General features: G+C 68.1%; 111 protein-coding genes, 1 tRNA gene and 3 pseudogenes (2 of these 115 only partly in view). 58 read left to right on the top strand and 57 right to left on the bottom strand.

What is annotated here, in order from left to right; all coding sequences use genetic code 11:
* The 3 genes in view from ACFQBT_RS04375 to ACFQBT_RS04365 are tightly spaced (each overlapping or abutting the next) and all read right to left on the bottom strand, a layout consistent with a single transcriptional unit that may run on beyond the window.
* Positions 1 to 308, bottom strand: partial view of a type II secretion system F family protein gene (locus ACFQBT_RS04375; RefSeq protein ID WP_377820673.1) — the 5' end (the start) only. The gene continues 616 nt to the left of window position 1, outside the view; the window shows 308 of its 924 coding nt (coding positions 1-308); it begins with the start codon at positions 306 to 308; its stop codon lies beyond the left edge, outside the window.
* On the bottom strand, positions 305 to 1,162 hold the full coding sequence (locus ACFQBT_RS04370) for a type II secretion system F family protein (protein WP_377820672.1): 858 nt from the start codon (positions 1,160 to 1,162) through the stop codon (positions 305 to 307). Before ACFQBT_RS04370 ends, ACFQBT_RS04375 begins: the two co-directional genes overlap by 4 nt.
* A complete protein-coding gene (locus tag ACFQBT_RS04365; RefSeq protein WP_377820670.1) occupies positions 1,159 to 2,385 on the bottom strand; it encodes a CpaF family protein in 1,227 nt (408 codons plus the stop codon). Before ACFQBT_RS04365 ends, ACFQBT_RS04370 begins: the two co-directional genes overlap by 4 nt.
* A gap of 254 nt (positions 2,386 to 2,639) precedes the next feature.
* Here ACFQBT_RS04365 and ACFQBT_RS04360 point away from each other — a divergent pair, with 254 nt between their 5' ends.
* Positions 2,640 to 6,329: an FtsK/SpoIIIE domain-containing protein gene (locus ACFQBT_RS04360; protein WP_377820668.1), complete on the top strand. Its 3,690-nt coding sequence runs from the start codon at positions 2,640 to 2,642 to the stop codon at positions 6,327 to 6,329.
* On the opposite strand, the gene ACFQBT_RS04355 is transcribed toward ACFQBT_RS04360, so the two are convergent.
* From ACFQBT_RS04355 to ACFQBT_RS04340, 4 genes are read right to left on the bottom strand one after another with little or no spacing between them, the layout of a single operon-like run.
* A complete protein-coding gene (locus ACFQBT_RS04355) occupies positions 6,277 to 6,897 on the bottom strand; it encodes a GNAT family N-acetyltransferase (protein WP_377820667.1) in 621 nt (206 codons plus the stop codon). The genes ACFQBT_RS04360 and ACFQBT_RS04355 overlap by 53 nt on opposite strands.
* Positions 6,873 to 7,190 carry a TroA family protein gene (locus ACFQBT_RS04350; protein ID WP_377820666.1) on the bottom strand — a complete coding sequence of 106 codons (318 nt, stop codon included), beginning with the start codon at positions 7,188 to 7,190 and terminating at the stop codon, positions 6,873 to 6,875. The genes ACFQBT_RS04355 and ACFQBT_RS04350 overlap by 25 nt, the downstream gene beginning before the upstream one ends.
* Positions 7,184 to 7,750: an ABC transporter substrate-binding protein gene (locus tag ACFQBT_RS04345; RefSeq protein WP_377820664.1), complete on the bottom strand. Its 567-nt coding sequence runs from the start codon at positions 7,748 to 7,750 to the stop codon at positions 7,184 to 7,186. Before ACFQBT_RS04345 ends, ACFQBT_RS04350 begins: the two co-directional genes overlap by 7 nt.
* A gap of 18 nt (positions 7,751 to 7,768) precedes the next feature.
* Entirely contained in the window at positions 7,769 to 9,211 is a 1,443-nt protein-coding gene (locus tag ACFQBT_RS04340; RefSeq protein ID WP_377820663.1) for an AAA-type ATPase lid domain-containing protein, read from the bottom strand.
* 156 nt (positions 9,212 to 9,367) lie between these two features.
* Here ACFQBT_RS04340 and ACFQBT_RS04335 point away from each other — a divergent pair, with 156 nt between their 5' ends.
* From ACFQBT_RS04335 to ACFQBT_RS04315, 5 genes are read left to right on the top strand one after another with little or no spacing between them, the layout of a single operon-like run.
* Positions 9,368 to 10,414, top strand: a complete 1,047-nt coding sequence (locus ACFQBT_RS04335; protein ID WP_377820661.1) for an amidohydrolase family protein — start codon at positions 9,368 to 9,370, stop codon at positions 10,412 to 10,414.
* Positions 10,414 to 11,181 (top strand): iron-sulfur cluster assembly protein, encoded by a 768-nt coding sequence (locus ACFQBT_RS04330; RefSeq protein WP_377820660.1) that lies wholly within the window; start codon positions 10,414 to 10,416, stop codon positions 11,179 to 11,181. Before ACFQBT_RS04335 ends, ACFQBT_RS04330 begins: the two co-directional genes overlap by 1 nt.
* Positions 11,178 to 11,708 (top strand): alcohol dehydrogenase catalytic domain-containing protein, encoded by a 531-nt coding sequence (locus ACFQBT_RS04325; RefSeq protein WP_377820659.1) that lies wholly within the window; start codon positions 11,178 to 11,180, stop codon positions 11,706 to 11,708. Before ACFQBT_RS04330 ends, ACFQBT_RS04325 begins: the two co-directional genes overlap by 4 nt.
* Positions 11,705 to 12,211 carry a zinc-binding dehydrogenase gene (locus ACFQBT_RS04320; RefSeq protein WP_377820657.1) on the top strand — a complete coding sequence of 169 codons (507 nt, stop codon included), beginning with the start codon at positions 11,705 to 11,707 and terminating at the stop codon, positions 12,209 to 12,211. The genes ACFQBT_RS04325 and ACFQBT_RS04320 overlap by 4 nt, the downstream gene beginning before the upstream one ends.
* A 16-nt stretch (positions 12,212 to 12,227) precedes the next feature.
* Positions 12,228 to 12,548, top strand: coding sequence for a putative quinol monooxygenase (locus ACFQBT_RS04315; protein ID WP_377820656.1), 321 nt, complete (start codon positions 12,228 to 12,230; stop codon positions 12,546 to 12,548).
* On the opposite strand, the gene ppk2 is transcribed toward ACFQBT_RS04315, so the two are convergent.
* Positions 12,545 to 13,339, bottom strand: coding sequence for a polyphosphate kinase 2 (ppk2, locus tag ACFQBT_RS04310; protein WP_377825349.1), 795 nt, complete (start codon positions 13,337 to 13,339; stop codon positions 12,545 to 12,547). The two genes, ACFQBT_RS04315 and ppk2, sit on opposite strands and share 4 nt — an antisense overlap.
* Positions 13,340 to 13,438: 99 nt before the next feature.
* On the opposite strand from ppk2, the gene egtB reads away from it, so the two are divergent.
* The 3 genes from egtB to ACFQBT_RS04295 are packed head-to-tail and all read left to right on the top strand — an operon-like array spanning position 13,439 to position 15,651.
* Positions 13,439 to 14,731 (top strand): ergothioneine biosynthesis protein EgtB, encoded by a 1,293-nt coding sequence (gene egtB / locus ACFQBT_RS04305; RefSeq protein ID WP_377820655.1) that lies wholly within the window; start codon positions 13,439 to 13,441, stop codon positions 14,729 to 14,731.
* On the top strand, positions 14,728 to 15,189 hold the full coding sequence (locus ACFQBT_RS04300) for a PPOX class F420-dependent oxidoreductase (protein WP_377820653.1): 462 nt from the start codon (positions 14,728 to 14,730) through the stop codon (positions 15,187 to 15,189). Before egtB ends, ACFQBT_RS04300 begins: the two co-directional genes overlap by 4 nt.
* A gap of 18 nt (positions 15,190 to 15,207) precedes the next feature.
* Positions 15,208 to 15,651, top strand: a complete 444-nt coding sequence (locus tag ACFQBT_RS04295; RefSeq protein ID WP_377820652.1) for a hypothetical protein — start codon at positions 15,208 to 15,210, stop codon at positions 15,649 to 15,651.
* Here ACFQBT_RS04295 and ACFQBT_RS04290 read toward each other — a convergent pair.
* Positions 15,632 to 16,534: an amidohydrolase family protein gene (locus tag ACFQBT_RS04290; protein WP_377820651.1), complete on the bottom strand. Its 903-nt coding sequence runs from the start codon at positions 16,532 to 16,534 to the stop codon at positions 15,632 to 15,634. The genes ACFQBT_RS04295 and ACFQBT_RS04290 overlap by 20 nt on opposite strands.
* Positions 16,531 to 17,109 (bottom strand): dihydrofolate reductase family protein, encoded by a 579-nt coding sequence (locus tag ACFQBT_RS04285; RefSeq protein ID WP_377820649.1) that lies wholly within the window; start codon positions 17,107 to 17,109, stop codon positions 16,531 to 16,533. Before ACFQBT_RS04285 ends, ACFQBT_RS04290 begins: the two co-directional genes overlap by 4 nt.
* 54 nt (positions 17,110 to 17,163) lie before the next feature.
* Between ACFQBT_RS04285 and ACFQBT_RS04280 the strand changes: the two are divergent.
* Positions 17,164 to 18,510, top strand: a pseudogene (locus tag ACFQBT_RS04280) (sodium:solute symporter); the annotation flags it as partial.
* Positions 18,511 to 18,608: 98 nt separating this feature from the next.
* On the opposite strand, the gene ACFQBT_RS04275 reads toward ACFQBT_RS04280, so the two are convergent.
* Both ACFQBT_RS04275 and ACFQBT_RS04270 read right to left on the bottom strand, forming a co-directional pair.
* On the bottom strand, positions 18,609 to 19,592 hold the full coding sequence (locus tag ACFQBT_RS04275) for a DEAD/DEAH box helicase (RefSeq protein WP_377820648.1): 984 nt from the start codon (positions 19,590 to 19,592) through the stop codon (positions 18,609 to 18,611).
* Positions 19,589 to 21,277: a TM0106 family RecB-like putative nuclease gene (locus tag ACFQBT_RS04270; protein WP_377820646.1), complete on the bottom strand. Its 1,689-nt coding sequence runs from the start codon at positions 21,275 to 21,277 to the stop codon at positions 19,589 to 19,591. Before ACFQBT_RS04270 ends, ACFQBT_RS04275 begins: the two co-directional genes overlap by 4 nt.
* Here ACFQBT_RS04270 and ACFQBT_RS04265 point away from each other — a divergent pair.
* From ACFQBT_RS04265 to ACFQBT_RS04255, 3 genes are all read left to right on the top strand, one after another.
* Entirely contained in the window at positions 21,269 to 21,409 is a 141-nt protein-coding gene (locus ACFQBT_RS04265; RefSeq protein WP_377820644.1) for a hypothetical protein, read from the top strand. The two genes, ACFQBT_RS04270 and ACFQBT_RS04265, sit on opposite strands and share 9 nt — an antisense overlap.
* Positions 21,410 to 22,278: 869 nt before the next feature.
* Positions 22,279 to 22,908, top strand: a complete 630-nt coding sequence (locus tag ACFQBT_RS04260; RefSeq protein WP_377820642.1) for a ClpP family protease — start codon at positions 22,279 to 22,281, stop codon at positions 22,906 to 22,908.
* Positions 22,905 to 23,537 (top strand): ClpP family protease, encoded by a 633-nt coding sequence (locus tag ACFQBT_RS04255; protein WP_377820640.1) that lies wholly within the window; start codon positions 22,905 to 22,907, stop codon positions 23,535 to 23,537. Before ACFQBT_RS04260 ends, ACFQBT_RS04255 begins: the two co-directional genes overlap by 4 nt.
* Here ACFQBT_RS04255 and ACFQBT_RS04250 read toward each other — a convergent pair.
* Together ACFQBT_RS04250 and ACFQBT_RS04245 are read right to left on the bottom strand one after the other, a co-directional pair.
* Positions 23,512 to 23,814: a helix-turn-helix domain-containing protein gene (locus tag ACFQBT_RS04250; RefSeq protein WP_377820638.1), complete on the bottom strand. Its 303-nt coding sequence runs from the start codon at positions 23,812 to 23,814 to the stop codon at positions 23,512 to 23,514. The two genes, ACFQBT_RS04255 and ACFQBT_RS04250, sit on opposite strands and share 26 nt — an antisense overlap.
* A 69-nt stretch (positions 23,815 to 23,883) precedes the next feature.
* The gene (locus ACFQBT_RS04245) at positions 23,884 to 25,065 is read right to left on the bottom strand and encodes an RtcB family protein (protein ID WP_377820637.1); all 1,182 of its coding nucleotides are present in this window, start codon (positions 25,063 to 25,065) and stop codon (positions 23,884 to 23,886) included.
* A 359-nt stretch (positions 25,066 to 25,424) separates the two neighbouring features.
* Here ACFQBT_RS04245 and ACFQBT_RS04240 point away from each other — a divergent pair, with 359 nt between their 5' ends.
* Positions 25,425 to 25,829: a peptidoglycan-binding domain-containing protein gene (locus ACFQBT_RS04240; protein WP_377820636.1), complete on the top strand. Its 405-nt coding sequence runs from the start codon at positions 25,425 to 25,427 to the stop codon at positions 25,827 to 25,829.
* Positions 25,830 to 26,102: 273 nt separating this feature from the next.
* Here ACFQBT_RS04240 and ACFQBT_RS04235 read toward each other — a convergent pair whose 3' ends face one another.
* Positions 26,103 to 26,768, bottom strand: a complete 666-nt coding sequence (locus ACFQBT_RS04235) for a YoaK family protein (RefSeq protein ID WP_377820634.1) — start codon at positions 26,766 to 26,768, stop codon at positions 26,103 to 26,105.
* Positions 26,769 to 26,854: 86 nt separating this feature from the next.
* Here ACFQBT_RS04235 and ACFQBT_RS04230 point away from each other — a divergent pair, with 86 nt between their 5' ends.
* Entirely contained in the window at positions 26,855 to 28,096 is a 1,242-nt protein-coding gene (locus ACFQBT_RS04230) for an alpha/beta fold hydrolase (protein ID WP_377820633.1), read from the top strand.
* A 50-nt stretch (positions 28,097 to 28,146) separates the two neighbouring features.
* Positions 28,147 to 29,226 carry a lysylphosphatidylglycerol synthase domain-containing protein gene (locus ACFQBT_RS04225; RefSeq protein WP_377820631.1) on the top strand — a complete coding sequence of 360 codons (1,080 nt, stop codon included), beginning with the start codon at positions 28,147 to 28,149 and terminating at the stop codon, positions 29,224 to 29,226.
* 6 nt (positions 29,227 to 29,232) lie between these two features.
* Here the strand turns inward: ACFQBT_RS04225 and ACFQBT_RS04220 are convergent, their stop codons facing one another.
* On the bottom strand, positions 29,233 to 29,841 hold the full coding sequence (locus ACFQBT_RS04220) for a DUF305 domain-containing protein (RefSeq protein WP_377820629.1): 609 nt from the start codon (positions 29,839 to 29,841) through the stop codon (positions 29,233 to 29,235).
* 100 nt (positions 29,842 to 29,941) lie between these two features.
* On the opposite strand from ACFQBT_RS04220, the gene ACFQBT_RS04215 reads away from it, so the two are divergent.
* The 12 genes from ACFQBT_RS04215 (at position 29,942) to ACFQBT_RS04160 (ending at position 40,697) form a co-directional block, all read left to right on the top strand.
* Positions 29,942 to 30,631, top strand: coding sequence for a DsbA family oxidoreductase (locus ACFQBT_RS04215; RefSeq protein ID WP_377820627.1), 690 nt, complete (start codon positions 29,942 to 29,944; stop codon positions 30,629 to 30,631).
* An 18-nt stretch (positions 30,632 to 30,649) separates the two neighbouring features.
* Positions 30,650 to 31,624, top strand: a complete 975-nt coding sequence (glsA, locus tag ACFQBT_RS04210) for a glutaminase A (RefSeq protein ID WP_377820626.1) — start codon at positions 30,650 to 30,652, stop codon at positions 31,622 to 31,624.
* Between the two features lie 79 nt (positions 31,625 to 31,703).
* Positions 31,704 to 32,309, top strand: a complete 606-nt coding sequence (locus tag ACFQBT_RS04205; RefSeq protein ID WP_377820624.1) for a hypothetical protein — start codon at positions 31,704 to 31,706, stop codon at positions 32,307 to 32,309.
* On the top strand, positions 32,264 to 33,226 hold the full coding sequence (locus ACFQBT_RS04200; RefSeq protein WP_377825347.1) for a CehA/McbA family metallohydrolase: 963 nt from the start codon (positions 32,264 to 32,266) through the stop codon (positions 33,224 to 33,226). Before ACFQBT_RS04205 ends, ACFQBT_RS04200 begins: the two co-directional genes overlap by 46 nt.
* A 102-nt stretch (positions 33,227 to 33,328) precedes the next feature.
* Positions 33,329 to 34,177: a nitrilase-related carbon-nitrogen hydrolase gene (locus tag ACFQBT_RS04195; RefSeq protein WP_377820623.1), complete on the top strand. Its 849-nt coding sequence runs from the start codon at positions 33,329 to 33,331 to the stop codon at positions 34,175 to 34,177.
* Between the two features lie 4 nt (positions 34,178 to 34,181).
* Entirely contained in the window at positions 34,182 to 35,603 is a 1,422-nt protein-coding gene (hydA, locus tag ACFQBT_RS04190; RefSeq protein WP_377820621.1) for a dihydropyrimidinase, read from the top strand.
* A 6-nt stretch (positions 35,604 to 35,609) separates the two neighbouring features.
* On the top strand, positions 35,610 to 36,626 hold the full coding sequence (locus ACFQBT_RS04185) for a TIGR03842 family LLM class F420-dependent oxidoreductase (RefSeq protein WP_377820619.1): 1,017 nt from the start codon (positions 35,610 to 35,612) through the stop codon (positions 36,624 to 36,626).
* Entirely contained in the window at positions 36,623 to 37,486 is an 864-nt protein-coding gene (locus ACFQBT_RS04180) for an ABC transporter permease (RefSeq protein WP_377820617.1), read from the top strand. Before ACFQBT_RS04185 ends, ACFQBT_RS04180 begins: the two co-directional genes overlap by 4 nt.
* Entirely contained in the window at positions 37,483 to 38,280 is a 798-nt protein-coding gene (locus ACFQBT_RS04175) for an ABC transporter ATP-binding protein (RefSeq protein WP_377820615.1), read from the top strand. Before ACFQBT_RS04180 ends, ACFQBT_RS04175 begins: the two co-directional genes overlap by 4 nt.
* Positions 38,277 to 39,032: an ABC transporter permease gene (locus ACFQBT_RS04170; RefSeq protein ID WP_377820614.1), complete on the top strand. Its 756-nt coding sequence runs from the start codon at positions 38,277 to 38,279 to the stop codon at positions 39,030 to 39,032. The genes ACFQBT_RS04175 and ACFQBT_RS04170 overlap by 4 nt, the downstream gene beginning before the upstream one ends.
* Before the next feature lie 77 nt (positions 39,033 to 39,109).
* Complete coding sequence (locus ACFQBT_RS04165; protein WP_377820612.1) at positions 39,110 to 40,300, top strand: ABC transporter substrate-binding protein; 1,191 nt, start codon at positions 39,110 to 39,112, stop codon at positions 40,298 to 40,300.
* Between the two features lie 67 nt (positions 40,301 to 40,367).
* Entirely contained in the window at positions 40,368 to 40,697 is a 330-nt protein-coding gene (locus ACFQBT_RS04160; protein WP_377820610.1) for an antibiotic biosynthesis monooxygenase family protein, read from the top strand.
* A 3-nt stretch (positions 40,698 to 40,700) separates the two neighbouring features.
* On the opposite strand, the gene ACFQBT_RS04155 is transcribed toward ACFQBT_RS04160, so the two are convergent.
* The 3 genes from ACFQBT_RS04155 to ACFQBT_RS04145 all read right to left on the bottom strand — a co-directional run bounded on the left by ACFQBT_RS04155 (position 40,701) and on the right by ACFQBT_RS04145 (position 45,616).
* Complete coding sequence (locus ACFQBT_RS04155) at positions 40,701 to 42,233, bottom strand: acyl-CoA synthetase (protein ID WP_377820608.1); 1,533 nt, start codon at positions 42,231 to 42,233, stop codon at positions 40,701 to 40,703.
* Between the two features lie 118 nt (positions 42,234 to 42,351).
* Positions 42,352 to 42,428: transfer RNA gene (locus ACFQBT_RS04150), tRNA-Met, on the bottom strand.
* 158 nt (positions 42,429 to 42,586) lie between these two features.
* On the bottom strand, positions 42,587 to 45,616 hold the full coding sequence (locus ACFQBT_RS04145) for a UPF0182 family membrane protein (protein ID WP_377820606.1): 3,030 nt from the start codon (positions 45,614 to 45,616) through the stop codon (positions 42,587 to 42,589).
* Between the two features lie 161 nt (positions 45,617 to 45,777).
* Between ACFQBT_RS04145 and ACFQBT_RS04140 the strand changes: the two genes are divergently transcribed.
* Entirely contained in the window at positions 45,778 to 46,293 is a 516-nt protein-coding gene (locus ACFQBT_RS04140) for a PPA1309 family protein (RefSeq protein ID WP_377825345.1), read from the top strand.
* A gap of 4 nt (positions 46,294 to 46,297) precedes the next feature.
* Here ACFQBT_RS04140 and ACFQBT_RS04135 read toward each other — a convergent pair whose 3' ends face one another.
* Both ACFQBT_RS04135 and ACFQBT_RS04130 read right to left on the bottom strand, forming a co-directional pair.
* Positions 46,298 to 47,452 carry a YlbL family protein gene (locus ACFQBT_RS04135; RefSeq protein WP_377820605.1) on the bottom strand — a complete coding sequence of 385 codons (1,155 nt, stop codon included), beginning with the start codon at positions 47,450 to 47,452 and terminating at the stop codon, positions 46,298 to 46,300.
* On the bottom strand, positions 47,449 to 47,868 hold the full coding sequence (locus ACFQBT_RS04130) for a molybdenum cofactor biosynthesis protein MoaE (RefSeq protein ID WP_377820603.1): 420 nt from the start codon (positions 47,866 to 47,868) through the stop codon (positions 47,449 to 47,451). The genes ACFQBT_RS04135 and ACFQBT_RS04130 overlap by 4 nt, the downstream gene beginning before the upstream one ends.
* Before the next feature lie 176 nt (positions 47,869 to 48,044).
* Between ACFQBT_RS04130 and ACFQBT_RS04125 the strand changes: the two genes are divergently transcribed.
* Both ACFQBT_RS04125 and ACFQBT_RS04120 read left to right on the top strand, forming a co-directional pair.
* Positions 48,045 to 49,487 (top strand): zinc-dependent metalloprotease, encoded by a 1,443-nt coding sequence (locus tag ACFQBT_RS04125; RefSeq protein WP_377820602.1) that lies wholly within the window; start codon positions 48,045 to 48,047, stop codon positions 49,485 to 49,487.
* On the top strand, positions 49,484 to 50,131 hold the full coding sequence (locus ACFQBT_RS04120; RefSeq protein ID WP_377820600.1) for an NUDIX hydrolase: 648 nt from the start codon (positions 49,484 to 49,486) through the stop codon (positions 50,129 to 50,131). Before ACFQBT_RS04125 ends, ACFQBT_RS04120 begins: the two co-directional genes overlap by 4 nt.
* Here the strand turns inward: ACFQBT_RS04120 and ACFQBT_RS04115 are convergent.
* Positions 50,035 to 50,709 (bottom strand): M48 metallopeptidase family protein, encoded by a 675-nt coding sequence (locus ACFQBT_RS04115; RefSeq protein ID WP_377820598.1) that lies wholly within the window; start codon positions 50,707 to 50,709, stop codon positions 50,035 to 50,037. The genes ACFQBT_RS04120 and ACFQBT_RS04115 overlap by 97 nt on opposite strands.
* A gap of 108 nt (positions 50,710 to 50,817) precedes the next feature.
* On the opposite strand from ACFQBT_RS04115, the gene ACFQBT_RS04110 reads away from it, so the two are divergent.
* A complete protein-coding gene (locus tag ACFQBT_RS04110) occupies positions 50,818 to 52,995 on the top strand; it encodes an ABC1 kinase family protein (protein ID WP_377820596.1) in 2,178 nt (725 codons plus the stop codon).
* 211 nt (positions 52,996 to 53,206) lie between these two features.
* Here the strand turns inward: ACFQBT_RS04110 and ACFQBT_RS04105 are convergent, their stop codons facing one another.
* The 4 genes from ACFQBT_RS04105 to nudC form a co-directional block, all read right to left on the bottom strand.
* Positions 53,207 to 53,494 (bottom strand): WhiB family transcriptional regulator, encoded by a 288-nt coding sequence (locus ACFQBT_RS04105; protein WP_377825343.1) that lies wholly within the window; start codon positions 53,492 to 53,494, stop codon positions 53,207 to 53,209.
* Positions 53,495 to 53,698: 204 nt separating this feature from the next.
* Entirely contained in the window at positions 53,699 to 53,923 is a 225-nt protein-coding gene (locus ACFQBT_RS04100; protein WP_377820594.1) for a hypothetical protein, read from the bottom strand.
* Between the two features lie 142 nt (positions 53,924 to 54,065).
* Positions 54,066 to 56,180, bottom strand: a complete 2,115-nt coding sequence (locus tag ACFQBT_RS04095) for an ATP-dependent DNA helicase UvrD2 (protein ID WP_377820592.1) — start codon at positions 56,178 to 56,180, stop codon at positions 54,066 to 54,068.
* On the bottom strand, positions 56,174 to 57,082 hold the full coding sequence (nudC, locus tag ACFQBT_RS04090) for an NAD(+) diphosphatase (RefSeq protein ID WP_377825341.1): 909 nt from the start codon (positions 57,080 to 57,082) through the stop codon (positions 56,174 to 56,176). The genes ACFQBT_RS04095 and nudC overlap by 7 nt, the downstream gene beginning before the upstream one ends.
* Before the next feature lie 50 nt (positions 57,083 to 57,132).
* Between nudC and ACFQBT_RS04085 the strand changes: the two genes are divergently transcribed.
* The gene (locus ACFQBT_RS04085) at positions 57,133 to 58,347 is read left to right on the top strand and encodes a phosphotransferase (RefSeq protein ID WP_377820591.1); all 1,215 of its coding nucleotides are present in this window, start codon (positions 57,133 to 57,135) and stop codon (positions 58,345 to 58,347) included.
* A gap of 183 nt (positions 58,348 to 58,530) precedes the next feature.
* Positions 58,531 to 59,298, top strand: coding sequence for a metallophosphoesterase family protein (locus tag ACFQBT_RS04080; RefSeq protein WP_377820590.1), 768 nt, complete (start codon positions 58,531 to 58,533; stop codon positions 59,296 to 59,298).
* On the opposite strand, the gene ACFQBT_RS04075 is transcribed toward ACFQBT_RS04080, so the two are convergent.
* Genes ACFQBT_RS04075 through moeB form a run of 4 tightly spaced genes read right to left on the bottom strand, consistent with a single transcriptional unit; the run spans position 59,293 to position 67,259 of the window.
* A complete protein-coding gene (locus ACFQBT_RS04075) occupies positions 59,293 to 62,697 on the bottom strand; it encodes an ATP-dependent helicase (RefSeq protein ID WP_377820589.1) in 3,405 nt (1,134 codons plus the stop codon). The two genes, ACFQBT_RS04080 and ACFQBT_RS04075, sit on opposite strands and share 6 nt — an antisense overlap.
* Positions 62,694 to 65,849 carry an ATP-dependent helicase gene (locus ACFQBT_RS04070; RefSeq protein WP_377820588.1) on the bottom strand — a complete coding sequence of 1,052 codons (3,156 nt, stop codon included), beginning with the start codon at positions 65,847 to 65,849 and terminating at the stop codon, positions 62,694 to 62,696. The genes ACFQBT_RS04075 and ACFQBT_RS04070 overlap by 4 nt, the downstream gene beginning before the upstream one ends.
* Positions 65,850 to 65,890: 41 nt before the next feature.
* The gene (locus ACFQBT_RS04065; RefSeq protein WP_377820586.1) at positions 65,891 to 66,193 is read right to left on the bottom strand and encodes an MGMT family protein; all 303 of its coding nucleotides are present in this window, start codon (positions 66,191 to 66,193) and stop codon (positions 65,891 to 65,893) included.
* A complete protein-coding gene (moeB, locus tag ACFQBT_RS04060) occupies positions 66,186 to 67,259 on the bottom strand; it encodes a molybdopterin-synthase adenylyltransferase MoeB (RefSeq protein WP_377820584.1) in 1,074 nt (357 codons plus the stop codon). The genes ACFQBT_RS04065 and moeB overlap by 8 nt, the downstream gene beginning before the upstream one ends.
* A gap of 24 nt (positions 67,260 to 67,283) precedes the next feature.
* On the opposite strand from moeB, the gene ACFQBT_RS04055 reads away from it, so the two are divergent.
* The 3 genes from ACFQBT_RS04055 to ACFQBT_RS04045 all read left to right on the top strand — a co-directional run bounded on the left by ACFQBT_RS04055 (position 67,284) and on the right by ACFQBT_RS04045 (position 68,671).
* The gene (locus ACFQBT_RS04055) at positions 67,284 to 67,991 is read left to right on the top strand and encodes a TetR/AcrR family transcriptional regulator (RefSeq protein WP_465252284.1); all 708 of its coding nucleotides are present in this window, start codon (positions 67,284 to 67,286) and stop codon (positions 67,989 to 67,991) included.
* A 77-nt stretch (positions 67,992 to 68,068) separates the two neighbouring features.
* Positions 68,069 to 68,290 (top strand): DUF3107 domain-containing protein, encoded by a 222-nt coding sequence (locus ACFQBT_RS04050; protein ID WP_377820581.1) that lies wholly within the window; start codon positions 68,069 to 68,071, stop codon positions 68,288 to 68,290.
* 111 nt (positions 68,291 to 68,401) lie between these two features.
* Complete coding sequence (locus ACFQBT_RS04045) at positions 68,402 to 68,671, top strand: GlsB/YeaQ/YmgE family stress response membrane protein (RefSeq protein WP_377820580.1); 270 nt, start codon at positions 68,402 to 68,404, stop codon at positions 68,669 to 68,671.
* A gap of 59 nt (positions 68,672 to 68,730) precedes the next feature.
* Here ACFQBT_RS04045 and ACFQBT_RS04040 read toward each other — a convergent pair whose 3' ends face one another.
* Complete coding sequence (locus ACFQBT_RS04040) at positions 68,731 to 69,429, bottom strand: ferritin-like fold-containing protein (protein ID WP_377820578.1); 699 nt, start codon at positions 69,427 to 69,429, stop codon at positions 68,731 to 68,733.
* Between the two features lie 182 nt (positions 69,430 to 69,611).
* Here ACFQBT_RS04040 and ACFQBT_RS04035 point away from each other — a divergent pair, with 182 nt between their 5' ends.
* Entirely contained in the window at positions 69,612 to 71,135 is a 1,524-nt protein-coding gene (locus ACFQBT_RS04035) for a DEAD/DEAH box helicase (RefSeq protein ID WP_377820577.1), read from the top strand.
* Complete coding sequence (locus ACFQBT_RS04030; protein WP_377820575.1) at positions 71,077 to 71,442, top strand: LuxR C-terminal-related transcriptional regulator; 366 nt, start codon at positions 71,077 to 71,079, stop codon at positions 71,440 to 71,442. Before ACFQBT_RS04035 ends, ACFQBT_RS04030 begins: the two co-directional genes overlap by 59 nt.
* Here ACFQBT_RS04030 and ACFQBT_RS04025 read toward each other — a convergent pair.
* Genes ACFQBT_RS04025 through ACFQBT_RS04015 form a run of 3 tightly spaced genes read right to left on the bottom strand, consistent with a single transcriptional unit; the run spans position 71,429 to position 73,148 of the window.
* Positions 71,429 to 71,707, bottom strand: coding sequence for a hypothetical protein (locus tag ACFQBT_RS04025; protein WP_377820573.1), 279 nt, complete (start codon positions 71,705 to 71,707; stop codon positions 71,429 to 71,431). The two genes, ACFQBT_RS04030 and ACFQBT_RS04025, sit on opposite strands and share 14 nt — an antisense overlap.
* Positions 71,704 to 72,288 (bottom strand): RecB family exonuclease, encoded by a 585-nt coding sequence (locus tag ACFQBT_RS04020; RefSeq protein ID WP_377820571.1) that lies wholly within the window; start codon positions 72,286 to 72,288, stop codon positions 71,704 to 71,706. The genes ACFQBT_RS04025 and ACFQBT_RS04020 overlap by 4 nt, the downstream gene beginning before the upstream one ends.
* Positions 72,285 to 73,148, bottom strand: coding sequence for a PHP domain-containing protein (locus ACFQBT_RS04015; RefSeq protein ID WP_377820569.1), 864 nt, complete (start codon positions 73,146 to 73,148; stop codon positions 72,285 to 72,287). Before ACFQBT_RS04015 ends, ACFQBT_RS04020 begins: the two co-directional genes overlap by 4 nt.
* A 60-nt stretch (positions 73,149 to 73,208) precedes the next feature.
* Here ACFQBT_RS04015 and ACFQBT_RS04010 point away from each other — a divergent pair, with 60 nt between their 5' ends.
* From ACFQBT_RS04010 to ACFQBT_RS04000, 3 genes are read left to right on the top strand one after another with little or no spacing between them, the layout of a single operon-like run.
* On the top strand, positions 73,209 to 73,778 hold the full coding sequence (locus ACFQBT_RS04010) for a hypothetical protein (protein ID WP_377820567.1): 570 nt from the start codon (positions 73,209 to 73,211) through the stop codon (positions 73,776 to 73,778).
* Between the two features lie 5 nt (positions 73,779 to 73,783).
* Positions 73,784 to 74,398 (top strand): hypothetical protein, encoded by a 615-nt coding sequence (locus ACFQBT_RS04005; protein WP_377820566.1) that lies wholly within the window; start codon positions 73,784 to 73,786, stop codon positions 74,396 to 74,398.
* Between the two features lie 33 nt (positions 74,399 to 74,431).
* Positions 74,432 to 75,946 (top strand): aminopeptidase P family protein, encoded by a 1,515-nt coding sequence (locus ACFQBT_RS04000; protein WP_377820564.1) that lies wholly within the window; start codon positions 74,432 to 74,434, stop codon positions 75,944 to 75,946.
* A gap of 60 nt (positions 75,947 to 76,006) precedes the next feature.
* On the opposite strand, the gene ACFQBT_RS03995 is transcribed toward ACFQBT_RS04000, so the two are convergent.
* Positions 76,007 to 76,585, bottom strand: a complete 579-nt coding sequence (locus tag ACFQBT_RS03995; RefSeq protein WP_377820562.1) for a L,D-transpeptidase family protein — start codon at positions 76,583 to 76,585, stop codon at positions 76,007 to 76,009.
* Positions 76,586 to 77,228: 643 nt separating this feature from the next.
* Between ACFQBT_RS03995 and ACFQBT_RS03990 the strand changes: the two genes are divergently transcribed.
* The 4 genes and pseudogenes from ACFQBT_RS03990 (at position 77,229) to ACFQBT_RS03975 (ending at position 80,699) form a co-directional block, all read left to right on the top strand.
* Positions 77,229 to 77,636 carry a hypothetical protein gene (locus ACFQBT_RS03990; protein ID WP_377820561.1) on the top strand — a complete coding sequence of 136 codons (408 nt, stop codon included), beginning with the start codon at positions 77,229 to 77,231 and terminating at the stop codon, positions 77,634 to 77,636.
* A gap of 9 nt (positions 77,637 to 77,645) precedes the next feature.
* Positions 77,646 to 79,001: a magnesium transporter MgtE N-terminal domain-containing protein gene (locus tag ACFQBT_RS03985; protein ID WP_377820559.1), complete on the top strand. Its 1,356-nt coding sequence runs from the start codon at positions 77,646 to 77,648 to the stop codon at positions 78,999 to 79,001.
* A pseudogene (locus ACFQBT_RS03980) lies at positions 78,994 to 79,523 on the top strand (DUF1003 domain-containing protein). Before ACFQBT_RS03985 ends, ACFQBT_RS03980 begins: the two are co-directional and overlap by 8 nt.
* A gap of 42 nt (positions 79,524 to 79,565) precedes the next feature.
* Positions 79,566 to 80,699, top strand: coding sequence for an Mrp/NBP35 family ATP-binding protein (locus ACFQBT_RS03975; RefSeq protein WP_377820557.1), 1,134 nt, complete (start codon positions 79,566 to 79,568; stop codon positions 80,697 to 80,699).
* Between the two features lie 34 nt (positions 80,700 to 80,733).
* On the opposite strand, the gene ACFQBT_RS03970 is transcribed toward ACFQBT_RS03975, so the two are convergent.
* The 3 genes from ACFQBT_RS03970 to sigE all read right to left on the bottom strand — a co-directional run bounded on the left by ACFQBT_RS03970 (position 80,734) and on the right by sigE (position 82,398).
* Positions 80,734 to 81,135 (bottom strand): twin-arginine translocase TatA/TatE family subunit, encoded by a 402-nt coding sequence (locus tag ACFQBT_RS03970; protein ID WP_377820556.1) that lies wholly within the window; start codon positions 81,133 to 81,135, stop codon positions 80,734 to 80,736.
* Between the two features lie 94 nt (positions 81,136 to 81,229).
* Positions 81,230 to 81,757, bottom strand: coding sequence for an anti-sigma factor family protein (locus ACFQBT_RS03965; RefSeq protein WP_377820555.1), 528 nt, complete (start codon positions 81,755 to 81,757; stop codon positions 81,230 to 81,232).
* Positions 81,757 to 82,398 (bottom strand): RNA polymerase sigma factor SigE, encoded by a 642-nt coding sequence (gene sigE / locus ACFQBT_RS03960; RefSeq protein ID WP_377820553.1) that lies wholly within the window; start codon positions 82,396 to 82,398, stop codon positions 81,757 to 81,759. The genes ACFQBT_RS03965 and sigE overlap by 1 nt, the downstream gene beginning before the upstream one ends.
* Positions 82,399 to 82,477: 79 nt before the next feature.
* Here sigE and ACFQBT_RS03955 point away from each other — a divergent pair, with 79 nt between their 5' ends.
* The gene (locus ACFQBT_RS03955; protein ID WP_377820551.1) at positions 82,478 to 83,113 is read left to right on the top strand and encodes an O-methyltransferase; all 636 of its coding nucleotides are present in this window, start codon (positions 82,478 to 82,480) and stop codon (positions 83,111 to 83,113) included.
* Between the two features lie 73 nt (positions 83,114 to 83,186).
* Here ACFQBT_RS03955 and ACFQBT_RS03950 read toward each other — a convergent pair whose 3' ends face one another.
* Positions 83,187 to 83,354 carry a DUF3117 domain-containing protein gene (locus tag ACFQBT_RS03950; protein ID WP_109683864.1) on the bottom strand — a complete coding sequence of 56 codons (168 nt, stop codon included), beginning with the start codon at positions 83,352 to 83,354 and terminating at the stop codon, positions 83,187 to 83,189.
* A 181-nt stretch (positions 83,355 to 83,535) separates the two neighbouring features.
* Here ACFQBT_RS03950 and ACFQBT_RS03945 point away from each other — a divergent pair, with 181 nt between their 5' ends.
* Together ACFQBT_RS03945 and ACFQBT_RS03940 are read left to right on the top strand one after the other, a co-directional pair.
* Positions 83,536 to 84,003, top strand: a complete 468-nt coding sequence (locus tag ACFQBT_RS03945; RefSeq protein ID WP_377820549.1) for an NfeD family protein — start codon at positions 83,536 to 83,538, stop codon at positions 84,001 to 84,003.
* A gap of 1 nt (position 84,004) precedes the next feature.
* Entirely contained in the window at positions 84,005 to 85,300 is a 1,296-nt protein-coding gene (locus ACFQBT_RS03940; protein ID WP_377820547.1) for an SPFH domain-containing protein, read from the top strand.
* 5 nt (positions 85,301 to 85,305) lie between these two features.
* On the opposite strand, the gene ACFQBT_RS03935 is transcribed toward ACFQBT_RS03940, so the two are convergent.
* The 6 genes from ACFQBT_RS03935 to dapE are packed head-to-tail and all read right to left on the bottom strand — an operon-like array spanning position 85,306 to position 88,949.
* The gene (locus ACFQBT_RS03935) at positions 85,306 to 85,959 is read right to left on the bottom strand and encodes a hypothetical protein (RefSeq protein ID WP_377820546.1); all 654 of its coding nucleotides are present in this window, start codon (positions 85,957 to 85,959) and stop codon (positions 85,306 to 85,308) included.
* Positions 85,941 to 86,549, bottom strand: coding sequence for a hypothetical protein (locus tag ACFQBT_RS03930; RefSeq protein WP_377820544.1), 609 nt, complete (start codon positions 86,547 to 86,549; stop codon positions 85,941 to 85,943). The genes ACFQBT_RS03935 and ACFQBT_RS03930 overlap by 19 nt, the downstream gene beginning before the upstream one ends.
* A complete protein-coding gene (locus ACFQBT_RS03925) occupies positions 86,546 to 87,121 on the bottom strand; it encodes a DNA-3-methyladenine glycosylase I (RefSeq protein ID WP_377820542.1) in 576 nt (191 codons plus the stop codon). Before ACFQBT_RS03925 ends, ACFQBT_RS03930 begins: the two co-directional genes overlap by 4 nt.
* Positions 87,114 to 87,554 (bottom strand): SRPBCC family protein, encoded by a 441-nt coding sequence (locus ACFQBT_RS03920; RefSeq protein WP_377820540.1) that lies wholly within the window; start codon positions 87,552 to 87,554, stop codon positions 87,114 to 87,116. The genes ACFQBT_RS03925 and ACFQBT_RS03920 overlap by 8 nt, the downstream gene beginning before the upstream one ends.
* On the bottom strand, positions 87,551 to 87,880 hold the full coding sequence (locus ACFQBT_RS03915) for a DivIVA domain-containing protein (RefSeq protein WP_377820538.1): 330 nt from the start codon (positions 87,878 to 87,880) through the stop codon (positions 87,551 to 87,553). The genes ACFQBT_RS03920 and ACFQBT_RS03915 overlap by 4 nt, the downstream gene beginning before the upstream one ends.
* Before the next feature lie 4 nt (positions 87,881 to 87,884).
* Positions 87,885 to 88,949, bottom strand: coding sequence for a succinyl-diaminopimelate desuccinylase (gene dapE / locus ACFQBT_RS03910; protein ID WP_377820536.1), 1,065 nt, complete (start codon positions 88,947 to 88,949; stop codon positions 87,885 to 87,887).
* 60 nt (positions 88,950 to 89,009) lie between these two features.
* On the opposite strand from dapE, the gene dapD reads away from it, so the two are divergent.
* Entirely contained in the window at positions 89,010 to 89,942 is a 933-nt protein-coding gene (gene dapD, locus ACFQBT_RS03905) for a 2,3,4,5-tetrahydropyridine-2,6-dicarboxylate N-succinyltransferase (RefSeq protein ID WP_377820535.1), read from the top strand.
* A complete protein-coding gene (locus tag ACFQBT_RS03900; RefSeq protein ID WP_377820533.1) occupies positions 89,923 to 90,843 on the top strand; it encodes a hypothetical protein in 921 nt (306 codons plus the stop codon). The genes dapD and ACFQBT_RS03900 overlap by 20 nt, the downstream gene beginning before the upstream one ends.
* A 57-nt stretch (positions 90,844 to 90,900) precedes the next feature.
* Here the strand turns inward: ACFQBT_RS03900 and ACFQBT_RS03895 are convergent, their stop codons facing one another.
* From ACFQBT_RS03895 to fdxA, 3 genes are all read right to left on the bottom strand, one after another.
* Complete coding sequence (locus ACFQBT_RS03895) at positions 90,901 to 92,190, bottom strand: citrate synthase (RefSeq protein ID WP_377820531.1); 1,290 nt, start codon at positions 92,188 to 92,190, stop codon at positions 90,901 to 90,903.
* Positions 92,191 to 92,403: 213 nt separating this feature from the next.
* The gene (dapC, locus tag ACFQBT_RS03890) at positions 92,404 to 93,504 is read right to left on the bottom strand and encodes a succinyldiaminopimelate transaminase (protein WP_377820529.1); all 1,101 of its coding nucleotides are present in this window, start codon (positions 93,502 to 93,504) and stop codon (positions 92,404 to 92,406) included.
* Complete coding sequence (gene fdxA, locus ACFQBT_RS03885; RefSeq protein ID WP_291520467.1) at positions 93,501 to 93,821, bottom strand: ferredoxin; 321 nt, start codon at positions 93,819 to 93,821, stop codon at positions 93,501 to 93,503. The genes dapC and fdxA overlap by 4 nt, the downstream gene beginning before the upstream one ends.
* A gap of 54 nt (positions 93,822 to 93,875) precedes the next feature.
* On the opposite strand from fdxA, the gene ACFQBT_RS03880 reads away from it, so the two are divergent.
* Positions 93,876 to 94,880, top strand: a complete 1,005-nt coding sequence (locus ACFQBT_RS03880) for a GNAT family N-acetyltransferase (protein ID WP_377820527.1) — start codon at positions 93,876 to 93,878, stop codon at positions 94,878 to 94,880.
* Here the strand turns inward: ACFQBT_RS03880 and ACFQBT_RS03875 are convergent.
* On the bottom strand, positions 94,868 to 95,719 hold the full coding sequence (locus ACFQBT_RS03875; protein WP_377820525.1) for a DUF2630 family protein: 852 nt from the start codon (positions 95,717 to 95,719) through the stop codon (positions 94,868 to 94,870). The two genes, ACFQBT_RS03880 and ACFQBT_RS03875, sit on opposite strands and share 13 nt — an antisense overlap.
* A 75-nt stretch (positions 95,720 to 95,794) precedes the next feature.
* Between ACFQBT_RS03875 and ACFQBT_RS03870 the strand changes: the two genes are divergently transcribed.
* The gene (locus tag ACFQBT_RS03870; protein WP_377820523.1) at positions 95,795 to 96,514 is read left to right on the top strand and encodes an SDR family NAD(P)-dependent oxidoreductase; all 720 of its coding nucleotides are present in this window, start codon (positions 95,795 to 95,797) and stop codon (positions 96,512 to 96,514) included.
* 15 nt (positions 96,515 to 96,529) lie between these two features.
* Here ACFQBT_RS03870 and ACFQBT_RS03865 read toward each other — a convergent pair whose 3' ends face one another.
* From ACFQBT_RS03865 to ACFQBT_RS03830, 8 genes and pseudogenes are all read right to left on the bottom strand, one after another.
* Entirely contained in the window at positions 96,530 to 98,188 is a 1,659-nt protein-coding gene (locus ACFQBT_RS03865) for a peptide-N4-asparagine amidase (protein WP_377820521.1), read from the bottom strand.
* Positions 98,189 to 98,270: 82 nt separating this feature from the next.
* On the bottom strand, positions 98,271 to 100,757 hold the full coding sequence (locus ACFQBT_RS03860) for an FAD-binding and (Fe-S)-binding domain-containing protein (RefSeq protein WP_377820519.1): 2,487 nt from the start codon (positions 100,755 to 100,757) through the stop codon (positions 98,271 to 98,273).
* The gene (locus ACFQBT_RS03855; protein WP_377820517.1) at positions 100,730 to 101,104 is read right to left on the bottom strand and encodes an FAD-binding oxidoreductase; all 375 of its coding nucleotides are present in this window, start codon (positions 101,102 to 101,104) and stop codon (positions 100,730 to 100,732) included. Before ACFQBT_RS03855 ends, ACFQBT_RS03860 begins: the two co-directional genes overlap by 28 nt.
* 10 nt (positions 101,105 to 101,114) lie before the next feature.
* The gene (locus ACFQBT_RS03850) at positions 101,115 to 102,851 is read right to left on the bottom strand and encodes a VanW family protein (RefSeq protein WP_377820515.1); all 1,737 of its coding nucleotides are present in this window, start codon (positions 102,849 to 102,851) and stop codon (positions 101,115 to 101,117) included.
* A pseudogene (locus tag ACFQBT_RS03845) lies at positions 102,848 to 103,299 on the bottom strand (flavin reductase family protein). The gene ACFQBT_RS03850 and the pseudogene ACFQBT_RS03845 overlap by 4 nt, the downstream one beginning before the upstream one ends.
* A gap of 32 nt (positions 103,300 to 103,331) precedes the next feature.
* On the bottom strand, positions 103,332 to 104,075 hold the full coding sequence (locus tag ACFQBT_RS03840) for a PIG-L family deacetylase (RefSeq protein WP_377820513.1): 744 nt from the start codon (positions 104,073 to 104,075) through the stop codon (positions 103,332 to 103,334).
* Positions 104,075 to 105,955: a translational GTPase TypA gene (typA, locus tag ACFQBT_RS03835; RefSeq protein WP_377820512.1), complete on the bottom strand. Its 1,881-nt coding sequence runs from the start codon at positions 105,953 to 105,955 to the stop codon at positions 104,075 to 104,077. The genes ACFQBT_RS03840 and typA overlap by 1 nt, the downstream gene beginning before the upstream one ends.
* A 13-nt stretch (positions 105,956 to 105,968) precedes the next feature.
* Positions 105,969 to 107,345, bottom strand: coding sequence for an MFS transporter (locus ACFQBT_RS03830; RefSeq protein WP_377820510.1), 1,377 nt, complete (start codon positions 107,343 to 107,345; stop codon positions 105,969 to 105,971).
* A 57-nt stretch (positions 107,346 to 107,402) separates the two neighbouring features.
* On the opposite strand from ACFQBT_RS03830, the gene soxR reads away from it, so the two are divergent.
* From soxR to ACFQBT_RS03805, 5 genes are all read left to right on the top strand, one after another.
* Positions 107,403 to 107,876: a redox-sensitive transcriptional activator SoxR gene (soxR, locus tag ACFQBT_RS03825; protein WP_377820508.1), complete on the top strand. Its 474-nt coding sequence runs from the start codon at positions 107,403 to 107,405 to the stop codon at positions 107,874 to 107,876.
* 103 nt (positions 107,877 to 107,979) lie between these two features.
* A complete protein-coding gene (locus ACFQBT_RS03820) occupies positions 107,980 to 108,384 on the top strand; it encodes a PPOX class F420-dependent oxidoreductase (RefSeq protein ID WP_377820507.1) in 405 nt (134 codons plus the stop codon).
* Positions 108,385 to 108,643: 259 nt separating this feature from the next.
* Complete coding sequence (locus ACFQBT_RS03815; RefSeq protein WP_377820505.1) at positions 108,644 to 110,311, top strand: ABC transporter substrate-binding protein; 1,668 nt, start codon at positions 108,644 to 108,646, stop codon at positions 110,309 to 110,311.
* Between the two features lie 60 nt (positions 110,312 to 110,371).
* Positions 110,372 to 111,382, top strand: a complete 1,011-nt coding sequence (locus tag ACFQBT_RS03810; RefSeq protein ID WP_377820503.1) for an ABC transporter permease — start codon at positions 110,372 to 110,374, stop codon at positions 111,380 to 111,382.
* On the top strand, positions 111,379 to 111,513 hold the start of the coding sequence (locus tag ACFQBT_RS03805) for an ABC transporter permease (protein ID WP_377820501.1). Its footprint extends 840 nt past the window's final position; the window shows 135 of its 975 coding nt (coding positions 1-135); it begins with the start codon at positions 111,379 to 111,381; its stop codon lies off the right edge, out of view. Before ACFQBT_RS03810 ends, ACFQBT_RS03805 begins: the two co-directional genes overlap by 4 nt.

The raw sequence follows: 111,513 nt of genomic DNA, 5'->3' as shown, positions 1-111,513 counted from the left end.
GCACGAAAGCCGTCCACGTCGTCGGGTTGGCCGCCCCGGGCAAGACGGCGGCGCACCGAGGTGGTGCCACCCAGCCAGTGATCGACCAGGGTGCCGGCGCGGCGCAGCAGGGGTGCGAGGACGGCGTTGACGGAAATCTCGTCGGCGCTCCCGGCCAGCAGATGCGAGGGCCGGGGCGCGGTCACGACGTACGGCGCGATGCGGTCGGCCAGCGTCGCCTGCCGGCGCATCGGCAGACCCCGCCACACCAGCAGCAGTCCCGTCCCGAGCAGCGCACCGCACAGCAGTCCGCTCCATAGCGGGTTCATCGCATGACCCGTTCTTCGTCGGGCAACTGCCCGAGGCGACGCATCACCCGATAGGCGATCAACGAGACCGCTGCCCCGATCGCGAGCACGACCACACCGGTCGAACTCTGGTACGCCTGCAACGACTCACCGCGGGTTGCCATCAACGCCAGCACGATCCACGGTGCACACAACGCGAGGCGGGCGGCGTTGACCGTCCAGCTCTGACGGGCCTCGAGTTCGGCGCGGGTGCGCGCGTCGTCACGCAGGAAGGAGCTCAGCGTACGCAGCAGGCGCCCCAGGTCGGTGCCGCCGACAGCACGGGCGATCCGCAGCGACTCGACCAGCCGGTCGGACACCGGGTCCGCCAGGTTGTCCTTCAACCGGTCCAGTGCCTCGTTGAACTGTCCGGTGGCGCGGTAGTCGTGGGCGAAGTCGGCGAACGCCGGTCGCAATTCCTCCGGCCCGCGAACGCCCAGCTGGGCCAACGACTCCGGAAGAGCCATGCCCGCGCGCACGGCGCTCGCGATGTTGTCGACGACGTCCGGCCAGACCTCCCGCAGGACCGTGCGGCGACGGCGTGCCCGCATCCGGACGAACGCCAGCGGCGCGTACCCCGCGATGATGGCGAACGCGGCACTCACCGGCGCGACGGACGTGGCCGCCATCGTCAGAACGAACACGCCCGTGCCTGCGATCAGGCACATCGCGATCAACTGACCGGCACCGATGGAGGTGTACCCGGCTTGGCCGAGCAGATCTCGCAACCGGGTGAGCAACCCCGCGCGCGGCGTGCTGATGGACACACCGGTCCGCGGCCACCACGACCACCACAGGCAGAAGACACCCGCTCCCAACAACAGGACCGGGATCATGACGCATCAGCCAGGATCGCGGCCACGTCGAAACCGGCGCGCTCGAACCGCTCGCGGTGCGGCGGGAAGCCGTCGGCGCGCACCAAAGTGTCGGATCGACGTACGAACAAGGGGGCCAACTCGATCACGTCACCTTCGGCGCGACCGGGCACCGCGCAGACCTCACGTACGAGGCGGCGACCGTCGCGCTCCAACGCCACGTGCACGACGATGTCGATGGCGCTGGCCACGGTCGGCACCACGAAGCTGGAGCTGACGTTCGGGCCGGCCAACAGCGGCAGAGTGCACATCTTCATAATGGCCTCACGGGCCGAATTAGCATGCAGCGTAGCCATTCCCGGCAATCCGCTGTTCAGTGCGATCAGCAGGTCCAGGCTCTCCTCCTGCCGGACCTCACCGACAATGATCCGCGACGGTCGCATTCGCAACGCCTCTTTGACCAGGCGCCGCAACGGGATCTCTCCGGTGCCCTCCAGGCTCGGTTGGCGGCACTGCATCGCCGCCCAGTCACGTAGCCCAAGCTTCAGCTCGAAGACCTCTTCACACGACACGACACGTTCGTTGGCAGGGATCGCCGAGGCCAGGCAGTTCAGCATCGTGGTCTTCCCGGCCTGGGTACCGCCGGCGACCAGGACGTTCAGACCCGATGCGACCGCAGCGGCCAGGAAACGAGCCGCGGGAGTACCGATCGTGCCTAGCGCGACCAGGTCGTCGAGCCGGTCCGCCCGGGCGACGAACTTGCGGATGTTGATCAGCCAGTGGGTGCGGGAAACATCCGGGATCGTGACGTGGAGGCGCGACCCGTCCGGCAATGTGGCATCGACGAACGGCGAGCTCAGATCGATCCGGCGCCCGCTGGGTTTGAGCATCCGCTCGACCAGAGCGCGGACCTGCTCCGACGTGAGCATGGTGTTGGTGAGTTCGGTGCGTCCTCGCCGCGCGATGAACACGCGAGAGGGCTCGTTGACCCAGATCTCCTCGACTTCGGGGTCGTCGAGGAACGGCTGCAGCGGCCCGAACCCGGCGACCGCATCGAGCACCTGCCGGTGGGCCGAGGCACTGTCCGGCAGCGGGTCCAGCCCGCCGTGCAGTGCCCGCTCCTCATAATCGCGCACGGCGGCGCGGACCAGGTCGGCGACCGCGTCGTGATCCCGCGCCGGGTCCAATCGCTGGCGACGGATCAGTTCCCTGACCTCGCCCTCGACCAGTTGGACGCCGTTCATCGAGTACCCCCTCGTTCGGCATCGCTCCCCCGAGCGACGAGCACGATGAAAGCCGATCAGCGACACCCTGTGGGGGTTTCCACAGCTGACTTTAAGAAACCTTTACACCGTGGCGAGTTATCCCCAGCGTGTCCTGCACCGTGCGAACCGATCTCGCAGACTTCGGCTATGACGCTTGTGCGGTTGACGATCTTCGAGGGCGCCGTGAGCCGGGACATCGTGGTGCGCTCCCCTCCGGAGCGACGTGGAGCGACGTGACGGCAGCGAATCCGACTCTGCCTGAAGCACTCTTCGCCGGAGAACGCCGGGTGGCCGACACCGATGTCCTGGGCCGGGAACCCCTCGTCCACGCCGCCGTGCTCAGCACCGCACCCACTGCGCTGCCGCCGCGCCATCTGCTGGAGTTGCACGTCGTCGAGGGACCGAGCGCCGGAGCGTGGGTGCCGCTGGGTGCGAGCGAGGTCACGGTCGGCCGGGGTCGCGGCGCAGTGCTGCGGGTGTCGGACCGCTGCGTCAGCCGCCACCACCTCACCGTCGGCCTGGACTCTGGCCGCGTCGTGGTGGCTTCGAACGACCCGACCAACGGCACCCTTGTCGATGACCAGCCGCTGAGCGACGCGCGAGAAGTGACCATCGGCAGCCGCATCGCCATCGGCGACAGCGTGCTGCAGCTCTCGCGGCGGGATCCGGTGCCCGAGGTGACCTGGCCCGATCCGCCCGCAGCGGTGCAGGTCCGCATGCCCACCGCCCCGCACCCGCCGGAGAAGCGACCCTGGCCGCTGGCGATGGCGTTGCTGCCGCTGGTGGTGGCCGGCGGTGCTGCGCTGCTGCTGCACAATCCGATGTTCCTGATGTTCGCGATCCTGTCACCGGTGATGCTGCTGGCCCAGTACCTCACCGATCGTCGTGGCGGCTCCCGCTCCCACCGCCGGACGACGGCCGCGTACCGCAAGGACCGCGCGCACGCCGAGGAGACAGTACGTCGCGCGCTGGAGCATGAGGTCGCCGTACGCCGAGTGCGGACCCCCGCTCTCGGCACCACCCTGCGCGTGGCCCGCTGCGGGTCGTCCGCGCGCTGGTCGCGGGATCCCACGGTCGAGATGCGGGTCCGCCTGGGGAGCGGCACCGTGACCTCCGCGGTGACCCGGCGGCCGGAGGGGCACGCATTCGGCGACGACGACGCGCAACCGGTCATGCTGGCCCGGGCGCCGGTCGAGCTGGATCTGCACGCTGCCCGTCGTGTAGAGCTCGCCGGTCCCCAGCGGTACCTGCTGGCCCAGTCCCTCATCACCCAAGTGGCTACCTGGTTCTCTCCCCGAGATCTGCAGATCCGGATCTGTTGTTCGACGCCCGATCATCCCGCGTGGCAATGGCTTCGCTTCCTGCCGCACGTGCTACCCGCCCCGGACGCCACGCCGTTCATCGGGCCGCACCCTCTGGGCGTGGCCCACGGAGCAGTGCTGCTGGTGATCGACGGGGTGGAGCTGAATTCTCCGGCTGAGGCCATCATCATCGTGCTCAGCGATGACGACACCTCGCGCCCGGGTCGTCTCGTGACCACCGAGCACAGCGGCACCGCCGGGTTGGCGCCGTCGCCGGATCTGGTTCTCGACCTGCCCGCACCCGGTCAGGCCGAGGCCGCCGCCCGTGCTCTGGGCGCCGCCGGAAGATCCACGGTCGGACGCGTCGGCCTGCCCATCGAGGTTTCGCTGATCGACCTGCTGCGCGACGAGCGGGGCATCGATCCCACAGACCCCGACGCTGTGGCGCGCGCATGGTCCAGGGCCACGGATCGTGTGCTGCTGGGACGGGCCGCGGACGCGGTGTGCGAGATCGACCTTCCGCTGGACGGACCGCACGCCCTGGTCGCCGGCACCACCGGAGCCGGCAAATCCAGTCTGCTGCAGACGTTGCTGGTGTCGTGGGCGTTGAGCCGGCCACCCCAGGAGCTGAGCTTTGTACTGATCGACTACAAGGGCGGTTCGGCGTTCTCCGGGTGCGCGAGCCTGCCGCACACCGTGGGGCTGGTGACCGATCTCGACGTGTCGCTCACGGCCCGGGCGCTGCGCTCCCTGCAGGCCGAGATCCGCCGCCGCGAGCAACTCCTGGCGCGTGCCGGCGCCGCCGACTTCGCCGCCCACCGCGACGGGGGCGGGTCCATGGCACGGCTGGTGCTGGTGATCGACGAGTTCCGGGTCCTCGCCGATGAGTTGCCCGATTTCGTCCACGGCCTGGTCCGGCTGGCTGCGGTCGGCCGCTCGCTCGGAATCCACGTGATCCTGGCCACCCAGCGGCCCGCAGGCGTGGTCTCCGCCGACATCCGGGCGAATATGGACCTGCGAATCGCTCTGCGGCTCAACGATGTTACCGACTCACGCGACGTCATCGACGCCGACGACGCAGCCCGGCTCGACCCCACGGCGCCGGGGCGCGCCGTCGTCCAGCGGTCCGGGACGCGGCGCGACGTCGTCCAGGTGGCCAGGGTGAGCGGCCGCACCCCGCTTCACGACGCTGCTCCCGAAGTGCTGTGCGTCGACCCGGCGACCGGCGCACCGCAGCCACGGCCGGTGCACGGTGAGCAGGAGGACCTTGCTCGCATCGTGGCTGCGATCCGGCGCGTCCACGAACGCCAGGGCTCCGGCGCGCCTCATCGCCCCTGGTTACCGTCGTTGGCGACTCACCTCACTGCCCAGGTCTGCAGTCCGGGAACGGCCCCGCTGGGGATGGTCGATCTGCCAGACGCGCAGCGGCAGGAATGGGCGGGTTGGTCGGTGGACGACGGCAACCTGCTGATCGCCGGCGGTCCGGCCAGCGGCCGCAGCACGGTGTTACGGACGATCGCCACCGGAAGCTCCGAACCGGTCTACCTCCTCGGTGCAACGAAAACCACTGTCTTAGAGAGATATCCGCACGTCGGCGCCGTCATCGCATTCGACGAGCATGCCCGCATCCACCGATTGCTCACCTGGTTGGACGAGCGCATCGCTGCTGGTCAGCGGGAGCCCGTGCGGATACTCGTCGACGACTGGGACACCCTGCAGGCGCGGACCGACGCGGCGTCCCTCACGCTCGGCGACCGCTTGCTGGCCATCATGCGCGACGGCCCTCGTGCCGGCGTCATCACGGCGGTTGCCGGCGGCCGTGCCGTGGTCAGCGGCCGGGTGTCCGGGCTCGCGGCACGGCGGCTGTGCCTCACCGGCAGCGGCACCGACGATCTGATCCTGCTGGGTGTGAAACCCACGCACCTACCCTCGCTGGCGACCCCCGGCCGAGGCCTGCTGATGCCCGACGGATCGGAGATCCAGTGCGCCCTCCCCGGTGAGCCGGCACCGCGCGCTCCGATCGCCGTACGTTTCGATCCCCTTCCGGCGGTGGTAGATCCGCTACCCGACGGGGCGTTCGCGGTCGGCGTCGACGGCCCGATCCGTTGGAGGGCCGACGACCGGACGGTCCTGGTCGTGGGACCCCCGGGCAGCGGCCGCACCAGCGCACTGCGGGCCATCTCGCGCGCCGACCCGGGCCCGGCCTTCTGGGTGACCGATCCGGCCCGGAGCGGCGAGCTCACCCGGTGGGCGGCCGAGCAGCCAACCGGCGCGATCTACGTCGACGACGCCGACCACCTGGCCGGTACGCCGATGGAAGGCCTGCTGGTCGACCTCGCCGCTCGCCAGCGGGTGATCGTGGCCGCTCAGCTGTCCGCCGCCGCCAACGCCTTCACCGGCTTACTACCCCTGGTGAAACGCGCTGGAACCGGGGTGATCCTGCAGCCCGGTCCACGCGACGGTGAGGTGCTCGGCGTCAATCTGCCCACGTCGTACGACGAGGGGCCGGGCTCCGGTGTCCTGGTGCGCCGGGGGCAGATCACCCAGGTGCGTGTCGGCATCGGGCCGCTCACAGGCGTTTGCCGAACCACTGCGTCCCGTCCGGAGAGGGCAACGGGGTGAAGCCGATCCGGTGATAGAACGCAATGGCTCCGGAGTTGTCCTTGCCTGCGCCCAAATGGACCCCGGGTACGCCGCGTGCCCTCAGCGCGTCGCACAGCACCTCGATCAACCGGCGGCCGAAACCCTTGCCCTGCAGGACCGGTAGCAGATCGACGTGGAACTGCGCCGGGTACTCGGTGGCCAGCGGGTTGCGAGCCGTGCCCTGGCTGTACCCGGTTTCGATCACCACCTCCTGCATCGTCGTCGGCCGATCGGCGCGCGGATAGCGGTGGGCCACGGTCGGCCACCACTGCGTGGCGAACCACTGGTCAAACTCCAACGTGTCGGCGGTGGCGACCAGGTAGCCGACCGGCGGCTGTTTTCCGTCGGCGACGACCCAGGCAAGGTCCGGGCAGTGCGCCAGATACGGATTGAGGAAGATGTCCGGCAGGAGGCTGGCCGGTTCGAAGAGACCGGTCGCGTCGCCGCCCATCGCCCCGGTGCGCACGCAAACCTCGGCCAGCGCCTCGTCATCGCCGGTTCGGTAGCTCCGGATCCGCCAATTCATCGCAGCCGCAACGGTTTCCACGAAAGATCCGGAACCGCGACGTCGTGCGTCAAGGCAGCGAGCGCCTCCACACCATCCACCAGCCGCGGGCCAGGGCGGGCGAACGACGCGTTCGCGTCGACCGCCCACACCGGGACGTCGGGCAACCGGTCGAGGATCAGGCCACCGAGGCGCGCGGAGTCCGACACGTCGTACCCGCACGGCGCCACGACAATCAGGTCGGGCCGGCAGTCGTGCACCGCGGCCCACTGCACCCGTTCCGAGCGCTCACCGGCGACACCGAGGGCCGGTTCGCCCCCGGCGATGGTCACCATCTCCGGGATCCAGTGACCGGGCGCGAACGGGGGTCGGTCCACTCCAACACCAGCACGCGGGGTCGGCGATGCTGCGCCACCTGCCGCGCAACGGCGGCGAGGCGCTCCTGCAGGTCAGCCACCAGCGCAGCCGCCGCATCATCATGCCCGGTCGCCGCCCCGAGGATCCGGATCGAGTCCAGCACCTCGGTCATCGTGTGCGGGTCGATGGTCAGGACCTGCGCCGTGCAGCCGAGGTAGGCCAGTGCCTCGTCGACCACCGAAACGTCGACCGCGCACACCGCGCACAGGTCCTGGGTCACCACCAGGTCGGCGTCCAGCGAACGCAGCGCGTCGGCGTCCAAGTGGTAGAGATCCTCGCCCCGCGCCAACGCGGCCGCGACGTAATCGTCGATCTCCCGTGGCGAGAGACCGTGCGGCATGGCCGAATTCGAGATGATCGTGCGCTCCAACGCCTCCGGTGGCGTATCGCATTCGAAGGTCACCCCCACCACGTCGTCGCCGGCTCCGATCGCGAAGAGGATCTCCGTGGTCGATGGAAGGAGGGACACGATACGCACGCCCCGACCCTACGTGGGCTACGCGCGGGGCACGTGCACGCCGTACTGCGACACCTTGCGGTAGAGGGTTGCCCGGCTCATCCCCAGGTGGGCCGCAGCCTGTTGCATCGTCGTGCCGGGGCGGGACAGGGCGCGCACGATCTCGTCGCGCTCGAACCGCTCGATCCGCGACAACCGCCGGGCGGCGGCGGACAACACCGAGGGCGGCAGATGGCGTACGTCGATCACGTCGGCCCGCATCGCAGCGTGCCGGATCACCCGCACGAGTTCGGTGACGTTGCCCGGCCACGAGTGGTCGCTCAACGCGCGACGGGCGGCGGCAGTGATCTCGACCTCGCGCCCCCGAGCCCGCGCAGCCACGTGCAACGCGATCGGCACGACGTCCTCGGGACGCTCGCGCAGCGCCGGCAACTGCACCACGGTCTCGATCAGGGGCAACAGCGGTGCGGGCACGTCTTCGAGGCGTTCCGCGGTCAGCACGACCGGCACACCCTCACCGGCCGCCAGCAACTGGCCCAACCGGTCGGCCGCCCACAGCGGCAGCACGTCGACGTCGCCCACGATGACCGCGGTATCCGGTTTACCCACCTCCGGAGTCCACAGCATCAACCAGGGTTCGAGATCCTGCGGTGCGGGCGCGGAGGCGGACAGGATCCGGCTTCGCGGTCGCACCCGGCGCAGGGCCTGCGACAGCAGCGTCACCCGGCCCGCCCCGGCCTCGCCCACGGCAGCCACCACCCGGCCGGCCGCGAGCGCGGCACTGGCCTGATCCAGTGCCTGACCCCACCCGGTCGACAGGGCGAAGGTCGACCCGCTGCCCGGCTCCAGGTGCGGAGCCACGACGCGGAAGACCTCGCCGCGCGGCGCGGGTCGCGGCGTACGGCCCTGGGACCGGGTCAGCATCAGGGCAGTCGTGTTGCTGGCCGCGGACTGGGCGAGTGCGAGGAGCAGGTCATGGGAGGAGTCCGACCAGGTGGTCAGGTTGACCGCTCCCTGCAGCCGTCCTGAGGTCGGGTCGAGAACGGGTGCGGCGGCACAGGTGTATCCGGTCAGGCTCTGCGCGTAGTGCTCCTTGGCCCGCACGACCGTCGGCGACCGGTCGGCGAGCGCCAGACCCAGGCCGTTGGTGCCCGCCTCCCGCTCGGAGTACCCGAAGCCGGGCGCCAGGTGCACCGCATCCAGCGCGCGTAGCAACGAGTCATCGCCGCTGTGCCGGTTGAGCACCAGGCCGTCGGAGTCGGTGAGCATCAAGCTGATCGGTTCACCGGCCAGGGTCTGCTTCAGGTCACGCAGCACCTGATCGCCGCACTGGAAGAACAACGACTCGGTGTCGAGAGCACCGGTGAAGGCCGGCTGGACCTGGTCGAGGGACACGCCGTACTCCTGGCTGCGTTGCCACGACGCCAGGACCCGCGCCGACGCCGGGCGACCGCCGTGCACCCGCTCGGGCAGTCCGTCCATGCCTCACCTCCTGGTGTGACCCACGTTACAAAGCCAGCCCGGACGGCGCCCAGACGCGCCGTCTCAAAGTGAGACAGCGCGGGGGCAGCAGGTGGCGGGGGTGCCGCATAGGTTCTGCGATGTGACATCAGTCACAGCACCGATCAGGAGGCCCGCATGTACACCAAGGACGGCGAGAAGTACTTCATCGTCGACGCCCACATCGCCCTGTGGGACGCCCGCGAGAGCAACCAGCGCAATATCCACGGCAAGCAGTTCATCGACTGCTTCTACGACTACCACCGCAACCTCTCCCCGGAATCGGAGGTGTGGCCCTACGAGGACTACCTCTACCAGGGCGGCGAACGGCTGATGAAGGACCTGTTCACCGACGGCTATGTCGACCACGCCATCTTCCAGCCGGCCTACCTCGGTGAGTTCTACAAGACCGGCTTCGGCCAGACCGAAGAGGCCTTCGCCCTCACCCGGGCCAACCCGGACAAACTGACGTACAACCACAACTTCGACCCGCGCAACGGCGAGGCCGGCCTCGACCAATTACGGGCTGACGCAGAGCGATTCGGCCTCAAGGGCGTCAAGCTCTACACGGCCGAATGGCACGGGGAGAGCCGCGGCTGGAAGTTGGACGACCCGTGGGCCTACCGGTACTTCGAACTGTGCCGTGAGCTCGGCATCAAGAACATCCACATCCACAAGGGCCCGACGATCCGGCCCCTGGACCGCGACGCCTTCGACGTCGCCGATGTGGACCACGTGGCGACCGACTTCACCGACCTGAACTTCATCATCGAGCACGTCGGCCTTCCGCGGCTGGAGGACTTCTGCTGGATTGCCACCCAGGAGCCGAACGTGTGGGGCGGCCTGGCGGTCGCGATGCCCTTCATGCACACCCGGCCGCGCTACTTCGCGCAGATCCTGGGTGAGTTGCTCTACTGGATCGGCGAGGACCGCATCACCTTCTCCTCCGACTACGCCATCTGGACCCCGCGCTGGCTGATCGAGCAATTCGTCGACTTCCAGATCCCGCAGGACATGACCGAGTACGCACCGATCACGACGCAGCAGAAGAAGAAGATCCTCGGCCTGAACGCGGCCCGGCTCTACGACCTGGACGTGCCGACCGAGCTGCAGTTGCCGACGGCCGATGAGACCGCGACCGGTCCGCGGCAGCCGGAGGCGGCGGACCTGGTGGGCGCCAAGTGATGCTCACGCTGACTCGGCAGGAGGCGGTCACCGCCGCCCTGGCCGTGGTGACCGACCCCGAGTTGGACGAACCGATCACCGATCTGGGCTTCGTGCGCAGCGTCGCGATCGACGGATCGTCGGTGACCGTTCACCTACGGCTGCCGACCTCGTTCTGCTCGCCCAACTTCGCCTACCTGATGGCCTCCGACGCCAAGGACGCGCTGGTCGCGCTGGACTGGACGGACACGGTGGTCGTGGAGCTCGACGATCACCACGACTCCCCCATCATCAACGCCGGCTTGGCCGGTGACCTGGGTTACCGGGGCACCTTCCGCCACGAGGCGCTGGACAGCCTGGACGAGTTGCGGACGACGTTCCGCCGCAAGGCGCATACCGCCGCCATGGAGCGCGCGTTGACCGACCTCCTTCGGGCCGACCCGTCGCGCTCGGTCGAATCACTGGCCGGCGTGCGCCTGGCCGATCTGCCCGAGGGCGAGCATCGAGCGGCGCTGATGCGTCGGCGTACGGCGATCGGATTGCCCACGGCGCCCGAGGCTTTCGTCCTGGTCGATCACGACGGCGGGCGCCCGGACAATGTGCCCCTCGCCGTTGCCCGCGCGCGTTCCACCCGCATTTCCATCGACGGCAACGCGCATTTCTGCCGGGGCCTCCTACGCACCCGGTATCCGGGGGCAGAGCACGACCAAACCGTGCGGCACGACGGCCTCGAGCCGGCCGACGCCGCCTTCATTTCCCTCAGCACCCTCAAGGAGTCACTGTCATGAGCACGATGCGAGCCGTCCAGGTCGTCGGGTACCACCAGAACCTGCAGATGGAGCAGGTTCCGGTCCCCGAGCCCACCGGTCCGTGGGATGTCGTCGTCAAGATCGGCGGTGCCGGTGTCTGCCGGACCGACCTGCACATCCTCGAAGGCCAGTGGGCCGAGAAGTCGCAGGTCGAACTGCCCTACACGATCGGTCACGAGAACGCCGGCTGGGTGTCGGCGGTCGGGAGTGCGGTCACCAACGTGCAGGAAGGTGACACCGTCATCCTGCATCCGCTGATCACCTGCGGTCTGTGCCGCGCCTGCCGCAGCGGCGACGACGTGCACTGCGAGGCCAACTCCTTCCCCGGCATCAACACCAACGGCGGGTACGCCGAGTACCTCAAGACCTCGGCGCGCAGCGTGGTCAAGATCGACCCCTCGCTGCAGCCCGCAGACGTGGCGGCCCTGGCCGATGCCGGCCTCACTGCGTACCACGCGGCGGCCAAGGCCGCGCGGCGCCTCACCCCCGCGACAAGGTGGTCGTGATCGGGGCAGGCGGCCTGGGGCACATCGGGATTCAAGTCCTCAAGGCCCTCAGCCCGGCCGAGATCATCGTGGTCGACCGCAACGCCGACGCGGTCAAGTTGGCCCTGTCGATCGGCGCCGACCACGGGGTTGTCGCCGAGGGCGGCCAGGTTGATCAGGTCCTGGAGCTCACCGGCGGCAACGGCGCCGAGGTGGTCGTCGACTTCGTCGGTGAGAACGGCGCGACAGCGGAGGGGACGGCGATGTTGCGGCAGGCCGGTGACTATCACGTGGTCGGCTACGGGGAGAACATCGACGTCCCCACCATCGACATCATCTCGGCCGAGATCAACTACATCGGCAACCTGGTGGGGTCTTACAACGACCTGTGCGATCTGATGGAGTTGGCGCGGCGCGGGGCGGTGACCCTGCACACGCAGAAATACGCGCTCGACGACTTCCAGACCGCGATCGACGATCTGGACAATGGTCGGGTGCGCGGCCGCGCCATCCTTGTCCCCTGAGTTGCTAGGAGTCGCAATGATTTTCATCACAGCACGCTTCCGCGTCAAAGCTGAGGACGCGGACCGGTGGCCGGAGATCAGCCGGTCCTTCACCGAGGCCACCCGCGCCGAGCCGGGCAACCTGTGGTTCGACTGGGCGCGCAGCACCGAGGATCCCCAGGAGTACGTACTGCTGGAAGCGTTCAAGGACGACGGCGCGGAGGCGCACGTCGGCTCCGACCACTTCAAGCAGGCCCAGCGGGACCTGCCGCCGCACCTGGAGGAAACACCGCGAATCGTCAACTTCCAGGTCCCCGGTGAGCAGTGGTCCGAACTGGGTGAGATGGCGGTCGACTAACGCTTGCGGGCCTCGAGCTCGGCGGCGACGTCGGGCACGTGGTTGGACATTTCCCGCGGCGGTCGCTCGTACCCTCCGGACGGCGGCCGCTGCGGGATCGCCACCTCCTCGCGGTGGATCTCCTCATAGGGCACCTGGGACAGCAGGTGCGCGATCATGTTGATCCGGCCGCGGCGCTTGTCCTCGTTGTCGACCTCCCACCAGGGGGCCTCGGGAATGTCCGTGTGCACGAACATCGTGTCCTTGGCCCGGGAGTAGTCCTCCCATTTGGTGATCGACAGGACGTCGTTCGGACTCAGTTTCCAGCGCCGCATCGGATCCTCGGCGCGCGAGCGGAACCGGTTCTCCTGCTCCACGTCGGAGACGCTGAACCAGTACTTCAGCAAGAGAATCCCGTCCTCGACCAGCAGCCGCTCGAAGATCGGCACCTGCCGCAGGAAGCGGTGGTACTGCACGCTGGTGCAGTAGCCCATCACGTGCTCGACGCCGGCCCGGTTGTACCAGGACCGGTCCATCAGGACGATCTCGCCGGCCGCGGGCAGATGGCTGATGTAGCGCTGGAAGTACCATTCGGTCTGCTGCCGCTCGGTCGGGGCGGGCAGCGCGACGGTCCGGGTGACGCGGGGGTTGAGGTATTCCGCGACCCGCTTGATCGTCGAGCCCTTCCCCGCGGCGTCCCTGCCCTCGAAGATGATCACGATCCGCGCGCCGGTCTCCTGCACCCACGCCTGCATCGTGACCAGCTGCGCCTGCAGCTTCTTCAACTCCTTCTCGTAGAGCTGTTTGTCCATCCTGCTCATCTGCGGCTCCTCCGCCCGGGGATGATCACTGTAGTCAGCCGCCCCCTACAGGGGGAGCCATATGTCCGGACCGCTGGGTAGCGTCGCAGGATGACCTCCCCTGTGCTGGAGTCCGCGTCCGGTTTCATCGCCCGGTACGACGAGTTGCGGGCCTATACCGAATCACTGGCGAGCCCGTTGTCCCCCGAGGACCAGACCGTCCAGTCGATGGCGGACGTGTCCCCGACCAAGTGGCACCGGGCGCACGTCACGTGGTTCTTCGAGACCTTCCTGCTAGCCGAGCACGAGCAGCGGTTCGTGCCCTTCCAGGACAAGTACTGGTTCTTGTTCAACTCCTACTACGAGGCCGTCGGTCCGCGGTATTCGCGCCCGCTGCGCGGGGTGATCTCCCGGCCGGGCGCCCACGACGTCGGGCGCTACCGCGCCAACGTGGACGACCGAATGCGCGATCTGATCGCGGGGCTCGACGAGGGTGCGCTGTCCAAGATCGCACCGACCATCACGCTTGGCTTCCATCACGAGCAGCAGCACCAGGAGCTGCTGTTGATGGACATCAAGCACGTGTTGTCCCTGAATCCGCTCGAGCCGGTGTACGCCGGGCGCCCGCGAGCCGCCGGGTCGGCTCCTGGCCCGCTGGGTTGGGTCGACTTTGCCGGCGGCCTGGTGGAGATCGGTCACCCGGGTGGGGACGGGTTCTGCTTCGACAACGAGTTGCCGCAACACCAGGAGTACCTCGCGCCCTACCGTCTGGCCGACCGGTTGATCACCAACGGTGAGTGGCTGGAATTCATGGCCGACGGCGGCTACCGACGCGCCGAGTTCTGGCTATCGGACGGGTGGGGACGCGTGCAGTCCGAGGGATGGCAAGCGCCGTTCTACTGGCAGCAGGTGGACGGTGTGTGGCTTGAGCACACGCTGCACGGCACCTATCCGGTCGACCCGGCGCTGCCGGTCTGCCACGTCAGCCACTACGAGGCCGATGCGTACGCCGCGTGGGCCGGCAAGCGACTGCCCACCGAGGCCGAGTGGGAGCATGCCGCGCGGTTGCAGGACGAAACACCCTCTGACACCGATAACCTGGGCGACAAGTCGGCGTTCCATCCGCGCGCTGCGGGCGAGCCGGACGGGTCGTTGCGGCAACTATTCGGGGACTGCTGGGAGTGGACCCGCTCGTCCTACCTGCCCTACCCCGGTTTCCATGCCAGCGAGGGTGCGATCGGCGAATACAACGGCAAGTTCATGTCGGCACAGATGGTGCTGCGCGGCGGTTGCGCCTTCACTCCGCCAGGCCACGCGCGCGCGTCGTACCGCAACTTCTTCCCGCCGGGCGCACGCTGGGCGCTGTCGGGTGTCCGGCTGGCCGACGATAACGTCGCACCATGAGCCCGAAACTGGCTACCAACACTCACGTTTCACTGGATGAGCTGCTGGAGTTCGTCCGTCCCCGGCACCACCTCGTGCTCATCACCCAGCGCCAGGACGGATCACCCCAGGCCTCACCGGTGACCGGCGGGGTCGACGACTCGGGACGGATCGTGATTTCCAGTTACCCGGAGCGGGCGAAAACCAAGAACGCGCGACGTCGGCGGCAGGTCAGCGTGCTGGTGCTGTCCGACGAATGGGACGGCGCGTGGGTGCAGGTCGACGGTGACGTCGAAGTAATCGACGCGGTCGACGACGTCGAACCCTTCGTGGAGTACTTCCGCAACATCGCCGGCGAACACTCCGACTGGGACGAGTACCGCGCGGCGATGGTCCGGCAGAACAAGTCGCTGATCCGGGTCACGCCCCGACGCTGGGGCCCGGTGGCCACCGGCGGTTTCCCGCCCGAGCACGGCTAGGTCGCCCGGTCACGCCCGATGAGTCTCGACGTTTACCTCGCCAGTTTCGATCACGGGAGCAGTCCCGACATCGATTGGGATGCGGTGCGAGAGATCGTGACACCTTTCGTGTCCCTCGAATCGTCGGATGAATTCGCGACGCACCTGGTGACCGCCGACGGAGGAGCCCTCTGTTTCGGATTCGGCGAGGGCGGCCTCTTCAGCCTCAACCGGCCGGCCGGGTATGACATCTGGTACGTGATCTTCGACGTCGCGCGACGATGCCGGGCGCTGATCATGATGCCGGACTCACCATTCCTCGCCGCCGGTAGCGAGATCGTGCCTCATCTGCCGGACGGTTTCACCACGGAAGAAGAGGTGTTGGTGTTCGAGGACGCCGACGCTTTTGTCGGGTTCGTGATGGCGAACCACCGCCTAGCCGAGGATCGCGACAACCGACCACCTAGCGGAAGTCAACCTTGAACAAGCGGGCTGCATTGTCGCGCAGCACTTTTCGTTCCCAGGTGGCGCCGAGCCCCAGACCGAGGATCGCGTCGACCTGGGTCAGGAACGGATGCGGGATGTTCGGGAAGTCGCTGCCGAAGAGGATCCGGTCCCCGAGATCTCGCAGCCGCGGCTTCGACGCCGGCGGGAAGGGCATCAGCGTCTCCGTGAACGGGGTGAAAACCATCGTCGTGTCCAGATAGATGCTCGAGAAGTCATCGGCCAGATCCAGGAACGCGTCGTATTCGGGCATGCCCATGTGGGCAACGATCAACACCAGCCGCGGAAAGCGCTCGAGCAACTGCCGCACACCCCCAACCCCGGTGTGATCGCCGGGCACCGGACCATCGCCGGAATGGATGACGGCGGGAATCTGCTTGTCCTCCAACTGTGCCCACACCGGATCCAGCAACGGTTCGTTCGGGTCGTAGTTGCCGACCTGGACGTGCACTTTGAAGATGCGGGCACCGGCTTCGATGGCCTCAACCACGTAGGCCGGCGCCTCCGGCTCGGGATAGAAGGTGGCCGACTGGAGGCACTCGGGGACCTGCGTTGCGAACTGCGCGGACCAGTCGTTGAGCCACGCCGCCATACCGGGCTTGTGCGGGTAGTTCAATGAGGAGAAGCATGCGACCCCGAAGGACCGCAGTCGCGCCAGTCGATCGTCATCATCACCGCGGTAGGCGATCGGCCACGTGCGCCCCAGCAACGGTCCGGCTGCGTCGAAATAGGCGCGTACTTTGGCCAGCACCCGTTCGGGCATGAAGTGCGTGTGTACGTCGATCATCGAGTCCAGCCCGACGCTGCCCAGGCGCTCACGCACTTGGGCACCCTCATCCACCGGGAGCAGGACAGCGCTCATCGCCGAGCCTCGTAGCTGGCGACGACCACGCCAGTCGGGGTGCTCGACGCGTTGATCAAGCGGAAGGCCTGCGCATTCTCGGCCGGGCCGAACATCCGCTGCCCTGACCCCAGCACCACCGGGTGGACCATCAGCAGTAGCCGGTCGATCAGACCCGCCGGAAGCATCGTCCTGATCAACGCGCCGCTGCCCATGACCACCAGATTGCCAGCACGATCGCGCCGCAGGGCATCCAGCTGTCCCAGCACGTCGCCGGTCACCACGTGGGAGTTGGGCCACCGGGGCGCGTAGGACGGATCGGAGGTGACGACGTACTTGTCGGCATCGATCAGGCCACTGCGGAACGGGCCGCCGACCCGGTTCCAGTGGCTGAGCATGTCTTCGTAACTGAACCGGCCGAACAACCACGCGAACCGCTGGCCGAGGTGCTGGCTGATCACCTCGCCCATGCTGGGATCGTCGTCGACTTGCGCCCACCCGCCGTGTCGGAAACCGCCTCGCGGATCCTCATCAGGACGACCCGGCGACTGCAGGACCCCGTCCAGACTCAGGTGATTCACGACAATGATGCTCAAGGCGCCTCCTCGGGATGAGCGGAAACAATTGCCAAGCTATGGTCTGTTGGGTAAATGAGTTTCACCAGTCAAGGAGCGCTCGTGGACAACGCCCTCAATCTTGCGGTCATCGTGGTCTATCTGATCGTGATCGCGGTCATCGGGCTACGCCTGTCGGGGCGCCAGAAATCCGGTTCCGACTACTTCGTCGGCGAGCGCAGCATGCCGTGGTGGGCCGTGTGCTTCTCGGTGGTGGCGACTGAAACCAGCGTCCTGACGGTGATCAGCGTCCCGGGTGGAACTTACGCGGGAGCGGGGTTCGGCAACGTGGAGCTGGCGCTCGGGTACATGATCGGCCGGGTCATCGTCGCGACGTTGTTGATCCCGCTCTACCGCCAGGAGGGTTTCACCAGCGCCTACCAGTATCTCGGCCAGCGATTCGGCCGGTGGAGCCAGGGGCTGGCGTCGGTGACGTTCGTCGTCACCCGGCTGATGGCCGAAGGGGTGCGACTGTTCGCTTCGGCTATCCCGATCAAGTTGCTCCTCGATGAGTTCGGGACGAACGTGAACTACGGCGTGATCATCATCGTGCTGACCGTCATCACCGTGGCCTACACCTACCTGGGCGGGATCAAGGCGGTCATCTGGACCGACGCGATCCAGATGCTGCTCTACCTCGGCGGGGCCATCCTGGCGATCGTGGTGCTGGCCGGGCACGTCGGCTGGACCGGCGTCACGGATGCCTTCCACGCCGGCCAGTTCAAGATCTTCGACACCGACTTCGCGTTCTCGCACGTGCTCACCAGTCCGTTCGCGTTGCCCACGGCGATCATCGGCGGTGCGATCTTCGCGATGGCGTCCCACGGCTCGGACCAGCTGATCGTGCAGCGCATCCTGTCGACGAAGACGCTGCGGGACAGCCAGAAGGCGATGATCGGCTCCGGCGTCTTCATCATCATCCAGTTCGCGGCGTTCTCCCTGGTGGGGGCGCTGCTGTGGTCCTACTACGGCGGCCGCAGCCCCAAGGATCTGGGACTGGCCACCCCGGACGACCTCTACCCCAACTTCATCCTGCACGGATTGCCCGTCGTCATCTCCGGCCTCATGGTCGCCGGCATCCTGGGCGCAGCGATGGGCTCGCTGTCCTCGGCCCTGAACTCGATGGCCAACTCGACCGTCGCCGACATCGTGCACGCCTTCTCCAACAAGCAATTGCCGGACGACGTGGCACTCAAGGTCGGCCGGGTCATGACGATCGTCTGGGCGGTCCTGATGGCCGCGTTCGCCATGCACTTCTCGGGCACGACGGGCAACGTCTACCTCACCGGCCTGGCCATTGCGGGCTACACCTACGGCGCCATGCTGGGTGCCTTCCTGCTCGGCCGGCTCGTCCCGCGCGCCACCCAACGCGACGCGCTGGTGGCGTTCGTTGCGACGGTGATCGCAATGACTTACATCGTTCGCAACATCTCGATCGACGTGACCAAGGCCGGCGTCGCAACCACGGCGAGCATCGCGCCTCAGTGGCTCGTGCCGATCGGTGTGGTCATCACACTGGTCGTCGGCGGGGTGATGAGCCTCTTCCACGCTGCACCGTCGCACAACGACAAGAACGCGCCCAGTTCCATGAACGAATCAACGGTCGCTGGCAGGTAGGCGGTCAGCGCATCGGACCGAATAATGACCGCACTCCACATCGCTCGCGAGATCGCCACGTTGATCCGGTTGCGCATCAGCAGGAATCCCATCCCCCGAGGCACATCGCCCCGCGACGAAGCGGTCATCGACATGATGACCACGGGCGCCTGTCGTCCTTGGAACTTGTCGACCGTGCCGACACTGACCGCCGACAGTCCCGCAGCCGCAAGCCGCTCCTTGATCAATCCCACCTGCGCGTTGTACGGCGCGACGACCAGGACGTCGGTTTCCTCCAGTGGCCGCGGGGCCCGGTTGAGGCGCCCGCGCCAGGGCGTTCCCAACAACCGCACCACGTGGGCGACCACTTCGTCGGCTTCCTGCGGGCTCTGCACACTGTTGCCGACGTGCGGCACGGTGACCACGCCCAATCCCGGCGCGACCCCGGTGAGCTCGCGATCCGCCGCGACGCCCGCCGCCTGCAACCGTCCGCTGTAGGACAGCTGCGAAACGCGCGCGCACAAAGCCGGGTGCATCCGGAACGACGTGGCCAGGAAGTACCCCCGCTCCGCACCGATCGTGGCGGCCCCCTCCATCAGCCAGGCGAGAGCGGACTCATCGACGGCCTCGGGGTGACTGGCCTGGCTCACCTGCGGCAGCTGCTGCGGATCTCCCACGAGCAGGAGCCGTCGTGCCGCGACCCCGGCGCCGACGGTCGCCGCCAGCGAGAACTGTCCCGCCTCCTCGACGACCAACAGATCCAACCGACCGGGCGGCACGTCCTGACTGCAGAACTTCCACGTCGTTCCCCCGTACACCAAGCCGCCCTCGCGTCCCAGGAAGGCAGCGCGGTCTTTCGGCTTCGTCACGTCGGTCCAGGGCGGGGGTCGCTGCGGTTGTCCATCTTGCCGACCGCCTCGGCGTCGAGTCCGGCGGCCAGCAGAGCCGCCAGCAGATGCTCGACGACGGCATGCGACTGAGCCACCACGCCTATCCGCCAATGGTGCTGCTCGACAAGGGTTTTGATGACTGCGCAGGCTGTGTGGGTCTTGCCGGTCCCGGGCGGCCCCTGCACCGCGACGTAGGAGTCCTGCATGAGGGTGAGTGCCGCGACGATGTCCGTGATGTCCTCGCCGGTGTGCGGCAACGGCTTGTCGCCCACCAGGCGGGATGGCCGGCGGGTCAACAGATCGATGACGGCGTTCTCGGGCAGCGCACCGCCCAGCGACTGCTGTGCAACCACGGCGATGCGGTCGGCGATGACCTTCGACCGGGGCGGGGACGGCGGCAGCAGCGCAACCGGCCGCTCGGAGAAGATCAGGGCACTGGGGCGGCTCTCGGTCACCAGCACCACGTCGGGGTCATCGGTGAACTCGAGCGTTGCCTCACCCGAGCGCAGGAGTGTCCCCGATCTGGCGGGGAACTGCGCCTTGGGCGGTCCGGGCGCGGCGTACGCAATCGAGACGCCGGAGCCGGGAGTACTGCCCGGACCCCACCGGCCCGTCAGGCGAAGCACCCGCCGGAAGGCCGCGTTGGCCCGGGTCGACGACGGTGTCCAGTCCTGCTGCACTTCAGCATCGTCGACGACGAAGACGTCGCGCTGGCTTTCGAGCTCTTCGCGCGGTTGCCCGAGCAGGTCGATGTGGTGCCACCACGCGACCTTCTCCTCGCGGCGGTAGTAGGTCAGCGCGGCCGCGAGCAACGCACGCGCCTGCTCGTGTGCAGTTCGTTGCGCCGGATCCATCGGCCCGGAGCCGGCAATGAGCTCCTCAACCAGTCGGGCTCTGGCTTCCTGGTCCGGTGTGAGCCCGGGATCGGACACCGCGCCGTCCGCGGGAACCACCGCGCCGTAACCGGCCCCGGCCTCGACCGCCCGCGCCAGCAGCCAGTCGCGCAACCGCAACGTCGACAGACAGTCATAGCCGTTGTAGTCCGCCAGGTCGGCCCGAATACCCTCGGCCGCAGAGCTATTGCCCTCGTGGGTGAGCTGCAGGAACTCGTGGAACGCCACGATCGAGGCGTCCCCCGCGGTGACGCCATCGGGATCGCGAAGCTGGTCACCCATGTAGAGCGGCTCGAGCTTTTTGATGCTGTAGGAGCCCTTTCCGATCCGGATCGCAGCCCGCACGGTGGCGTACAGGTCGACGAAGACCCCCGCCCGCAGCAGGTCATCGAGTGCATCTTCGTGTGTCTGGTAGCGGATGGCGAGCCGTTTGAGGGCGGAGGTCTCGTACGGCGCGTAGTGGTAGACGTGCATGTCCGGAAACTGCTCGCGACGGGCGGTGAGGGTCTCGATGAAACGGATGAACACCCGGCGTTCCTCGCCCCGGTCCAGCGCCCACCACGGATCGAACATTTCCTGCGCGTCGAGGATCCCCCACAAGTACTCCAGACCGACCACCGAGGGGTCACCCTCGTCATAGAGCGGATCCCCCTCGAAATCGAAGAACCAATCGCCCGGCGACGGGTCCGGCAGCATCGCCAGAGCCGGCTGAGCCCCCGGCTTGAACTCGTAGAGCATCGGCGCCTCGGCGGGCAGATCCCGTTGCCGCACCTGCAGATCCGCCTGCGCTCGGAGGCGCTCGAAGACGTCGCCGCTGACCCCTCCGGTGCTGTCTGCAGCGCAGCCAGTTGGGGCATCGTGGTCACACCCGCCGAACGTAACGCCGTCCGCTGCCCGGCGTAGACCCCTGCCACCGCCCAGAGATCGTCATGTGCCTGTATGGCTGCGGTGCAATCGGCACAACGGCCGCACGCGACGAGGTCGGAACGGCCCCACCGGACCGGGCCGCTCGCCGTACGGTGATGAATCAGGAGCTGCCGCAGGCGGTCCCGGCGCTCCTTGAAGACCGGTAGTACCTCACTGATCGGGAACTCCTCGCGCGACCGGTCACCGAGCAACAGACCCACTCGCGGGGCCACCGGCGCGTCCATGGCCAGCAACTGATCGACGTAAGCACCCAACTGCAGCAGTGCGCGCGGCCTGGCTTCGCGAGCGAGTTTGGCGTCCCACACCTGCCAGCCGTCGTCCCCGCGCACGACGAAGTCGGCGTATCCGAAGAACTCCCCGTCGTAGAAGGCCGGTTGGTAGAGCACCGCGTCCCCGGCCAAGGCGCGCCGGGTGTGGTCGGCGGCCGCACGCAATGACACGTCGGTGTACGGCGGCCGCACCCGGGCCATCGACCGCACCTCACGCCGGGCGCGAAGCCGCTCCAACGCCTCCTGCTCGTGGCGGTCGCCGAGACGTGCGATGTGGGCCAGCAATGGATCCTCGGCGGCGTCGTTGGCCGGGACCCGGCCCAGCAGCACATCGAGACGGCACAACAACTGGTATTCGCAGTCGGCCGCGACCGAAAGATCGGAGGCGCTCCAGCGCAACGCCCGTCCGGCAGGCTCCCCCGTGACCAGCAACATGCCCCCACCGTGCCACGAACCACCGACAGCGGCGACCGGTCAGTCGGGCGGGGTGCCGATCGCGCGCAGCTGCTGCTGTGAGTTGATCTGCCGATAGCAGTATCCGTTCCGGTGACAGGCCGAACCGCGCAGGCTGGTCACATGAGCGATGAGAACAAACCCCGACTCTTCAACGAACGGATGCGGACCGAGCTCTTCGCCCAGCGGGTCGTCATCCTCGACGGCCCGTTGGACGACGACAACGGCGCGGTACTCGCGACCCAACTGCTCAGCCTCGCGAGCACCGACCCTGTCCGCGACGTCGCATTCTGGATCCACTCGCCGGGCGGTTCCGTGCCGTCGATGCTGGCGATCCGCGACGTGATGCACCTGATCCCCTGTGACGTGGCGACGGTTGCGCTCGGAATCGCCTGCAGCGCAGGCCAGTTCCTGTTGTCAGCCGGAACCAAGGGTAAGCGGCGGGCCATGCCGCACGCCCGGATCCTGATGCACCAGGGGTCGGCGGGTATCGGCGGCAGCGCGGCGGACATCGAGCTGCAGGCCGACGACCTGCGATACACCCGGGATACCGTGCTCGGTCTCATCGCGCAGGACACCGGCCAGCCGGTCGAGCGGATCTTCGAGGACTCGCTACACGACCGGTGGTACACCGCTGCCCAGGCTAGGGACTACGGCTTCATCGACGAGATCGTCGACGATTTCGAACACGTGGTGCCCCGGGCCCAGCGCATCATGGGTCTGACACCGCCGGTCCGGGACGACGTCCGATGAGCGGCAACTACCTCATCCCGAACGTCGTGGCCCGCAGCCCGCGCGGTGATCGCGTCATGGACGTCTACTCCCATCTGCTGGCCGAACGCATCGTCTACGTCGGAACGGCGATCGACGCCGGTGTCGCCAACGCCTTGGTCGCGCAACTGCTGCACCTGGAAGCGGATGGTCCGCAACTCGACGTGCAGATGTACGTCAACTGCGAGGGCGGCGATCCGAGCGCGATGCTGGCCGTCTACGACACCATGCAGTACATCCAGCCGGACGTGGCGACCACCTGCGTCGGCCAAGCGGTGTCCGTGGGAGCGGTGCTGCTGGCGGCGGGTGCGAGTGGGAAACGGGCTGCCCTGCCGCACACCCGGGTCGTCCTGCACCAGCCGGCCGCGCAGGGTCGCGGCGCCATTCCCGACCTGATCCTGCAAGCCGACGAGGTGGTCCGGGTGCGCAGTGAACTCGAGGACGTCCTGGCTCGGCACACCGGCCAGTCCCCGAAGACCCTGCGCGCGGACACCGACCACGACCGGGTCTTCGATGCCGGTCAGGCCCGCGACTACGGCCTGATCGATGCCGTCCTGGACAGCCGGCGGCCCGAGGAACGGGCGCTCACGCAGCCAGTAGGAGTGCGTTGAGCGACGGCGGCGCCGGGCGCCCCGCCCGGGTGACCTCCGCGGTCAGGTCGACCAGCGTCGTACCCAAGGCGCCGGCGAGCGCCGCGACCATCTCGCTGCTGGGGTCCTTGCGGCCCCGCTCGATCTCCGAGAGGTATTGCGGTGAGACTCCGGCGCGACGGGACGTCTCGTGCAGCGTCTCGCCGCGATCGTGACGTCGGCGGCGTAGGACATCGCCCAGCAGTTCGCGCCACAGCGGCTCGGCGGGATGCGGAGGCATGCGGATCAGGTCGGCCATGCTCGATGCTAAGCAGCGACGCGGCCCGTCCGGCAGGTCGTTCTGCCCACAGCAGAACGACCTGCCGGCTCAGTCACCCTTGACGTTGACCAGCTGCCGCAGCGTGTGCCGGATCTGCACCAGGTCGGCGGCATCCGCCATCACCTGGTCGATGTCCTTGTACGCCGCGGGGATCTCGTCGACGAACGCTGCGGTGTCGCGGTACTCGATGTCACCCATCGCGGCCCGCAGATCCTCCTGGGTGAAGGTCCGCCGCGCCGAGGAACGGCTGTGCACCCGGCCCGCACCATGCGGGCTGGAGTTCAGCGCCACCGGGTTGCCCTTGCCGACGACGACGTAGGACGCGGTCCCCATCGAGCCCGGAATGAGCCCCCACGTGCCCTCCGAGGCGTCGATCGCACCCTTACGGGACAACCACACCTGCTTGCCGAAGTGCCGCTCGCTCTCGGTGTAGTTGTGGTGGCAGTTGACCTCCTGCTGCCGCTCGAACGTCTCCGCTGCTCCGCCGCTCACCCAATAGGCGAACTCCCGCACCACCCGGTCCATCATCTCGGCCCGGTTGAGGAACGCGAACCGCTGCGCCCACCGCAGTTGGCGCACATAGGTGGTGAACTCCGGCGTGCCCTCCACCAGGTAGGCAAGATCATTGTCCGGCAACGAGATCCACCACTGCTTGGCCAGTCGCTGGGCGACCTTGATGTGGTGCTGGGCGATCTTGTTCCCGACGCCACGCGAGCCCGAGTGCAGGAACAGCCAGACGCGATCCTGCTCGTCGGCGCTCACCTCGATGAAGTGGTTGCCGGAGCCGAGCGTACCCAGCTGCAACGGCCAGTTCTTCGCGTACGACCCCGGGTCAAACCCGTACCCCTCTGCCAGAGAAAGCAACTCATCAATCCGATCCTGCGTGTGATCGCGGGTCACCTTCCGGTTGTACGCCCCCGCCGACAGCGGAATCGACCGCTCGATGGACACCCGGAGCCTGCCCTTGTCCTGCGGCAGGTCGGCCACGGAGTACGGCGTGCGCACCGCCATCATCCCGCAGCCGATGTCGACCCCGACCGCCGCCGGGATGAGGGCGCCCAGCGTCGGGATGACCGACCCCACGGTCGCACCCTTTCCCAGATGGGCGTCCGGCATCAACGCCAGATGCGGGTAGATGAACGGCATCGTGGCCGTGACCTTCGCCTGCTCCATCGTCTTCTCATCAAGGATCGACGCCCAGTTCAGGAGCCGATCCGAAATCCGGTCCATGTCGGATTCCTCTCTGTGTGAATGGTTTCTGGACAACAAAGAGCCCCAGCCGAACGGCTGGGGCTCGCGGTGCGTGCGATCGGGTCTACTCCGATCGCGGACGTACGTCAGCGAACCCCACCGGGCCCTCCGGCTGGGGTTGCTTGCGCAGGTACGTCGTGCTCACGCCCGGAACCGTATCCCACCTGGCGCCCGGCGGGCATCCCCTTTTCTGCGCACGGCCACCGGTGTCCCCCGATCGGGGGACACCGCATTCACCCGGTACACCGTCCGACCGGTCGACAGGTTCGGCGTGGATCCGGCAGCACAGTGGAGCCATCGCCACGGACGGTCCGCGGCCCACATCGAAAGGAAAGATCATGAAGACCACCTCCAACACCACCACCGCCCCGGTCTCGCAGAAGCGGTCGTCCCGCCGGGTTGTCGCGGCCTCCACCGGCGCGGCTCTGGCCATCGCCGGAATCTGCGGCGCGGCCGTCTTCGCCTTCGCGCCGAGCTCACACGCCAGCACCGCCGGGCAGTCGACTCCCGCAGCCACCGTGGTGAAGCCTTCGGCCAGCATCAAGGCGCTGCAGCAGAAGCTCGGCGACCTGAACTACTACAACGGTCCGATCGACGGGATCCCCGGTCCGCAGACCACCGCCGCGATCAAGTACCTGCAGCGCGACGCCCACCTGCCCCAGACCGGCGTCATGAACCAGGCCACGACCAACGCGATGAACAAGATGCTGATCTCCGGCAACAACGTGATGGGCGCCAACTGATCCCAGCACACCGCCCACCATCGACGAACGGCCCGCTCCTGCGGGCCGTTCGCGATGCCCGCACCCAGCCGCAGTCACAGCGGCAGGCGCGCCTCGGTCCGTGCCGCGTGGCGTACCCGGGTGCACCACGAGGCTGTCGCGCGCGGCGGCGATCCGAACCCGCCGGGACGCCAGCCCGAGATGCCCCTCAGCGAGTCGGTCCTCGATGTCGACGCCGCTCATCCCGCGACCGTCGTCGGAAACAGTCAGTACCGCCTCGTCGACCCGAGCCGCTCACGTGATACTCCTTCTTTCCGCCGTCAGATAGCAGACCAACGCCAACGCTTCCATGAGGACCGCCGCCCACAGCCCCGCCGTACCGAACTGAGTTGTCGCATAAGCACCCACGAGAGCGCCGGCGGCGAACGCGAGGACCACCAGCGCACTGATCGTCAGACCCCAGCGGCGGTCGCGCGATGGTTCGCGGATCATCGAGGCGGCCGATTGCATCAATCGCAGTAGATTCCCGGTGGTCGCGATCGTGACCACCGGAAGCCCACCGGCTGAGCGGAAGATGTCGAGGCGGATCGCACCGACGAAGGAAAGGACGACCAGGAAGACCGCGGCCGGCGTCCTGCCCGGCATCACGGCCAAGACCGCGAAGACGACGACCTGCGCGGTCAGGATCGCGGTGATGGCCGACCTCGGCAGCACCGGGCGGCCGGCCCGGAACGTCTCCGCCGCCGCCAGCCCCGCGACGTACGCCGCGAGGGGCCACACGTAACGCGCCCACGCGGCGCCCTGCACCACCGCGACGGCGAGGAAGACGACGTTGCCGGTCTGGGCGAACGCGAACGACTGGTACCGAAGGAACAGGTGCGCGTCGATGCAGCCGCTGACCGCCGTCATGAGCAACGGCGTGGTCACTCCCATGTCGTCGACGACTCGTGAAGCGTTCATGTTTTCTCTCGAGGCCGGGCTCTCGCGGCGAGTGCCCCGGGTTCATCATGGCGCACGTCGCTGACCCGGGCTCGTAGTCTTCCGGTATGGCTATCACGACCAGCGTTCCCGGCTTGCACCTCATCGACCACGAGATCGAGGTCCCGCTGGATCATGCGGATGCGTCGGGCGGGACCATCACCGTCTTCGCCCGCGAGGTCCGCCGGCCCGGCGATGCTGACGACCGGGACGCGCTGCTCTTCTTGCAGGGTGGTCCGGGTGGCGAAAGTCCACGCCCCACAGGGCTTCCCGAGGCACCCGCCTGGTTGCAGAGGGCACTGCAGGACTACCGCGTGATCCTGCTCGACCAGCGCGGGACCGGGCGCTCGACGCCCGTCACGGCGATGGCCGACAAGAGCCCGCAGGAGCAGGCCGATTACCTGGCGCTGTTCCGGGCGGACGCGATCGTCGAGGACTGCGAGCTGCTGAGAGCACAGCTGGGCATCGAGCGCTGGTCGCTGCTCGGCCAGTCGTTCGGCGGGTTCTGCACCCTGCGGTATCTGTCCGCGCATCCCGGCTCCGTGCGGGAGGCGATGTTCACCGGCGGGGTCCCGCCGATCGGCGTACCGGTGGACGCGGTGTATTCGGCCACCTACCAACGCACCCTCGACCTCACGGCCCGGCACTACCGCGCGTTCCCCGGCGACCGTGAGCGAATGCGGGCGCTGTCCGCCCGGGCCGCAGCCGGCAACGTGAGGTTGCCGAACGGCACCGTCGTCAGCCCGGATCACCTGCGCGGGATCGGGTCCGTGCTGGGAATGACCGGCGGGTCAGAACAGATCCACTACTTGCTCGAGCGCGATCCGGACGGGCTGGGATTCGGGTACGAACTGGCCTCGTTGCTGTCGTTCAACGCCCATTCGCCCTTGTACCTGCTCGTCCACGAGGCCTGTTACGCCGACGGCGGCATCACCGACTGGTCCTGCGCGCGGGTCCGCCCGGACGTCTACCTCGACGACCCGACACTGTTGACCGGAGAGCACGTCTTCCCCTTTCACGTCACCGCCGACCCGTTGCTCGCACCGTTCCAGGAAGCGGCCGACCTCCTGGCGCGCAGGGATTGGCCGCAGCTGTACGACCCGTCGGTGCTCGCCGGGCTGGACGTGCCGGCCGCGGCTGCCGTCTACTACGACGATCCCTACGTGCTGCGCGAGCATTCACTGCAGACGATCGAGCGGGTGCCGACGATCCGGCCGTTCATCACCAACACCGTGCTGCACAACGGCCTGCGGGTGATGCCCGATGAGATCCTCGGCCGGCTCATCGACATGGTTCGCGGGCGGGTCTGACCTTCGTCGATCGGTCGCCGCGGCTGCTCGGGCGCACCTAGGCTGATCTGGTGAGCACACCGGAGGACGCGCCGACGAAGCCGCCGCGGCAGGGGCGCAGTTTTGCCAAACCACTCATCATCGTTGCCCTGTCCGTCATCGCCGGATACCTGGTCGTCGAACTCGTCGGGCAGGTCGACTGGCAGCAAGTGGCCCACGCGTTCACCAAGTTCTCGTGGTGGCAGATCGCGATTCTTATTGTTCTGGTGGCCATCCGGCAGGTATTCAATGCCCTCCCCTTGGCCACGTTCGTGCCGGGTCTGGGGGTGATGCGGTCGCTGGACAACGACCTGGCCGCGAACGTCATCGGTACCATCACCCCGCCCCCGGGAGACATGGTCATCCGTGTCGCGATGTTCAACTCCTGGAACATCAACCCGATCGACGGGATGGCCGGGGTGACGATGAACATGCTGAACTTCTACGCCGTCCGGCTGCTGTGTCCGGTGATCGGTCTGGCCGTCTTCGTGGGGGCCGGCATCGAGGCGCACCGCACCGTCTGGGCGCTGTTGTGTGCCCTCGGGGCGGTCGCGCTCCTCCTGATCCTGGCGATGGTGCTGCGCGCCGAGGACTGGGCCGACCGCCTCGGCCGCAGTGCTGCAGCGTCAGCGCGGCGCTTCAAAGCAACCGCCGACCCCGACAAATGGTCGGCCGCCGTGACCGATTTCCGCGCCCGGATGGCTACCGGGTTCGTGCAGCGCTCGGCCAAATCCGTTGCCTCCTTGATCGCGATGGTGGCCGTCGACGCTGTGGTTCTGCTACTCGCCCTACGCTTCGTCGGTATCAGCAGTAGCAGTGTGGGTGGGCTGTTGGTGATCGGGACCTTCTTCATGGCCTACCCGCTCACCACCATGCCGCTGTTCGGTTTCGGCATCCTCGATGCGGTGCTGGTCAGCACCTACGTGGAGAGTGCGGGTGAAGCATGGGAACCCGAGATCATCGCCGCCGTCGCCGTGTGGCGTGCTCTCACCATCCTCGGTCCACTTCTGGTCGGCGCCGTGACAGTCTTTCTGTGGCGTCGACGCACCGGCACCGATCTGAACCTGTGGGGTGGCCGCCACGACAAGGACGCTGCCGTACCTGCTTCCTGACGAGCTTCAGCCCAACAGCGTCTTCATCGTCGCAATCTGCGCGGTCTGACTGCTCTGAATCCGGTGCGCGAGCGCTATGGCGTCCGGGTTCTGACCCTGCGCGATCTCCGTCCTGGCCATGCTGAGAGCGCCCTCGTGATGACTGATCATCATGGTCAGGAACATCCGGTCGAAATCCGCGCCCGTGCTGTCCATCAACTTCTGCATGTCCTGCGAACTCATCATGCCCGGCATCGCCGAGCCCATGTCGTGCCCGCTCATCGACGTCGGCACCGGTTTGCCCCAGGCCTGCAACCAGTCACTCATCTGCTGGATCTCCGGAGCCTGCGCCTTCTCGATGTCGGCGGCAAGTTGCTTCACCTGGGTCGAGGAGGCCCGGGCCGCGGCTAGCTTGGCCATCGTCACCGCCTGCTCGTGATGCGGGATCATCTGGGTCGCGAACTGCACGTCGGCGTTGTTGAACACCTGACCCGCCGACGACGATGGCGAGGCCGTAGTGGTGGACGTGGACATCATGCTCATCCCGCCCATCGCGGTCGCATGCTCTGCATGCTGGGCATCGGATGAGGAGCCGCACGCCGCGAGGATCACCGCAGCGGGCAGGGTGACAGCCAAAGATCGCGCAATTCGTTGCACACCCGGAATATACCCCTGGGGGGTACATGGACGCGTCGGGCCCGGGAATCTGTCGCCGACATCACGCGTTGCCGTCGGTATGAAGATCGACATCTGGTCCGACATCGCCTGCCCATGGTGTTTCATCGGCAAACGCCGCTTCGAGAAGGCACTGGCTACCTTCGCCCACCGTGACGATGTCGAGATCCACTGGCACAGCTACCAGCTCGACCCCGCCCTACCCGAGCGCTACGACGGTAGCGAGGTCGATTATCTGGTGGCCAGCAAGGGCATGCCCCGCGAGAACGTCGAGCAGATGATCAGCATGGTCGGCGCGCAGGCCGCGGAGGAGGGACTGCACTACGACTTCGATCACCTCGTCGTGGCCAACTCCCTACCCGGTCATCATTTGCTGCACCTGGCGGCCCGGCGCGGCGTCGCCGACCAGGTGAAGGAAGCATTGCTGTCCGCGCACTTCGAGAAGGGCCAGGACATCGGCGACGACCACGTGCTGATCGCCATCGGCGAGGCACACGGCCTGTCCGCGAGCGACGTACGGGAAGCACTGACCGACCCGGAACTGACCGCCGAAATCGGACAGGACTTCGCGCAGGCCCGCGCCTACGGCATCAGCGGGGTGCCGTTCTTCGTGCTCGACGAGAAGTACGGCGTGTCCGGCGCCCAGCCGCCGGAGGTGTTCAGCCGGGCTCTGGAGCAGGCGTGGCGCGACGCGCATCCGCTCGTGGTCGCCGAGCCGGTTGGGCCGATCTGCGGGCCGGAGGGCTGCTGACAGCCCTACCATCGGTGCGTGGACAACGAGCACCGCTACGTCTCCTCCGGTGAACTGCCCGACCACGAGGAAGCCGACGCATGGGTCGGGCGGGCGTACGACGAGTTCGCACCAGTCGCCGACGGCGCCCTGTCAACGGTGTACCCCGCTCTAGCGCAAGCAGATCCGGACAAATTCGCAATCTGCCTGACCTCCGTCAGCGGCGTCTCCTCCGCGCGCGGGGACCTCGATGAGAAGTTCACCTTGATGAGCGTGTCGAAAGCGTTCGTCCTGGCCCTGGTCTGTGAGCAGGTCGGGCTCGACGTCGTACGACGAGTGGTCGGGGTCAACCCCACCGGGTTGCCCTTCAACTCGTTGGCGGCCATCGAACGCTTTCCGGACGGTCGCACCAACCCGATGGTCAATGCGGGTGCGATCGCGACCAGCAGCCTGGTGCCCGGCGACACCTTCGAAGAGCGCTGGATTCTGCTGACCCGGACGCTGTCCGCTTTCGCAGGGCGGTCGCTCACCCTGGACCAAGCGACGTACGAATCGGCGCGTACCACCAACATGCGCAACCGTTCGATCGCCTACCTGCTGCGCTCCTACGACGCTATCAACGGCGATGCCATGGCGGCGCTCGACCTGTACACCCGCCAGTGCTGCCTCGAGGTCAACACCGCCGATCTGGCGGTGATGGGCGCAACCCTTGCCACCGGTGGAATCAACCCGGTCACGCAGGCGCGTGTCGTGTCGCCGGCCACGGCCCAGGCCGTGCTTGCGATCATGACCATCGCGGGGATGTACGAGAATTCCGGCGACTGGCTCCTGGACGTCGGAGTACCCGCCAAGTCCGGGATCAGCGGCGGGATCGTCAGCGTGTCCCCCGGGAAGGGAGCGCTCGCGACGTACTCCGCGCCGCTGGACGCGGCGGGCAACAGCGTGCGTGGGGTGCAGACGGCGATGTACCTGTCCCGGCACCTGGGTCTGGACGTGGTGGCCGTCCCGGACTGAGCAGGCCGAGCGGCAGGGTTCATCCAGCGTTCGCCGCAGTGCCACCGGGACGCCACCCGTCGCGGCGTTGCATAGCTGGGTGAGCAACGAAGCCAACATCAGCCGCCGCGCGATCCTCGCCGCCGCTGGCACTACCACTGCGACCTTCCTGACCCCGATTGCACCGGCCTCTGCGGCGGGGTCGCCCGCGACCACCACCGTCTCGGGGCACGTCGATCCCGGACCGGCCGACTTCGTGTACCTGCCGGTCGACGTACCGGCTGGCATCCAGCGCCTAGAGGTCAGCTACACGTACACCAAACCCTCCGTACCACCAGGAACCCCAGGCAACGCTTGCGACATCGGAATCTTCGATGAACGCGGAATCTCCCCTGACCTCAGAGGTTTTCGAGGCTGGTCGGGAGGTTTCCGTACGCAATTCTCGATCAGTGCGGCAGAGGCGACCCCGGCCTACCTGCCCGGCAAGATCGGCCACGGTCGCTGGCACATCGTGCTCGGCCCGTACCAAGTGGCACCGCAGGGTCTGGACTACGAGGTCACTGTCACGCTGATCCCAGGACCTAACGCGAAGGCCTACCAGCCGCAGTACCCCCAACCCGCGCTGCCGGGGGCCGCGCGTGGTATCGCGGTGACTGTCATCTGCACACCGTCTACTCCGACGGCAAGCGGCAACCCAGTGAAGTAGCAGCCGGTGCACGCGCGGCCGGGCTGGACTTCATCGTCTCTACCGACCACAACACCAGTGCCTCGCACGGCGTGTGGGGACCGTTGGCCGGCGACGACCTCCTGATCGTGACCGGCGAAGAGGTCACGACTCGCAACGGTCACTGGCTCGCGCTCGGGCTGACGCCCGGCCGGACGATCGACTGGCGGTACCGCTCCCGGGACGACCGCATCGATGACGCCATCCGCGCAGTTCACGCGCAGCGCGGGTTGGCTGTGTCGGCCCACTTGTACTGTCCCTGGATCGGCGCCGAATGGAAGTTCGGTTTCGACGGTCTGGATGCGACCGAAGTGTGGACAGGACCGTGGGGTTGGGATGACGAGGCTGCCGTCTCGACGTGGGCGAACCGGTTGGCTGTCGCCGCGCGACACGGTGGCGACTGGTTGCCGGCTATGGGCAACAGTGACGCCCACAGCCCCGGTGACGTGATCGGCCTGCCGCACAACGTGGTTCGAGCCGATCGTCTCGACCGTGACGCGGTGCTGGCGGCGATCAAGGCCGGCCGTAGTTGGATCGCGGAGTCGTCCGCGGTCAAGCTCACGCTCAACGCAACTGCGGGTCGCCGTACGGCGGAGATCGGCGAACGCCTGCGTGCCCACCCGACCGACCCGATCACGGTGACACTGTCCGTCGCCGGTGTGCCGAACGGCACTGTGCGCCTGTTAACCGACCAGGGTCAGATGTTCCAGACCGGCCTGCCCGGGGACGGGTCGGGGTCGATCACCTGGCGTACGACGTCCCAAGCCGCCGCGTTTGTGCGCGCCGAGGTGCGCCACCCGGTCAGCGGCGGAGGCGCCGGCGGCACCACCATGGGGCCGGTCGCCGGCTTCGGACCGATGGCTGCGTTGACCAACCCGATCTGGATCAATCGCCTCTGAAATCTCTGGAAGCGTTACCGGGGTGTCACCGGAGGTAATGCGGTAGAAACGCGGTAGGCGTTGACTGCCTACTTACGCATGTTTCAGAAGGGACACCACCGGATGACCGTCGTACGAGCCGCCATCACACAGACCACCTGGACCGGGGACAAAACCTCGATGCTGGACAAGCACGAGGGATTCGCCAGAGAAGCGAAAACCCAAGGGGCCCAGGTGATCTGCTTCCAGGAGTTGTTTTACGGACCGTACTTCGGCATCACCGAGGACGCGAAGTACTACGACTACGCGGAGCCGGCGGACGGTCCCATCGTGCAGCGTTTCGCGGCGCTGGCGAAGGAGCTGCAGATGGTGATGATCCTGCCCATCTACGAGGAGGAGATGCCCGGGCTCTACTACAACACCGCGGTGGTGGTCGACGCCGACGGCACGATCCTGGGCAAGTACCGCAAACACCACATCCCCAACCTCGACAAGTTCTGGGAGAAGTTCTACTTCCGACCCGGCAACCTGGGCTACCCCGTCTTCGAGACCGCCGTCGGCAAGGTCGGTGTCTACATCTGCTACGACCGGCACTTCCCGGAGGGCTGGCGCGAACTGGGCCTGAACGGCGCGCAGATCGTCTTCAACCCCAACGCCACCAAACCGGGCCTGTCCAACCGGCTGTGGGAGATCGAACAGGCCGCAGCTGCCGCCGCGAACGGCTACTTCGTCGCCGCGCCCAACCGGGTCGGGACCGAGGACAACGAGTACGGCGACCTGGCCGTGACCTTCTACGGCAGCTCCCAGTTCCTGGACCCGCGCGGCAACTACGTCGGTGAGCTGGGTTCGGCTACCGATGAGGAGATCGTCGTGCGCGACCTGGATCTGGATCTCATCCGCGAAGTCCGCAACGACTGGCAGTTCTACCGGGACCGCCGGCCCGACTCCTACGTCGCGATCCCGAAGGCGTGAGCCGATGACGACTCTGATCACCGGAGGAACCGTCGTCAGCGCGACCGGCCGCACGACGGCCGACGTCCTGGTGGAGGGTGAGAAGATCACGGCCCTGCTGGCTCCCGGCGCCGCCGACGCGCTTGGCGTCCAGGCCGAAAAGATCGACGCAACAGGCAAATACGTCATTCCGGGCGGTGTCGACGCGCACACCCACATGGAGATGCCCTTCGGCGGCACCTTCGCCTCCGACACCTTCGAGACCGGCACCCGGGCCGCCGCCTGGGGCGGCACGACTACGATCATCGACTTCGTCGTGCAGTACCCCGATCAGCGGATCATGGACCAGTACCACGCCTGGCACGAGAAGGCCGCCGGCAACTGCGCCATCGACTACGGCTTCCACCAGATCCTGTCCGATGTCCAGGACGACTCGCTCAAGGCGATGGACGAGCTGATCGACGAAGGCGTGACGAGTTTCAAACTCTTCATGGCCTACAAAGGCGTCTTCCTGTCCGACGACGGTCAGATCCTGCGGGCTTTCCAGAAGGCGGCGAGTAACGGCGCCATGATGATGATGCACGCCGAGAACGGCAGCATCATCGATGTGTTGGTCCAGCAGTCGGTGTCGGCGGGCAAGACCTCTCCCTACTACCACGGCGTCACCCGGCCCTGGCAGGCCGAGGAGGAGGCCACCCATCGCGCGATCATGATCGCCGACCTCACCGGGGCGCCGCTCTACGTGGTGCACGTGTCGGCCAAACAGGCCGTCGAGCAGATCGCCGCGGCCCGCGACCGGGGGATGAACGTCTTCGGTGAGACCTGTCCGCAATATCTCTACCTGTCCCTGGAGGAGCAGCTGGGCGCGGTCAGTGAGCAGTGGGGAGAGTTCGAGGGCGCCAAGTGGGTCTGCTCGACCCCGCTGCGTTCGCGCGCAGAGGGCCACCAGGACCACCTGTGGCAGTCCCTGCGCACCAACGACATTCAGATGGTTTCCACCGACCACTGCCCCTTCTGCATGAAGGAGCAGAAGGAGATGGGCATCGACGACTTCTCCAAGATCCCCAACGGGATCGGCTCGGTGGAGAACCGCATGGACCTGATGTACCAGGGCGTCGTGGGCGGGCACATCAGCCTTGAGCGCTGGGTGGAGATCACCTCGACCACGCCGGCCCGGATGTTCGGCCTCTACGGCACCAAGGGCATCATCGCGCCCGGTGCCGACGCCGACATCGTCGTCTACGACCCGGCCGGGCACACCTCGATCGGCATGGGCAAGGCGCATCACATGAAGATGGACTACTCCGCCTGGGAGGGGTATGAGATCGACGGCCACGCCGATCTGGTGATGTCCCGCGGGACCGTCGTCGTCGATGAGACCGGGTACATCGGCACTAAGGGTCACGGCAAGTACCTCAAGCGCGGCCTGTCGCAGTACCTGATCTGAGCCGCAATGGATTTCGGTGTCGTCCTCCAAACCAATCCCCCGGCCTGGCGGGTCGTCGACCTGGCCAGGACCGCGGAGAACTACGGCTTCAGTCACGTCTGGACCTTCGACTCGCACCTGCTGTGGCAGGAGCCCTACGTCATCTACAGCCAGATCCTCGCGCAGACCCATCGCATCACCGTGGGTCCCTTCGTCACCAACCCCGCGACCCGCGATTGGACCGTGACCGCGTCGGTGTTCGCGACGCTCAACGACATGTTCGGCAATCGGACCATCGTGGGCATCGGCCGCGGCGATTCTGCCGTCCGAGTCACGAACGGCAAGCCGACCACGCTGAAGGAACTGCGTGAATCCATCCACGTCATCCGGGAGTTGGGCAACAGTCGCTCGGTCGAGTACAACGGATCAACCCTCCGGTTCCCCTGGAGCACCGGCAGTTCGCTGGAAGTCTGGGTCGCGGCGTACGGGCCGCTAGCCCTCAAGCTCACCGGCGAGGTGGGCGACGGGTTCATCCTGCAACTGGCCGACCTGGACATCGCCGAGTGGATGATCGGGACCGTACGGCGCGCGGCGGCCGAAGCGGGCCGGGATCCGGCCGCGATCAAGTTCTGCGTGGCCGCTCCGATGTACGTCGGGGACGACCTTGCCCACCAGCGCGACCAATGCCGGTGGTTCGGCGGGATGGTGGGCAACCACGTGGCCGACATCGTCGAGAAGTACGGGGCCGATGGCGCGGTGCCCACAGCGTTGACCGACTACATCAAGGGCCGCGAGGGTTACGACTACAACCACCACGGCCGCTCGTCCAACACCCACACCCACTTCGTGCCGGACGACATCATCGACCGGTTCTGCGTGCTGGGCACGGCAGCCGATCACATCGAAAAGCTCACGGCCCTGAAGGAACTGGGCGTCGACCAGTTCGCCGGCTACCTGCAGCATGACAACAAGGACGAGACATTGCGCGCCTACGGCGAGACGATCATCCCCGCGCTGCGCGACGACGTGAGCGCCAAGCTGTGAAGCGATGGCGCGCCTGGCTGTGGGGTGCTGCGGGGATCGTGCTGCTGGCGGTGGTGTGGGAGGCCTACAAAGCGCTCGGGCCGGCGGACGGTGTGCGGATCGGCGACACCATCGTGCTGCCGCGCACCAACGATCTGGCGATGCCGCACCTGTGGACGATGGTGCAGCGAGCTGGCCAGCCGGTCACCTCGGCACCGGGTGCGGCGCCGCTGTGGTCCTACGTACTGTCGGCAGCGTGGCTCAGTTTCAAAGTTGCTCTCATCGGCTGGGCCATCGCCCTTGTCGTGGGCATGCTGCTGGCCCTGGTGATGCAGCGTTCCAAGATTGCCAACAGCGCGCTCCTGCCGTGGGTCGTGCTCAGCCAGACCGTGCCGCTCATCGCCCTGGCACCATTGGTGAAACGCTGGAGCTCAGCCTTCCACATCGGCGGATTCGCCTGGCAGGACTGGATGTCGGTTGCGGTCATCGCCGCCTACCTGGCGTTCTTCCCGGTCACCGTGGGCATGGTGCGCGGACTCAACTCGCCGGTCGCGGCCCAGACCGATCTGATGCGCTCCTACGCGACCGGCTGGTGGCAGAGCCTTATCCGGCTGCGAATGCCAGCGGCGGTCCCCTACCTGATCCCGGCGCTGCGGTTGTCGATCGCCGCCGCGGTGATCGGCACCGTCGTCGCGGAGGTCTCGATCGGCATGGACGGCGGTATCGGCCGGATGATCATCGAATTCGCGCAGACCGGTAGTGCGGATCCCGCCAAGCAGTGGTCACCGATCGGTGGTGCGGTGCTGATGGGTCTGGCGGGCGCCGGCCTGGTGGCGTTGATCGGTCTCTTGTTGAAGCGATACCGGAGGGCTGAAGCGTGACTGGCGTCGTAGTGCAGGGTGTTTCGAAGGTCTTTCCCGGCAAGGGTTCGGACGAGGTCGTCGCGCTGGATGACATCGACCTCACCGTCGAGCCGGGCGACTTCGTGTCGCTGATCGGCCCCAGTGGGTGCGGCAAGTCCACCCTGTTGCGGCTGATCGCCGATCTGGACTCACCGACGGCCGGCTCGCTGAGCGTCTTCGGCAAGACTCCCCATCAGGCCCGGTTGGACCAGGACTACGGAATCGCCTTCCAGCAGGCCGGGCTGCTCCCCTGGCGGACGGTGCGAGCCAACATCGAGTTGCCGCTGCAACTGCACAAGGTCGACGGGCGCACAGCGCGAGTGGACGAACTGCTCGAAATGGTCGGTCTGTCCGATTTCGCCGGACGCTACCCCGACGAGTTGTCCGGCGGTATGCAACAGCGGGTAGCGATCGCGCGAGCGTTCGCCGAGAAGCCCAAGCTGCTGCTCATGGACGAGCCGTTCGGCGCACTGGACGAGATGACCCGCGAGCGCATGCAAGGCGAATTGGTCCGGCTCGCCTCGGAATCCGGCGCCTCGGTGGTCTTCGTGACCCACTCCATCCCCGAAGCGGTCTTCCTGTCCGATCGCGTGGTCGTGATGTCACCCCGGCCGGGTCGGATCCGCGAGATCGTCTCGGTAGACCTCGGCCGCGGCGTCGACCGCGGCGAAGCGCTGCGTGAGGACACCTCGTTTTTCGAGCGCGTCAGCGCCGTTCGCGAAGCACTCCACGGAGGTAGCCCGACCGGTGTGCGCGGGGTGGAGAACCGATGAGCGCCCGGCTGCGGACGGTGCTGGCGCCGCTCGTCTTCGGAGTGCTCGCCCTCCTGCTGTGGCAGTGGTTGGTCACCGCGCGCGACATCCAGCCCTACGTGCTGCCCAGCCCGTCCGCGATCTGGGAGCAGTTCACCGGCAGCCTCGACATCATCCGCGATGCCGCGATCACGACCGCCAAGAACGCGTTGCTCGGCCTGGTCATCGGGACGTTCTTCGGCGTCGTGTGGGCGGCGCTGGCCGCCGCCATCCGGCCGGTGGAACAGATGGCCGCTCCCCTGGTGGTGGCCTTGTCCGTCATCCCGATCGTCGCTCTGGCTCCGGTGCTCTACGCGATGTTCGGCGCGGCGGCCCAGACCGGGCGCGTGCTGGTTGCGGCCATCGCTGCGTTCGTGCCGGTCTACGTCAACTCGCTGAGGGGCCTTCGGACCGTTGCGCCGTTGCACCGGGATCTGATGCGCTCCTACGCCGCCACCGGCTGGCAGGCGACGCGCGCGGTCACGCTTCCGGGCGCCGTACCCTTCATCTTCACCGGTATCCGCATCGCCTCGTCGGTAGCAGTCATCTCGGCGCTGATCGCGGAATACTTCGGCGGACCGTTGGACGGCCTGGGCATCTCCATCACCTCGGCCGTCTCATCGTCGCGCTACTCGCTGGCCTGGGCCTTCGTGCTCGGGTCGGTCATCATCGGTCTGCTCTTCTACTGCGTCACCTATGCGCTGGAAGCGCTGGTCACCCGCCACCGCGCCTGACCCGACCCCGGTACGGCCCGACGGTGCGCCGTACTTCCCTCTCTCCCAACGCAGTACAGAACCACCAGGAGGAACCAGTGACCCCATCGATCCGCCGGACCAGGACGATCATCGTCCTGGGAGCGGCCAGCGCCCTCACCCTCGCCGGGTGCGGTATGAGCAGCAGTTCCAGTTCGTCACCCGCCGCAAGTGCACCGAGCTCCGCAGCGGGGACGGGTACGTCGGGTGGCGGCGCCACCAAGAAGGTCACCCTCCAGCTGCAGTGGGTTGCCCAAGGCCAGTTCGCCGGTTACTACGTCGCGGAGAAGAAGGGCTTCTACGCCAAGGAAGGTCTGGACGTCACGATCAAGCCGGCGGGCACGGACACGGTGCCGATCGACGTACTCGCCTCCGGAGATGCGGACTACGCGATCTCCTGGGTGCCCAAAGTCCTCGGGTCGATCGAGGGCGGCACCAAGGTCACCGATGTCGCCCAGATCTTCGAGCGCAGCGGGACCACTCAGATCTCCTTCAAGGACAAGGGGATCACCAGTCCCGCCGACCTGAAGGGCAAGAAGGTCGGGTCGTGGGGCTACGGCAACCAGTGGGAGCTGTTCGCCGGGATGCAGAAGGCCGGCATCGACACCAACAGCCAGATCTCGTTGGTGCAGCAGGCGTTCGACATGAACGGCTTCCTCAACGGCGACATCGACGCCGCCCAGGCTATGACGTACAACGAGTACGCCCAGGTGCTGGAAACCATCAATCCGAAGACCGGCAAGCTCTACCAGCCCTCCGACCTCAACGTCATCAACTGGAACGACGAGGGCACGGCGATGCTGCAGGACGCGATCTGGGCCAATGCGGACAAGCTGGCCAGTGACAAGGACTACCAGGACACGACCACGAAGTTCATCAAGGCGTCGATCGAGGGCTGGATCTACACCCGGGACCACCCGCAGGAAGCCGCAGACATCGTGGCAGCAGCAGGTTCGACCCTGCCTGCGGGGCACCAGTTGTGGATGGTCAACGAGGTCAACAAGTTGATCTGGCCGTCGACCGGCGGGATCGGGACCGTCCAGAAGTCGGCGTGGGACCAGACCGTCGATATCGCGCTGCACACCAAGGACAACACCGGCAAGACGATCATCACCAAGGCACCGCCGAGCGATGCCTACAGCAACGTCTACGTCGAGAAAGCCTTGGCGCAGCTGAAGTCGGAGGGTCAGGACGTGATGGGTGCCTCGTTCAAACCGGAGACGGTCACGCTCAAGGAAGGCGGGAAGTAGCCCGGCCCGCTCGTCGTCGCGGCCCCTGCACCTTCGGTGCGGGGGCCGTGGCGCGCACAATGGGGCCATGACCGTGATCAAGATCAACGCCATCACCGTGCCCAAGGAGACGGGCGACGAACTGGCCCATCGGTTCGCGGCCCGACTGGGCGCCGTCGACGGCCAGCCCGGCTTCGGTGGGTTCGAACTGCTCAAGCCGACCGACGACCGCGAACAGTGGCTGGTCGTGACCCGCTGGGACGATGAGGACTCGTTCCAGGCGTGGGTGACGTCCTCGGCGTTCCGCGACGGGCACGGCCACGGCCACGACGGCCAGAGCAACGAGCGCGCCAAGCCGGTCGGGACCGCCAGCGAAGTCTGGAACTACGAAGTCGCCGTGAAGAGCGAATCGTCCTGATCCTCAGCGGTATTGCGCCGCAAGGATCCCCTTCACCAGTTTCCCGGTCGCCGAACGCGGCAGGTCCTGCGTGAAGTCCAGCGACCGCGGGATCTTGTAGTCGGCGATCCGGCCACGCAGGCTGTCCAGGATCTCGACCGCCAATTCCTCGCTCGGCTGCACGCCGGGCGCGGGCTGGACGACCGCCTTCGCCACCTCACCCAACTCTTCGTCCGGCACCCCGATAACGGCCACGTCCAGGATCGCCGGGTGCAGCGCGAGTGCGCTTTCGACCTCCTGCGGGTAGATGTTCACGCCGCCGGTGATGATCGTGAAGGCCACGCGGTCGGTCAGGTAGAGGTAGCCGTCCTCGTCGACGTGACCGATGTCGCCGGTGGTGGTCCACGTCGGGTGCTGCAGATGCTGCGCGGCCCGGGTCTTGGCCGGGTCGTTGTGATACTCGAAGGGCAGGGTGTCGCGCTCGAAGTAGACGACACCGGTCTCGCCCACCGGCAGGTCCGCGCCATCCGGACCGCAGACGTGGATGATGCCCAGCGCCGGTTTGCCCACCGTGCCCGGTTTGTCCAGCCACGTTTGCGAGTCGACGAAGGTCAGACCGTTGGCCTCCGTCGAGGAGTAGTACTCGTGGATGATCGGCCCCCACCAGTCGATCATTCGCTGCTTGACCTCGACCGGGCAGGGCGCGGCGGCGTGGATCGCCACCCGCTGGCTGGACACGTCGTAATTCGCACGGGTCTCCTCCGGGAGTTTCAGCATCCGCACGAACATCGTCGGCACCCACTGGCTGTGCGTCACGCGGTACTTCTCGATAGCCGCGAGAGACTGTTCGGCATCGAATCGCGTTGCCATCACGATGGTTCCACCCAGAGCGTTCACGACCCCGCCGAACCGCAGCGGTGCCGCGTGGTAGGTGGGCGCCGCGGAGTAGTACACCGTGTTGTCATCGAAGCCGTACAGGCGGGAGAACAGGGCGGTGAAGGTGTCGCCCGGGTCGCCCACCTGCCGATCGGGCAGCGCTGACTTGATTCCTTTGGGTCGACCGGTGGTGCCCGATGAGTAGAGCATGTCGACACCGCGCGGTTGGTCCTCCAGAGGTGCATCCGACGTGGTGGCCAACACCTCGGCGTACGAACGGAATTTGTCCGTGGCCTGCCCGTCGAGCGCAATCAGGACCTGCAGGCCGGGCACGAGATCGACGACCTGACGGGCCTTGGCCAGGTGCGCCGCGGAGACAAGAAGCGCCTTGGCGTCGCAATCGGTGAGGATGTACGCCGCTTCGTCGGCAGTCAGGTGATGGTTCACCCCGGTGACGTAGTAGCCGGAGCGCAGGCCGGCCCAGTAGACCTCGAACACCGCCGGGATGTTGTCGGACAGGAACGCGATGTCGTCACCGAGCTCGATTCCGGCCTCGCGTAGGTACCGGGCGAGTTTGCGTGAGTTGGCGTCGAGTTGAGCGAAGGTGCGCACTTCCCCGGTGTCCGCGTGGATGATGGCGGGTTTGTCCGGCGTGGTGTCTGCATACGCTCCGGGATACATCCGCGGCTCCTTCACTCATGTGGCTCGGATCACACGGGAGACGCTAAGCGGGCGAGCATCGGAGCGCAACAAAAAACCGGTCCTGACCGCAGTTTTGCTGGCCAGGACCGGTTTCGATTGGTAGCGGGGGCAGGATTTGAACCTGCGACCTCCGGGTTATGAGCCCGGCGAGCTACCGAGCTGCTCCACCCCGCGTCGGCCTGATAACCATACGTCAGCGGATGCGCGCCGACCAAATCGGCACCGAGGGGACCAGCGGCGGGTCGAGAGTCCCGGTATTGCGGGCGTGTGACGACCGCGGCGGTTGTCACCGGGTCGAGTGTCCCGGTAGTGGCGCAAAGGGTCGCCCGAAACTACTTGGTCGAGGGGGCGGCACTCGACGTACTCAACTTCTCCGCCTCGGCGATCAGGGTCTTCAGCTTCTCCTGCGCCGCGCCGTACGCCGTCCAGTCGCCGGCCTTCAGCGCCGCCTCGGACTGGTCGTAGGTCTGTTGGATCTCGTTGATGACCTGCGGCAGCGTGCGATTGCCCGTTGCGGGCGGGTTTGACCCGGACGTGGACGGAGTGGGGGTCGGCGTGGGAGTCGCGGTCGACCCCGAACCGCCGTCGCCGTCCCCCGAGCCGGAGGACGTCGAGCCCGTCGAGTCGGTTGCGATCGCCGCATCACCGGCCGTCGCTCCGGACGAGCCGCCGAACAACGTGTTGAGCGCCTCCTGCAAGGTTGCGCCCCAGGCCACCTGCTTGCCGAAACCCACGACGACCGCCCGCAGCAACGGGTAGGGCGTGGACGAAGTCGACTTCACGTAGAGCGGTTCGACGTACAGCACACCGCCACCCACCGGCACCGTCAACAGGTTGCCCTGCACGATCGACGCGCTCGACTGGGTGTTGGAGGTGATGAACTGCGACAACGTCTGCTTGTAGGAGGCCGAATACGCCGACGAACTCCGCAACTGGTTCTGGAAGTTCTGCGGCCCGGTCACCGTCGCGTTGCTCGGCATTTTGAGGATCTTGAACTTGCCGTACGTCGAACTCTTCTGTCCCGCAGTCGATCCGGCGTTCGCATCGACTGCCATGAACGCAGTCAGGTTGTTCTTGGTATCCCCCACCGGCACGAAGTTCGTTGTCAACGAGAACGTCGGCGTGGACTCCCCGGGCATCGCCATGGACAGGTAGTACGGCGGCTGTTGAGCGTTTGTCGAGCCCTGGGTCGGGTCGTCCGGCACCGACCAGAAGTCCCCGCCGGAGAAGAAGTCCGACGCCGTCGAGACGTGGTACTTCGCCATCAGCTCGCGCTGCACCTTGAACAGGTCCTCGGGGTATCGCATGTGCGCCATCAGCGACCCGGATATCGCCGACAGCGGCTTGACCGTGCCGCCGAACGCCTTGCTCCACGTCTTCAGGATCGGGTCGGACTCATCCCAGGCGTAGAGCGTGATCGACCCGTCGTACGCGTCCACCGTCGCCTTGACGGAGTTGCGGATGTAGTTGACCTGGCCGGCGTTGATGCCGCGCACGTTGCTCGCGGTGGCGGTCACCGAGTCGCTGGTCGCATCCCCCAGTGATGTCATCTCCGAGTTCGGATAACGCGCCGTCGTGGTGTAGCCATCGACGATCCACTTGACGCGACCGTCGACGACCACCGGATACGGGTCCCCGTCTACCGTCAACCACGGCGCCACCTTCTTGACCCGGTCCACCGGGTTGCGGTTGTCCAGCAGTTTCGAGGTGGAGCCGATCGCATCGGTGAGCAGGAAGTTGATCTCGCGGTACTTCAGCGCGTACGCGAACCGGTTGATCGGGTTGCCGATGTCGACGCCACCGGATCCCTTGTACGACGTGCGCTGCTCGCCGCTGCCCGTTCCGTCCGTCGGGTAGTCCAGTTCGCGGTTCCCGGTCGCGCTGACGATGGAGTACTCCGGGGAGGATTCGCCGAAGTAGACGCGCGCCTCGTACGGGCTCAGCGCACCCGTCGAAGGCATGTCCTTCTCGATGAACACCGGCTCACCGTTGACCGTCTGGGAGTTGCCCTTGGCCGCCACCACGCCGTACCCGTGGGTGTAGACCGTGTGCTCGTTGACCCAGTTGCGCTGGGCCGCAGGCACCTTGGACAGGTCCAGTTCACGTACGCCGACCACCGTGTCCTGGTTCTGACCGTCCACCTGGTAGCGGTCGACGTCCAACGAGTCCTGGAATTGGTAGTAGTTGAGGCTGCCCTGCAACTGCTGGAAGGTCGGGGACACGACGCTGGGATCCATCAACCGGATGTTCCCGACGGTCGCGGAATCGTTGCTGAGCTGGCCCGAGCGCGTCGTCTGCACCGGGTTGTACTGGGTGGTCGCCACATCGGTCAGTCCGTAGGCAGCCCGCGTCGCGGCCATGTTCTGGCTGATAAAGCGACTCTGCAACGTCTGGGCGTTCGGTTGCACCCGGAAGCTGTCCATCAGCGCGGGGTAGATCCCGCCCAGGCCGACAGCGACCACGACCAGCATCGCCAGCGCGATCACCGGCAGTCGCCAGGTCCGGGTCCAGATGGCCGCGATGAACAAGGCTGCGCACAGGAGACAGGCGAACGCCAGGATGGCCTTGGTCGGCAGCACGGCGTGCTCACCGGTGTAGTCCATCCCGGTGAATTTGCGCGTGTCAGCGGTGGTCTGGGCGTAGCGGGCCAGCCAGTAGGCGACGCCCCGGACCAGGATCAGCACCGCGAAGAGGACGCCGAGCTGGATCCGGGCGATGGGCGAGACGTGCACGCCGCCGGGGCCGATCGAGATGCCGCCGTAGATGTAGTGGGTCACCAGCGCCGCGATCAGCGCAAGGATCAGCGCAAGGGTGAGGAACGAGACCAGGAACTCCAGCCACGGCAACGTGAAGACGAAGAATCCGAGATCCTTGTGGAACTGCGGGTCGGTCTGGCCGAAGGGAGTGCGGTTCAACCACAGCAGCGCGGTCTGCCATTGGGAACTGGCGATCGACCCGGCGAACAGGCCGAAGAAGACCGGTACGGCGACGAAGGAGACTTTGCGGAACGGCTCCAGCAACTCGCGGTAGCGGTCCATCGTTTCCAGTTCCGGGGTGCTCGGCGCGTAGATCGGCCGTCGCCGGTACGCCAGCAGCTGGCTGCCGTAGATCAGTCCGCCGGCGATGAGGCCGCCGAGCAGGAACAACAGGACTTTGCTGGTCAGCTCGGTGCGGAACACCGAGGAATAGCCGACACTGTCGAACCACAGCTTGTCCGTCCACAGGTTCGACCAGACGTTGAGCAGGATGACCAGCACCAACAGCGCGGCGAGGATCCACACCCAGATCAGCCGCGAGCGCCGCATCAGGGGCGCCCGACGGGTCGATTGGTCGGCCTCGTCGAAGTCGTCGTCTGCGCTCACGCGGTCAGGTCTCCTGCCGTGCTCAGTCGGGCATGGGGCCTACAAACTAACCTGCCACGCTATGGATCCGCGGCGGTGCCCACCGGAGCGCGGTAGCCGCTACGGCACAATCGTGCTCGTGAGGCTTCGACGTGAGTGAATCCCAGGACGCCGCGGAGGTGATGCGCGCCGCCCTCGATCCGCTGACGGTGTGCGCCGTCGACACCGAACGGTACGTCGCGCGGGCCGGCTGGGATCAGCCGCCGCGCCTCTTCGCGATCGCCAGTAATGCGGGACTGTTGGCCCGGGAGCCGGCTCTGGCGCCCCAGTTGGCAGGCGCCGACCCCGCGGCGTACAGCACCATCGAGCAGGAGACCCTCGCGCCGACCGCGAACATCGAGTCGATGCTGCGGCGGATGACCTGGCCCGATGAGGTCGAGGGGGTCGCCCTGGTCGTCGAGCGATTGGTCGTCCCGCCCGAGGCGGAGACGGATCTGCCGCAGGACCCGTCCAGAGCGGCGGCCGCGCTGGCCGCCCACCCCGATCGGCGCGACGTACGTCTGACCGCCGCCGTCCTGCGCTCCGGCCAGTCGGTCTGCCTGTTGCGCCAACGCGACCACGACAGCGACGACAAGGTCGCGATCGGTCAGGACATCGCACCGGGTCTGGTCGCGGCCCTCCAGGCGACGCTGGAGTAAGAGGTCAGGACGCCGTACACGTCGGTAGGCCCTGCGACTGGCCGGCCGCGAGCTTCTGTACGTCGGCTCTGGCCTCATCGAACGTCGCGATCCTCACCACCGTCAGCCCCGCGGGCACGTGTCCGACCACCTCGCCGCAGTCGGACTCAGGGGCCAGGAAGTAGGTCGCGCCGGCGTCCCGGGCCCCGATCATCTTCTGCCGTACGCCGCCGATCGGGCCGACCGTGCCGTCCTCGCTGATGGTGCCCGTGCCGGCGATGCTCTTGCCCCCGGTGAGCGACCCGGAGGTCAACTTGTCGTAGATGGCCAGGGAGAACATCGTGCCCGCCGACGGGCCGCCGACATCGCCGGCGTTGACGGTGACCTTCACCGGGAAGCTGTACTTCGGATTGGGCACGATGCCCAGATACGCCTTGCCGTTGTCCGGGCGGGCCCCGGTCCTGGCCTCGAGACTGACGCTGCGACCGTCCCGTTCGACGGTCACCGGCACGGTCGCGCCGGCCTTCACGCCGTCGAGCGCGTTGATCGGGTCGTCGATACGGGCGATCGCCTTGCCGTTGATCGTGACCAGGATGTCGCCGACGTGGAAGACCTTGCCGGACGGCGCGTCGGACGCGACGGCCGCGACCTCGATCTTCTCGCCCACGGTGAATCCGGCCGCACGCAGCGCCACGGTCTGGGCGATCTCCTGGGAGCCGGTCATCTCGGCCGTACTCTCCTGCTGCACCTCATCGGCGGTCTGACCCTCTTGGAAGAAGGCCGATTCGGGATAGAACTGCGCATCCCGGTCGGTGAGCTTGGTCCAGGCCCACTCGATCGCCGAGACGGGGTATTGCGGCCCGCCGGCCAGGGACACCGTGGTGAAGAGCAACTGACCGTCGGTGGGGTAGGTCGTCGCGCCCTCGATGTTGATCACCGGCTTGCCGTCGACCGTGCCCAGCGTGTCGGTCGCAGGGCCGGGCCGCAGGATCGCGACCGGCACCTTGATCAGGCTCGCCACGGACAATCCGACCACGATCAGCGCGCTCAGGATCAGCAGAATCCAGGTCCGCTTGGTCGGACTGCGCCGGGGCGCGGGCGCCGGCGGCGTGGTCTGCAGGTCGGCCCGCACCGCGGAGGCAGGGTCCTGGGGCTGCTGCTGCCCGGGATCGTCGGTCACAAACCCACCCACTGCGTCTCGCCGTCGTCGAAGGCCTGCCGTTTCCAGATCGGCACCTGGGTCTTGATCGTGTCGATCAAAGCTGTGCATACGCTCAGTGCGTCCCCGCGGTGGGCACTGCTGACCGCAACCACCACCGCGACGTCTCCCACCACGAGCTGGCCGGTGCGGTGCACGGCGGCGGCCGCGATGATCGGCTCGGTGAGCACGCTCTCGATCACCTGCGCCAACACGTCGGCCGCGCTCGGATGCGCCTCATACTCCAGCCCGGAGACGTCGCGTCCGCCGTCCTGGGCCCGGACGTGCCCGACGAAGACACCGGTACCCCCGGCCCGTGGATCGTCGACCGCTTCGATGACCGACCCGACGTCGATCGGCTCGGCACTGATCGCCGCCAGCCGCACCCTGGGTTCCACCTGCGCGTCTCCTCCTGCTGTTACCGACGTGGTGACCGACCCGGTTACGCCAGGAGCGCAAGACCGTCGCACCCACCCGGGAACGCGAGAGGGGGTCGGCGTGGTTATCTAAGTAGAGATAGTGACTGATCCCGCGACGGATTCTCGCACTTGCGAACATTACGGATGGAGCCACGGTGAGCAACAGCCCGCTCGAACCCTCCGGCCCGGAGGAGCCGCCGGACCTTTCTGAGATCCTGCGATCGTTGATGAACGGCGATATCGGGGCCAACCCCGAAATGGCCGACGCCCTCAAACAGATGGGCTTGGAGAACGTCGATCCGGCGATGATGCAGATGGTCGGAGCGCAGATCCAGGCCATGATGTCCGGTTCGGCCGACGACGGCAGCTTCAACGTCGAGCTGGCCACCGACGTCGCCCGCAAGCAGGTGTCATCGGTCGGCGACGCGTCCGTCACGGCCGGCACGCAGCGCGACGTGGAGCAGGTCGTCCAGGTCGCCAACCTGTGGCTCGACCAGGTCACCGATTTTCCCGTGTCCGGGCCGGCAAGTGCCGCCAGTCGCGCCGAATGGGTCGAGACGACGATGCCCGCCTGGCGTGGTCTGGTCGAACCCGTGGCACAGGGCGTCTCCGGCGCGATCCGCTCGGCCATGCAGGAGCAGTTCCGCGCCCTCGGGTCACAGGACCTCAGTGAGCTCGGGCTCCCTCCGGGTCTGGACGCGAGCATGGTGATGGGCCAGATGGAGCCCATCGTGGGCCGGATGAGCGCTGCGATGTTCGGGATGCAGGTCGGCCAGGCGGTCGGCGCGTTGGCCGGCGACCTGGTCACCGGCACCGAAGTCGGTCTGCCCCTGATCCCGGACGGCACCGTGATGATCCTGCCCGCGAACGTGTCGGCCTTCGCCGAAGGTCTGCACGTCGACGCCGGTGAGGTGCACCTCTACCTCGCCGTCCGCGAGGCCGCGCGCATGCGGCTGTTCCAGTCGGTCGGCTGGGTCGGTCCCGCGCTGATCGCCGCGGTGCAGAAGTACGCCGGTGACATCAGGATCGACACCGAGGCCATCGAGCGCGCGGTGCGCGAGACGGACACCACCGATCCGGCGCAGTTGCAGGGCGTCCTGCAGAACTCGTTGTTCGCCCCTGAGCCCAGTGAGGCCCAGCAGGCGGCGTTGGCCCACCTGGAACTGTTGCTCGCCCTGGTCGAAGGCTGGGTCGACGAGGTGAGCGAACGCGCGGTCGAACCCCACCTGCCCAATCTCGCCGCCTTGTCAGAGGCAGTACGCCGTCGGCGCGCCTCGGGTGGACCGGCCGAACGGGTCTTCGCTTCCTTGGTGGGCCTGGAACTGCGGCCCCGTCTCATGCGGGAGGCTGCCGCCTTGTTCACCGCCGTCGAACAGGCCGAGGGCGCCGCGGGACGGGACGAGACGTGGAAGCACCCCGACTTCGCCCCCACGGCAGCCGAGCTGCCCGACCCGGCACGGTATCTCGCCCGCCGCGCCGGCGGGACCGAGCCCTCTCGCGACGCCGTCGACGACGCACTGGAAGCGCTGTTGGCGCAGGGTACGGCCGAGTGGGAAGCAGAAGGTGACGACCCCCAGGCGCCCGACTCTTCATCGTGACCTCCTTGCACGATGCGGCGACGGCCGCGGTGCGCGAGTACCACCCGTCCAGCGCCGGGCAACAGCAGTTGCGGACGCAGTTCCTGACCCACCTGCGCCGGCATGACGACGGAGTGTGGAAGACAGGACCGCCAACCCACCTGACGACCAGCACCTTCGTCTATTCGGCAGATCTGGACTCGGCGCTGCTGGTGCTGCACGGCAAAGCCAAGCTGTGGCTGCAACCCGGTGGCCATCTCGAGCCGGACGACTTCGATCTACCGGCCGCCGCACTGCGGGAGGCCACTGAGGAGACCGGGATCGCCGACCTGACGCTGCTGCCCGGCGTGGTCCAACTGGACCGGCACGCGCTGGCCGACGCATTCGGGCGCTGCCGTGAGCACCTGGACGTCCGGTACGCCGCGATCGCACCCCCGGGTGCGACGCCGGTGAACTCGCCGGAGTCCGAGGCCGTGGGCTGGTGGCGGCTCGACGCCCTTCCCGCGGTGACCGATCCACAACTTCCGCTCGCGCTGCGCGAGGTCGCTCGGCAGCTTCGCGACAGGAGTCAGGCAGGTAACCCGTCGGCGTCGTCGGAGCCAGCAGCATCGACATCCGACTCGTCCATCCGCAGCGCACTGCCGAACTCCACCCCGTCCAGGTAGGCCTGGGCGCGGATCAGATCCGGATACCCCGCCAGCAGCGCCCAGAAATCGCGTCCGTGACCCGGCTGCAGCAGGTGGGCCAACTCGTGCAACAGCACCGAGTCGATCACGTAGGCCGGCATCCCCTGCAGGCTGGTCGAAAGTCGGATCGTGCCCTCCGACGGTGTGCAGGAACCCCACCGGCGGCGTTGGTTGCCGACCCAACGCACCGACTCCGGATGCGCCCGATCGGCCAAATACTTGCGGGATAGCGCCGCCGCACGTTCCATCAGGTCCTGGTCGGGACGGCCCCGACGACGGCGGCCGCGCGGGGTCTGTACCCGCTGCACCATGTCCGCTACTGCCTGGGCCTCCGCGCGACCGCCCAGACCGGCCGGCACCAGCACGATGATGCGTCCGTCCGCCCGGTACCCGTTGATGGTTCGGCGGCGCCGGGCCGATCGGCGTACCTCGACCACCTGACCAGACACCATCAGCAGGTCGCCGCGCACGGGCGTCTTGGGGGCGGCGGGACTCACGGGTCCATCGTCGCGGATCGGTGTGCTCATCGCCATGAGGCCGACCGTACGCGTGGACACGCCGTGTCCGCGCGATGCCGGGCGCACGGTGTGGACAACCCCGGCCGCCCTGACCCGCCTGTGGACAGTGGACGGGTGTGCATACCCACTCCTGGCAGGGTCTCTCCCATGACGAAGCCGCCGCCCTTGCCACTGCGCGCCGACCTGATCAGCGACTCCCAGGTGCGCTTCGGAGCCGGCGGCGCCCACGCGGTCGACGTCACAGGTCTGACCCGCGAGGAGGCCGAAGAGGTGACCGCCCTGGGCGCGCTCACCCCGGCCCAGTGGGCCAGCGCCCGCACCAGCCGGCCGGTCAGCCGCAGGTGGCCGCAGGTGGTGCGGGTCCTGGACGCTGCGACGAAGGCGGTCGCCGCCGACCAGTCGATCGGCGAGCGGGTGGTGGCTCTGGACGGGGCCGGCCGCCTGCCGCATGCGCTGACCCAGCTGCTGCCGCCGGAGGTAGCCACGGTGGGCGACCCCTGGCAGATCGCCGCACTGGCGGGCAGTGCGGCCACCGCTCCGGACCTTGTCGTCCTGTTCGGGTCCCGGGCGGTCGCACCGCACCGGTACCGCCCCTGGCAACGACTCGGCGTACCCCACCTGCCCGTTGTCGTCGGGCCGCGGCGGTTGCACATCGGACCGCTGGCCGGCACCGGGCAGGTGTGCCTGCGATGTGTCGATCTGCGGCGCGCGGACCGTGACCCGGCGTGGCCGCGGATCGTCGCGGCCGCAAGTGCGGAGCACCCGGGCACGCTGCCCGACGTCCTTCCCGCCGAGTTGCTGGCGACAGGCAGCGGAGTCCTCGCGTTGGCGGTCGGGGCGGCGCTGTCCGCGTCGCTCCCCCGGGGCTCAGCGTCTCGGTGTCCACCGCCGGTCCGTGGGTGGTGCACCACCGCTGGACGCGGCACCCGGCGTGTGACTGTGCTGTACCACCCCAGGTGCTACCCACCACCCCGCCATTGCGTGAAGCTGGGTGACAATGGGCCCATGGCTCGTGTCCCGCGCAACTCGGTAACCCGGACCGCGCGTCTGGCCACCCTGCCCATCGGGTACGGCGCGCGGCAGACCATCGGCTTGGGCAAGCGGGTGGGTGGTGCGTCCGCCGAAGCCGTGGCGGCACAGATCCAGGAACAGACCGCGGCCCAGATCTTCAAAGTGCTCGGCACCCTCAAGGGCGGTGCCATGAAGGTCGGGCAGTCGATGTCGGTCTTCGAAGCGGCGTTGCCCGAGGAGCTGGTCGGCCCCTACCGCACGGCGCTGACCAAACTGCAGGAGGCCGCCCCGGCGATGCCGGTGAAGCTGGTCCACAAACAGCTCGCGGAACAACTCGGCACGCGGTGGCGCAGCTATCTGCGCGACTTCGACGACACACCGGTCGCGGCCGCCTCGATCGGCCAGGTGCACCGTGCCGTGTGGAAGGACGGCCGCCCGGTGGCGGTCAAGATCCAGTACCCCGGCGCCGGTGAGGCGTTGCTGAGCGATATCGCCCAGTTGTCACGGGTGATGCGACTGACCACGTCCTGGGTGCCGGGTCTGGAGTTGCGACCGCTGCTGGAGGAAATCCGGGAGCGGATGCGCGAGGAGCTGGACTACACCTTGGAGGCCACGATGCAGCGGCAGTTCGCCGCGGCGTACGCCGATGACGAGTGGTACGCCGTGCCGAACGTTCTCGCCGACACCCCCGGGGTCATCGTGAGCGAGTGGATCGACGGCATGCCGCTGTCGCAGATCATCGCCGAAGGCACCGACGAGCAGCGGGATCTGGCGGCCTCCCTCTACCTGGAATTCCTGGTGGCCGCTCCGGGCCGGGCGGGACTGCTGCACGCCGATCCGCACCCCGGCAACTTCCGGTTGTTGTCGGACGGGCGGCTCGGGGTCCTCGACTTCGGTGCGGTCAACCGGTTGCCGGAGGGGATGCCGCCGGCGATGGGACGCCTCCTGACGGCGGCCGTGAACGGTGACGCGGAGGGTCTGATCACCGGTCTGCGTGAGGAGGGCTTCGTGCGGGAGGGCATCGACGTCGCTCCCGAGGCGGTGCTGGACTACCTGTCGGTCTTCGTCGAACCCCTGCAGGACAACGCTTTTCAGTTCAACCGGGAATGGCTACGGTCGGTCTTCAACCGGATCAACGATCCGCGCAGTCCCAATTTCTCGGTGGGGATCAAACTCAACCTGCCGCCGGAGTACCTGCTCATCCATCGCGCCTGGCTCGGCGGTATCGCAGTGCTGTGCCAGATCAACGGGGTGGCTCCGGTGCGCGAGATCATCGACGACTATCTGCCGGGAGCCGACCTTCCGCCGGTGTGACCCCCACACAGACCACGAGGTGCGAACCCGGAAACGGATTCGCACCTCGTGTGCTCTACGGCCGCACCGATCGACGGCGACGGCTGACGCGTGGTGGTCGGCGGGGAACTTCCCCGCGGCCACTGCGCGATTGTCGGACTCGGACTATCTCGACCTGCGAGTGCTGGAACATGCTGGAACTCCTTGAAGATCATGGTTTTCGGCAACCGGATCAGGCGGCTACCGGGTGCTTGCGCGGACGGCCCCTGGGCCGCTTCCGCGCGACGATGGCGCCGGCGACGAACAGCTCGCCACCCCACACGCCCCACGGCTCGGAGCGCTCGATGGCGCCGGCGAGGCAGGCCTGCTGCAACGGGCAGGCCAGGCACATGGCCTTGGCGCGCTCGACATCAGCCGGGCTCTCGGCGAACCACAGTTCGGGGTTCTGCTGCTGACACGGCAACGCGGGCTCGTCGCTGCCGGCGGGGCCGATCTGGTCGATGAGGTCGATCAACGTCATCGGGGCCACCTCCTTCATCTCCTGCGCGGCCGGTGCCCCGGTCGGGGCTCCGGTGGTGCTGCCACTGCCTGGTGCGGCGGTGGTTGCTCGGGGATCTGTCGTGAACATCGGGTGTGTTCCTGGTTCGGTTCGGTGGTCACGGCATACAAAGAGGCCGCGGACCCTGGCTGGGTTCCGCGGCCTGGAGGTGGCTGATCCTGGGACCTAGGTCAGGATCGGCTCCACGGACGCGGAACGGATGACACGGGTGGTGAAGAACGGGGCGTCGCCGACGATGCGGCCGCATGCCTCGTCACGCACACGCACCACTGCGGTCGCAGACACTCCGCTACCCGCACCGATGAGGAAGGAATCCGAGGTCGGCAACAGGGCATAGCGGGACGTCGCGGCAGCGCCGTGCGTGCCCGTCATCTGCTTGTTGATCTCCATGTTCCGACCCTCCTTCGACTCTTCGTTGCGGCCCGTCGCGCGCATGATGCGCGTCCGGGATGACTTTGTCGAGAGTAGTGCGACGCTCGGCAGCGCAGCAACTTATTTATCGAAGTATTTTTCGGAGCCGCTCACTTTCTAGCTATTCCGTTGCAGCAGAGTGCTTTTCGGCAACCTCGGTCGGATCGTCGCCGTCGAGGACAGCGAGCACCGCGTCGCCGTACATCCGCAGTTTGCGCTCGCCCACCCCGCTGATCCTGGCCAGGCAGTCCAGATCGGCAGGCATGTCCTGGGCGATGGCGATGAGGGTGGCGTCGGTGAAGACGATGTACGCCGGTTTGCCGTTCGCAGCCAACGAACGCCAGGTGCGCAACCGCTCGAAGAGGGTTTCGTCGTAGGTGGGCGGGCAGGCGGCGCAACGGCCGATCTTGCGTTGCGCGGCCACCGTCAGCGGTTCGCCGCAGGAACGGCAACGGGTGGCCGCGCGGGCGCCGGCCTTGCGCGGCCGGTCCTTGGCAGCCGGCCGGACCGGTTGGTCGGCGACGCCGTCGATGGCACCCGCGGCGCCGTAGAGGAACCGGGAGCGGGATCTGGACGGGGCGCCGCCGGGGTTGCGGGCCAGGGCGTAGCTCAGCAGCAGATGGCGCCTCGCGCGGGTCACGCCGACATAGGCCAGTCGCCGCTCCTCGGCGATTTCGTCCGGGCCCTCGGCCATCGACAGCGGCAGCATCCCGTCGCTGCAACCGATGATGACCACGGCATCCCACTCCAGGCCCTTGGCGGCGTGCAGCGAGGCCAGCGTCACCCCCTGCACTGTGGGCGGATGCTGCTCTCCGGCGCGCCGATCCAGTTCGGTCACGAAGTCGCGCAAACGGGCTTCGGGCTGTTCGACGGACAGGTCGGTGCTCAACTGGACGAGCGCATCCAACGATTGCCAGCGCTCGAGGGCGGCACCGCCGGTCGGTCGCACCGTGGTCAGGCCGGCACCGGCAAGGGCGTCGCCCACGACCTCTGGCAACGGTCGCTCGGGGTTGTCCGAGCGCACGGCGCCGCGCAGGAGGACCAGCGCGCGGCGTACCTCATCGCGGTTGAAGAAGCGCTCCCCGCCCCGCACCAGGAACGGGATGTCGGCGTCGGTCAGTGCCTGCTCGATGGGCTCGCTCTGAGCATTGATCCGGTAGAGCACGGCTATCTGGCTGGCCGGAACCCCCTGGCCGAGAAGGCCTTTGATCTCCTGCGCGACCCCTGCGGCTTCAGCGGGGTCGTCGGGATAGGTGAGCAGCCGCGGCATCGGGCCGTCGCCGGACTGGGCCTGCAGCTGCACGTGCTCCTGCCCGCGGCCGATGACCCGGTTGGCCAGGGTCACGATCTGAGGCGTGGAGCGGTAGTTGCGCTGAAGCCGCACCACCGCGGCTCCGGGGTGGCGCTTGGTGAACTCCAGCAGATGGCGTGGACTGGCACCGGTGAAGGAGTAGATGGTCTGTGCGGGGTCGCCGACGACACACAAGTCATCGCGCCCGCCGAGCCATTGGTGCAGCAACTCCTGCTGGACGGTGTTGACGTCCTGGTACTCATCGACGACGAAGTGCCGGTATTGGTCGTGCACTTCCCGTGCGACGTCCTCCCGCTCGGCCAGGATGCCGTTCATCAGGAGCAACACGTCCTCGAAGTCGATGGCGACGCGCTCGGTCTTGACCTCCTCGTAGGTGCGCCACAGCCGGGCCATCGCGGTCGCGTCCAGGTCGGCAACCTGTCGGCTGGCCCGCGCGGCCGACGCCGGGTAGGCGTCGGCGGTCAGCATGTTGACCTTGCCCCACTCGATCTCCGCCGCGGCATCCCGCAACCCGACCCGGTCCAGTTGCAACCGCACCCGGGAGGCCGCCTCGGCGACGACGGGTGCCTTGTGCGAGAGGATCTGCGGTGGTGCGCCGCCGACCACGCGCGGCCAGAAGTACTGCAGCTGGCGCAGTGCGGCAGCGTGGAAGGTGCGGGCCTGCATGGTCGGTAGCCCGAGGCCGCGCAACCGGGTGCGCATCTCTCCTGCGGCGCGCGCGGTGAAGGTCAACGCCAGCACCTTGTCGGCGCGCAACTCGCCGGCCGCGACGCCGTACGCCAGCCGATGGGTGATCGCACGGGTCTTGCCCGTGCCCGCGCCGGCCAGCACGCACATGGCGCCGAGGGGGCGACTGGCCACTTCACGCTGCTCGGGGTCCAGGTCCGCCAGTAAGGCGTCCGGGCTGAGCGCGGCGCTCACCATCGGGTCGCGACGGGCAGCGGGCCGCCGTACCAGTGCTCGATCAGGTGCCGGGCGATGGACAGCCGCGGGGGTACGCCGATGCGTCCCGCGACCAGGTCGTCGGTGAGTTCGTCGCGGGTGAACCACCGTGCCGCGACGATTTCGTGCGGGTCGGTGTCCAGCGCGGGCGCATCGGTGTAGGCGACGTAGCCGATCATCAGCGATGCCGGGAACGGCCACGGCTGATCCCCCAGGTACTGCGCATCTCGCACGTTGACCCCGACCTCCTCCTGAACCTCGCGCGCCACGGCGGCGGCGAGGGATTCACCGGGTTCTACGAAACCAGCCAGCACCGACATCCTCGGAATTTCGCCCTCCCGGTTGCCGAACCGGGTGCCTTGGGCCAGCAACAAACGGTCGTCGGGATCGATGACGGCCATGATCACGGCCGGGTCGGTGCGCGGATAAAGGTGGTGGCCTTCGCTGCACCGGCGGCACCAGCCGGCCTCGACCGGCACAGTCGGAGAACCGTCCTGTGGGCAGAACCCCTGGGTCGCATGCCAGTTCGCGATGCCGGCGGCCATGGTGAGGATGCTGCGCTGTTCGTCGTCCAGTGTTTCGCCAACGGTGCGAAGGTCGGCCACCGGCACGTCGTCGCCAGCCCGCTCGGGGTGCACGACGAGCACGGCCGGCCCGTCGTGCGTGGTGCCGAGGAAGATCACGAAAGCCTGTTGGTCGGTGCTGCGGGGTGACCGGAAGGCCAGGGTGCCGTCGGGGCCGATGGGTGCCCGGCCGGCGTACCAGTCCAGGACTCTGGTGCCCGGATCGGAGAGCAACCGGGGCACGAGACCGACTTCCCGGCGATCGTTGGCCCGGCGGTCGACGCCGGGCCGGTTGAGCAACAGATCGAATTTCGGCGGCATCCCGGGCACGTTCCCAGGTTATCGAGGTCCCTGCGCCTACCGTGGTGGGCGTGCCTCGTCCCGCCAGCCACCTCGCCGCCCTCGCCGATGCCGCCGTCCCCGGATTGCGGCCCATCGCCTACGCAGCCGCACCCGAAAGCCCTGGCGATCCGTTCCAGACCGCCCACATCACGGGACGCGACGACAAGCAGTGGACCGTGCGCGTGGCGCTCACGGCCGGGACCGGCGCTGGGATGGAGTTGTCGGATCAGCTGCTGCGGCTGCTGGCGCGCCGGCTGCCGTTCGCCGTACCGCACATCGAGGGCTCACTGACCGCCGACGACGGATGCTTCGTGGCTGTGATCCCGCGGCTGCCCGGGGCACCTGCGCTGTGGCGCGACCTGGAACCGGACTCCCAACACGCGCGCGCCGTCGGCCGGGCGATCGCGCAGATCCACACCCTCGATCCCCGCCTGATCGACGAAGCCGGCCTCCCGTCGTACGACGCGGACGCCTATCGTGCGCGGCGGCTCGCGGCGCTCGACCGGGCCGCCGAGACCGGACTCGTGCCCACGGGGCTGCTGGCCCGTTGGGAGCGCGCTCTGGAGGAAGTCAGTCTGTGGAAGTTCGCCACCCGGGTCACGCACGGCCCGCTCGAGGCCGCGCATGTGTTCTACGACGAGGACGGCGTCGCGGCGATCACCGGATGGGAAGAAGCTGCGTTGAGCGATCCCGCGGTGGACTTCGCGCCATTGTGGGCGCTGGGTGACCCCGGCACGTTCGACACCGTGTTCGAGACGTACGCCGCGAACGCGCCGGACAGTGCCGACCTGCATCTCGAACGTCGGATCCGGCTGGTGGCCGAATTGCAGCGCATCACTGCTTTGATGGAGGCGGTGGGCAGCGGGGACCAGATCTTGATCGATCGCCGGACGGCCGCGCTGCGGCGTCTGGATGAGGCCACCCAGAACGATCTGAGCTTGTTGCCGCCGGAGGTCGCCGGTCATCGGTTGACCGTCGTCGGTGATGATTACGCGGCGGCGCAGCCGGTTGATCCGACCCAGATCGAGGTGGTCGAGTCAGCGGACTACCCCGCCGAGGATGAGACGGTCGAGATCCCGCTGTCGGGGCAGGCCATTCCCGAACACGTGCCTGAGCCTCCCGTGGCCGAGCCGATCGCCAACGAGCCCTCGGGCGAGGGGCCTGTGTCGACCTACGACGACACGATGTACGACGACGGTGACACCCAGCCGGTCCCGCAGCGGCCGCGCGCGAGCAACGAATAGCCGCGGCCCGTCCCCCGCGGCCCGAATCAGTCGCCGTGGGGGTCATGGTGACGGTCCAGCCGCCTCCGTGTTTGGCGCGGTGATGGTAGCGGCATAGCCATTGCAGGTCGTGGGCGCCGGTGGGGCCGTTGGAATAGCGGGTCACGTGGCTGACATCCGCGGCAAACACGTCATCGTGGAGTCATGGTCGCCACCGTTGCCGTGCTGTCCGACATCCACGGCGTACTGCCCGCCCTCGACCGGGTACTGCAGGAACCCGATGTCGCTGCCGCCGACCTGATCGTCGTGACCGGCGACCACACCTGGGGTCCGCAACCTGCGCAGACCCTCGACCGGCTCACCTCCCTCGGTGATCGGGTGCTCCTTGTCCGCGGCAACGCCGACCGGGAGTTGCTGCAGATGTCCCGCGGCCTTGATATCGGGTTGGGTCATGATGCGTTATCCGTCTGGGGCGCAACGCAACTCGCCCCGAGACATCAACAACTACTCGACGACATGCCGGAGCGGATCACCCTCGACATTCAGGGCTTCGGGCCTGTCCTCTTCTGCCACGCGACCCCTCGCGACGACGAGGAGGTCGTCCTTGTCGACACCACGCTGGGGCGGTGGGCCGAGGTGCTGCACGACGTACCGGACGAGGTCAGCACGGTGGTGTGCGGACACACCCACATGCCCTTCGTCCGTCTCGCGCACGGCCGGCTGATCGTCAATCCGGGCAGCGTCGGCCTGCCCTACGGTCGACCCGGCGCCCACTGGGCCCTGCTCGCCAACGGCGCGGTCACGATGCGGCGCACCCTGATCGATCCCGACGAGCTGGTCGCAGAAGTCACCGCCGGATCGTCGCTGCCCGGAGTGACGGACTGGGCAGAGGAGAACCTACGCCGGCCCGCCACCGACGCCGAGGCCTTGACTGTCTTCGGGCCACGGGACGGACGCGAGAGCCCGTCATGACCCGACGATCCCGGCCAGCAGTTGCTCGATCGCGTCATCCGGCGGCAGATCCGGATACACGGTCGTCCCCGTCGCCGCGTAGTAGAACGCCGCAGCCACCTGGTCCGGGTCCAGCCCACGCAGCCGGGCATAGGCCAGCCGGTACGCCGCGAGCTGCAGCGCCCGAGTAGCCGCCTCCTGACCGTGGGGCTGGCCCCCGGTCTTCCAGTCCACGATCACCACAGCGCCCGGATCCGATGACTGCGACACGGACGAGCTCGATGTGGCCGGGAAAACCGCGTCGATGCGGCCGCGGATACTGGCCGCACCGATCCATGTCTCCACCGGCACCTCGATCTCCAACGGCTGGCGTTCAGCCCACTCCGACGCGAGGAACGTCTCCTTCAACTGAGCCAGGTCCGCGAAATGATCAGCGTCCTCGTCGTCAGCGCCCGGCAGTTGGTCGACATCCACCAATGCCGCCGACTGGTAATGCTTTTCGATCCAGGCATGGAAGGCAGTGCCCTGGCGGGCCTCGGGCTGCGGACGCACCGGCATCGGCCGGCGCAGGGCACGCGCGAACTCCTCGGGATCACGGGCCATCGCGACGATCTGCGACGCAGACAGGTGGCTCGGCAACTCCACCGACGATTCACCGGCGGAGCCGTGCCGGTCACGCTCGGCGAGGAGCGCGGTCAGGTCGTCGCGCAACTGCGACTCGAGATCCGCAGACCACTCCTGCCAGCTCGGTCGATCGGACTGCAACTGCTGGCGCAACTGCTCGACGCGCCCGGCAGCTATCCGCAACGCTTCAAGAGCCGGCGAATCCGGCTGCGCTGGAGGCCAGCTCGCGGTTCGTGGATGTGCCAGAAGAGGATTCTCAGTCCCCTCGGCGGGCAGTTCCTCCCAGTGCATGATGCGACCACCGGGCACGTGCCCGTCTGCCAGCAGATCTCGTGCCTCTAGCAAGAACCGCGACGCCAGGCGGGGTGTCTTGGTCGTCCCCCACACCGAACTGGTCAGGAGAAGCCGGTGTTTGGCGCGGGTCACCGCTACGTAGGCCAAGCGCCGCTCGGCAGCCAACTCGTGTGCGCCGTACGCCGCTGTGAACTGCGCCAGTTCATCCTTCAGGCCCTGGTAACTGGTCACCTCGGCCCAGGGCAACGCGGGCAGTCCCGCGACGTCGCCGCGCAGATCGAAGGGTACCTTCACGCCACTGGTCCACCCTTTGTCGGGAATCAACCAGGTGCCGGGGTCGTGCGGGACCGCCTGCTTCCCGATCGCCCAGCCCTCCCAGTCCGCATTCCACGTGGCCGGCCGCAGATGGGCAGGGAAGATTCCCTCGGACAGACCTGCGACGACCACGTTGTCCCACTCGAGTCCCTTGGCAGCGTGCACGGTGAGCACCTGCACCACACCCGGAGACGCTTGCACGACCGGTGCGTCCAGTCCGTCCTCCTCCTTCTCCGCGGCCTCCAGCCACTCCAGGAAGCTGCCGAGCGTCGCTCGGCCCGCCGACCCGGAGTACTGCGCGGCGACATCGAGGAAAGCGTCCAGCGCGGCTCCCCCACTGCCTGTGTCGTATTCGGGACGGGCAGTCACTTCGATGTCGAGGCCGAGGCGGTGAATCGCTTCGACGACCAGGTCTCCCAGTGGCAGGCTGGTCAGCCCGCGTAACGTGCGCACCACCCCGGCCAGCCGGGCCAGCCGCTGCAGACCCTTGGCACTCAGGCGCTCCCCCGCAGGACCGACCCAGTCCGGGCCGGGCAGCTGCTCCAGCGCCTCCACGATGCTCGCCCGCTCAACGGTGTCCGGTGCCAGATCACCGTTCGCCGGTTGATGCGGCACCAGCTGCCGTGACCACTGGCCGAACGCGTCCAGATCGGCAGCCCCCAGGCGCACTGCGGACCCGGACAGCAGACGCATCAGTCGATCGCCGCGCGACGGATCGTGCACCGTCCACAAGAGGCTGACCACGTCGCCGACCTCGGCCACCGTCAGCAACCCGCCGACACCGACGAGTTCGTAGGGCACACCGGCGAGTTCCAAAGCAGCCGCTACCGGCACGAACAGCGACCGTTTGCGACACAGCACCGCGGCGGAGAACTGTGATGGATCCGCCTCCTGCAGCCGCAGCTGCTTCAACCAGTCAGCGATCTGGGCAGCCTCCGCGTCGAGCGTCTCGAAACGGCCGATCACCACCTCGCCGTCGCTCGCGGCCGGGCCTGCGGACAACGGGGCTACGTCCAGATCGCCCTGTGCCGCGAGCGGTTTCGCGATGCGGTTCGCGACCGCGAGAATGCCGCGGTCGTTGCGCCAACTGATGCTCAACTGCGCCTGCGCGGCCGGCGCCAGGATCTGCGGGTCCCGTCCACCCGGTGCCGAGGTGTCTTCGCCGGGCCCGGCGAAACGACGCGGAAAGTCCTCCAGCGTGCGGGAACTCGCACCTCGCCATCCGTAGATCGACTGGTGCGGATCGCCCACCGCGGTCACGACCACCGGCTCGCCGGAGGCGACCCACAACGACTCCAGCAGTCGCATCTGCGCCTCGCTGGTGTCCTGGAACTCATCGAGCAGAACGGCCCGGTAGCGCGAGCGCTCCGCCCGGCCCAGCTGGGGAAAGCGCATCGCCAACCGCGCGGCGATCGCGACCTGGTCGCCGTAGTCCATCGCCACCCGCTCGCGTTTGGCGCACTGGTAGGCCGTCACGATGGGTAGCAGTTGACGCAGTTTCGCCGACTGCTCGTCCAGCCCCTCCGGGACGTTCTTCATCCGGCCCTTGGACAGCGACCGCAGATGGCTCTCGAAATCCGCCAGGTAGGCGTCCATCTCCTCGATCGTCAGCAGGTGCTCCGCCAGTTCGCCGCTGAGGCCGATCACCGCCTTGGTGACACTCGCGGGGGCGATGCCGACCGCATCCATCGGGCCGTCGTAAGACTGCACCACCTGACTTGCTAGTTGCCACGCAGCGGCCTCGGAGAGCAACTCGGTGTCCGGTTCGATGCCCAGCCGCAGGCCCTGCTCACCGACCAGGCGAGCGGCGTACGAGTGATAGGTCTGGACCGTCGGCGCCGCCAGTGCCGCTGCCACATCGTCGTGATCCGCGGCCGGCAGCAGACCGGCCGCGTCGAGCCGCCTCAACCGCATCTGCAGGCGGTGGGCCAACTCGGCCGCCGCCTTGCGCGTGAACGTCAGGCCCAGCACCTCATCCGGCGTCACGTGCCGGTTGGCGACCAGCCAGAGCACCCGCATCGCCATCGTCTCGGTCTTGCCGGACCCTGCTCCGGCCACCACGACCAGCGGAGCGAGCGGGTCAGCCTCGATGATCCGCTCCTGCTCGGGCGTCGGCGGGGGCGACCCCAACGCCTCGGAGATCCGGCGGGCGGCCACCCCGGTCGCCACAGCGGTCTGACCGGTCACACCATCCGCCCTTCGTCCTGCAGCGGGCAGCTGGACTTCACTGCGCACACCTCACAGATCGATCCGACGGTTGCCACGAACTCACGGTCAGCCATCTGCTCGGCCAACTCGGCAATGCGTTTCCGGGCCCACTGCGGATCCTCCTGCTCGGCCAGCGGGGCCTGCGCCTGCACCTTCGCCGTCGCCTTCGTGCCGGCAGCCTTCCCGAGTTGCACCAGAGCTGCGCCGGCCGATTTCTCCGTGGGCACGCCGTCGAACCCGCCTTCGACGAGAGCCGCTTGATACGCCGCGAGTTGCAGGTGCTCGGCCACCTCATCCTCCCGGACCGGTGTCCTACCGGTCTTGAAGTCGATCACTCGCACGCCGTCCGGAGTGTCCTCGAGGCGGTCGACTCGACCCCGCAATTCGGCCCGTTCCAAGGTCACCTCGAAGGGCACTTCGGTGCCGAGCACCTTTGTCCCCCTGGTCCGTTCGCCTTCCAGGTAATTGTCCGCCCGAGCCAGCATGAGCTCGGCCAACTCCCGCTGGACGCGTTGGAACCAACCGCGCGGCAAACCCAGACTCGACCAGCGCTCGTCGAGCGATCGCAACATCGCCGCCAGACCGTCCTCGCCGCGCGTCTCGACGATGTCGTGGATCAGCGTGCCCATGCTCGCAGCCGGCGCCGAGTCGTGTTCTCCGCCGCTACTGACCAGCAACCACTGCAAAGCGCAGGTGGAGAAGCGCTCCAGCGTCGACGGTGATACTCGCACCGGAGCCGGAGCGGGCCGTCGCGGAAGGTCGACCGAGCGCCCGCGCAACGGCCACCACTGCTGTGGGTCGGCTCCTCGGACGTTCGCTTCGGCCAGCCACGCCAGAGCCATCGCCGCCGACTCCTGCATCTGGCCCGCCGCCACCGACCGACGAAGGCCGGCGATGACCCCCGCCAGCGACATCGGCCGGGGAACCGGCGCGTAGGGCCGGTCCTCCAACAACGGGAAGTCATCGATCAGGTCGAGGAACGCCGAGGGCTGCTCCTCGTCGTTGTCCACGGCGGTCACGATCAGTCGCCGGGAAGCTCGGCTGACCGCAACCAGGAACTGCCGGGTCTCGTCGTATCGCACCGCCGCGGCCGCCGCCTGGGCAGACCGCCCGCGACCGGTCACCACGTCGACCAGTTCCGAGGAGCCGAGCAGCGAGCCACGCATCCGCAGATCGGGCCAGACGCTTTCCTGTACCCCCGCCACGACCACCAGCGACCAACTGCGCCCCGCGGCCGCCTGCGGGGTCAGCAACGCAACCTGGTCGGTGTCCGGGGCCGCCTTGACCAGGCGGTCGCCCGGCACATCCTGACCGCGAAGGTGTTCGGCGAAAGCGCCGGCCGGTGCTGCCGGCAACCGGTCCTGGAAGAGCGCCGCCGCCGAGAACAAGGCCACCATCGCGTCGAGATCCCGGTCCGCGCGGGTGCCCGCGGGCCCGCCGGAGAACGCGTCGCGCTCCCATTCCTGCGCCAGTCCGCTGGCCGCCCACATCGCCCAGAGCACGTTCTCCGCCGAGGCTGAAGCCGATGTCACCCCCGTGGCGAGCGCTGATCGGCCGGCGTCCAGCACCGCCCGCACCCGGCGTACCGGATCGCCGACACCCGGAAGATCCGGGGTCAGCTCCTGCTGGGAGAGCGTCGCCGCCACCAGCAATTCGTCACTGGTCCGCGTGCCACCGGCGACCAACTCAGCCTGCCGCAGTGCCCGGCGCAAGCGGCGAAGAACCATCGCGTCAGCGCGGCCGATCGGGGAACTCAGCAGATCGATCGCCAATCCGGGCAGGTCATCGGACGGCGGGGCGTCGCCGGTGATGAGTTCCAACGCCTGCAGGAACGGTCGGACGGCGGGTTCGTCGCGTAGCGGCAGCGTGGCCGCAGCGGTGGCCACGGGGACGCCGGCCACGCTCAACGATCGACGCAGGGCGGCAGCGCGGGCCTGGCCGCGAACGACGACGGCCATCTCGCCCCACGGCAGGCCCGAAAGAAGGTGCGCCTGACGCAGCGTTGCCGCGATCCCGCCCGACTCGGCCGCGACCGAGCGGTACACCTCGACCGACGCGGCCGAATCATCGTCGGCCGCCTCGACCTGCCGGTGCCGCACGCTGCCCACCGACCCGATCCGTGAACTGACCCGTGCGCTCACCTCGCGCAGAGCGGCTCCTTGCCGGTACGACGTGCCGAGCGTGAGTGCCTCCCCCGCCCCCCAGCGACCCGCCAGAGTGAAGGCCACCGCAGGATCGGCACCCCGGAAACCCTGCACGGTGGCATCGGGATCGGCCAGCAGCACGCTGCGAACGCCCGGCCCCGCCGCAGCCGCCAGCAACCGGTCACCGGCCGGCGAGAGTTCCTGCGCGTCGTCGACGACGATCAGCGCGAGCCGGTCATGCAGGCGCCGGCGTGCTGCCTCGTCCTCGATCAGCAGGTCCGTGGCAGCACCCAGGATCCACGACGGGTCGTACCCGCCCGGCGCCGACAGCGCGGTCACCTGGTCGTACTCGTCCAGCACTTGTGCCGCAGCGACCCACTCCGGGCGGTCGTGCTCGCGGCCAAGATCCGCCAAATCGCCTGCCGTCAGTGATGATTCGACCGCTCGCATCAAGAGGTCACGCAACTCGTTGCGGAAGCCGCGGGTGCCCAACGCCTCGCGTACGGACTCCGGCCACACCGGCCCGGCCGGATCGCCCGCGGCGTGACCGGCCAGCAGATCCCGCAGCACGACGTCCTGCTCCGGCCCGCTGAGCAAGCGCGGCGGCGGGTCGCCGCGCAACGCTGCCTCCGCGCGCAGGATGCCCCACGCGAACGCCTGCATCGTGCGCGCCAGTGGTTCGGTGCTGGTCCCCTGGAGTCGCGTGGTGACCCGGTCCCGCAGACTCGCCGCCATCGTCCGGCTCGGCGCCAGCAGCACACAGTGGTCGGCAGGCACACCGGCGCGCACCGCGCGGACGACCGACTCCACGGCCGCCGTCGACTTCCCGCTTCCTGGTGCGCCCAGCACGAGCATGGCCCGGCCCTGCCCGCCCCCGGCGGCGAACGCTGCCGCGGCCTCCTGCGCCGGATCCAACGGCCGCTCGGGTGTCGCCGAGACGGCAGGTGCGAGCAACCGGACCTGCGACGGCGTGTCCTGCGTTCTCACCAGACCATCCCAACATCCCCCACCGACAACCTCCGCCGGGCCTAGGCCGGTAGGTACCGTGCCACATCCATATCGACCCGGGAACCGCCGGATACCAGTACCGTTCGCTCCGACCTCAGAAGTTCCAGGGCACGTTGCTCGTGACCTGTCGCCGGCCGCCCATCGGCCCGGACGACGCGCCACCAGGGCATCAGCGCGCCGTACGTCGACATCACATTGCCCACCCGCCGCGGGCCCACACCCACGAGCGCACCGATCTGTCCGTAGCTCATCACCCGGCTCGGCGGGATCGCCTCGACGACGTCGAGCACCGCTTCGACCAGGGGCGGCAGGGCGTCAGTCACGCGCCGCCTGCCACGCGGCGTAGCCGCCCTCGAGCGAGCGGGCGGAGATTCCCAGATCCGCCAGCGCACGTACGGCGATCGCGGACCGGGTGCCCGCCTGGCAGTAGACGATCCACGGCTGGGCGGTCGTGAGTCCGGCAGGGACACCCTCGGCCAGGAGCGAATCCAGCGGCAGATGCACCGACGAGGGCAGGTGCCCCGCGGCGTACTCCTCGTCGGTGCGCACATCCAGCAGGACGCCGTCATGCCCTTCCACCTCCGCCGGCGACACCAACGCGACCTCGGGGTCCGTGTGAGCGCTCCAGGGAACGTCGGGCACGTCGGCGCAGATCGGGCACAACGGGTCGCGACGCACGGGAAGCGCCGACCAGTCGGCGCTCAGGGCGTCATAACACTGCACCCGGCCGATCAGGGGCTCCCCGATGCCGAGCAGCAGTTTCAGCGTTTCCAGCGCCTGCACCGAGCCGACCACCCCGGGCAGCGCTCCGAGCACGCCTGCCTCAGCACAGGTCGCCACCGTGCCCGGGGCGGGAGCCGCCGGGAAGATGCAGCGATAGCACGGTCCGCGCCCGGCCCAGAAGACCCCGACCTGGCCGGCGAAGCGGTCGATGGCCGCCCAGATCATCGGAATGCCCAGGGCCACCGCCGCGTCGTTGGTCGCGTACCGCGCGTCGAAGGAATCGGTCGCATCGACCACGAGGTCGTGGCCCGCGAGGAGTTCGACGGCGTTGTCCGCGTCGATGGCCACCGAGTGGGTGCGCACCGTGGTCGCGGAGTTCAGCGCCAGCAGCGCGGCGGCCGCCGACTCCGTTTTGGCCAGCCCCACCGATGACTCGTCGTGCACCAGCTGCCGGTGCAGGTTGCTCAGTTCGACGTCGTCGGGATCGATGACCGTCAAGGCGCCGACCCCGCCGGCCGCGAGATAGCTCAACACCGGGGAACCCAGTCCGCCCGCGCCCACCACGGCTACCCGGGCCGCCGCGAGCCGCTCCTGACCGGCCACTCCCACGCCGGGCAGTCGCAGTTGGCGGGCGTACCGGGCACGGTCCGACGCGATGTGGATCACACCTGTCAGCATAGGATCGCAGGGATGTCATCAGGGTCGGCCGGTCCCACCGGGCTAGACCCCGACCGAGCGCAAGGAGTCAGAGTGCAGGAGCCGGGCCGTTCCGGACGGTTGCCGAGATCGGCCCGCCGGGCGCAATTGTTGGAGGCGGCACAGGCCGTCTTCGTGGAGTCGGGCTACCACGCCGCGGCGATGGACGAGATCGCCGACCGTGCCAAGGTCAGCAAACCCGTGCTCTACCAACATTTTCCGGGCAAGCTCGACCTCTACCTGGCGCTGATCGACCAGCACACGGACGAGGTCATCAACCTGGTCCGAGCCGCACTGGCCTCGACCACGGACAACCCCACTCGCTTCGCCGCCGCCGTCGCGGCGTTCTTCGAATTCGTCGACCGCCAGGACGCAGCGTTCCGCCTCGTCTTCGAGTCCGATCTGATCAACGAACCCGCGGTGGCCCACCAGGTGCAGCGGATCAGCACCGAGTGCTCGGCAGCGATCGCGGAAGTCATCGCCGAGGACACCGGGTTGTCCAACGAGCAGTCCCAGCTGCTGGGCGTGGCCCTGGTGGGAATGTCCCAGGTCGTGGCGCGTTACTGGGTACAACGCGGCGGCAGCATTCCGCGCGACGAAGCCGTCTCCCTGGTGGCCACACTGGGTTGGCGGGGGCTGGCCGACTTCCCCAAGGTGGGCGACGACCTCGACACCGTCGGGTCGGAGGTCACGGCCAGCTGACTGCGTGGCACGCTGTCGCCAGGGGCGCGGTTCCCACCGCACCCGCAGCATTCACCGCAAGTCGAAGGAGCAATTCCGTGGAGATCCGCATCGGCGTCCAGGACGTCGCCCGCGAAGTCGTCGTCGAGTCCGAACTGACCGGCGTCGAAGTGCGCAAGCTGGTCGAGGAAGCGATCGCCGGCCCGGCCACCCTCAGCCTGACCGACGAGCACGGTCACACCGTGCTGATCCCCGGCGCCAAGATCGGCTACGTCGACATCGGCGCCGAGTCGCGCGGCCGGGTCGGATTCGGCGGCTGAGCAGGCACCTCACCCCTAGGGGTCGGCGCGTCGCGTTGCCCGGCCGAGGATATTCACAGACAGTTGAGTCAGAGGTGCGCACCAGCGCGCCCAATCGATCGGAGTCAACTCATGCTTGCGTCCATCCTCGGATCCATCATCGTCGGGGCCATCGTGGGTGTCGTCGCCAGGCTTGTCCGGCCCGGCCCCCAGAACCTGTCCATGCTGGAGACGGTGCTCATCGGTGTGGTTTCTGCTTTCGTCGTCGGTCTGATCCTCGGCCTGACGACGTACAAGAACTCCAACGGCGGTATCCCCTGGATCTCGTGGGTCCTGTCCGTTGTCGTTGCGGTCATCCTCATCCCCGTCTACGAGCAACTGCGCGGGCGCTCCAAGGCCTGAGCAACGCATCACGAGAAAGGGCCGCAGGCAATCCGCCTGCGGCCCTTTTCTGTCGCCTGTTACGCGTCCAGCCCTAGTGCGGCCATCCGCCGCGTGTGCTTCTCGCCGAGTCGGGCCAGCAACTGTTGGAATCCGACCAGGTCGAAACCCTGCCCGGTACCGCGGTCCATGATCAGGTCCAGCAGGTCGTCGTTGACCAGCGCCACCAGCTGCGCCTGAGACAACGCCTCCCCCATCATCCGGCGGCCGAGCAGAGCCAACCGTCCGGCGAGCCGGTCGTCCTGCTCGATGGCCTCCAGCAACGCGGTCCGGGCCAGCGCGGCCTGCTCGTCGTCCGGCAGCGCTTCGCGGACCATGGCGGCGGTTTGCGGATCCAGCACGTCGGTCAACTCGCGGTAGAAGTCCGTGGCGATCGCCGCACCGGCGTAGATCTTCATCAGACCTTCGTGCCAGTCCGCCGGCGTGATCCGGGCGTGCCAGTTGTCGAACGGTTCATGGAACGGCTGCATGGCCTCGGCGGGCTCGACGCCCATCTGCCGCAACCGGCCGGACAATTGTTCGTACACGGCGTACTCCCGCGCGGCCAGCGCCCCCAGCTCCTGCTGGGACCTGACGGTCGGAGCCATCTCCGCGACCCGGGCGACGTCGAAGAAGGCCATCAACTCGCCGTAGGCCAGTACACCCAGCAAACTGGCCACCCCGGCCTCCGGCACCGATGATGTCCCCGCAGATGCGACCGTGCCGGAGTGTTCGATCATGAGTGAAGTGTATGACTCGCGATAGAATGGCTGGGTCATAAACCGGTGCCCGGTCGGCCCAGACGATAGACACCCCTGTTTCACCGCAGGTCAGCGCCCCGTCAGTGGTACGCAGACCATCTGAAGACCTCCGATCGGCTCCCTACCCGGTCGCTTCCGCGGCCCCACCGATCGAGGATCTGTTGACTGAGAACACCCAAACTGAACATCCCGCTGCTGCCGACGACGTCACGTTCGGTGACTTCGACGTCCACCCGGACATCGTGGCCGCCCTCGCCGACGCGGGCATCGTGCACCCCTTCCCCATCCAGGCGATGACCCTGCCGGTCGCGCTGTCCGGGCACGACATCATCGGCCAGGCCAAGACCGGCACCGGCAAGACCCTGGGCTTCGGGGTCCCCGTGCTGAACCGCGTGATCGCGCCCGGCGATCCGGGGTACGCCGATCTGCCGGCTCCCGGCGCGCCGCAGGCGTTGATCGTGGCCCCGACCCGCGAGCTGGCGGTGCAGGTCGCCGGCGATGTGGAGACCGCCGCCAAGCGCCGCGGCATCCGGGTCGTCACGCTCTACGGCGGACGGGCCTACGAACCGCAGATCGACGCCCTGAAAACCGGGGTCGAGGTCGTGGTGGGTACCCCCGGCCGTCTGCTGGACCTCGCCGGCCAGAAGCATCTCAACCTGGGCTATGCGCGCACCGTCGTGCTCGACGAGGCCGACGAGATGCTCGACCTGGGCTTCCTGCCCGACGTCGAGCGGCTGCTGGCCCTCACTCCGGCCGGGCGTCAGACGATGCTCTTCTCGGCCACCATGCCCGGCGCGGTGGTCACGCTGGCCCGGCGCTACATGACCCAGCCGACGCATATCCGCGCTATGCACGAGGACGGCGACAACCAGCACACCGTCAAGGCGATCGAGCAGTTCTTCTACCGCGCTCACGCGATGGACAAGGTGGAGATGCTGGCCCGGATCCTGCAGGCCCGCGACCGCGGCCGCACGATCATCTTCTCCCGCACCAAGCGCACCGCCGCGAAGGTCGTCGACGAGCTGACGGAGCGCGGTTTCAACGCGGCCGCTCTGCACGGCGACCTCGGCCAGGGTGCGCGCGAGCACTCGATGAACGCTTTCCGCAAAGGAACCGTCGACATCCTGGTCGCCACCGACGTCGCCGCCCGCGGCATCGACGTCGACAACGTCACGCACGTGATCAACTACCAGTGTCCCGAGGACGAGAAGACCTACCTGCACCGCGTCGGTCGCACCGGCCGCGCCGGCAACACCGGTATCGCGGTCACCTTCATCGACTGGGACGATATGCCGCGCTGGGGGTTGATCAACAAAGCCCTCGACCTGGGCGTCCCCGAACCGGAGGAGACCTACTCCTCCTCCGAGCACCTGTACCAGCAGCTCAACATTCCCACCGACGTCACCGGCCGGGTCGGCGCCCCCAGACGTCCGACAAGCCCGCGCGAGAAGGGCGCTCAGCTTCGGATCGGCGTACGTCGAGCGGTCACCAGCGCGGCGAGCGCTCGGAGCGGGAGGGATCGCAGCGCCGTCGTCGTCGTACTCGCAAGAGCCCCGGCGGCAGCACGCCGTCGGCCGACCGGTCATGACCGGCCCGGCGGCGGACCCGGAGGAGGTGGCCGCTGCCGTGGCCGAGCGCCTGGCGCTGATCCGGCGCTCGCTGGTGGAGGCGCAGGCGGCAGCTGACACCGCCGACGCCGCGGACGCGCTGGCGCACAGCCTGCGCGTGACCGACCGGATGAGCGAGGAGATCGTGCGACTGGTCGCTCCGGACGCGCCCTCGCAGTTACCGGACGTACGCTCCGGGCTGACCGGACGCGAGCTGGAGATCGCCGAGCTCATCGCGCTGGACCAGCTGACCAACGCCCAGCTGGCCCAGCACCTGGACATCTCGGAGAAGACGGTCAAGACACACGTCGGATCGATCCTGCGCAAGTTGCAGATCGCTCAGCGCTCGGAGATCGCCTGGACCCTCGGCGTCACGCAGAAGTAGGTTCCAGAGCCTCCCAGGGCAGCGCCGCCGACCCCACCGCCTGGCCTTCGGGGCAGTGCTCCCGGAAGTCGCACCACCGGCACATCGCCCCCGGCCGCGGCGGGAAGGCGGTCGAGGCGGTGCCCTGCTGCTCGTAGGACTGGTCCACGTCGATCAGGTCGGCGACGATCGAATCGGCTTCTGCCAGCTTGCGATCCAGGGATTCGCGGGTGTGCTCGTAAGCGACGACCTCTCCGGTGGGCACGTGGTGCAGCTCCACCGTCACGCAACGAGACCGGAACAGCCGACCGGCTGCGGCCGCGTAGAACGCCAGCGGGAGGAGACCCGCGCCGCGGTGTCGTCGATCGGCTTACGGGAAGTCTTGTAGTCGACGATGACCAGTTCGCCGTCGCGGTCATCGATCCGGTCGATGCGGCCGATCAGCAGGGCCCGGCCGACCGGCAGACTCACCGAGCGCTCGACGCCGCGCGGCTGGGTGCCCCGGTCGATTCCGCGCAAGTACTCGATGACCTCCTGCGTCACCCGCGCGCGCCACGTCGCGGAGTGGGCGGCGTCCCGGAAGCCGGTATCGCTCCAGGCGGCGGCCAACCCTCTCGCCACCGCATCCGGGGTGCGCTGACCGGGGGCGAGGTCCCAGAAGTCGCGCAGCACGTTGTGCACGACGACACCGACCAGGGTGTGCGCCCGCGGTGGCGCTTTGGTCGGGGTCGGGCGGTCCAGGTAGGCGAAGCGATAACGGCGCGGGCAGTCCAGGTAGGTCAGGAGCCGGGTCGGACTGGCGCGGTAGGGGCGGCGGTAGATCGGGTCGTCGAACTGCCGGTCCAGGGCGGGTTGTTCCGCCGTCACAGCCACCGCTCCAGACCCACCGAGTGCGCGCCGGGGTCGTTGGCCTGGCCCACGAGGGCCGCGAGCGCCTCGGAACTCGTGGTGTACTCGCCCAGCTGGTTGGGCTTGCCGGCGCCGTGGAAGTCACTGGATCCGGTCCGCACCAGGCCGAGCCCCTCGGCGATGGCCGCCGCGTGCGCCCTCTGCTCGGGCGAGTGGTCGCGGTGATCGACCTCCAAGCCGCACAGGCCGGCCGCGGCCATCTCCTCGATGACCGACTCGTCCACCACCCGGCCGCGGGCCGCAGCGAGCGGGTGGGCCATGACTGACACTCCCCCAGCGGCTTTCACCAGTCGTACGGCGTCCACCGGGTCGGGCGCGTAGTGCGACACGTAGTAGCGACCGCCGGTCCGCAACAGGTCTTCGAACGCCGCCGACCGGTCGGGCACGACGCCGCGGGCGACCAGGGCGTCGGCGATGTGCGGGCGGCCGATCGTTGCACCAGCCGGGGTGTGGGCCACGACCTCCTCCCAGGTCAGTCCGGTGTCGGGGCCCAACCGCTCGACGATCCGTCGGGCGCGGCTGTCGCGGTCGCTGCGGGTGCGGTCGAACTCGCGGACCAATCCAGGATCGGCCGGGTTCATCAGGTAGCCGAGCAGATGGATGCTGATCCCGTCCCGGGCGCAGGAGATCTCCACACCGGGTAGGAACCCGATGCCGGCTGCCGAGGCAGCGTCGGCGGCTTCGTCCCAGCCCGCCGTACTGTCGTGATCGGTCAGGCCCACCACGTCCAGGCCCGTAGCGCGCGCTGCCCCGACGATCTGCCGAGGGGTCATGGTGCCGTCGCTGTGCCGGGAATGGGTGTGCGGATCGATGGCCACCGGCGCAGCGTACTGCGCGTTGATTGGGTCATCACCGCCCCGGTTTGAGAAGGTGTGGACATGTCAGATCCCGGCACCACTCCCGCACCCGAGCCGCTGCCCGCTGCGCCGACCCTCGAAAGCAGCACCGGCGCGGTCGGCGCACCGCCGAAGTCGATCCGCCAGGCGGTGGCGTTGATGTACGCCGGGGCGGTGGTCGCACTGATCAACGTCGTGATCGCGGCCTTCTCCAAGTCCGCGATCCGCGAGACGTTGGAGAAGCAGCACGCCGCATTGGTCGAGGCGTACGCCAAGGACCCGACGAAGACCAAGCCGTGGGACCTGTCCAAACTCGACAGCTACACCTCTCAGGCGTGGCTGATGAGCATGATCAGCGGCGCGATCTTCGTGGCGTTGTGGGTGATCCTGGCGCACACGAACAAGAAGGGGAACAGCATCGCGCGCATCATCGCGACCGTATTGACGGTGCTGAACGTGCTCTTCACCGTGGCCAATCTGCTGGGCGGGTTCAACCTGGCCACCTTCGTCTACTACGTGGTCACGATGGCGCTCGGGGTGGGTGCGACCTACCTGCTGTGGCGCCGGGAGTCCTCCGACTACTACAACGCCGTCAAGGCGTCCCGGGTTTGAGCGCGGTGACGCGCCGCGCCGGCGCTGCTGCGCTCGGCGTCGCGATGAGCATCGGCGCGCTGAGCGCCTGCAGCGGCGGCAGTTCGGCGCCGGTCGGCACGACCGGCTCCACCGTCACATCGACCACACCCGCGCCGACCCCGGTGACGACGACGGCCACGGGCGCGAGCGTCTACGGCGCCTACGCCTTCGTCCAACCCGCGGCCTGGGTCGTGGACGCCGGTCGTCAGACCAAGGGCGTCACGACGTATCTGAAGGCTCCGCAGCCGGTTTCGGGGGTCATCCCGACCTTCACCGTGGCCACGAGCACGGTCGCACCGCTCCCGGCACTTGGCGACCTGGCCAAACAGGGCGCCATCACCTTCCGGCAGCGCGGGGCCACCGTGACCGATGCGGCCGATCGCACGATCGGCGGGGAGCCGGCCAAGGGCTACGTCGTGACCAGCAGTACGCCGAAGACGGGCACCACCGGCAGCCAGGCGCTGACCCAGACGCAGTACTTCGTCATCCACGGCGGCACGATCTACGTCACCACCTTCACCTCCTCCACGGCCTCGGCCGCCAGCCTCAAATCCACGCAGGACGCCATCCTGGCCTCCTGGTCGTGGACGGCACCCTGAGCCGTTGTCGCCGCTGCGTGCGACCATGGCTGGGTGAGTAGTGAAGAGCAACCGACCGCCGAACACCGCAGCCGCCCGTCCTCCGGGGCCTTCCGCGAATTCGTCGCCTCGGGTTGGGCACCGCGGGACACCGCCGTGCCGGACCGCCTGGAGGTCGCGCCGTACGCACAACGTCGCCGCGCGGCCGTCTCCGCCGCGTTCCCCGGTGACCGTCTGGTGATCCCGGCCGGCGGCCTGAAGGTGCGCAGCAACGACACCGACTACATCTTCCGGCCGCACACCGCCTTCGCGCACCTGACCGGCCTGGGCGCCGATCGGGAGCCCGACGCGGTGCTGGTGCTCGAACCGCAGCCCGACGGCGGCCACGACGCGGTGCTGTTCTTCCGGCCGCTGGCCGGACGCGACACCGAGGAGTTCTTCGGTGATTCGCGGTACGGCGAGTTCTGGGTGGGTGCCCGCCCGACCCTGGCCGACGTGGAGGCCGAGCTGGGTATCCACGCCCGGCACATCGACGAACTGCCCGACGCCCTTGCAAAGGACGCGGGAGTCGTCACCGTGCGGGTCGTGCGCGACGCCGACCCCGTCACGACTGCCGCCGTGGACAAGGTCCGCGGCAGCACGCAGGAGTCGACCGCGCAGGAGTCGCAGGTCGCTGCCGAGCAGGAGGGCGACGAAGCGCTCGCGAAGTTCCTGTCCGTGCTGCGGCTGGTCAAGGACGAATGGGAGATCGAGCAGATGCGCCGCGCGGTCGCGGCCACCGCCGACGGCTTCGACGCGATCATCGAGGAGTTGCCCGAGGCGGTCCGCCGGGGCCACGGCGAGCGTTGGATCGAGGGTGTTTTCGGTCTGCACGCACGCCATCTCGGCAACGGCGTGGGGTACGAATCCATCTGTGCCAGTGGCGATCACGCCAACACACTGCACTGGATCAAGAACACCGGCGAGGTGCGTGACGGCGACCTGATCCTGGTGGACGCCGGCGTCGAGCTGGATTCGCTCTTCACGGCTGACATCACCCGCACGGTGCCGGTCAACGGTCGGTACTCCGAGGCCCAACGCAAGGTCTATGAAGCGGTCCTGACGGCGCAACGGGCCGGGATCGAGGCCGTCCGCCCCGGTGCGAAGTTCTCCGACGTGCACGCGGCCGCGATCAAGGTCATCGCCGAGACGTTGTTGGAGTGGGGCCTGCTGCCCGAAGGCGTCGATCTGGAGACCACTCTCAGCGACGACGGCCAGTACCACCGGCGCTGGATGGTGCACGGCACCAGCCACCACCTCGGGATGGACGTGCACGACTGTGCGCTTGCGCTGCGCTCGGAGTACATGGAGGCCGAGTTGCAACCGGGAATGGTGCTGACCGTCGAGCCCGGCCTCTACTTCAAGAAGGACGACCAGTTGGTCCCGGAGGAGTTGCGCGGCATCGGTGTGCGCATCGAGGACGACGTCGTGGTCACCGAGGAGGGCTGCGAGGTGTTGTCCGCTGCGATCCCGAGCGACCCGGACGCTGTCGAGGCGTGGATCGCCGGCCGGTGGGGTGTGCTGGACTGACGACAGCTGGCCACAGCGGGCGCTGCGCAGGGCAGCGCTCGCTGTGGCTAGCTCCAACTCCTAGTAGATCGACACGATTCGCGACGGGTACAGGAAGCTGGAGCGGATCAGGAAGTCCTGAGCCGCAGGCAACAGGCGGCAACAGCCGTGCGAGGCGTTGTAGGGCGGGATGTCCGCGGAACCGTGGATGGCGATACCGCCGACCACGTAGTACGGCTTGTACATCGAACCCAGCGCCCCGGTCACCCAACCCGAGGTGTTGCGGCGGTAGATCTTCCAGGTGCCGGTCGGAGTCGACCCGCTGTACCACCGGCCCCACGCGAAGAAGCGTTTGTTGGCTCCGGTGCTGGTGTTGAACACCCAGCGAGCGCTGCCACCCCAGTTGACCAGCAGCAACTGCCGGGCCTTGTCCACCTCGATGCGGTAGGTGCCCTTGTATCGCACCCCCGGCGTCTTGGCCTTGAGCACGGCCGCCGCTTCGGCCGGTCCCCAGGTTCCGGTGCGGGCCATGCCGTGGGACTTCTGGAAGGCCCACACCGCCTGCAGGGTGCCGTAGCCGAACACGCCGTCGACACCAGGCATCCAATAGTGCAGTCCGTACAGCTTGGCCTGCATCGCCTTGACGTCCGGCCCGGACATCCCACGCTTCAACGTGCGCGTTGCGCCCGCCCGCACCAGCGCGGGCGCGGACTGCCTGGTCTGCGCCTGTGCTGACGGGGTGAGTAGCAGGCCGGCGCCCAGGGCGCCGGCACCTGCTGCGGCGATGATCGCCGTACGGCGCGTGAGGGTCCCGGCGTCGTCTGGCGATTCGGGGGTGTGGAGGTCCTGGTGGTCACGGGTATCGGCTCCTTCGGCAACCAGCCGAAGCGGGTCTACGGCTGGACTCGTCGTGATCGGTGATGCTGGTCACGACGTAAGGAGCACCACGGGCGGCGAATCGGACAAACCTGCCCGATTCGAACGACGTACGTGCGGAAATCATAAATCAGCGACGCTGCTCACGCAGCGTCGCTGTGAATTGCGGACCGGGCTCGGAGCCGGGGGTCAGCGGCGGCGGTTCGACGGACGGCGCAGGGCCCGCTCGATGCGGGTGGATTGCGCAGCGTTGACGACGACCGCGGTGGCCCTGGTCATAGGCACTTGCTGGAACATGGTCGCCTCCTTCAAAGACTGTGTTCACGAAGACCGGCGGGGTTTCCGATCTGATACACCGAGTATATACTTCGAAATCGAAAAGTTCAATTTCAAAGTTCTGTGGTCGGGGTCACATACACTGCCAGCCATGGCCGATGACGTCGCAACCAGGATCAGGACGGCGATCACCCGTTCCACGGTGCTGTGGATCGGCGTACCCGGCGGTCCCCGTCACATTGCCTGGTTCGCCCGGGCCTCCCACGAGGACGGCACCGCGCTGGTGATCTCCGGAGCCGGAGAACAAGAGCTACCCGTCCTGCCCGACCCGTCCGAGGTAATCCTGCGCCAACGGGACAACCACACGCCGACCGGTCCCCTGCAGGCTCACGTCGAGCTCATCGCCCCGCACGACCCCCGCTGGGATGGCTGCGTCGCGGACCTCGTCGCCGCGCGGCAGGGCGTGCCCACCGAGGAGCTGCTCCATCGGTGGCGTGCAGCGGGCAAGATCTGGGCGGTGAGTCCACGCGCCACGGGTCCGCTCCACGCGGCGGGATAACCTGAGCCGGTGAGCAGCCAGACCCGGGTTTTCGTCGCGCGGATCGCGGGCTTGGTGGTCCTCGACCCGCTGGGCGATCAGGTGGGCCGGGTCAGGGACGTCATCATCACCTTCGCGACCACCGGCCAGGCCCGTGCGATCGGTCTGGTCATCGAGGTGCCCGGGCGCCGTCGGGTCTTCGTGCCGATGACTCGCGTGACCGGCATCGACCCCGGCGCGGTCTTCACGACCGGCCTGGTCAACATGCGACGCTTCGAACAACGCACCGGCGAATACCTGGCGATGGCCGAGCTGCTGGACCGCAGTGTGCAGGTGCGCGAGGACGGGCAGACCTTCAGCGGTGTGGTCGAGGACCTGGGGATCGAACAGAACGCCCGGCGCGACTGGATCGTCACCAAGGCATTCGTGCGCCGCGCCGAAGAGGTGTCCGGTGCCTCGAAGGCCATGTCCCGTCTCACCCGCCGTCGCACCGGCACCACCTTCCTGGTCGACATCGACCGGGTCGTCGGCCTGCATCAACAGGCACCCGCACAAAGCGCCGAGAGCCTGCTGGCCAGCTACGAGGACCTGCGGGTCGCGGACCTCGCCGAGGTCATCCACGACCTCAACCCCAAGCGACGCGCCGAGGTTGCCGCGGCGCTCGACGACAGCAAACTGGCCGACATCCTGGAAGAACTGCCCGAGGACGATCAGGTGGAGATCCTCGCCGGGCTGGAGATCGGGCGGGCGGCGGACGTGCTGGAGGCGATGGAACCCGACGACGCCGCCGACCTGCTGGCCGACCTGCCACCCGACCAGGCCGAACAGTTGCTGGCCCGGATGGAACCGGACGAGGCCGAGCCGGTGCGCCGGCTCATGTCGTACGACGAGAACACCGCCGGAGGTCTGATGACCACCGAGGCCATCGTCCTGGGTCCGGAGGCCAGCGTCGCCGAGGGGCTGGCCCTCGTGCGTCGCGAGCAGATCGCACCCGCCCTGGCTTCCGCGGTCTACGTGTGTCGTCCCCCGCTGGAGACCCCGACGGGCCGGTTCCTCGGCATGGTCCACACCCAGGCTCTGCTGCGCGAGACTCCCTCGAGCTCGGTCGGGACCATCATCGACAAAACCATCGAACCCCTGCTGGCGACCGCACCGCTCGGGCACGTGACACGCACCCTGGCCACCTACAACCTGGTCAGCCTGCCCGTGGTCGATGAGACCGGTCGGCTGATCGGGGTGATCACCGTCGATGACGTGCTGGACCACATCCTGCCCGAGGACTGGCGCGAAGAACGTCACGACCTACATCCGACGATGACCACCGGACGCAGCGAGTCAGATGCGGATCGGGACAACAAGGCGGCACGGAGGAAGACCCATGGCTGAACGCAGCCGCCGGCAGCGGCGCGACGCCCTGGACCAGCCACGCGAGCAGGCGGCCCGCTTCCTGCCCACGGTCCAGCTGGATTCCGAGCGATTCGGAATCTGGAGCGAGGCCTTCGCCCGGTTCATGGGAACCGCGACCTTCCTCATCTGGATGACGGTCTTCGTCATGGTCTGGCTCGCCTGGAACACCTTCGCACCGGAGTCCGCGCAGTTCGACCCGCGCGCGACCAACTACACGCTGTTGACCCTCATCCTCAGTCTCCAGGCGTCGTACGCCGCGCCCTCATCCTGCTCGCGCAGAACCGGCAGGACGACCGGGACCGTGTGGCCCTCACCCAGGACCGACAGCGCGATGAGCGCAACCTCGCGGACACCGAATTCCTCACCCGTGAGGTCGCCTCGCTGCGACTGGCCGTGCGCGAGACCGCGACCCGTGACTTCGTGCGCTCCGAACTGCGCGCGCTCCTGGAGGAACTCGAGGAGCGCGGCATCATGGCCCCGGAGGAGGACCGGGCCACCTGACCGCGGTCAGGGCCACCGGCAACGGGACCTAAACTGGTGGGTATGCCGATTCCTACCGCTGACCAGGTCCACGCGGCTCTTGCCACCGTCAACGACCCGGAAATCAAACGCCCGATCACCGATCTGGGCATGGTGGCGGATGTCGCTATCGGCGAGGACGGCGTCGTGGCGGTCACGATCCTGCTCACGGTCGCCGGTTGTCCCCTCAAGGACACCCTGACCCGGGACACCACCGCGGCGGTCTCCCGGCTGGACGGCGTCACCGACGTCAAGGTCACCCTCGGTGTGATGACCGACGAACAACGCGGCTCGCTGCGCGACAGCCTGCGCGGCGGGGCGCCGCAGAAGGAGATCCCCTTTGCCAAGCCCAACTCGCTGACCCGCGTCTACGCGGTCGCCTCCGGTAAGGGCGGCGTCGGTAAGTCGTCGGTGACGGTCAACCTGGCCGCGGCGTTCGCGCAGCAGGGTCTGCGTGTCGGGGTGGTCGACGCCGACGTCTACGGTTTCTCGGTCCCGCGCATGCTCGGTGTCGAGCACAAGCCGACCCAGCTGGACGACATGATCCTGCCGCCGGTCGCCCATGACGTGAAGGTCATCTCGATCGGGATGTTCGTGCCCGGCAACCAGCCGGTCGTGTGGCGCGGCCCGATGCTGCACCGCGCGCTACAGCAGTTCCTCGGCGACGTCTTCTGGGGTGACCTGGACGTGCTCCTGCTGGACCTGCCGCCCGGCACCGGTGACATCGCGATCTCGGTATCCCAGTTGATCCCGACCGCCGAGATCCTGGTCGTCACGACCCCGCAGCAGGCGGCGGCCGAGGTGGCGGAGCGGGCCGGATCCATTGCCCTGCAGACCAAGCAACGGGTCGCCGGGGTCATCGAGAACATGTCCTGGTTGGAACTGCCCGACGGCAGCCGCCAGGAGATCTTCGGCTCCGGTGGCGGCCAGGCCGTGGCCGACTCGTTGACCCGTAGCATCGGGGCGAGCGTGCCGCTGCTGGGTCAGATCCCGCTGGACACCCGGTTGCGCGAAGGCGGTGACGCCGGCACACCGGTCGTTCTGGCCGACCCCGACAGCGCCGCTGCCGTCGTATTGCGTGGTGTCGCCAAGCAACTGGGCCAGAAGGCGCGTGGCCTGGCCGGCCGGTCACTGGGCCTCACCCCGGCAGGCCGCTGACGACGTACGTCGATCCAGGTGTCGGTCGCGGCCCTCAGGTCGCGTCGAGGTCGAACGGCGTCGCCCGGTCCGGGTCGTAACGCATCGCTTGCACGGCCACTGGGGCCACGACGGCAGCAGTGTGGGCGTTCGCGTCGACCGCGGCCTGGGTCTGCGGGATCCCCAGGGTGTCGGACACGTCTTCGCCGAGCGCGTCGCGCACGATCCGGCGCGGGTCGTACTGCCGTGGGTCGTATTGTCGCCAGTCGACATCCTGGAACTCCGGACCCATCTGCTCCTTGAGCTGGGTCTTGGCTCCCTCGGCCATGTCACGAGCAGATCGGACGAACTGGCGGAACTTGGCCAGGTATTCCGGCATCCGGTCCGGGCCGATGAGCACCGCGGCGAGCACGATCAGGACGAGGAAATCCCAGCTTCCGATTCCCAAGAAACTCACGGCAGATCCCCCTTCCCGTTGGGCGGCGTACGGCGGTCCGAGATTACCTCACGGGCCCATTGCGCCGTGCCGGCGTCCGTGACCTGCCGCGGAGTCAGCGCGGGAAGTCGACGTTGAGCACGGCCGTCGCCTTCAGCGGCGCCGGAGTCAACGTGCGGGTGGCTTCCGCGTCGGCGCCGGGCAGGTTCGCCTGCTGCACCAGGACGGCCGGGGTTTCGAGTCGGACGGACGCACCGCCGGGCTGCACCGAGGTCGGGCCGTGCAGGGCAACAAGGCTGGCGCCCACACATCCGGCGACCGCCACCATCGCCAGTCCGACGGAGCGGCGGGCGGAGGTGTACTGCGGCGGGGCCGAGGCCGACAGCACACTGACCCCGGACGAACCGCGCGAGGTGGTCATCGGGGCGGCGGGGTCGGCCAGGCTGAGCAAGTTGCTCATCAGTTGCTGGTGATGGGCGGCGTCCAGGCGCACCGAGCGCAACCGCTGGATGAGAGCGCGCTCGGCGTCCACCTGCGCGCGACAGCCGTCGCACGCCACCAGATGCTGCTCTATCCGAAGCTCCTGGTCCGCGGTCAGCAAGCCGTCGACGTAATCCGCCAGATCCTGTGGGTGCCGGGCCATCAGCGCGTCCCCGGAAGCGCACCACCGATACCGGCCCGGGTGCGTGCGGGAGCCTCCACGACCGGACGCGGCGTGGGGGCACGGTGTGCCAGCGCCTCACGCAGTTGGGCCCGGCCACGGTGGATCCGGGAACGGACGGTGCCCAGCTTCACATCCAGCGTCGCAGCGATCTCCTCATAGGACAGTCCTTCGATATCGCACAGCACCACCGCCGCCCGGAAGTCCGGCGGAAGGGCATCGAGGGCCCGTTGGATGTCGTCGTCGAACGCTGCGTCGGTCAGGACCTGCTGCGGGTCCGCCGACCTGGCGGGCAGCCGCGCGGCCGCCTCGTCGGACAAGGCGTCGAAACGGATGCGCTGCTTGCGGCGCATCTTATCCAGGAACACGTTGGTCGTGATGCGGTGCAGCCAGCCCTCGAAGGTGCCGGGCTGGTAGGAGTGCAAAGAACGGAAGACGCGGACGAAGACGTCGTGGGTCAGGTCCTCGGCGTCGTGGACGTTGCCGGTCAGTCGGTAGGACAGCCGGTACACCCGAGCCGAGTGCTCCCGGACGATCTCTTCCCAGGTCGGCGGGGTCCACGGTTCGCCGCCCTCGGGATGAGATCCAGGAGGGGCGGCGTCAATTTGCGACACTTCCGTCATAACGGTGACAACGGTAAGCCGCGGGGCTTTGTTCCGCCTATGTTCTTCTCATGCCGAACCAAGGTGTGAGGATGGGGCGATGAACACCCTGAAGCCGGCCAGCCAGAGCTACGCCGAGGACTTCGTGCCCGAGTCGGAGGTGATCAGGGCTGCCCGCGAGCGCGGTGAGCAACTGGGCGCCACCCCGATCGGCGCGGGCACCGGCGCAACGTTGCAGGTGCTCGCCGCGGCCAACGCCGCCCGCACGGTGGTCGAGATCGGGACGGGCGCGGGCGTGTCCGGCCTGTGGTTGCTGTCCGGGATGCCCGAGGACGGCATCCTCACCACGATCGACCTCAAGGCCGAGCACCAGCGTGCGGCCAAGCAGGCCTACACGGCCGCCGGCATCGCCCCGGCGCGGACCCGCACGATCACCGGCAACGCCTTGGAGGTCCTGCCCCGGTTGGCAGATGGCGCCTACGACCTGGTGCTGGTGGACGGGGCGAAAAGCCAGTACCCGGCGTACGTCGAGCATGCCCTTCGGATCGTGCGCCCCGGTGGCGTCGTCGCGATCGACAACGTGCTGTGGCACGACAAGGTCGCCGACCCGGCCGCCCGGGACGACACGACGGTCCTGTTGCGTGACCTGAGCAAACAGCTGCGCGAGCGGGACGACCTCGCGACCGCTCTGCTGCCGGTGGGCGATGGTCTGCTGGTCTGCGTCAAACGCGCCTGACCCCGTAGATACGGCGACGCCCCGGTCCGTAACGGACCGGGGCGTTCGAGGTCAAAGAAAGTGTGAGGTTACCTCAGCCGAGGCATCCCTTGATCGCGTCGCCGAGCGCCTGAGCTTCCTCGGCGTTCATCTCCACGACCAGCCGGCCACCGCCTTCCAACGGCATGCGCAGCAGGATGCTCCGACCCTCCTTGGTCACCTCGAGGGGTCCGTCTCCGGTGCGGGGCTTCATGGCCGCCATGGATGTTTTCCTTCCGTGTCGCGGGACTGCCTGCCATTATCGCAGCCTCTGCGGCCTGCGGCGAAATCCTGCGTCTGCTGGTGCGCTACCGCTCATGGCGGCCGCCGCGCTCACGGTGGCCGCTGTCGTGGCGCCCACCCGCATGCTCCGTGTCGGCACCCGAGCGTGAAAGACTCACAGCATGGCGGCAGTGATCTGGCTGGTTGTGGGTCTGCTGCTGATCGCGGGCGAGACCTTGAGCGGTGACCTGTTCCTGCTCATGCTCGGCGGCGGCGCGCTGGCGGCCGCCGTGGCGGCCGTCTTCGGTGCTCCGATCTGGCTGGCCGCCCTTGTCTTCGCGCTGATCAGCGTACTGCTGGTGGTCGGTGTCCGTCCGGTGCTCAAGCGCAAGATGACCGACGGCCCGATCGTGCCCACCGGGATCGACGCCCTGATCGGCCGTACGGCCACGACGCTGGGCGCCTTCGGCAACACCGGGGGCCAGATCCGCATCGACGGCGACGTCTGGTCCGCCGAACCGGCCGATCCGGACGATTCGTTCAACAGCGGTGAGCAGGTGATCGTCGAACGCATCGACGGTGCCACCGCCATCGTCAGCCGGCCGCAACTGGCGGCCGGTCCATCGGGGAATGAAGTAGGAGTGGATTGAGATGCCTGCATTGATCGTCGCGATCGTGATCGTGTTGTTCGCGATCATCGTTGTCGCGAAATCCGTGGCACTGGTGCCACAGGCCGAGGCCGCTGTGATCGAGCGCCTGGGTCGCTACACCAAGACCGTGTCAGGACAGTTGACCTTCCTGATTCCCTTCATCGACCGGATCCGTGCCAAGGTCGATCTGCGTGAGCGCGTGGTGTCCTTCCCGCCGCAGCCGGTGATCACCGAGGACAACCTGACCGTCCAGATCGACACGGTCGTCTACTTCCAGGTCACCGACCCGCGGGCCGCGGTCTATGAGATCAACGACTACATCGTCGGTGTCGAGCAGTTGACCACGACCACATTGCGCAACGTCGTCGGCGGGATGACGCTGGAGGAGACCCTGACCTCCCGCGAGCGCATCAACAGCCAGTTGCGCGGGGTCCTCGACGAGGCGACCGGGCGCTGGGGCCTGCGCGTCGCCCGCGTCGAGTTGAAGTCCATCTTCCCGCCGCCCTCCATCCAGGAATCGATGGAGAAGCAGATGAAGGCCGACCGTGAGAAGCGCGCGACCATCCTTGCGGCAGAAGGACACCGGGAGTCGGCGATCAAGTCGGCCGAGGGTGACAAGCAGAGCCGGATCCTGGCTGCCGAAGGTGCCAAGCAGGCCGCAATCCTGGGCGCCGAGGCCGACCGGCAGTCCGCGATCCTGCGCGCCGAAGGTGACCGCGCCGCCGCCTACCTGCGGGCACAAGGTGAGGCGAAGTCCATCGAGAAGACCTTCGCGGCGATCCGGGCCAGCAAGCCCACCCCTGAGCTGCTGGCCTACCAGTACCTCAACACGCTGCCCAAGATGGCCGAGGGGACTGCCAACAAGGTGTGGGTGCTGCCCGCGGACTTCGGTTCGGCGCTGCAGAGCTTCGCCAAGTCCTTCGGCACCCAGGGGTCGGACGGCGCGTTCCGCTACGAGTCCACCGACAACCCGCCCCCGGTGGAAGAGGACGACATCGCGGACTGGTTCAAGACCCAGCGCGACCCGGCTGTCGCCAAGGCCGTTGCCGACGCCGAGGCCGTGGCCCGCACCTCGATCGACCCCGACCCGGTGCGCCCGAGTACGTCGAGCGCGGATTCCGCGCCCGCGGCCGCTCCTGCGCCGTCCACCTCCGCGCCCGACGCGCCGGTCTCCGGCACGGCACCCGCGGCTCCCACGCAGATCGAAGCACCGGCTCCGCAGCAGTACCAGCTGCCGCAGCAACCCCCGGCGCCGCAGGAGGCGCAACCGCCCTACCAGCCGCCGCAGCAGGGCTGAATCGCTCAGATCGGATTCCACGGCAGGGACGGCACGTGCATGAAGCTCCAGCACCACCACACCTGCCAGCCCAGACCGAGGCACACCAACGCGACCGTCCGCGTGCGCATCAGCACGCGGCGGTCGCGGTCTTTCCAGCCGGCGCCGATCCATACGGCCGCGATCGGGAAGAGAAAGATCGCGTAGCGATAGGTGCTGGTCCACGCATCGACCACCGCCAGGAGATAGAAGCTGTACGCCGCGATCCAGGTCCGCAACACCGGGCCGAGCGCCGCGGCCCACGGACCGGCAATCGACACGACGACCACCGCGATCATGGCGAGCACCCACAGCGGGGTCCATGCGCCGAAGAAATACCGCAGGTTGTTGAACCACGGCGTGAACAATTCCACTGAACCGCCGGCCCGCCACGCACCCTGGGTGAGCGCGTAGGCGCCCCCTTCGCCGGTGACCAGGCCGGCGATCGCGGGCCACAGGACCGCGGACACGGCGCAGCTGATCAGCAGGAACGCCATCGCACCCCACTCGGTGCCGGCGACGGGCCGGTCCCGACGGGCCCGCCACCGCCAGATGACGGCGACCAGGGCCACCAGCCCCAGGGGCGGCGCAATCGGGCGGGCGAAGCCGAACGCCAATGCGATCAGCCCCCGATCGCCCACTCCCCGCGGCTGACGGCCAGCAGGAAGCCGACCAGCAGCAGCATCGCCAACGACTCGGTGTAGGCCAGTTGGAGCACCGGGGACATCGGGCAGGTCGCGTAGACCGCGATGGTGCACAGCGTCGCGGTGGCACCGATGCGGGGTCGCAGCAGCGGGATCATCAGCACCGCGGCCGCCGCCCCCAGGACCAGGGACAGCGTCGGCGCGACCACGGCGTAACTACCGCCGGTGAGAGTCATCAGACCGCGGACCAGCATCGGGAAGGCCGGGAAGAACGCCCAGGGGTTCTGTTGCACCGTGCCGGACTCGTCGCGGGGCAGCTGTGAGGGATAGCCGTGTTCGACGATGGTGCGGTACCACCCGCCGTCCCAGATGTGGGTGATGTCCCAGTACGACGCGCTGCCGGTCCCCCCATCGGCGCCGGGCATCGTGCTCAGATCCTGCTGACTGGCGACCCACGCGAGGAGCACGGCGCTGAACGCCCGCGCCAGGAGGTAGACCCCCAGCACCGCCCAGACCAGACGCCGGGCCGACAGCCGGTGCCACCAGGTCTCCCGGACCGTGGCGGGGTCCGCCGTCACCGTGGTCATGCCGGGCCGCCGAACTCGCAGTCGACCAAATGATCGGTGACGACACCGCAGGCCTGCATCGCGGCGTACATCGTGGTCGGTCCGATGTGCTCGAAACCCTTCGCGCGCAGCCCTTTTGCCAACGCCACCGACTCCGGCGTCGAGGCCGGCACCTCAGCCAGCGACCGCGGTCGGCTCACCTGCGCGGGCTGGAAGGACCAGAAGTACTCGACCAGTCCCCCGTCCTGCCGCAAGGCAACCGTGGCCTGGGCGTTCGCGATGGCCGCGTCGACCTTGCGGCGGTTGCGCACGATTGCGCCGTCCGCCATCAGCCGATCGCGATCGGCGTCGGTGAACGCCGCAACCGTCGCCGGATCGAAGTCGGCGAACGCGGCCCGGAAGGCCGGGCGTTTGCGCAGGATCGTCAGCCAGGACAGACCGGACTGGAACGCCTCCAGGGTGATGCGCTCCAGCAGCGCCGACTCCTCGCGCACCGGCCGACCCCATTCGCCGTCGTGGTAGGTCAGGTACTGCGGGCCGCTCGCCCAGGGACAGCGCCACCTGCCGTCCTCGCCCCGCACCGCATCACCCATCGAGCCACTCCGCAGTGCGCGCCATGGTGGTCACGGCGTGCTGGTAGACCGCCCGGGAGATCAGGGTGTTGACCGGGCCGGCGATGCGCGCCCACCGCCAGGCCGGGACCACATCAGCGGTCCAGACGACCTCGCTGCCGGAACCGTCGGCACGCACCTGCACCTCCACGACTCCGGTGAGCACCGAGCCGGTCTTGCGTACGGCGTAACGGTGCGGCGCGTCGTACGCCGTGATGGTCATCGGGTCGGCCAGGCCGATCGGCCCGATCCGGGTCATGCCCAGGATGGTGTCACCCACCCGGTCCCCCGTCCCGCCGGTCACCGTGACCTCGGTCAACGGGAAGTACGCCGAGTGACGGGCGAACTCGCTGGCGGCCCGCCACAGCCGCTCGGGGTCCGCGGCGCTGTGCGCCCGGACCGTCACCGAGGTCACGCTGGGCCGGGTCCGTCGCTGAGGCGGTCGAACCGACGGCCGCTCAACTCGGCGATCCGGGCCTCCTGCTCGGCCAGTTCCCGGTCCTTTTCCGCCAACGCGTCGCGCAGCCGGTCGAGGGTGTCATCGACCTGACCCATCCGGTAGCCGCGCACCGTCTGGTCGAAGCGCAGATTGTCGACGTCGTCGGGCCGCACCGTCGGCGGGAGTTGCTCGAAGGGGCTGGTGCGAACCGGCGGATCCAGGTGGCCGCCGTACAACCCGATCACGCCCGCCGCGACCAGGCCGATCACCAACACCAGCAGGACGATGAGGAACGCGAACACGCCGCTAGCCTAACCACCGCGTCAGCGCCGCAAGTGCCTGTGTGATCTGGGTCTCGTCACACCACTCGTCGTCCGTGTGGGCGAGGTTGGGGTCGCCGGGACCGAAGTTCACGGCCGGGACCCCGAGGGCCGACAGCCGGGCGACATCGGTCCAGCCCTCCTTGGCGACCACGGGCAGTCCGAGCGCCTCGACGAACGCCTGCGCCGCCGGTTTGTCCAACCCCGGCCGGGCACCGTCGGCGGCATCGGTGAGCTCGACCAGATATCCGCTGAACACCTGCTGCACGTGCTCGAACGCCTCGGCGGCGCTTTTGTTGGGGGCGAAGCGGTAGTTGACCGTCACCACGCACTTGTCCGGGATCACGTTGCCCGCAATGCCACCGGCGATACCGACCGCGTTGAGCGCCTCGTGGTAGTCCAGCCCGTCGACGTTGACGGTTGCTGGTTCGTAGGCCGACAGCCGCCCGAGGATCGCCCCCGCCTCGTGAATCGCGTTGTGCCCGTTCCACGGTCGCGCGGAATGCGCTGAAATGCCTTTGGCCGTGACATCCACCCGCAGCGTGCCCTTGCAGCCGCCCTCGATCCCGCCATCGGTGGGTTCCAGCAGGACGGCGAAGTCGGCCGTGAGCAGTCCGGGCTGAACCTTCGCCAACCGGCCGAGACCGTTGAACCGGTCCTCGATCTCTTCGCAGTCGTAGAAGACGTAGGTGATGTCACGGCTGGGTTCGGTGAGCGTAGCCGCGAGCGCCAGTTGCACCGCGACTCCGCCCTTCATGTCGGTGCTTCCGCGCCCGAGCAAGCGGCCGCCGATCCGCTGGCTGGGGACGTTCGGCGGGTCGGTGATCGGCACGGTGTCGATGTGCCCGGCCAGGATCACGCGCTCGGCGCGGCCCAGATCGGTGCGCGCCACGATGGCGTTGCCGTCGCGCACCACCTGGAGGTGATCCAGCGGCGCCAGGGCCGCTTCGATGGCGTCGGCGAGTTCGCGTTCGTCCTGGCTGACGGACGGCACGTCGCAGAGGGCAGCAGCCAGCGCCACGACGTCCTGATGCAGATCGAGTTGGGCCATAGCCCCATCTTGCCGTGGGACGCTCCCTCGACGCGGACGGCGGTCGCCTACCCTGGGGCCATGACGCAGCGACCGGCGTGGGGATACGGCCTGATCACCTTGACCGAGCCTGGGCAGGCTCTCGATGCCTGGTTCCCGACCCCTGCCCTGGGGCAGGCGCCGGCGGACGATCCGTACGCAGCCCCCGCGGACCTGGCGGCGCTGGCCGACGAGGACCCGGCCCGCGGCGTACGCCGAGTGGTCCGGCAGGTGAGCATCGACCTGGATGCGCCGCCCGCAGACGTGCCCGATGCCTACTTGCGCCTGCACCTGCTCTCGCACCGGTTGGTGCTGCCCAACTCGATCAACCTGGACGGGTTGTTCGGGGTGCTGGTCAACGTGGTGTGGACCAACCGCGGACCGTGCGCGGTCGAGGATTTCGAGTCCGTCCGGTTGCGGTTGCTGCTGGACGGGCCGGTGACGGTGCTCGGCGTGGACAAATTCCCGCGGATGACGGACTACGTCGTGCCCTCCGGTGTGCGGATCGCCGACGCGGACCGGGTACGCCTCGGCGCGCACCTGGCGCCGGGCACGACAGTCATGCATGAGGGCTTCTGCAACTTCAACGCCGGCACGTTGGGCACCTCGATGGTGGAGGGTCGCATCACGCAGGGCGTCGTCGTCGGGGACGGCTCGGACATCGGCGGCGGCGCCTCGATCATGGGCACGCTGTCTGGTGGCGGCACCCAGCGCGTGGTGATCGGCGAGCGCTGCCTGATCGGCGCGGAGGCCGGTGTCGGGATCAGCCTCGGTGACGACAGTGTGGTGGAGGCCGGGCTCTACGTGACCGCCGGGACGAAGGTCACGCTGCCGGACGGACGGGTCGTGAAGGCCGTCGAATTGTCCGGGCAGCCGGGGCTGTTGTTCATCCGCGACTCCACGACCGGTGTGGTGAAGGCCAAGGCTCGCAAGGGCACGGGGATCACGCTGAACGATGCCCTCCACGCCAACTGAGGAGCCGCGTGGCGTCGAAGCCTTCGACGACCACGACTTCTACGACGAGGAGCACCGCCGCCACCCGGTCCGGCGCGCCCTCGGCTGTCTGCTGCCGTTGGCGTTGATCGCAGGCGCGGGGTACGGCGGCTGGCGGTTCTACGAGCACACCCGGGACAACTGGGGCAGTCCGACCTGCCAGGTGCGGGCGGACGGTTTTGTCTCCGAATGGACGCCGGAGCAGGCGGCCAATGCTTCCACGATCACCGTCGTCGGGACGCTGAAGCGCGGTCTGCCCGATCACGCGGCGACGATTGCGGTGACGACGGCCATCCAGGAGTCCAAACTGCGCAATCTGACGTACGGCGACCGGGACTCCCTGGGACTGTTCCAGCAGCGGCCGTCGATGGGGTGGGGCACCTCGGCACAGATTCTCGACCCTGTGTATTCGACGAACGCGTTCTACTCGGCGATGCTGAAAGTGCCCGATTGGCAAACGGATTCGGTTGGGGACGTTGCGCAGGCGGTGCAAAAGAGCGGGTTCCCGGACGCATACGACGACCACGTCGATCAGGGCCGGACGTTGGCGACGGTGCTGTCCGGCCAGGTCGCCGAAGGAGTCGGTTGCCGGCTGGACGCGGTGACCGGGACGGCGGATCCCGCGGCGACCGCGGACAAGCTGACCGCTCAGAGCGGCGTGCGCGGCACGGTGTCCGGCTCGTCACTGACGGTCCCGGCGAAGTCCGAGCAGACAGCCCGCGCGATCGCCCACTGGGCCGTGACCCACGCGGATTCGGACAGGATCACCGCTGTGACGGTCGGCAACCGGGAGTGGCACCGGTTGCGCGGCGAGGACGGTCTGGTGTGGCACGACGCGGACCGGCCGACGCGCGGCAGCACCGTGGTCCGCATCGACTTCTGAGCGGCAAACGAAACGGCCCCGGAAGCTTTCGCTCCCAGGGCCGCTCAGAGGGTCAGATCAGCGCTCCGATGCCTCGACGTACTTGCGCTCGGTCTCGCCGATGTAGACCTGACGCGGGCGGCCGATCTTGGTGGCCGGGTCGGACATCATCTCGCGCCACTGGGCGATCCAGCCGGGCAGTCGGCCGATCGCGAACAACACGGTGAACATCTCCGTCGGGAAGCCCATGGCCTTGTAGATGATGCCGGTGTAGAAGTCGACGTTGGGGTAGAGCTTGCGGGAGACGAAGTAGTCGTCCTTGAGCGCGATCTCTTCCAGCTTCATCGCCATGTGCAGCTTGGGGTCATCGACGCCCAGCTTCTCCAGCACCTCATCGGCCGACTTCTTGACGATCGCGGCGCGCGGGTCGTAGTTCTTGTAGACCCGGTGGCCGAAGCCCATCAGCTTGACGCCGTCTTCCTTGTTCTTGACCTTCTCGACGAACTTGTCGACGTCACCGCCGAAGTCGTTCTCGATGGTTTCCAGCATCTCCAGCACTGCGGCGTTGGCGCCACCGTGCAGCGGACCGGACAGTGCGTGGATGCCGGCGGAGATGGAGGCGAACAGGTTGGCGTGGCCGGAGCCGACCAGGCGGACCGTGGAGGTCGAACAGTTCTGCTCGTGGTCGGCGTGCAGGATGAACAGCCGGTCCAGCGCTCGGGACACAGCCGGGTCCACGACGTAGTCCTCGGTCGGGAAACCGAAGGTCATCCGCAGGAAGTTGTCGGTGTAGCTCAACGAGTTGTCCGGGTAGAGCGTCGGCTGGCCCTGCTGCTTCTTCTGCGCGTAGGCCGCGATGGTGGGCAGCTTGGCCAGCAGGCGGATCGTGGACAGCTCGATCTGCTCCTGGTCGGTGATCGAGAGGCTGTCCTGGTAGAACGTGCCCAGCGCGGAGACCGCGGCCGACAGCACCGACATCGGGTGCGCGTCGCGCGGGAAGGCCGCGAGCAGATCCTTGAGGTTCTCATCGAGCAGCGTGTGGCGCTGGATCTTGGTGGTGAACTCCTGCAGCTGCTCGGCGGTCGGCAGCTCGCCGTAGATCAACAGGTAGGAGGTCTCCAGGAAGGAGGAGTTCTCGGCCAGCTGGTCGATCGGGTAGCCCCGGTAGCGCAGGATGCCCGCGTCACCGTCGATGTAGGTGATCGCCGACTTGCACGACGCGGTGTTGACGAAGCCGATGTCCAGCGTCGCGTTGCCGGTCTCCTTCAGCAACGCGGAGATGTCGTATCCCCCGTTACCTTCCGTCGCTTCGTTGAGGGCGAACTCGAGGGTCTTGCCCCCGGCTTCGAAGGTGGCCTGATCGGTCATGAATGCACAGTCCTTCCTTGGACCTGAAGAGGCTCAGCGCGTGGATGTGCCCTGAGCCTTAGTCGTAGCCGGATGTTTCTGATTCGACGTTACTCCACAGTTCCGGGCGCTCCGTCACGGGTCCGACGTGAAGGAAGGCCTTGATTTGACGGCTTGTGAAAGGAAACGGCCCTGTTTGTCACACCGGAGGTGATCATCATCACACCCGGTGAATCAGGCGCTGAGCCGTTCGGCCGCTGCTGCGATCCGCTCGTCGGTGGCCGTCAGCGCGATCCGCACGTGCCGCTCGCCGGCGGCCCCGTAGAAGTCGCCGGGCGCGACCAGGATGCCCAGCCGGGCCAGAGCCGCGACACTGTCCCGGCACGGCTCGCCGCGGGTGGTCCACAGGTAGAGGCCGGCGTCGGAGTGCTCGATCCGCCAGCCCGCCCCCTCCAGCGCGGTGCGCAGGGTGGTCCGGCGATCGGCGTACCGCGCCTTCTGCGCCGCCACGTGAGCGTCGTCGCCCACGGCGGCCAGCAGCGCCCGCTGCACCGGCCAGGGCACCATCATCCCGGCGTGCTTGCGGATCTCGACGAGCCCGCGCACCAACCCGACGTCGCCGGCGACGAACGCGGCGCGGTAGCCGGCCAGGTTGCTCTGTTTGGACATCGAGTAGACGGCGAGCAGTCCCGTGAGGTCCCCGCCGGTGACCCGGTCGTCCAGCAGGCCCGGGGTCGGTTCGTCACCGGTCCAGGACAACTCGGCATAACACTCGTCGCTGGCGACGATCACATCGTGCTGGCGCGCCCAATCGACGACCTTCTTCAGATGCTCCAGACCCAGGACCGCGCCGGTCGGATTGCTGGGGGTGTTGAGCCACAACAGTTTCGGCGGCTTCGGGCCGTACTCGAGCAGACCCCGGGCCGGTTTGGGGGTGGCGCCGGCCAGACGAGCGCCCACGTCGTACGTCGGGTAGGCCACGTCGGGGAAACCCACCTCGTCGCCCGGGCCGAGCCCGAGCAACGTGGGCAGCCAGGCGACAAGTTCCTTGCTGCCGATGGTGGGCATGACCCCGTCCGGATCGACGTACGTCGCGCTGCGGCGCCGCGCGAACCAGGCCGCGATCGCCTCCCGCAGATCGGGCGTACCCCACACCTGCGGGTAGCCGTGCGCGTCGGAAGCCGCGTGCAGCGCGTCCTGGATCAGCTCAGGCGTCGGGTCAACGGGTGTGCCGACCGACAGGTCGACGATGCCCCCGGGATGCGCAGCGGCGATCGCCTTGGCTTCCGCGAGTGAGTCCCACGGGAAGTCGGGCAGTTTCGCCCCGCGGCTCATTCGCCCTGGGGAGGCAGGGCGGAGATGATCGGGTGGTCCTTGGCGATGACGCCCATCTTCGCGGCGCCGCCGGGGCTACCCAGGTCGTCGAAGAACTCGACGTTGGCCTTGTAGTAGTCGGCCCACTCCTCGGGGACGTCGTCTTCGTAGTAGATCGCCTCGACCGGGCACACCGGCTCGCACGCACCGCAGTCGACGCATTCGTCGGGGTGGATGTAGAGCGATCGCTCACCCTCGTAGATGCAGTCGACCGGACACTCTTCGATGCACGCCTTGTCCTTGACGTCGACGCAGGGCTGCGCGATGACATAGGTCATGTCGGTGGAGGTCCTTCCGGGCTGGGTGACTGACTTGCCTAGTATGCCGAAGCGATGACCACTCCCCCTAGTGAGCCTGACCTGACCCGGTTGCTGCGCCGTTTGCGGGTCGGCGAGCGAGCCGTCGTGCGGTGGCGCCTCGAGGTCGGCGAACCGATGCTCACCGACTCCGTCGGGACGATCGTCGCCCTGTCGGAATCGTCGGTCAGCGTGCTGACCCGACGAGGCCGGGTAGATATCGAGACCTCCCGCATTGCGGCGGCCAAACCGATCCCGCCGGCGCCGCACCGCAGGGGCGCGGCGCACCTGGCCGTCTCGGCCGGCGTCCTGCAAGAACTCATGGTGGCCGGGATGCCGCCGTTGGAGTCGCAATGGCTGGGCCGCTGGTTGCTCCGCGCGGCCGCCGGTTACACCGGACGGGCCAATTCCGTTCTGCCCCTGGGCTCCTCGGACCTTGCCGATCCGATCCCGACCGTTGCCTCGTGGTACGCCGATCGCGGCCAACCGCCGCTGGTGCAGCTCTTCGGCCCCACGGGTTTCGATCCTGCTGCCGACGATCCGCTGGGTACCTCGCTGGTGGCTCGTGGCTGGCGGGTCTTCCAGCGGACGGTGGTCATGACGGCACCCGTGCCGTTGGCGCAGCGGCCCCCATCCGTGCCCGTGCTCGACTCCCCCGACGAACGCTGGTGGGCGGCGTCCTCACCGCGGGAGCGCGAGCACCGCCGAGTGGCGACGCGCATCAACGGCCTCGTGCCTGCGTCGGCCTTTCCCCTGGCACTCGACGGTGAGCGTGCGGCGGGGGTAGCGAGGCTGGCGTTCGCGAACGGCTGGATGGGGGTGTTTTCGGTGCACGTGCCCACTGAGTACCGGCGTCGTGGCATCGCCCGCACGCTCATGCACGCGGCGTTCGCCGAGGCCGCCGACCGAGGAATCTCGCTCAGTTACCTGCAGGTCAGCGCCGACAACACCGCGGCGGTGCGGCTCTACGAGTCGCTGGGATACGTCCCCCACCACGAGTACTACTACCTGCGCCCCGACCGGCAGGCTCAGTTGAGATAGTTCTCGACCTCGCCGACGGGACGCTCGGCGGCCGCGGAGGGATCCTCGTGTTGCTCGCTCAGGGCGTTGCGCTGGCGCAACAGATCCCATGCCTGGTCGAGCTGCGCCTCGATGTGCTTCAGCTCTCGCTGCTCGTGCGGGTCCAACCCCTTGCCCACCTGGCCATCCCGCAGCGCGTGCTCGCGGGCGACCAACTCGTCGATGTGCTGGTGGATTTCTTTGCTGGTGTCGCTCATCACGACATCATCCCCCGAACCGGGCACCGGTTGGGTGGCGCCGCGCTCATCGAGCCCGTTGCCCCCGGCGAGCATGGCCAACCAGGGGTCGATCACCGTCTCCGCGCGGGCGTCGGCCAACTCGGTCAGGTCGAGGAAGTGCCGTGCCAGGGTCATTCCCAGAATGCTGGCCACGACAGCGGCCGCGCGCAGATCCGCATCATCGCCCGGGATCGACGCCGCCAGGGCGTCGACGCGCCCGTGGAGGTAGTCGCGCATCGCCGCAGCCGCCTCCGGTGAGGTCAGCATCGATCGCATCAGTGCCCGGGTCTCCGGCGGCAGCTCTCGCAGTCGGGCCGCAACGACGGCAGCCAGGTGATCCGGTAGATCGTCGTCGACCAGGGTGTGCGACGGACGTACCGCGAGACCGAACAACGCCTGCTTGCTGCCGTAGTGCTGCATCACCAGAGATGGGTCCACACCCGCCCGCCGCGCGATGTCGCGCACGGTGGCAGCCTCCAGACCCTTCTGACCGAATTCCTCCTGAGCCGCCCGCAGGATGCGCTCGGCCGTCGCCGCTCGCCGCTGGGCCCGCACGCCGTCAGCCTTTCCACTCTCACCCATGAGTTCACTCTACACACGTTGAGCGAAGGTGTAGGGTTGGCTCAACACTTGTAGAGCGAAATTGGAGGTTGGCCCATGCAGCACGACGAACACCCCTCGACGCCGCATCGCGACGTCCTGGTCATCGGTGCGTCACGAGGACTCGGAGCAGCCATCGCCGAAACCTATGCAGACCGGGGTGCTCGGGTCGTGGCGACGGTTCGTGCGCCCTCGGGAACCCCGTTGCACGCGTATGTCGAGCGCACCGGAACGCCGATCGACATCGAAGAAGTCGACATCGACCACGCCGAGCAGGTCACGGCCCTGCACGACCGGTTGTCCGGGCGACACTTCGACCTGCTCTTCGTCGTCGCCGGCATCTCGCTGGCCGCGCAGGACGCGATCGGAGCCGATGTCGCCACCGAGGATTTCACCCGGATGATGCTCACCAACGTCCTGGGCGTCATGCGCGCGGTCGAAACCCTGCAGGACCTGGTCACCCCGGACGGCACGATCGCGGTCATGTCCTCCGGACAGGGCAGCGTCACCAACAACACCACCGGCGGCTTCGAGGTCTATCGCGCCACCAAGTCGGCCCTGAACCAGATGTTCCGCAGCTACGCCGCGCGGCACGCCGGTGAGCGGCGTCCGTTGCTGCTGATGGCACCGGGCTGGGTCAAGACCACGCTCGGGGGCTCGAACGCCATGCTGGAGATCAGCGACAGCATCCCGCCATTGGTCGATACCCTCGATGCACAGCACGGCACGCCCGGTCTGCAATTCCTCGACCGCACGGGTGAGCCGGTGGCGTGGTGACCCTGGGCGGTCGCGTCAGCAGCTACTGGATGTCACCCGTCCGTGATCAGTCGTTATCCGGCAGGCGGTGAAGCGGCCGGCGTCGGTGGTTCCGCGGTAGGTGGAGGTCGACGAGCCGTCGGATTCGCTGGTCACGCCGCCCGCGCGGGATAGGACGCCGGTGGTGTCGACGTTCCACGACCAGCCGCGGATCGCCGGCCAGCCACGGCCCGTTGTCAATGAGGACACATTCTGGGTCAGATCGACCGAGCCCTTCAACGAGAAGTTCTGGTCGTCCTGGTAGTCGGCTGCGCTGAAGTCGACCGTGATCGGATAGCTTTCGGACAGAAGGGAACTGGCCACTACGCGCCCCTTGCTGGTCGAGACGGAACGGGTCGACATCGCATCGGTCTGTTTGACCGTCTGCACCAGTCCGTCGTCGCTGACCGTGCCGGAGTTGGTGAAGGTCCGCCCGGTGGTGACGGTGGTGCTGACCCGGCCGGCCGAGGTATCGACGTACCCGCTGATCACGTCCGAACGACGAGCGGTCTGCCGGTAGTCCACCGACCCGTTCGTGACCGACGAGGAGGTCGTGACGGTCCGTGGTGAGGCGGCGACATCGTCGCGGGTGAGCGCGCCGCTGGTGCGGGCCCGGTGGTGATCGGTGAAGAGGAACAAGACGGCGGCGAGGTTCCAGGTGTCGTTCAGCGGGTCGATGGTGAACTTCATCGTGTGGGACGTACCATCGACGAGCGTGCCCGCGAACGGGGTCAGGTCCAGATCCTCGGGGCGCAGGTCGAGGGTGTTCTGGGCCAGGACCGGTCGCCACAGCGTGGGCACGATCCCGCCGGAGTAGATGTGCGGGAACGTGCCGACCGCACCGGCCCGCCTGCCGTCGAGCGAGACGGCGGCCTCCCGGTAGGCGCCCGCCGCGCACAGACCGTCACCGGGGAACTTGGCCGACACCTCATCCGGCACCGCGGTGAACCACTGCTCGTCGCACCCGTTGCCCTTCAGCGTCACCTGCAGGCGGGCGCCGGTGAGGTTGCGGGGCAAGCCGCTCAGGGTGGTGGTGCTGGACGTCGCGCCCGGGTGCAGATCCTCGACCGGCACGGCGACCACCTCGTCCGGCACGGCCGGGGCCGGGTGGGCGCGATCGGCCATGTAGTAGGTGATCCGCACCGTCTGGTCGTAGACCCCGGTGTAGACGCTGCTGGTGTAGTTGCCGTAGCCGCCGGTGAACGGCTGGGGCTTCTTCAGCAGCGAGGTGAAGTCCGTGATGTCCTTGGTGAAACCGAACGTCGTGGGGGTCGCCCCGGAGGGCTCCTGCGTGGTGCCGAACCACACCGTCACCCCGCCGATGGCCAGTGATCCCGATCGGTCGTACTGACGCCCGCTCACGGTCGTCGTGGAGCTGAGGACGACTTTGGCCCACGGTCCCTGGCACCGCTTGGGCGGCGTGAGCGTGCCCGAGTAGTTCTGCGGTGAGCCGTCCGCCGCATTGGAGGGGAACGCGTCGGCCAGGGTCACGGTGCAACTGCGAGTCCCCGGGGTGGTGACCGCCGGTTGGGCCGTGACCGGATCGTCACCGCCCTGCTCGATGTACGCCGGCAGCGGGCTTGCGTGCGCTGCGCCCAGGCCGGCGGCAGCGAGCGTGACAGTGGCGGTCAGGACGGCGGCGGTGCGGCGGATCACGGGCGCTCCCGATTCATAGACGGACGATGATCTCGAGCCTACGAGCCGCGGTGACCGCGTGGGGCCTGCCGGCCGCGCGGATTCAGGACCGGTCCGGGTCGAGGAGCTGCGCGAGGTGAATCCCCTTGCGGTGCAGCAGGTCGTCGGCCTGGGTGCGGCAGGAGAACCCGTCGGCCAGCAGAGCGGCATCCGGCTGATCCCGCAGAGCCGGAAGCAGTTGTTGCTCAGCGACCGCCACCGACACTTCGTAGTGGCCCTTCTCCACCCCGAAGTTGCCGGCCAGCCCGCAACACCCGGACAGCCGCGTCACCGATGCACCGGCGGCGGACAGCAGCGACGCATCCGGGGACCACCCCATCACGGCGTGGTGGTGACAGTGCGGCTGGGCGACGACCGCGGTGCCCGCCAGCGGCGGCGGCTCCCACCCTGGGGTCGCCGTCAGCAACTCGGCCAGAGTGCGCGTCGCGGCGGCCACCGCCGCCGCCTCCGGCGAACCCAGCAACTCAGCACCGTCCGAGCGCACCACCCCGGTGCAGGAGGGCTCGAGCCCGACGATGGGAATACCCCGCTCGAGTGCCGGTGAGAAGTCCTCGACCAGCGATCCGAGGATCTTCTTGGCGGCGTCGAGCTGACCGGTCGAGATCCAGGTCAGCCCGCAGCATCCGTTGCGCGCGGTGAGGACCGGTTCGTAGCCTGCCGCCCGCAGGACCCGCACTGCCGCCTGGCCGACCTGCGGCGCGAAGTGGTCGGTGAACGAATCCACGAACAGCACGACCTGGTCCGGTGCGTCGGACTCGCCCAGGGTGCCGATGCCCGCGGATTCGGCCCACTGCCGGAAGGTCTGCGGCGCCACCGACGGAAGCGAGCGACGCGGGTCGACGCCGACCAGTTTCTTGCTGAACGATGCCTTGTCCCCCGCAGACAGGAGGGCGTTCACGACCCGTGGCATCTTCGAGCCCAGTCGCAGCCACCTGGGCAGTTGCCCGAGAACGTAATGGGACATCGGACGCCGCCGCCCGGCGTACGACTGGTGCAGCACCTCGGACTTGTAGGACGCCATGTCGATCCCGGTCGGGCAGTCCGACAGGCACCCCTTGCAGGACAGGCACAGGTCCAGGGCCTCGTGCACCTCGGGTGCACGCCAGCCGCCGGTCACCAAGGTGCCGTTCAGCATCTCCTGCAGCGCCCGTGCCCGGCCGCGGGTGGAATCCTTCTCCTCCTTGGTGGCCAGGTACGACGGGCACATCACCCCGCCGGCGTTGTCCGCCCGGCATTTGCCGACACCGGTGCACCGATGCACCGCCTGGGAGAAGTCGCCGTCGTCGTGCGGGTAACCGAGGGCCAGCAATTCCAGCGGTCTACGCGCGGCGGGAATGCGCAGGTGCGAGGTCGGAGCGTCCGGGTCGACCAGCACTCCCGGGTTCAGCAGACCCGTGGGATCCCAGACGCGTTTGATGTCGGCGAACAGGGCGATGGCCGAGGGGGAATACATCGCCGGCAGCAAGCCGCTACGGGCGCGACCGTCACCGTGCTCCCCCGACAGCGACCCTCCGTAGGAGGCGACAAGAGCAGCTGAGTCGTCCAGGAAGTCACCGAAACCCGTTGTGCCGCCGGGGTGGTCGAGGGGAAAGTCGATCCGGATATGCAAGCAGCCATCGCCGAAGTGCCCGTACGGCAACCCGGTCAGGTCGTGCTGCAGAAGCAGCGCATCGAAGTCGCGCAGGTAGTCACCGAGGCGCTCGGGCGGGACCGCGGCGTCCTCCCACCCCGCGTGAGCAGGACGACCCCGGGGGCTGCGGCCGGCCAGGCCGGCACCGTCTTCGCGCACCCGCCACAGGGCCGCTGCCGTGGCCGGGTCCGACACGACCAGACCGTCGATGGCGCCGCATCCGGATGCCGTTGCAGCCGCCCGGGAGAGCACCTCGGCCAGGTCGTCGCCGCTGATCTCCACGAACAGCCAGGCCGCACCCGCCGGTAGCGGCGGCACCGCCCCCGGCCCGCGCCGCTGCGTCAGTGTCTGGACGACACGCTGGTCGATGCCCTCGATCGCGGTCGGTGCGAACTGCAGGACCGACGGTGCGGCGTCACCGGCTGCAGCGATGTCCGGGTAGCCCAGGGCTACCAACACCCGGTAGGCCGGGTCTTGGACCAGCCGCACGGTGGCCTCGGTGCAGATCGCCAGCGTCGCTTCGCTGCCGACCAGGAACCGCGTCACGTCGAACCCGTTCTCCGGCAACAGCTCCTGCGCGGCGTAACCAGACACCTGACGGCCGAACCGGCCGAATTCGGTGCGGATCGTGGCCAGGTTGTCCCCGACGACGCCGCGCAGGTCATCCAGGAGGGGACTCGATGGCGCGGGCGAGCCACTCGTCGTACGCAGGGAACTCCCGTCGGCCAGGAGCGAAGTCATGGCCAGGACGTTGTCGGAGGTCTTGCCATAGGCCAGCGCACGGTTACCGCATGCGTTGTTGCCGATCATGCCGCCGACCGTGCAGCGCGTGTGCGAGGACGGGTCCGGTCCGAACCGCAGGCCCTGCGCGGTCACCTGCTTCTGCAGGGCGGCGTGCACCACCCCGGGCTGGACGACCGCACTGCCGGCACCCCCTCCGCCGGATCGGCGGATACCGACAGCACCTTGTTCATGTACCGGCTGAAATCAAGGACGACGCCCGGGCCGATCGCGTTACCAGCCACTGAGGTACCCGCACCACGAGCGGTCAGCGGCGCACCCTCGGCGCGGCAGGCGGCCAGCGTCGCGGCGACCTCGTCGGCGTCCCTGGGGAAGACGACCACCTCGGGAGCCACCCGGTAGAGCGAGGCGTCGGTGGAGTACACCGCCCGCGTGGTGGTGTCGGACCGCACGTCACGAACCCCTGCTCGCTGCAGTGCGGCCAGCACACCACCGGAAAGACTCACGCAGGGAAGATTAGTCGCTGCCGCCGGAGCTGCCCGACGACGGCTTCGTCGGCACCTTGGAGGTGTCGGCGGTCTCACCGGTGCAGATGACCTGATCGGCGGGCTGGTAGTGCGTGGTGACCTTCTCGTTCTTCACGATCTGCCCGGCGAGGTTCTTCACGATGCGGGTGACCGTGACGTCGAAGCCGTTGACCGCGGGCTGGTTGATGCAACCGGCCGTGGCGATGTGCTGCACCTTGGGCGCGACGATGTTGAACGGGGCACTCGTGGTCGAGGTGACGGTGAAGGCTTTCGTGCCGTACAGCCGGATCACCGCGGCGTGACCCTCGATCCCGGCCTGGATGAGGACGGGGTGCCCGGAGTCGTTGGTCCACTTGTTGTCGATGTTCGGGATCGACAAGGTGGCCTCGCGGCCCATCGGATAGCGGGAGATCCAGAACGAGTGCGCCTTGTGCTCGTCCAACTGCATCCCGGCGAAGAACACCGCGTTGTACAGGGTGGTCGAGGTCTGGCTGATGCCGCCGCCCATCCCCAGCACGTCGACACCACCGGAGAGGACCGGAGCCTTGACGTATCCCGCCGCTGCGTCGATCGGCATCAGCGTCTTGAGCAAGCTGAACTGCTCACCCGGCTGGACGACGACGCCGTTCATCTTCGCCAGCGCCGTCTTGATGTTGTGGGTGCGCGCCGCGTTCGAGGAGCCGGTCGGAAACTTGGAAACAAACTCCGACATCAGCTGCGTACCAACCGAATTCGCGCTCGTGTTGTCAGGAGAGGCTTTCACGACCGTGGTGTCGAGCGTCATCGTGCGGTCGGGCGCAGTGATCGCCGCCAGCAGTTTATCGCCCGCACCCTTCGTCACGACGGAGTAGCCGTCAGTGCCGGGAACGACCGTGCGGGTACCGTCGGCGGCCTGGACGATCCTGGCCGCCTGCGGCGCCTTCACCAGCGACCCCGCAACCTCGGCCAGCTCTTTGTCCAGGGCCGCCTCGTCGACCACTGGAGCCAAACGGCCGTCTTTGACCGTCGTGGACAGGAGGTCAGAGATCACGTTGGTCGACAGGCTGACCTTCTGCGAATGCACCTGCACGGTGACCGGATCGTCCATCGCCTTATTGGCGAAGGTGTCCAGGTAGGTCTGCACCTCCGCTTGGCTGATCTCGGGTTCGGTCTGCTTCAAGGTGGTCTTGAACGACGTCGTCTTCGGCCAGCCGGCCGCAATCTGACGGGCAACCGCCTTGGCGTCGATGCCGGTTCCCGGTTCGCCGTCGGTAACCTGCACGGCGCCCTGGATGAACTTCACGGTCGGATTGACCGGTGCTCCCTTGAGCTTCTCGCCGGCAGTGGAGATCGCCTGCTCCAGGGCAGCCAGGTCGACGACGGTCCGGGCCGTGCGCTGCGGGCCCCCACCGGTGTATCGCTGGAACAACTGCGCCGGGTTCAGCGTGAACCCCGTCAGCTGCGCAAAGGCATCGCTGGTGTCCAGCGAGATCCCGGAGTCGGCTGGCACGATCTGCACGGCGCCCCGGTCCGTGGAGATCGTGATCGGTTTGCTCAGCATGGCCTTCGACGCGGCGTCGACGTTCGTGACCGCTTCGCTCAAGGACATGCCCCCGACCGGCGTCCCGTCGATGGTGGTACCGGCTGCGATCCTGTCGGCCCGCAACGCGGCCAGACCGCCGTATCCGCCGGCCAAGATCACGGCAGCGGCCGTCGTCCCCGCGACGACCTTGCCTGCGGTCTTCACTCCAACGCTCCAAACTGTCCCCGGTAGTACACCAGCGCGGCGCTCTGGTCGTCGCCGGTAGCCACCGAGAGTACGTGGCCGACCAGCAAGGTGTGGTCGCCTGTGCGTAGCGTGTCGGTGGTTTCACATTCAACGTGAGCCAGCGCCCCACTCAGCAGAGCGACACCTGTGAGTCCGCTGACATGCGGAATGCGGTCCAGTTGGTGGTGCAGCGGCCGGCCCCGGGTCGCCAGCCACTGAGCGGTCCCCTTCGCGGAGGCGGGCAGCATGCTCACCCCCATACGCCGGCTTCGAGGACGGCGTCGTGGAACCGGGCGTCGACCTCGATGCTGGCACCCAGCAGCACCGGCTCCAGCGACAGCGAGACCACCGCGCTGGCGGTCATCGCGTGTTCGATATCGCCGGTGCGCGTGGTCAGGATCGTGACTCCGGTCGCGAACCGGCCCATCACGCGTCGGTAGAAGTCCGGATCGACCTCGCTCACGCGACGAACGCTTCCCGGTCGCCCAAGCGCAGTGCGATGTCGTTCGACAGCGCGAAATAGCCGTCGTGCACGCTGACCTGAGTGCGGTGGTTGGTCAGTGCCCGAGCGCGTACGCCGCCCGCCGCCTCATCGATGACCCGGTGCGTGACCGTGCGGTCGGGCACGACCGACGGATCCCAGGGCGCGTCGGTCGGGAGGGCGCTCAGCCCCGGCGCCAGGTCCGCCGCAGCGACCCACGCCCGGTCCTCCTGCGCCCATGACTGCGGAACCACCGTTTGCCACACGGGGATCTGCCCGGCGGCCGCCATCGTCGCCCGGTGAGCGGCGATGTGGTCCGGGTGCCCGTAACCGCCGTACTGCTCGTAGGTCACGAGTACGTCGGGCTGCACCTCGGCGATCAATTCACGGAGCGCTTCGGTTGCGGCCGGCACGTTGTTGACCAGCGCCCGCGGGTCCGCGGCCGCAGAGCTGCCGGCCATTCCCGAATCGCGGAAACCCAGCAGATGGCCAGTCGCGCCGAGGACCTGCAGGGCTCCGGCGAGTTCGGATCGACGTACGTCGGCCAGGTCCTCGCTACCCTCCAGGTGCTTCAGCTCCGGCGGGATGACCTCGCCCTCCTCGCCCAGCGTGCACGTCGCGACGTGCACGTCGTCCCCGGCGAGCGCGTGGTGGGCGATCGTGACGCCGTTCCACAACGTTTCGTCGTCGGGGTGCGCGTGGACAAAGAGCAGGCGGGTCATCAGCGCTTGGCGCGGGCCGCCGCTCGGGCTCGCTCGGTCGCGGACAGGTGCACCTTGCGGATGCGGACGGCCTCCGGAGTGACCTCGACGCACTCGTCCTCGCGGCAGAACTCCAGCGACTGCTCGAGGCTCAGCTTGCGCGGTGGGACGACCTTCTCGAAGTTGTCCGCGGAGGAGGCGCGCACGTTGGTGAGCTTCTTCTCCTTGGTGATGTTGACGTCCATGTCGTCGGCGCGGGAGTTCTCGCCCACGATCATGCCCTCGTAGACCTCGGTGGTCGGCTCCACGAAGAGCGTGCCGCGCTCCTGCAGGTTGACCATGGCGTACGCCGTGACGGCACCTGAGCGGTCGGACACCAGCGAGCCGCTGGTGCGGGTGGAGATCGGGCCGAACCACGGCTCATAGCCGTCGAAGACGTGGTGGGCGATGCCCGCACCCCTTGTCTCCGTGAGGAATTCGGTGCGGAATCCGATCAGGCCGCGGGACGGCACGACGAATTCCATCCGGATCCAGCCGGTGCCGTGGTTGGTCATCTGCTCCATGCGGCCCTTGCGCGCGGCGAGGATCTGGGTGATCGCGCCGAGGAACTCCTCGGGGGTGTCGATGGTCAGGCGCTCGATCGGCTCGTGCAGTTTGCCGTCGATCTCCTTGGTGACCACCTGCGGCTTGCCGATGGTCAGCTCGTAGCCCTCGCGGCGCATCTGCTCCACCAGGATGGCCAGCGCCAGCTCACCGCGGCCCTGCACCTCCCAGGCGTCGGGACGCTCGGTGTTCTCGATGCGCAGAGACACGTTGCCGATGAGCTCGCGGTCCAGGCGGTCCTTCACCAGGCGAGCGGTCACCTTGGCGCCGCGGACCCGGCCGACCATGGGGCTGGTGTTGGTGCCGATGACCATGGAGATCGCCGGCTCATCGACGGTGATCAGCGGCAACGGGATCGGGTTGTCCGCATCCGCGAGGGTCTCGCCGATGGTGATCTCGGGGATGCCGGCGACGGCGATGATGTCGCCCGGTCCGGCCTTCTCGGCCGGTTTGCGCTCCAGCGCCTCGGTCATCAGCAACTCGGTGATTTTGACCTTCTGCTGGGTGCCGTCGTGGCGGCACCAGGTGACCGTCTGGCCCTTGGTGATCTCGCCGTTGAAGACGCGCAGCAGCGCCAGGCGGCCCAGGAAGTTGGAGGAGTCCAGGTTGGTGACGTGCGCCTGCAGCGGTGCCTCGTCGTCGTACGTCGGGGCGGGGATCGTCTCCAGGATGGTCTTGAACAGCGCGGTGAGGTCTTCATCCTCGGGCAGTTCGCCGTTGCCGGGGCGCTCCAGCGAGGCGCGGCCGGCCTTGGCGGAGGCGTACACGATCGGGAAGTCGATCTGCTCCTCGGTGGCGTCCAGGTCCATGAAGAGTTCGTAGGCCTCGTCGACGACCTCGGCGATCCGGGAGTCGGGCCGGTCGACCTTGTTGATGCACAGGATGACCGGCATCTTGGCCGCGAGCGCCTTGCGCAGCACGAAACGGGTCTGCGGCAGGGGCCCCTCGGAGGCGTCGACCAGCAGCACGACACCGTCGACCATCGACAGACCGCGCTCGACCTCACCGCCGAAGTCGGCGTGGCCGGGGGTGTCGATGATGTTGATGGTCAGGCCGTCATCGAGGCCGGCTTCCTTGGCGGCGGGCCCGGAGTAGTGGATCGCGGTGTTCTTCGCGAGGATCGTGATGCCCTTCTCGCGCTCCAGGTCACCGGAGTCCATCGCACGCTCATCGACGTGCTGGTGCTCACCGAAGGCGCCGGCCTGCCAGAGCATTTTGTCTACGAGGGTGGTCTTGCCGTGGTCGACGTGGGCGACGATGGCGACGTTACGGATGTCGCTGCGGGTCTGCTGGGCCATGGTTACCAGTGTCTCAGGGATTTCGCAGTGGTTTTGCCACGCGCCCGGCGAGGGCCGCCCCGAGCAGTGCTATGACGGCTCCGGCCAGCAACATGACCCCGAATCCGGCCGCTGTGTCATGCCCGGTCGCGATGAGCGCACCGCCGAGGGCGCCGACCACGCTGCTGGCCGTGGCTTGGGCGATGTAGATACCGGATTGGTAGTGGCCCTGCTCCTGCACCGGCGCGGCCGCCAGCATCGCCACCGACAGCGTCGGCGTGGCCAGGCCGATACCGAGCGAGGCGATCGACCACGTGATCATGCCCACGAGTCCGGGGACGGCCGGCAGGACGAAGGTCGCCGTGCCGGCGATTCCGAGCGCCATCAACCCGAGAGCCACCCGCAGCCGGCCGGTGGCGGGGAACGCCTGGATCCGGTCGCGGGCGTTGAGCCAGGACCCGAACGCCCACAACGCCGCGGTCAGGGTCATGACGACACCGGCGTGGCTGAGGCTGTAGCCGCGCAAGGTGACCAGCATCAACGGCAGGAAGAGGGCGCCCACGGCGAAACTTCCGGCCACCATCGCCCGCACCGCGATGATTGCCGGCGGCCCGGGCTGAGCACGCAACGTGCCGGCCGGCAGCGTGCGCAGCAAGGTGGCCGCGAGCATTGCCAGTGCGGGCACGAGCAACCACAGCTGCCCCGTGCTGCCCACCCAGGCCAGGACGCCGAGGACGAGGCTGGCCAGTACGGCGGCCAGCACCCGCCGCGAGGCCGCCGGCTCGCCGCGGCGGGGCACCGATCCCGATCCTGCGACCGACCGGCGCAGCGCCGGCGCCACGATCGCGAAGGCCGGCAGCATCAACAGCCCGGTCAGGAAGAAGGACCAACGCCAACCGACACCGTCGGCCAGGGCGCCGGCGACGACGGGACCGGCCACCGATGGGGCTACCCAGGCCACGGCGAACGCCGCGAATACCTTGGCGCGCAACTGCTCCGGCAGCAGTTGGGCGACCAGAACCGTGACCGAGATGTCCAGGATCGCTTCGCTGGCCCCGGAAAGAAGGCGCGTGCCGGTGAATACGGCCATGTCGGGAGACAGCGCCGACAGCAGTTGCGCGAGGACGAAGAGGACGGCCGCGAGGACGATCCCGCCGGCCGGTCCACGACGGTCGACGCGGATCCCCGCCCACGCCGTGGCCGCGACGTACGTGATCATCGGCGCCGCCGCCGCGGCCCCGAACCAGGCCAGGCCGTGCAGATCGTCGGCCACCCGCGGCAGGACGGTGTTGGTGGCTCGGTCGGCGTACGCGCCGAGGGTCACCAGCGCCGTCCCCCCGAACGCGACCGTCGCGTTTCCGTTGCTCCACAGGCTGATGGGGGACGTCGCGGATGCCTCGCATGTGGTCACCGGACTATCCTGAAATCTCAAGTCGACTTGAGATCAACCCGCGTCCGGAGGATGGACATGCCCGACCTTCTGCCCATCGGTGACATTGCGCGGCGCAGCGGGTTCAGCGCACCGACGCTGCGCTACTACGAGGCCGAGGGACTGATCAGCAGCGAGCGGACGTCGGGCGGGCACCGAATCTATCCGCGCGCCGTACTGCGCCGGCTCGCCTTCATCCGCGCCGCAGCCACGATCGGCCTGTCACTGCAGCAGATCCGTGAGGAACTGGACACCCTCCCCGGCGGTCGTACCCCTACGAAGGCGGACTGGACCCGGCTGTCGCGGCACTGGCGACACCACCTCGAGGATCGGATCGCGGCACTGGAGCGGTTGCGCGACGGTCTCGACGGCTGCATCGGGTGCGGCTGCCTGTCGTTGAAGCGGTGCTCGGTGATGAACCTGGGCGATGAGCTGGCCGCCGAGGGCCCTGGAGCGCGCCTCCTACCTCCGGTCCTGCGGTCGACGGTTCACGACAACCCGGCCAGCCGGTAGGCGACCAAGCTCCCGGCCACCGCGACGTTGAGACTCGCACCCCATCCGGCGCCGGTCCATCGAAGAGGGATCTGGATGATACTGCAGGAGTAGCGTCACGGGCATGAGCCAACTGCCCCCGCCCATCGCGCAGGCGCTGAGCCAGCCGTGGCACGCGACCATGAGCACCCTGCGTAAGGACGGCCAGCCGGTGTCGGTGCCGACCTGGTACCTCTTGGAGGGCGGCCGGATCCTGGTCAACCTCGACGCCGGCCGCGTCCGCCTGGCCCATCTACGCCGCGACCCGCGGGTGGCGCTCAGCATGATGGATCCGCAGGACTGGGTGACGCACGTCAGCATCCAGGGCCACGTGGTGCAGATCGACGACGACACCGAACTGGTGGACATCGACCGGATTTCCCAGCACTACACCGGCCACGCGTACCCGGTGCGGGACAGGGCCCGGGTCAGTGCCTGGATCGAAATCGACCGGTGGCACGCCTGGGGACGATTGCGCTCCGTGAGCTGACAATCGCTACGGCCGGTGCGACGGGCAGGATTTGTGACGAAACCGCCACAGGTCGTCGACCCCACGGGCTGGAACACCGCGATTCGTGACGAAACCGCCACGACCCAGCGCGGCCACGGCGGTCAAGGGCAAAAGTCTCGACTCGGCAACGGACGCCGCGTAATCCACCGTTGCGGCGGCTGCTGCTATAGGTTTCCGGGAAAACCGGGGTCGGTCCGGCCCCGGGGCAAGCAATCCGCCCGAGCAGGAGTGCACTCAGATGAAGTTTTCCCGGCTGACCGCGCCGCTGGCCGTCGCCAGCGTCGCCGCCCTTGCGCTGTCCGGATGCGCCAAGTCCGATCGCGGCGACTCCGGCGCTACCGGTAGCGGTACCGGTGGCGCCTCCAACGCCACGCTCACCTTCGGTGCGGCAGGCGCGCCCTCGACGTTCGACCCGTTCTACGGCTCCGACGGTGAGACCTTCCGCGTCAGCCGGCAGATCTTCGACACCTTGGTCGCGATCAAGCCGGGCACGGCCGACCCGGAGCCTGGTCTGGCCACCAGTTGGAGCGGCTCGTCCGACGGTAAGCAGTGGACCTTCACGCTGCGCCAGGGCGTGAAGTTCACCGACGGTACGCCGTTCAACGCCGACGCGGTCTGCAAGAACTTCGAGCGGATGGACTCCCAGAACCAAGCGGGTCAGAGCGCCTCGGAGTACTGGACCACGGTGATGGGCGGCTACAACAAGTCCGCTGACGACCTGTACCAGGGCTGCAGCACCGAGGGCACCGACAAGGTCGTGCTGAAGTTCGCCCGGGCCTCCTCCAAGATCCCCAACGGTCTGTCCCTGACATCGCTGTCCATGCAGAGCCCGACCGCGATGGACAAGTACAAGGCCAACGAGATCAAGGCCCAGGGCGACGGCTTCGTGCAGTCCGAGTACGCGCAGAAGTATCCGACCGGCACCGGGCCGTTCAAGTTCAGCAGCTACGACGTCACCAACAAGACGATCACCCTGGTCCGTAACGACGACTACTGGGGGCCGAAAGCCAAGGTCGCCAAGCTGGTCTTCTCGATCATCCCCGATGAGTCCCAGCGCAAGCAGTCCCTGCTGGCCGGGCAGATCGACGGTTACGACCTGCCGAACCCGACCGACTGGGACTCCCTCAAGTCGGCCGGGATGAACCTCGAGGTGCGCCCCGCGTTCAACATCCTTTATCTCGGCCTGAACGCGAAGGTCGACCCCGACCTGAAGGACCTGAAGGTCCGCCAGGCGCTCTACTACGCCATCAACCGCGACCAGCTGGTCAAATCCCAGTTGCCCACGGGTGCAACGGTGGCCACCCAGTTCATGCCCAACACGGTGGACGGCTACAACAAGTCGCTGCAGGCCAACGGCTACGACCCGGCCAAGGCGAAGTCGCTGCTGGCCGAGGCCGGTAAGAGCAACCTGAGCATCGACCTGTGGTACCCCTCGGAGGTCTCGCGACCGTACATGCCCAGCCCGATCAAGATCTTCAACGCCATCAAGGCGGACTGGGAAGCGGTCGGCATCAAGGTCAACACCGTCACCAAGCCGTGGGCCGGTGGGTACATCGACCAGACCCAGGCCGGTAAGGCACCGGCCTACCTGATGGGTTGGACCGGCGACTTCAACAACACCGACAACTTCCTGGGCAGCTTCTTCCCGCCCACCGGCCAGATGGACGTGGGTGCCTACCCGTGGGGCGCCACCCTGCTCAAGGACCTGAAGACCGCGGACAGCACGGTCGACGCGAGCGCTCGCAACGCGGCGTACGAAAAGATCAATGAGCAGATCATGACCGAGTACCTGCCCGGTCTGCCGATCTCCAGCTCGCCGCCCGCGATCGTCTTCGGCAAGAACGTCACGGGCGTGGTCGCCAGCCCGTTGACCGCCGAGGACTTCTCGACCGCCGTCAAGAACTGACCACCGGAGCACGCCGGCCGCCTCAGCGGCCGGCGTGCTTCCGGCGATAGGGGAATCCGCTTGCTGCGCTTCATCGTCCGGCGTCTGTTGCAGATGCTCGGCGTGCTGCTGGTCCTGTCCTTGCTGGTCTTCTTCTGGTTACGCATGCTGCCCGGCGGCCCGGTCTCGGCACTGCTGGGTGAGCGTGCGACGCCGCAGACTCGCGCCGCCATGGAGAAGGCTCTTGGCCTCGACCAGCCGTTGCCGATGCAATACCTGCGCTTCCTGAACAACGCGATCCACGGCCAGTTCGGCACCTCGATCGCCGTGCAACCCGGCGCCGATGCGATGCAGGTCTTCCTCAACCGCCTACCGGCCACCATCGAGTTGTCGGTTTTGGCTTTGATCTTCGCGTTGGCGGCGGGGATCCCGTTGGGCTACCTGGCCGCTCGGCATCGCGGCACGTTCCTCGACGGCGGATCGGTGATCATCTCCCTGATCGGTGTCGCGGTGCCGGTCTTCTTCCTGGCGTTCCTGCTCAAGTACGTCTTCGCGGTCGAGTTGCACTGGTTGCCGCTGAACGGCCGCCAGGACCCCAACCTCGATGCGACCCGCGTCACCGGGTTCTACATCCTCGACGGGATCATCACCCGCGAGTACGACGCGGCCTGGGACGCGTTCAAACACCTGATCCTGCCCGCCCTGGCCCTGGCCTCGATCCCGTTCGCAGTGGTGTTGCGGATCACCCGCGCCTCCGTGCTGGAGGTGATGGACGAGGACTACGTGCGCACCGCAGAGGCCAAGGGTCTGACCAACCGGACGATCCGCAGCCGACACATCATGCGCAACGCGATGCTGCCGGTGGTGACGACGATCGGTCTGCAGGTCGGCGGCTTGCTCACCGGCGCCGTGCTCACCGAGACGGTGTTCTCCATCGCCGGGCTGGGTGACGCGATGAACGTCGGGTTCTCCCAGAAGGACTACCCGGTGCTGCAGATCCTGATCCTGATGGCGGCCGTCACGTACGTCGTGGTGAACCTCCTGGTCGATATCGCCTACGCGTATCTGGACCCGAGGGTGAGGACGCGATGAGCCCCATGTCTCGCAAGAAGGAGCGCATCGACGACCTGGCCCGATCCGGCAACACCGCTGTCCTGGAGCGCACGGACGAAGCCGGCGCGGTCAAGGACAGTGAGGGAGTCAGCCTGCTGGCGTCGGCGTGG

This window comes from Branchiibius cervicis, from assembly GCF_042661605.1.
Taxonomy (GTDB): Bacteria; Actinomycetota; Actinomycetes; order Actinomycetales; family Dermatophilaceae; genus Branchiibius; species Branchiibius cervicis.
This window is presented reverse-complemented; position numbering and strand designations above follow the sequence as displayed.

Excerpts from the sequence above, each read along its gene's own strand:
- ACFQBT_RS04370 (WP_377820672.1), bottom strand. The coding sequence starts at position 1,162 with ATGATCCCGGTCCTGTTGTTGGGAGCGGGTGTCTTCTGCCTGTGGTGG.
- ACFQBT_RS04365 (WP_377820670.1), bottom strand. The coding sequence starts at position 2,385 with ATGAACGGCGTCCAACTGGTCGAGGGCGAGGTCAGGGAACTGATCCGT.
- ACFQBT_RS04350 (WP_377820666.1), bottom strand. The coding sequence starts at position 7,190 with ATGGTGACCATCGCCGGGGGCGAACCGGCCCTCGGTGTCGCCGGTGAG.
- ACFQBT_RS04340 (WP_377820663.1), bottom strand. The coding sequence starts at position 9,211 with ATGGACGGACTGCCCGAGCGGGTGCACGGCGGTCGCCCGGCGTCGGCG.
- ACFQBT_RS04335 (WP_377820661.1), top strand. The coding sequence starts at position 9,368 with ATGTACACCAAGGACGGCGAGAAGTACTTCATCGTCGACGCCCACATC.
- ACFQBT_RS04330 (WP_377820660.1), top strand. The coding sequence starts at position 10,414 with ATGCTCACGCTGACTCGGCAGGAGGCGGTCACCGCCGCCCTGGCCGTG.
- ACFQBT_RS04325 (WP_377820659.1), top strand. The coding sequence starts at position 11,178 with ATGAGCACGATGCGAGCCGTCCAGGTCGTCGGGTACCACCAGAACCTG.
- ACFQBT_RS04315 (WP_377820656.1), top strand. The coding sequence starts at position 12,228 with ATGATTTTCATCACAGCACGCTTCCGCGTCAAAGCTGAGGACGCGGAC.
- ppk2 (WP_377825349.1), bottom strand. The coding sequence starts at position 13,339 with ATGGACAAACAGCTCTACGAGAAGGAGTTGAAGAAGCTGCAGGCGCAG.
- egtB (WP_377820655.1), top strand. The coding sequence starts at position 13,439 with ATGACCTCCCCTGTGCTGGAGTCCGCGTCCGGTTTCATCGCCCGGTAC.
- ACFQBT_RS04300 (WP_377820653.1), top strand. The coding sequence starts at position 14,728 with ATGAGCCCGAAACTGGCTACCAACACTCACGTTTCACTGGATGAGCTG.
- ACFQBT_RS04295 (WP_377820652.1), top strand. The coding sequence starts at position 15,208 with ATGAGTCTCGACGTTTACCTCGCCAGTTTCGATCACGGGAGCAGTCCC.
- ACFQBT_RS04290 (WP_377820651.1), bottom strand. The coding sequence starts at position 16,534 with ATGAGCGCTGTCCTGCTCCCGGTGGATGAGGGTGCCCAAGTGCGTGAG.
- ACFQBT_RS04260 (WP_377820642.1), top strand. The coding sequence starts at position 22,279 with ATGAGCGATGAGAACAAACCCCGACTCTTCAACGAACGGATGCGGACC.
- ACFQBT_RS04255 (WP_377820640.1), top strand. The coding sequence starts at position 22,905 with ATGAGCGGCAACTACCTCATCCCGAACGTCGTGGCCCGCAGCCCGCGC.
- ACFQBT_RS04250 (WP_377820638.1), bottom strand. The coding sequence starts at position 23,814 with ATGGCCGACCTGATCCGCATGCCTCCGCATCCCGCCGAGCCGCTGTGG.
- ACFQBT_RS04245 (WP_377820637.1), bottom strand. The coding sequence starts at position 25,065 with ATGGACCGGATTTCGGATCGGCTCCTGAACTGGGCGTCGATCCTTGAT.
- ACFQBT_RS04240 (WP_377820636.1), top strand. The coding sequence starts at position 25,425 with ATGAAGACCACCTCCAACACCACCACCGCCCCGGTCTCGCAGAAGCGG.
- ACFQBT_RS04235 (WP_377820634.1), bottom strand. The coding sequence starts at position 26,768 with ATGAACGCTTCACGAGTCGTCGACGACATGGGAGTGACCACGCCGTTG.
- ACFQBT_RS04230 (WP_377820633.1), top strand. The coding sequence starts at position 26,855 with ATGGCTATCACGACCAGCGTTCCCGGCTTGCACCTCATCGACCACGAG.
- ACFQBT_RS04215 (WP_377820627.1), top strand. The coding sequence starts at position 29,942 with ATGAAGATCGACATCTGGTCCGACATCGCCTGCCCATGGTGTTTCATC.
- ACFQBT_RS04195 (WP_377820623.1), top strand. The coding sequence starts at position 33,329 with ATGACCGTCGTACGAGCCGCCATCACACAGACCACCTGGACCGGGGAC.
- hydA (WP_377820621.1), top strand. The coding sequence starts at position 34,182 with ATGACGACTCTGATCACCGGAGGAACCGTCGTCAGCGCGACCGGCCGC.
- ACFQBT_RS04185 (WP_377820619.1), top strand. The coding sequence starts at position 35,610 with ATGGATTTCGGTGTCGTCCTCCAAACCAATCCCCCGGCCTGGCGGGTC.
- ACFQBT_RS04170 (WP_377820614.1), top strand. The coding sequence starts at position 38,277 with ATGAGCGCCCGGCTGCGGACGGTGCTGGCGCCGCTCGTCTTCGGAGTG.
- ACFQBT_RS04160 (WP_377820610.1), top strand. The coding sequence starts at position 40,368 with ATGACCGTGATCAAGATCAACGCCATCACCGTGCCCAAGGAGACGGGC.
- ACFQBT_RS04155 (WP_377820608.1), bottom strand. The coding sequence starts at position 42,233 with ATGTATCCCGGAGCGTATGCAGACACCACGCCGGACAAACCCGCCATC.
- ACFQBT_RS04140 (WP_377825345.1), top strand. The coding sequence starts at position 45,778 with ATGCGCGCCGCCCTCGATCCGCTGACGGTGTGCGCCGTCGACACCGAA.
- ACFQBT_RS04110 (WP_377820596.1), top strand. The coding sequence starts at position 50,818 with ATGACGAAGCCGCCGCCCTTGCCACTGCGCGCCGACCTGATCAGCGAC.
- ACFQBT_RS04105 (WP_377825343.1), bottom strand. The coding sequence starts at position 53,494 with ATGACGTTGATCGACCTCATCGACCAGATCGGCCCCGCCGGCAGCGAC.
- ACFQBT_RS04100 (WP_377820594.1), bottom strand. The coding sequence starts at position 53,923 with ATGGAGATCAACAAGCAGATGACGGGCACGCACGGCGCTGCCGCGACG.
- ACFQBT_RS04095 (WP_377820592.1), bottom strand. The coding sequence starts at position 56,180 with ATGGTGAGCGCCGCGCTCAGCCCGGACGCCTTACTGGCGGACCTGGAC.
- nudC (WP_377825341.1), bottom strand. The coding sequence starts at position 57,082 with ATGCCGCCGAAATTCGATCTGTTGCTCAACCGGCCCGGCGTCGACCGC.
- ACFQBT_RS04080 (WP_377820590.1), top strand. The coding sequence starts at position 58,531 with ATGGTCGCCACCGTTGCCGTGCTGTCCGACATCCACGGCGTACTGCCC.
- ACFQBT_RS04055 (WP_465252284.1), top strand. The coding sequence starts at position 67,284 with ATGTCATCAGGGTCGGCCGGTCCCACCGGGCTAGACCCCGACCGAGCG.
- ACFQBT_RS04045 (WP_377820580.1), top strand. The coding sequence starts at position 68,402 with ATGCTTGCGTCCATCCTCGGATCCATCATCGTCGGGGCCATCGTGGGT.
- ACFQBT_RS04040 (WP_377820578.1), bottom strand. The coding sequence starts at position 69,429 with ATGATCGAACACTCCGGCACGGTCGCATCTGCGGGGACATCATCGGTG.
- ACFQBT_RS04010 (WP_377820567.1), top strand. The coding sequence starts at position 73,209 with ATGTCAGATCCCGGCACCACTCCCGCACCCGAGCCGCTGCCCGCTGCG.
- ACFQBT_RS03995 (WP_377820562.1), bottom strand. The coding sequence starts at position 76,585 with ATGTCCGGGCCGGACGTCAAGGCGATGCAGGCCAAGCTGTACGGACTG.
- ACFQBT_RS03990 (WP_377820561.1), top strand. The coding sequence starts at position 77,229 with ATGGCCGATGACGTCGCAACCAGGATCAGGACGGCGATCACCCGTTCC.
- ACFQBT_RS03975 (WP_377820557.1), top strand. The coding sequence starts at position 79,566 with ATGCCGATTCCTACCGCTGACCAGGTCCACGCGGCTCTTGCCACCGTC.
- ACFQBT_RS03965 (WP_377820555.1), bottom strand. The coding sequence starts at position 81,757 with ATGGCCCGGCACCCACAGGATCTGGCGGATTACGTCGACGGCTTGCTG.
- sigE (WP_377820553.1), bottom strand. The coding sequence starts at position 82,398 with ATGACGGAAGTGTCGCAAATTGACGCCGCCCCTCCTGGATCTCATCCC.
- ACFQBT_RS03955 (WP_377820551.1), top strand. The coding sequence starts at position 82,478 with ATGAACACCCTGAAGCCGGCCAGCCAGAGCTACGCCGAGGACTTCGTG.
- ACFQBT_RS03950 (WP_109683864.1), bottom strand. The coding sequence starts at position 83,354 with ATGGCGGCCATGAAGCCCCGCACCGGAGACGGACCCCTCGAGGTGACC.
- ACFQBT_RS03945 (WP_377820549.1), top strand. The coding sequence starts at position 83,536 with ATGGCGGCAGTGATCTGGCTGGTTGTGGGTCTGCTGCTGATCGCGGGC.
- ACFQBT_RS03940 (WP_377820547.1), top strand. The coding sequence starts at position 84,005 with ATGCCTGCATTGATCGTCGCGATCGTGATCGTGTTGTTCGCGATCATC.
- ACFQBT_RS03930 (WP_377820544.1), bottom strand. The coding sequence starts at position 86,549 with ATGACCACGGTGACGGCGGACCCCGCCACGGTCCGGGAGACCTGGTGG.
- ACFQBT_RS03925 (WP_377820542.1), bottom strand. The coding sequence starts at position 87,121 with ATGGGTGATGCGGTGCGGGGCGAGGACGGCAGGTGGCGCTGTCCCTGG.
- dapE (WP_377820536.1), bottom strand. The coding sequence starts at position 88,949 with ATGGCCCAACTCGATCTGCATCAGGACGTCGTGGCGCTGGCTGCTGCC.
- dapD (WP_377820535.1), top strand. The coding sequence starts at position 89,010 with ATGACGCAGCGACCGGCGTGGGGATACGGCCTGATCACCTTGACCGAG.
- ACFQBT_RS03900 (WP_377820533.1), top strand. The coding sequence starts at position 89,923 with ATGCCCTCCACGCCAACTGAGGAGCCGCGTGGCGTCGAAGCCTTCGAC.
- ACFQBT_RS03895 (WP_377820531.1), bottom strand. The coding sequence starts at position 92,190 with ATGACCGATCAGGCCACCTTCGAAGCCGGGGGCAAGACCCTCGAGTTC.
- dapC (WP_377820529.1), bottom strand. The coding sequence starts at position 93,504 with ATGAGCCGCGGGGCGAAACTGCCCGACTTCCCGTGGGACTCACTCGCG.
- fdxA (WP_291520467.1), bottom strand. The coding sequence starts at position 93,821 with ATGACCTATGTCATCGCGCAGCCCTGCGTCGACGTCAAGGACAAGGCG.
- ACFQBT_RS03880 (WP_377820527.1), top strand. The coding sequence starts at position 93,876 with ATGACCACTCCCCCTAGTGAGCCTGACCTGACCCGGTTGCTGCGCCGT.
- ACFQBT_RS03875 (WP_377820525.1), bottom strand. The coding sequence starts at position 95,719 with ATGGGTGAGAGTGGAAAGGCTGACGGCGTGCGGGCCCAGCGGCGAGCG.
- ACFQBT_RS03870 (WP_377820523.1), top strand. The coding sequence starts at position 95,795 with ATGCAGCACGACGAACACCCCTCGACGCCGCATCGCGACGTCCTGGTC.
- ACFQBT_RS03840 (WP_377820513.1), bottom strand. The coding sequence starts at position 104,075 with ATGACCCGCCTGCTCTTTGTCCACGCGCACCCCGACGACGAAACGTTG.
- typA (WP_377820512.1), bottom strand. The coding sequence starts at position 105,955 with ATGGCCCAGCAGACCCGCAGCGACATCCGTAACGTCGCCATCGTCGCC.
- soxR (WP_377820508.1), top strand. The coding sequence starts at position 107,403 with ATGCCCGACCTTCTGCCCATCGGTGACATTGCGCGGCGCAGCGGGTTC.
- ACFQBT_RS03820 (WP_377820507.1), top strand. The coding sequence starts at position 107,980 with ATGAGCCAACTGCCCCCGCCCATCGCGCAGGCGCTGAGCCAGCCGTGG.
- ACFQBT_RS03815 (WP_377820505.1), top strand. The coding sequence starts at position 108,644 with ATGAAGTTTTCCCGGCTGACCGCGCCGCTGGCCGTCGCCAGCGTCGCC.